The sequence below is a fragment of the Paenibacillus sp. BIHB 4019 genome, from assembly GCF_002741035.1.
Classification (GTDB): domain Bacteria; phylum Bacillota; class Bacilli; order Paenibacillales; family Paenibacillaceae; genus Pristimantibacillus.
Genome location: NZ_CP016808.1, coordinates 749,593 through 864,935 on the forward strand (window position 1 = coordinate 749,593; position 115,343 = coordinate 864,935).

The following is a 115,343-nucleotide window of genomic DNA, read 5'->3' on the forward strand; positions in this document are numbered from 1 at the left end:
GCACGCGGTCGTTATCCTGGCTCAGTATGCCATATAGGGCGATGCCTGGCCTTACCATTCCATAACCTCTTTCCGGATAATTTAATATGCCGTAGCTGCTCTGGATATGCGTGATGCCCGGATTTACGCCATCTGCCAGGAGCTGTTCGACCACGCTGTCGAATCTCTCTAACTGAAGCCTCGTAAAATCCACATCCTCCTTGCGGTGGCTTTCCGCAGACGTGAGGTGGCTGAATGTGCCCATAACTTGCAAATTTTTATGCTGATACATCGAACGTATACGCTCCATGTCGTTGTAATGTTCACCCAGCCGATTCATGCCCGTATTGATTTTAATATGCACCTTTATTTTTTTGCCAAAAGCTTGCAGCCTCTCTGCATCATCCGCATTAATAACGGTCTGCGCAAGTTTGTAGCGGCGCAGCTCCTGAAGACGATGCAATGGCGTATAGCCTAAAATGAGGATATCTCCTTTGATCCCTTTTTTGCGCAGGGCTATGCCTTCATCAATTGCTGCAACAGCGAAGGAACGAACGCCCGCTTCATTAAGCTTCCTTGAAATCGGGATGCTGCCATGACCGTATGCGTCCGCTTTGACCACCGCCATGATTTGAGTGCCAGCTTGGGCAACCTTTTTAAACTGCCTGAGATTATGCACTAAATGATCGAGATTGATTTCTGTCCATGCTCGATGCAGAGCTGGCTTTCGACTCGCAGCAGCCAGCTTGAAATAGTCCATACCGCCATAGCCAAATTTACTCACAGCTCCGATCCGCCTTTCTGATGAAATACTGTCACAACAAAGCCATCCTGATTATTGCCGGATAGTTGATAGCTATCTCCGTTAATAATAGGTACCGTTGTTACCTGCTCCTCTGCTTCCACATAATAAATTTCGGCGAAGGCAGAACGCCCCTCCACATAAAGATGCTCATTGCGGTAAGAGAAGCTCTTCATATAGGCCGTATACTCCTCCAAGCACAAATCCAGCTGCTTCATCAGCATAGAATGCGGATAACCCACGTAACGGTAATGCCAAGGCTCGCAAGCGATGCCCGTAATGGCTTCCTTGCTTTCCTCATACCTTTGGATAAAACCGTACTCTGCCGCAAGCGCTTTGAACCTGCCGCTCGCGCCATCATCGGGAAACGTCGGACAAATATAATCGATCTCGCCGCTGCACAGCCCCACATCTATTGCAAGCCCTGTCTGGTGCTCGCTTGCTCCCGGAATGGCCACATATCTCGATGTGAAAGCCGCTCCATTTTCCTCTAGCGAAGCCGCATATATTTTGGCTTGCGCTTCTCTGGAACGATAGCCGCTTACTGCGGCAATTTCGTTCACCGCCTGGCACGCCTCCAAGAGCGCGGACAATGGCTGGAGGCACATTTTATCGAGCATAATCCGCTGCTCCTGCACATGGCTAGCCTTACGTATACTTGCCGGCACTGACCTCAGGCTGGGCACAATTTGTTTGACCGGATTTTCCGGATTCACTAGAATTAAGCAGCCTTTATGCACGTCTTCTCGGCTCACCTGTATACGGCTTTCTTGCTGCCTATCAAGCTGCCTTTCTCTCTGCCTTTCATGCTGCCTTTCCTGCTTCCTCTCGCTGGGCTTGCGGCTTATGCTTATGGCTTCCATCATAATGGCGCCTTTGCTGTCTCCAGCTCGATGAGACGGTCCAGCAGCTCAGGAAAGGCAAGCCCCGCATGCTTCATCATATTCGGATACCTGCTGTGCGCTGTGAAACCGGGAAGCGTGTTGACTTCATTAAATAAGAGCCGCCCATCGCTCGCATAAAATAAATCCACCCTTGCTAGCCCGCTGCATCCCAGCACGCTATAAATCCGCAGCGCCATCGCTTTCACTTTGTCCGCCATATCCTTATGGATGCGGGCAGGCAGATGAATGGCTGCTGTGCCTAACGAGTATTTTTCTTCATGGTCAAAAAACTCGCCCGTCAGCGCTATTTCATCGATTTCGCCGATCATGGGCTGCGAGGCATCGCCAAGTATAGCGCAGCCCACCTCAAAGCCATTCACATGCTGCTCGATTACAACTTTTCCGTCATGGGAAAAAGCTTCCTCAATGCCGCTTATCAGCTCTTGCTCTGAGTAAGCTTTCGTTATGCCGATGGAGGAGCCTGATCTGGAAGGCTTCACATAAAGCGGGAAGCCCAGCTTCGCCGCTGCCCCCACTGCTTCGGCAATGGAATCGCCAGCCAGGACGGTAATTGAAGGCGGCACTTCCAGTCCGGCAGCTTGGACTACATTTTTGGCCACCGCTTTATCCATGCATATGGCAGAGGATAATGTGCCGCAGCCTACGAATGGCAGGTCGGAAAGCTCAAGCAGCCCCTGCACGGTGCCATCCTCGCCATTTTTACCATGCAAAACCGGGAATACGACATCTAACGTTGTGATGTGAAATTCCGTATGCACAAGCTCAATGAGTCCTCTCGTTTCTTTGCTCGGAGATAAAACAGCCGGGACGCACTGGGCAGACTGGCTGCTCCAGCGATCCTCCCGAATGTCTGCTAAGTCCCCGTTATATCTATACCAGCGTCCGTCTCTCGTAATACCGATCATGACGACATCATATTTATCTCGATTTAAATGCTCCAGAACAGCGGCTGCTGAGGATAACGACACTTTATATTCCGTAGAACAACCGCCGAACAATACGCCCACTCGTATTTTATTCATGTTCTCCTTCATCCCCCTATCAGATGTATGAATCTAGCATAGCGGGCTTCTCTTATGAGCCTATAACCGTAAGCTTAGTAGAATCGAAACATTTGCTTATCATTTCTTAACACTTCTTAACATTTGTTTAGCAAAAACAAAAAACACAATTCCTCGTATACAAGGCCATTGTGTTTTCGTTATTAATATAAAGGAAAGCGCGTTTCAAATATCGTCTCGCCCCGCCTGCTTTTTACCGCAATCGTTCCATCATGCAGCTCCACAATGCTCTTGGCAATCGAAAGCCCCAGTCCCGTTCCGCCTGTCTGCTGTGACCGGGATTGGTCTCCGCGATAGAAGCGTTCAAATAAATAAGGCAAATATTTTTCGGGAATCGCCTCGCCATAATTGACGACCTCCACTACAGCATAGCCCTGCTCCCGCCGCAAACGGACATCGACATAGCCGCCTTCCTGCCCGTATTGAATCGCATTCATAACCAAATTTTCAAAGGCTCTGACCAGCCGGTCGCCATCGGCCTTAATTTTGAGCGGAGCAGCGTCTGGAAAGACACGTCCCTTCATTCCTGCCGCTTCCAAATTCGGCACGAACTCCTCTAACAGCTGCTGGATAAAACCGTTCAAATCCAATTCAAGCTTTTCCAAAGGCATGCCGTTATTGACCCGCGTAAATTCGAATAAATCATCAATTAATTTTTTCAAGCTTAATGACTTTTCATAGGCAATGCCAATGTAATAACGAAGCTCGACCTCATCTTTATAGCGATCCTGTTCGATCAGCTCCAGAAAGCCGAGAATCGAGGTCAAAGGCGTACGCAAATCATGAGAGACGCCAGTGATCAAATCATTTTTCGTCTTCTCCGCCTTGCGCTCCTCCTCAATCAGCATGTTCAGCTTGTGGCCCATTTGATTGATGTTATAAGCGACCTCGCCCAATTCATCCGAGGATTTTACCGCGATCTCGTAGTTCAGATTGCCATTAGCAATTTGCTGGAGGCCGAAGGTAATTTCCCTTAAATAATGAATCGTTTGATTGCTGATTAGAAAAAATACGACCAGGAAGAGAAAAAAGCAGGTGGCGATAATGAGCGGCAAACGCCCTACCGTTTCAATAATGCCGCGTATGAGCTCGCCTAGCGGCGCTATTTCTGCAAGCAATACGACTGCAAAATAAAGCAGCATAAATAAAATAAAGCTGATGACGAGGCTTATTAAAAACCCGAATACGAGCTTCCACCGAATCGTTCGAAACAGCCAGCTTCCCGTTCCAAATGCTGCAAGGCTTCCGCGATAACCAGCCTTTGCCGCATTCGTCTCCCGGCTGTAGAAGAAAATTAAACAGAGGCTGAACAAAAGCAAAGCCGCAAATAGGACAAGCGGTAAAGTCCCTACAATATTTTGCAGCCCTCTTACGGTTTCCCGGAATGGCCGAAAATTCATGAGCACATTGGCTGACAGCCCATAGGCGACAAACAAGCCGATTATCGTAATCGCGAAGCTTCCAAGCGTAGCAAACATAAGGCGTTTCATTTGCTCACTGCTCATAGCGCCTCCATTTTGTAGCCGATGCCCCATACCGTTTTTATAAACTTGGGATGCTGCGGGTCCTTCTCGATTTTCTCGCGAATTTTACGAATATGCACCATGACCGTATTTTTCGATTCCATGAACGGCTCATTCCAAGCTACCTCGTAAATTCGCTCCGTACTCAGAACAATGCCCCGATTAATAGCTAACAGCTCCAGCACGGCAAATTCACGCGGCGTCAGCTTTACCTCCTGCCCGTCGGCGGTAACGGTATGGGCATCAATATTAATGACAAGGTCATCAATTACAATTTGCTGGTCGCTGCTCGGCTCCGACTTCTGAATACTCATCCGATTATAACGGCGCAAATGCGACTTAATCCGCGCAACGAGCACAAGCGGACTGAACGGCTTGGACACATATTCGTCAGCACCGATGCTAAGACCCGTAATTTTATCGATATCCTGCGTCTTCGCTGACAGCATAATAATCGGGATATTGTGATCCTCGCGAATTTTCATACAGGCTTCCAGTCCGTCCATCTTCGGCATCATGACATCCAGTATGATCAGATCAACGCTATGTTTGCTCAGCAGCTCAAGCGCCTCTAATCCATTCGACGCTTGCAGCAGCTGATAACCTTCATTCAGCAAATAAATTTCAATCAGCTTTAATATTTCCTTCTCATCATCGACCATTAATATCGTTGCAGCAGCCATTATGTGACCCCTTTCCTCCCAAGCCCCTTGCCTTGTTCCCTACAGTTTACCCTCCCTGCATTATGAAGGAAACAGTTTAACAACAAGGGCCTCAATACTTATGAATGGTTTAACTTTTTCTTAACGATGAGCGGATACCGCTCTTATATGCTGTCCCATTTTTACGACTATTACCTATTTACGTCATTTGAGGGATTCAAATATGCATTTTACCCAAAAGCTGTTTTTTCATCGCCAAATAATTGTATGATGTTTAGATACCGTCGTACAATGACGCAAGTGGAACTGAGGGAGGTATCCTTTTATGTACCGAGTAGCAATTTGTGAGGATGAGGAGCAGCAAAGAGAGCTCGTTAGAAGCATGCTCATTGCTTTGTCGATCAAGTCCAATATCGATTTTGAAATCGAATTATTCAGCTCGGGAGAACAGCTTCTCTCTCATTACGAGCGGGAAGAAGCGCCTTTCCATATTTTAATCTTGGATGTTGAAATGGGCGGGCTAAACGGGATTCAAACCGCTCGAAAAATTAGAGGGCTCCATCGCCTCGATGAGCAAATTGTCTTCCTGACAAGCTACCCGGAATATATGGTCGAAAGCTTTGACGTCATGACCTTTCAATATTTATTAAAGCCGGTAGCCCCTGCAATCCTTGAGGAAAAAATAATAAAGCTATGCCAATACTTTCAAGCGCTTCACAAAAAGTTTCTGGTCATCAAGTCGGCTTATGAAGAGGTTGTTTTAAAATATGATGACATCATTGGCATCGAGGCAGCCAAAAGCTTAAGCGTAAAGAGCAAGCTGAATTTTATGACCTCACATGGAACCTATGAAAGCAAAGGCATCCTTGCCGATTACGCTTCAGCCTTGAAGGACAGCAACTTCTTGCAAATTCATCGATCCATTATTATTAATCTGCTCCACGTAAAGAAGTTTGCGAGCGGGGTTGTTCTCATGTCTAATGGCCTGGAGCTGCCGATCGGGCGTTCAAAAATTAAAGAAGTGAAAGATTTTTATACTAAATTTATGATTATGAGGGTTCATGAATATGATTCAAGGTAGCCTGTTTATCGTAATAAGCATTGCTTTTGTAATGTGCGTTCAAGTCTCTATATACTTTAACTCCGTTTTTGGCAAGTCGGCTAGAAAGCCGCATCGCTTCCTTTATTCCATTATTTTCATCATATTTGATTCACTATATTTGATTTTTTATATCTCGCCTGTTATATCCTCGACTTTAGCGCTGCTTGTCATATTTAGCTTGGCTCAGTCGTACAAGGTCGAGTTAAAAGCCAAAATCATTTTTACGATTCTTTATAGCGTGATCATGTCCATCGTTAATCTCATCTCGCTTTATATTTTTTATCAGCTGGATTCTGTTGACTTCAGCAGCTTTAATTCCATTAATGCTGAGGACCCGTTCGCTTACACGAAGGCTACTATGCTCACTTGCATCATCATGTTTGCCATCATTCAAATTATACGCCTAATTGCTAAGCACAAAAGCTTCTCTGTGCATTACCGTTACTATTTGCTCATCATGATTATCCCTGCAATCAGCCTGTACCAGCTTAATGTGCTGACAAGCTATAGCGAGAAGAACATTCATTATTTCATATCGGTCATCGGGTTTCTTTTCATCAATGTGATGATCATTTATATTTTTGATATGATCATTGAAAAATTTCAATTTATGCATGAAAATGCCCAATTGCAGCAGCAAATGGACTATCAGGATGCCAATTACGAGAAAACCGTCCATAGCTTCAAATCCATTAAGAGGATCATTCATGATACGAACAAGCAGTTTTTGTACATCGAGGAATGTATTAAACGAAACGAGCTGGCGGCAGCGATGGAGCACATTAAGACAACGTTAAACAAAGTCGAAGGCGCCTATCAGAGGGTGAATACGGGGAATCTCGTTATTGATGCGCTTGTTACGAATACGCTGACGATTGGCCAGGCGAATGGCATACGAATCGATACGAAGCTTAACCTGAACGCCCAGGAAGTTGCCATTGACCGGTATGACCTTTGTGTCGTCCTAGGAAATATGCTGGATAATGCCATCGAAGCTTCTAAACAGGTGCGAATCGCTGAGGATCGCTCCATTCTCATTCACATCCATGCCAATGAATCGGCACTGTTCATCCATATTCTTAATCATATGGAAACAGCGGCCGCCTCGCTGAACAGCCAGAAGCCGAACCCGGAGTATCATGGCATTGGCTTAACCAACATTGCTAGAATATGCGACAAATATGGTGGCCATATGACCATTGAGACGAAGCCGAAACGTTTTCAAAATATGGTCATGCTGCCCTTTTGAACGAACAATCCTTAAACAACCTTGTTGTTTAGGGATTGTTTTTTTCGTTTCAGGGTCATTCGCTCCATATGCCTTCCCCTCCTAGTAAGATACAAACAGGAAGTAAAATTTGGCAATGGACTTAAGAGGAGGATTTTAAAAATGAAAAAAATGATTGCTGGATTAATGGCTGCTGCGCTGTTCATGATCCCCGTAGCCCAGACGTTTGCTCAGGCGAATAAGGGGGCGGCACTGGATACGGTTAAGGAAAAGGCGCAGCTGCTCGCCTCGGAGCTTGTGTCCAATTACGGGGTCAGCGGGCTGCAATATGCGATTATGGATGAGGGGGCCGTTGCCCTATCGGATAGCGCGGGGGTAGATGATAGAGCGACCAAGACGCCCATTACGAAGGACAAGATGCTCGGAATAGGCTCGGTAAGCAAAATGTACGTTACAGCAGCAGCGATGATGCTCGTTGATGCTAAGCAAATTGATATCGATAAGCCGTTGACGACGTATATCAAGGATTTTAAAATGGCCGATGAGCGCTACAAGCAAATAACGCCGCGCATGCTCATGAATCATTCAGCAGGACTTTACGGCTCCCACTATGAAAGCAGCATGCTGTTTGGTGACAACGATACAAGCAATCATGATAAATTATTGCTCCGCTTGCAAACTGAACGGTTAAAATCAGCTCCCGGCGAATTTTCGGTATATAGCAACGATAGTTTTCAACTGCTTGAGCAGTTGGTGGAACGAGTGAGCGGTTTAAGCTATACCGAATTCATTGCGCAGCGTATAGCCAAGCCTCTGAATTTAAGCGCTACGAAAACACCGCTCGACTCCTTTGATCGGACGCGGCTGGCAAAAACGTATTTTCCGACGATGAATCAGGCTATGCCCGACGAAAACGCCAATGTCATTGGGACAGGAGGCATTTACTCAACGGCAGAGGAATTAAGTAAATTTGCTGACGTATTAATTGGCAATCATCCCGATATTTTATCCGTACAAGCTGCTGAAGCGATGCAAAGCCATGAGTATAAAAAAGGCCTCTGGGTTTCGGATGAGTCTAATACCTTTAACTATGGCCTTGGCTGGGATGCCGTCAGCTTGGCGCCGTTTGATGATTATGGAATAACAGCCCTCTCTAAAGGCGGAGATACGATGATGTATCACGCTGCCCTGATAGCGCTGCCTGAGCACAACATTTCCATCGCCGTGCTTTCCTCGGGAGGAAGCTCCCTTTACAACAGCGTTTTTGCAACCAATGTTTTGCTAGAGTATTTAAAAGAGGAGAACATCATTCCAGACATTTTGCAGGATAAAACGTTCGAGCCTTCCGTGAAAGTCGATATGCCGGCAGATCTGCTTGCGTATTCCGGATTTTACGGTACGGTGGGATCAACATTGGATATTGCGATTGAGGACGGAGAGCTTGCTTTACCTGCTTTAATGGGAGGATTTATACCTGAACAAAAATACGTATACACAGGCAATGGACAATTCAAAAACAAAGAAGGCAGCATAACGCTAAGCTTTGATGAGCAAAGCAATGGCAAAACGTATTTAAAGCTTAGCTCCTATTTGGATTTCCCGGGCATCGGCCAAACGCTCATGGTCGTTTACAGCTATCAGAAGCTGGACCCTAATCCTTTAACCCCGGCAACGAAACAGGCATGGGAAGCTAGAAACGGCAAAAGCTACTACCCTTTAAATGAGAAAATCACTTCTATTTTTTATTTATTGCAGCCGTATTTCGTGAAGAAGGTTACTGTGAATGCCGAGTATGGATACGCATCAGGCACTAAAATTATGGATGCTAATACTGCCGTCAATGCTGCCGAAATTCCGGTTATGGACGGAAGAGATGCCTTTGACCTTCATTTCTACACATTGAAAAATAAGGAATATTTGATGATCGACGGCTCCTCTTTTATCCGTGAAGATGCAATCGCGCCTCTTTTCAGCGGAAAATCGTCGGTCAGCACGATCCCACCTAGCGGCCATGCCGTATGGTATAAAATTGACAAGAAGTCAGCGAATAAAAAGATGACTGTGGATGTGCCAGCAGGCGGCGGCTTTGCCGTGTATGATGCAGCAGGAATGATCGTCAACTTCTCGATCGCCAGTCTTGAAAAATCGGTGACGCTGCCAAAAGACGGACTGATCGTTTTCGGCGGCCAAGCCGGGGATACGTTTAAAATTGATTTGAACAAGCAATAAAAAAAATAAATCCCCTCTTAGAATGGCATTTCGCATGCTCTAAGAGGGGATTTTCATCCATTAAACGGCGTATTCTATTTACGATTGTCGCTTCTTTCTATTTCCTCCAGGCGGCCACAAACCCGGCTAGCGGTTCAAAACCGATTAGTACTGGTTATAAATCCGGTACAGGAATACCGCTGCTTCCGCTCGGGTTGTGAGCGCCCGGGGATTAAGCTTATTTCCAGAACCGGAGATTAAACCTTCCTCCACAAGAAGCGCGAGGCTTGATTCCGCATAGGCAGCTATATCCTCTCTGTCGCGATAAGGCTCCAGCACGGAGACATCTGCTGCAGCTTCCAGCCCTCTGAACTTCTCCAGCGCGCGGGCCGTCAGCACGATCATATCCTGCCGCGAGATGCTTTCCTGCGGATGGAATTCATTGCTGCCTGATCCTGTCGCCAAGCCTAGCTGCTTGGCAATGCCCAGCGCTTCATAATAGTAGGCGTCCGAATCTGCATCAGCGAAGTTTTCTTTAAACTCGGCTGCCAGTCCTAATGTCTTTACAAGCAGGACAAGATAATCGGCCCTTGTGATGTTGGCGGCCGGCGTATAGTTCCCAGCCGATGTACCGCCGATAATTCCCTTGGAAGCCATCACCTCGATGGAATGCCTCGCCCATTCCACCTTGCCTAAGTCTGCGAAGGTTTTGTGTACATAAGCCACTGCGTAGGAGCTAAAATGCGACGTTTCAAAGGTCACCGTTCCGCTCACCGCATCATAGCGTCCGCTTGGAACAGCGATGGCGTCGCCGCTGCCGTCGATATACCAAATGACGATATGCTCTGGATTTTTCAATTGTTCAGCCGTTGGTGCGTAAGGGATCGTGATTTTAACTGGCGCGGCTGGATTGTTCCACGGCGTCGTTACGCCGTTCAGCGCCAGTGTAAGCTCAATTAGCGGGCGGTCGCCTATCGCTTCAGCCGCTTTAGCGGACAATCCCTTCTTATCGCCTACACCAATCGTAAGGCTTGCGATTTTCCCATTCGTTTCTGCCATGCCATGCAGCATGTTAGCTGGAATGGCTATACTGCCTGCACGAGTTATGAAAATGAGTTCACCAGCGGCTTGCGCCATGGATATTGAATCCGCTGGCACTTCGAGCGTGTAAGATTTGATAGCAGGGATATTGGGCACAGTCATAACCGTCGTCTCGCTGGCGGTGAATATCTGTTTCGCCAGTTCGCCAATGGAAATGACTGCGCGCCCTGCCGCTGTATCAACCTTGACCGGCAGCGTTGGAAGCGTCGTTCCCCCGCTTCCTGTTACGGTTACAGAGTATTCCGGTGTCACCGTACTGCTTCCACCACTCCCACTGCCTCCGCTGTTACCATTGCCACTATTACCGCCACCACCGCTACCATTGCTTGGTTGGTTTACCGTCAAGGTTACGATATAAGTGTCCGTAGAATCTGTAAATCCATCGTTGGCTGTGAAAACCAACGTCACAGTCCCTGCCAATGTTGGTGTGTACGTGTAGCTCTCGGTTGCTGCCACCGCCGCTGCACCGTCTACCGAAACTTTGTACGTTAGCGGATGATTATCCGCATCTTCAAATATGCTGGCAAGATCAAGTATATATGGCGTATTCACCGTCACAATTGCGGCTCCTGTCGCATCCACATCTGCCTGTCGGACAGGCACCGTATTAGCCGTGAGCTCCAACGTATAGGTATCCACCGAATCGATTGTTCCATCGTTCGCCGTAAAGAGAAGCGTTGCTTGGCCTGCTGTTGTCGGCGTGTACATATAATTTTCCGCTGCAGCAACAGCGGCTGCTCCATCTATGGAAACCTTGTACGTTAGTCCATCGCCGTCTGCATCTTCAAAAATAGCGCCTAGATCTAGCGTATAAGTCCCGTTCAGCGTTATAACAGCAGTAGACGTTGCTCCAACGTTCGACTGACGTATTGGGATCGTATTAGCTGTAAGCTCCAACGTATAGGTATCTACGGAATCTATCACTCCGTCGTTCGCTGTAAAAACAAGCGTTACTTGGCCTCCCGCTGTCGGCGTGTACGTGTAATTCTCGACCGCAGCTGCTGCTGCCGCACCATCCACCGACACCTTGTACGTCAAGCCATCGCCATCTGCATCTTCAAAAATGTTAGCAAGATTAAGTGTATACGGCGTATTCACCGTCACAATTGCAGTTGCTGTTGCATCCACATCTGCTTGGCGAACAGGCACCGTGTTAGCCGTGAGTATCACCGTGTAGGTGTCCACCGAATCGATCGTTCCATCATTCGCTGTAAAAAGAAGCGTTACTTGGCCTGCTGTTGTCGGCGTGTACGTGTAATTTTCAGCCGCTGCTGCCCCCGCCGAACCATCCACCGATACTTTGTACGTCAAGCCATTTCCGTCAGCATCTGTAAAAATAGTTGCTAAATCAAGCGTATACGGCGTGTTCACCGTCACCGTCGCTTCAACCGTCGCATCCTTATCCGGCTGGCGGACAGGCAGCGTGTTCACCGTCAGCTCTACCGTATACGTGTCCGATGAATCGCTCATGCCATCATTAGCGGTAAAAACGAGCGTAAATTGGCCTGCCGCTGCCGGCGTATACGTATAATTCTCTGCTGCTGTTACTGCCGCAGCGCCATCTAGGGATACGTCATAGGCTAATGCATCCGCATCTGCATCTTCAAAAATAGCGGCTAGATCAAGTATATACGCTGCATTTAACGATACAGTCGCAGTTGTCGTCGCAGCTACAGCCGCCTGTCGAACAGGCGCTTGATTCACCGCCAACTGGATCGTGTAAGTATCGTCCGATAAATCTTCCCCATCAGCAGCCGTGAAAACAAGTGTTACGGGAGCTGCCGTATTTGGCGTGTAGGAGTAGGCTGCGCTTGCTGCTACCGCTGCTGCGCCGTTCACCGCTACGTTATAGCTCAGCGGGTCGCTGTCCACATCTTCAAAGATCGTTGAAAGATCAAGCGTATAAGGCGTGTTTAGTGTTACTTTGGCAGTGTCCGCCGCATTTACATCCGCCTTGCGATTAGGCTTATTGTTAGGCGCCTCTATAACGGTCAAGTTGAACGATTTTATCCGGGTTTGCCCTCCCGATTTGCTGATTGTAGCTGTTAAAGTAACGGCATGATCATCATCGGTTGCCCTTGTCACTTGGCCTGTGCTTGGATTAATGAGTCCGCTCACCGATGCGCTCCATATTATGGTCGAACCCGCAGCGCCATTTGCCGGAAGATTTAGATCCGCCGTTACATTATTTTCCGAGCTATTGGTTCCCTTAATCAAATCCCAAGTTAAATTCACATGATCCAACGCTGTGGATTCCTTCGGCGTATAAGACTGCCACTGGAGAGAAGGATACGTGTACCCTTCTACAACTCTCCATACATTATTAAAGTCCCAAGTGGAGTAGGTCGCCTGCTGCATAAGCTCTCCGTTATTTTTAGCAGTGCCTCCGGCCGATGTAGCAGCACTTAAATGATAGTAATAGCTGTTTGTGACATTACCGCTAGGATTGTAGCCAATCAGACCGCCAGTGGCATCCCTCCCGCCACTTGCAATTCCCGCGCTGTAGCTGTTGCTGACATCTCCCATATTCATTCCAATGAGACCGCCTACAAAAACGGAGTTATCGCCACTGGCACTTCCCGTGCTGTAGCTATTGTTAATTGATCCACCTGACTTATAGCCAACCAAGCCTCCGACCATTCCATCTGTATCAGCGTCTGTATTCCCTGTACTGTAGCTGCCGTTAATATAGCCTGCATTTCTGCCGACTAGCCCCCCGACAACCGAGCTATTTTTGCCGCTGGCATTACCGGAACCAAAGCTGTTATTAATGGTTCCGCTTGATGCATTAGAGCCAACCAGACCGCCCGCTGAAGAGGCATCTCCGGTTGTTACCGCGCTGCTGCTTTGGCTATCGCTAACGGTTCCCGCGTTCATGCCAGCAAGACCGCCAGCATAAGCCTGCAGATGATTGGTATTTACAGAGCCGCTGGCGCTGCTGCCCATGATGGATCCAGCATTCACACCGACCAGGCCGCCTGCACTAAAGTCATCAGCGCCGCTAGTAATTACGCTGTTGCTTGAGCTATTGCTGATCGTCCCGGCATTATTACCAACCAGCCCCCCTACCGCGGTAGGATCGGTAAAAGAAAGGAGACCATTGCTCTTGCTATCCGTAACGGTTGCACCCGATGCGGTGTAGCCGACCAAACCTCCGACATGCGCATTATTTCCTGTAGCCGTAATATTAAAATCGGCCAGCGTCATATTTTTAAGCACAGCCCCGCTACTTAGTTCTGAAAACAAGCCCACAAAGAAATCCGCTGAATTCATATTCAGATTATAAATGCCAAAACCATTGCCGTCATAAATACCGCGAAAAGCCCCGAGCGGCGTCCAATTGCCCGTCAAGTGAATATCCCCTGTCTGCTGAAAATAAGCTCCCGCTCCCGGAATATTGACGTTGCTTAATTCCGCCGCGCTTGACACTTTATAGGGATTCGCAAGCGTGCCGTCTCCCCCTGAGAAATTCACCGTATCTTCGGCCGCATACACCGCTTGGGGCATCCCCACAGCGAAAAGGCTTGCCATCATACTAATGACAATAAGCATAGCTGTCGCTCTGTTCCACACTCTTTTATCCATTTTATGGCCTCCCGATTGCTTGCATGGTTCTCTTCATTTAGTAACGTCACGGAAACCAGCATCATCTGCCTCCGCAAATCAATTTAATAATAACAAAGGCCAATAAAAGGATAATAAAAGAATTTTGCAAATAAAAGCGAAAAACCGCCTAGCATCAGGCTTTTCACCGCTTTTTTTAGTAATAAATATTTTATTGTGCGTCCTTATTTCTATCAAACTCGAAAGCATATGGTAACATGAATAGGGATAAACGCTGTTCTAACAAACCTGGCATACGGAAAAATTGAGGTGTATACGATGAAATGGGATGAACATATGCTGCTGTGGAGCAAAGCGGCTGTACGTATCCTTGATATTCGCTATAAAGTGATGTGGGAAGGGCAGGATATGCTTTCTTACCGACTGCCTGCAAACGTATTTTTGCTTGTTACAAGCGGCAGTGCCTACGTCCAAATTGATGAAAATAAAACCCTGCTCAAGCGGTATCATTTATTGCATGCGGGCAAAGGGATGTATGTAGATGTGATGCCTGCCAAGCATGAATTTGCTTGTTATTTAGTTTTCTACAAGGCCGTCCTCCCCTCCACTTCGCCGAATTCTGCCATGAAGCGGCTTGCCGAGCAAGATAGGCCATTCGGCAAATTTTTTCACGTTATTCCTCCTGAGCCTGCTATGCTGTACAACCAGATTCGCCGAATGTACGAAGGATGGCAGCAATCCGGTGTGCTTGCCCAAATTCGGATGAAGGCTATGCTGTTCGAATTTATATATGAGCTGTTCACCCAACTAGAAACCTCCAAGGAAATGGGCAGCCCTTCTGATCTCGTCACTCATGCTTTGCGGTATATTCATGAGCATTACACCAAACCCGTTACAATGGTTCAATTGGCCGATCTCCTCGGCTGCAGCATCAGCTATATGCACAGGCTGTTTAAAGCAGAGGTAGGCAAAAGCCCGAATGAATATATCATCGGAAAGCGCATGGAGCAGGCTCAACAATATTTGCTTACTACTCAGCTGAATTTGCGGGAAATAGCCGAATCAGTCGGTTATTCGGATGTGTATTATTTTAGCCGCTTATATAAAAAACAGTTCGGCATCTCGCCACTGCAAGCTCGAAAATTTCAGTCTGAAAACGGGTTTAGCGATGTTAATCCATTAAATCCGTCACGATCCTCTATTGTTCCATCCCTGCCGCACTCCTATAATCATGATGTAAATGAAAATCATTTTCATCAAAAGGGAGAGGTAGATTTGATTTCAAACCGCAATACAAAACCTTCAATGACTGCTTTGCTCGTGCTGTGCCTATCACTGCTAATGAGCGCCTGCCAATCGGGAGGCAATTCAATAAGCTCAGAAAATCAGGGCAATCACACATCCAACGCTGTCAATCAAGCAGCGGCTAACTCCGCTGCAAAGGATGGCGAATCCGCTCCGGCTACAAGGCTTTACAAGCATAAATACGGAGAAACCGAAATTCCTGTGCAGCCAAAGCGGATTATCACGCCTTACCATCTCGGACATATGCTCGCACTCGGCGAGCGTCCACTCGGTGCTGCTACCTATGTGCTGCAATACTCCGCAAGCGCGATGGATACAACTGGTATTGCCGATTTAGGAGCTCCTCTTAATCTGGAGGCCATTTCCGATCTGGAACCGGATTTAATTATTATAATAGAAGCTTACCTTGAACCAAGCGGCGGTTATGAGGCATTCAGTAAAATCGCCCCTACCGTTGTGCTAGAGGCACATCAGGATCCAATCAAAGATATTACACTGATTGGAGATATACTTGGCAAGCAAGAGGAAGCTCAGCAATGGATTACCCAATTCGAAGCCAAAATTGCCGAAACCAAAGAGCGCGTACACCAAGTCATTAACCCGGAGGAAACGTTCACGATACTGAATGTAAGAACCGCCAAAAATCGAATGATTTATCGGGACCGCAATATGGGCGGCAATATTTTGTATACGTATTGGGGATTTAAACCTCAGGAGAAAGTTTTGAAGGATGTAATCGAAGGCATTGATGATGAATCCTCTTATCTGGATATAGCGGAGGAAGCGATTCCTGAGTATGCTGGCGATCACTTAATATTAGCCGCCGCTGCAGATGCACAAGATTCAGTTGACGAGCTAATGAAGAGCGGGATTTGGAAAAATCTTGATGCCGTGAAAAATAATCACGTGTATACGATCGATTTTGATCAGTTCCTATTCAACGATCCGATCTTTTCGATGAAGCAAATCGATATATTAACGGATCTGCTAACTGCAGGCCAATAACCGATTTCGTTCATCCATATAACGAGCCTTTCAGCAAATCGATTAGCGGGACAAAGGAATATGCGGACAAGCTGCGCATATTCCTTTGTTTACAAGCCTGCTCGTCGATGCTCTATTTCAGAAAGATAAGATTAAGGCCTGCCGCCTCCTCTTCCTTGCCCTCCGTTTCTCCCCATACTGCCTCCATCTATTCCTGGCATGCCATTTGTATCCGGCCTTACGTTCATCCCCGCTCCGCCATTTCCCCTTGAGCCTGTGTCCGATTGGGTTATCGCTTGAGCAGTAATGGTCTCGCATGAGGCAAGCACCAAGGAGCAGCTGAGCATAACGAGAATTAAAGCAAAGCCATATCTTGTACTTCGCATCTTTAGCTCACCTCTTCCAGCGTATAATCGTTATCTCTGGAAATATTTTTTCCACCCATACTCATAAAAATCCTTAAAGCCCATGTAGGATAACACAATCAGCAATGGATACACGGGGTAGATATATCGGGACTTGATTTCCCATAACAGATAAAACCCGATGAACCCTAAAATGACGAGAATTAAAGAGGTTTCTTCGAATCGCTTGCCTTTAATTCCACCAAGCAATCGGATGAAAATCCCGACATACATTAGAAAGCTCATCACATACAGCACCCAGAGCAGCCCTGTTCTATAATTCGAATCAGCTTTAAACAAGTCCGTCGCCCATGTCGTATAGCTGTAGCGCTCCAGATTAAAGCTCCTTCTTCCTCCTGTATCGGACGAGCCATCGTTGCCCATGCCGTACCTCTCCATCTGATACGTTCCTTCCGTCCACGTCCAGACGATCTTTTTAAAATACATTTCTGTTAAATCGCCTATACTCGCCTCGGAAAGCTTATTGCTAATCGACTCCTTAAACAGCTCTACACTGTCCGCCTTATTATAGCCCGCGTCTCTTTGATAAATATTGTAGCTTTGCCGGTTATCCCAAAACCCAAACGTGTCTTTGTTAATGCCCATATTCAGCCACATGTAGACTGGCGCAGAATTTTCGTTGACCGATTCATCTACGACATTCGTCGCCTGCAATGCCGCATTTTGCGTCCAGGCTGGAACATTAAACAGCGCCGCCAATAAAATCAGCGAGGCGATAGCCTTCTTCACTCCGATTTTCCTTAGGTTAAAAATAAGGCTAAGCAGCACAGCAATCAGAAAAATGACGCCGATGCTTCTGAAATAGTTGCCAATGGCCAGCAAAATGGCCGCGAGGATGATCGTCTTAATCGATTTTGTTCGGATAAACCTCACAGAGAAATACAAAGCGCTGGTCAGAAAAGCGGTAGCGATCACATCGTTATAAATAAAATTGCTCATAAACAGTGCTGGAATATAGGTCGCGCCGAACACTAGAACGCCATAGTCGTTTTCCTTTGACTTGCTATTCAGCTCTCTATAGAGCAAGTAAATCATTAGTGTAGTAACGAGAGTAAATAGGATATTGAAGGCTTTAATCACCAAATAATTATCTGGAAATAGCTGCAGCAGCGTTTTTAAGTATAGGACGATGGAAAAGTTAAACGGAAACATATACAGATATCCGCCGGTCTGAAAGGTGGAATAGTCCTTTTGATAAAGCATACTCATCGCCAGAGAAAGCACCGTCTCGGAATCATCCGTAGGCAGGCGGGGAAACAGGAAAATGATCGCGATTTGGAGCGCACACGAAAGCAGCAGCGTGGCAGGAATAACGATTTTCCAGCTGTACTTGTTCAGCTTCAAGCAAAGCTTGTATAGAAAGATGCTTAAGGCGAGGACTGTCCCGATGATCAAAATAAATAAAACCAGCTGCTGCTTTCCCAAGTGTGGCGTATCGCCGTATTCGTAAAATTGATATTCCGCCCTCACAAAAAACGACGACGCGATAAAAAGTCCGATAAAACAAGCAAGCAGCACATACAATATTTTTTGAATGCCCTTAACCATGGACAACCTCCTTGACAGCATGAATATAGAAGCATTATAAGTCCCTAATCTGAAAATCTCATGAATAGACAAAATAAAGACGCTCCAGGGGCAAGCTCCCGGGGCGTCTTGTTTGGCAGATGTATGGAATTTATTAATAAACTTCATAGATGAGCTCGCTGTCCATTTCAAGCTTATGATTAAAAGCCGCGTAAATGTATAGCTGCCCCGCTGGACTGTCGCCAGCATCGTAGCCTAATCGAAAGGTGCGGTCTCCGGCAAACTCCAGCCCGGACAAAACGAGCTCATTCACATCCTCATCAGGATGCATGCCGGCAATCCGAGCCAGCGCGCTATCACATAACTGGTCAAAGCGCTCCCACGCTTTTTTAATAGTGGGCGACAGCCGTTTCATGTCCGCTTTGGTGGCGACAGCCACACTTATGGCAAGCTCTTTCTCCTTATATAGAAGCGTGGTGGAATAGGATATAAGCGAGACGTCGTATACAAAGGTTCCTACCCCTTTGATCGTATGATCGGGCTCGACAATGAGATTGCTTGAATAATCCAGCCGCGCAAGCTTTGGATTACAGCTCGTATCCAGCTTCGAGATTTTATTTTCCGAGCAATAGAGCTCGGCTAAAAGCACATTATGGCTAATATCCAAGCCTTTAATATGATTATTAAAGCATCTTAAGCTTTGCAGCGCTGGATTGTGGGTTACATCCAATTCCGTAAGATGATTGTTGTTGCAGCGAATTTCAAGCAGGCTCGGACATTCCTTTACGTTCAGGCTTATTAAATAATTGTTTCCGCAATCAAGGCGTGAAAGCTGGACATTTTGATCCAAATTTATATTAAAAAGGGCATTGTAGCCGCAGCTTAGCTGCTCTAAATTCGTGTTGTGACCCACTTGCAATTCCGAAAGGAGGTTCCAATAGCAGTCCAGCTTGACGAGCATGTCGTTGCGGCTAATATCCAGCTCCCGAATCCGGTTGAACCCGCAATCCAGAGCTTCCAGCTTCCGATTGTTCGTCAAGTTTAAGGCATGAATCTCGTTTTTGTTGCAGTTAAGCTTTCTCAGATTTAGATTGCGGCTAACATCTAGCTCCATCAGGTTATTGTATGAGCAATCCAGCTCTTCAAGAGACGTAAAATGTTCCAAGCCTTTCAGACTTGAATATTTTTGGCTGGCGAGCTGCAGCGATACGATTTGCACCACATCGCTCGTCTGAATCGATTCGCGATTTTCACAATAATTTTCTAAAATATATGTTTTAAATCGTTCATCTATAAAATCTTCTGTAATATTCATAGCGCTCCTCCTTAAGGCAAAATCGTAATGAATGCAGTCGATTAGTGGCTGCCAAAACTCCAATAGGCAGTCTAAATCTATCATAGCATAAATTTGGATATTTCCATTCCCAAAACTCGACAAAACCCGTCATTTGCTCCTTCTTTTCTACCATTTACAACCGTATTTTAATAAGATATATTGGAATGGTTAGAAATGTTAGCGCTAACATTTAGTGAGAAGGGAATGATGCGAATCGCTTCGAAAGGTTTAGTTTGTATCTGATTTAAGCTTTAAAATAATCCATTTTTGAGAGGATGGACCTTTTATGAAAAAACTAAGCGCAAAATTATTCGTACTTGTTTTGGCAATGTCTCTTATGTTCAGCATGACGGCATCGGCCAGTGCTAATACCGTAACCTATGGAATTACCTATTCCGATACGCTCGCAGCTGGGCAAACCTCTGCCTATTTTCTTTCTAATGCTAAAACGACTGGTACAAGCGTTAAGGTAACAGCATCGGTAGCAAATGCCATTCAACTGCATTACTACTGGACCTACAACAATACAACATTGGACCTTGGCACATACGTCGTAAACAGCACAAATTACAATGGCGGTGCGGCCTACTACAACCCTGGCACTTTGACTACAGTAGTAGAGCGCGTTCCAGGATCGACGATTCCTTTGCCTTCCGTATCTTACACCATTACTTTCAATTAATCGCATCAGTTAACCATCCATTTTTTGAGAGGACGGACCTTTTATGAAAAAACGAAGCGCAAAATTATTCGTACTTGTTTTGGCCATGTCTCTTATGTTCAGCATGACGGCATCGGCCAACCCTATTATCATCGCCTATGGAATTACCAATTCCTACACGCTCACAGCTGGTCAAAGCTATACCTACATTCTCCCTAATGCTAAAACATCTGGTTCAAGCGTTAAGGTAACGGCAACGGCAGCAAATGCCATTCAACTGCATTACTACTGGAGCTACAACAATACAACACAGGACCTTGGCACATCCATCGTAAACAGCACAAATTACAATGGCGGCTCGGGCTACTACAGCCCTGGAACTCTGATTACAGTAGTAGAGCGCGTTCCAGGATCGACAACTGCTATTCCTTCCGTATATTACTCTATTACTTTCAACTAATCGCACAGATCATCTAGCTTTTACTTAAATTTGTTCTAAATGTTAGCGCTAACATTTAGTAAGAGGAGCATCATTTAGAGAGGACGGATCCTTTATGAAAAAACTGGGCACAAAACTATTTGTTCTCGTTATGGCAATGTCTCTTATGTTCAGCATGACGGCATCGGCTAATCCTGCGATCGTCAGCTATGGAGGTACCTATAATAATGCACTTGCTGCTAGTCAATCCTATGCCTACATCCTCCCTAACGCTAAAACTACAGGTACAAGTGTTACTGTCATTACAGCCGTTCCAAATACACTTCAACTGCATTACTACTGGAGCTACAATAATACGACGCTCGATCTAGGAACGGCCATCGTTAACAGCACCTATTACATCGGCGGTTCGGCCTACTATAACCCTGGCACTCTGATCACAGTAGTAGAGCGCGTTCCAGGATCGACAACAGCCTATCCGTCCGTATCCTATAGCATTTCCTTCAAATAATAGGGTCGGGTAACGTCATCATTTTGGTTTTGGTTGACTTTGTCATAGTAAAATATGGAGTCATACAAATGAAAAAGAACACGCGGTTACCATTGGGTACCTGCGTGTTCTTTTTTCCCACTCCATGTTCTCTAAATACCATTGTAAATAAGCTTATAATCTCCAGCTTCGACCTGTATCGCGAACTCAATTAACTTTCTTAAAGTATTAAGAACCTCTATTTTGCTAAATGACAATTTATCATAATAGCCTGATTGTTTAGGGTTCTCATCGTCCGTCCATGTATACCAACCAGTTAACTTAATCTCATCTGGAGCTTGAGAAAATAGCAAGAGCCAAGCCTCCATTACCTTCAAAAATGTTGCAGCGCCACTTTTTCCGATTATCGAGTAACCATAATAGTTGAATCCAAGCTCACTCTCATTATTAACGGGATTGTAAGTTTCTACCCATTTCAATGAATCTTGCATATATCCAAACATATCGTCGTGTACATGGACAACACGATGTGGATGCTTCTTCATGTACTCTGAAATGCTGAAAACGGGAAATGATTCAAATTTATGGTTTGAAATCAGTATGAAGTCATGCGCTAGAGCTATATCACACCTCTCCTTTTTTAAAGTGCTGCTCGTATCCTCTGGACCCAAGTCTATCATTTAGGCTCTAAATGATTTCTCCCTTCCAATCAACAACGATTAATCGCTCCTTCTTATGAAAACACCATTCAATAATCGTCTTTACTAATTCTGGTGTGATAATCGTATCCTTCCAGATTGGAGTCTGTACCCTCATCCAGCCCTGCCAACCGGATCTATCTAATCCTTCAAATTCCCGTCCCTTAATAACGATATGGGGTGTTTTGGGATTCTTGGACTGACCGACTTCATATGAAACGATCCACTTTTTATCATCTGAAACGATATTTAGCTTTATTTGCCCACAATCGTCATAGTCCGGCTGGACATACCAATAAAATAATCTGGCGTTACATACAATCTTTCTTCTACCTTTTTTATTAACACTCATTAATCACGCTCCGGCTCCAGCATATCCTCAAACTTAACCTTGGATGGAAAGAAATAATAGATAAAGGAATATAATATTATTCTAAACGACACCCCAACCATACTTCACAATTAGGATTCAACAACTTAAATTCCTCAATCTCATCCATTGGAATAAACGTTTTAGCAATACTTAATACTTGCAAGTTTTTTAAATTCAAAATCGGTTTAAGCGTTTTGATTTGATGGTCTGGAATATAAAGCTTCTCAAGATTCTTTAGTTGGCGTAATGGCTCAATCGTCTTTATACTATTAAGCGGAGATGAAATATCTAGTTCCCGAAGCTCATAAAGCTCTGCCAAAGGTTTAATATCCGTAATGCTACAAAAGTCTGCATATAAAACCTGCAATTTTTTTAGTTTCTTTAATGGTGTTATATCTCTTATGCCTAGGCCAGAGATGTTTAAGTGCGTCAATTCCCTAAAAACCGCTAGTGCTTCTATACTTGTTATTTCTTGAAGCAAGCTATCTTCAAGGTCAATCTTGACTACAGTAAAAGGATTTGACATGTGGTACTCGTATTTCTCACCAAATAGTTCTAATAATGCTTGTTCAAGCTTCCCCATACAGTTCAGCTCCAAAAATTCATTTTGAATTATTATATCATTCTACTCTAACCTACTTTTGTTTCTTTCACATCAAATATCGTTTAACTGCTGCTCGGCACAACATCTGAAGTCATCCTTGGTTCCCGGCTGGAATCTGTTTTCCCAGCTTCCCGCAGTACAAGTAATCCAATAACCAAGGACACAACGCCGATAATGATCAGCAGCGCCCCCAATTCCTGGCCGTAGGCTGTTAGCTCCCCCTCGCGAAAAGCCATCCCGCGGATGAGCCGGTTCAGCCAGTTCATCGGCAACGCCCATGCGAAAATTTGAAAGGGCTCTGGAAATGCGAGCGGAGTCAGCTGAATTCCCGTAGCAAGAAACGATGGATACAGCACCAAGCTGGTTCGCAAACTGACTTTGGACTGGTCTTTGGCAGAATAGCCAATCAACATGCCCACAAGTGACAACGCAAAGGCATAAACAAGCAAGGGGATGATAAAAACATAGGGCTCCGCTTCAAACCGCATGGCCCCCACCTGCTTTAATAATCCATAGCACAGAAGCAGGGATAGGGAGCTCAGAACAGCGTAAGGTACAGTGCGCATCCACAGCTGAAAAGGCGACTTCCCGCTTTCGAAGAGCTTTCCCTCCTGACGCAGGCGAGGTACAATCGAACCCGCTGCGCTTGTCGTAATCATGAGAACGACAATATTTACAAACCCAAGCACCATAAAGCCGACATAGCTTGTGGTCGGATTAAACAGCATGCGCTGCTGAAGGGACAACGGGGAGACGAGCCCTTTGGTCGTTTCCGCATCCATTCCTTTTTGCAGCAGACGGGTCATGGAAAGGGTCGTATTTTCCGTTACGACGACTTCCTGAATTGCGGTTCGGATGCCCGTCAGCCCGGAGGGCATCGTATTATCCATTAAAATGCCGATATTCGTTGATATTCCCTGCTGCTGACGCTGCTCCAACTGTTTGGGAAGCATGATGACCGCTACAGCCTGCTCATTAGCCAGCAATGTTTCTGGGGCCATACGGCTGGCGTACACGTTAGTGACTTTCATATATGGGGAAGCATTGATTTTGGAAATGATCTGCCGGGAATAAGCACTGTGATCCTCATCAATGACAACAACGGGAGATTCGCTGATCTGGTTCTGCGAAAACATCAATCCAAAAAAGATGGCCGCAATGATCGGACCGATAAAGATCATACGAGCATACTTGCTGCCCGCTACGTGCTTCCACTCGTCAATCAGCGAATTCATCAAGTCTCACCTCCGCGGTCATGCCCGGAAGCAAATCAGCATTTGATTCCATCGCTATTCGAACAAGGAACATGCTTAAATCAGCTTGCCCTTTCTCACGACTCATACGCAGGTTGGCAAATTGAGGCGCAGCTGCAATGGAAGCCACAACACCATCGATCTGAACTTGACGCTCCACATATGGAAAATGAACCTCTACCCTTTTATTGACCTCAAGCTTATCCATTTCACTTTCCTGAATGTATAGATCTGTATAGAAGGTATTCTTTTGCAAAATCGCAACGGGCATGCCTTGTGCCAGCTGTTCCCCCGGCTTTACAGCGACTCTGCTGATTAATCCGTCATTCGGCGCAAGCACATCGATTTCCCCTTCGTCAGCTGATTTAACCTGAAAGAGCACATCTCCCTGTTTTACGGAATCGCCTGCAGCTGCATTAACCTTTACCATCATCCCTGGACTCTTGTCATAAAATAGTGTCGTTTGCTCCGCCTCAAGCACACCTTGCTTTCTGCTCTCAGCTTGACTGACAGCATCCTTTCCTTTCATCGCAAGTAGCGAGCCTCCCACGATAAGCACAATCGCAATCCCGATATAAAAACCTGCTTTTATCTTCATTGTTGTATCTCTCCTATTTCCATTTCCATTTTCTATTTGCTGTTAAACCTGCTGCTCTTTTTGACTTGTCATCCTCATTTTTCTGACCGCGTTTTCGGCAGCCTCCATCATTACTTCTCCCAATGTAGGATGGGGATGAATCGTCATAGCCAAATCTTCTGCGGCTGCCCCCATCTCTATCGCAAGGGCAAGCTCCGATATAAGGGTGGATGCCTCTACTCCAACGATTTGTGCACCAAGGACGATTCCTGAGATCGGGTCCGCCACCACTTTGACGAAGCCTTCCGATTCCTTCAATGCCAATGCTCTTCCGTTGATTGCGAAAGGGGCTTTGCCGACAACAATCGGGATGGCTTTTGCCTTTGCTTCCGTTTCGCTTAAGCCCACACTAGCCAGCTCTGGATTGGAAAAGACGACGAGCGGAATCGCTTTATAATCGACCTCGGAGGCATAGCCTGCAATCGCTTCGGCTGCAACTTTCGCTTCATAGGACGCCTTGTGTGCGAGCGCCGGACCAGCCGTAATATCTCCAATTGCAAAAATATGCGGGATAGCCGTTCTGCACTGTTTATCCGTACTGATCAGTCCTCTGCTTGTCACTGGCAGGCCGATGCGATCCAGCCCTAACTCGCCGTCTGTATTTGGTTTTCTGCCGACAGTGACTAATGCATATTCCGCTGTAACCTGATGCTGCTCTTTATTTTTAGAATAATGAAGCGTAATGCCCGCGGAATTCTGCACCATTTTTCCCGCCGTCGCACCCGTTACGATGTTTATCCCATCAGCCTTCAACTGCTTGACAACAGGGGCAGCAAGCTCCGCCTCGAATCCCGGCAGCACTTGTTCTCCTCCCTCCAGAATCGTCACCTTTGTGCCAAATTTGGCATACATCTGCCCAAGCTCAATCCCGATATATCCACCGCCGATGACCACTAAGCTAGCAGGAACCTCTGGGAGTGAAAGAGCCTCAGTGGAAGACAGCATACGCCCGCCGAACGGAAAGGCTTGCAGCTCAATCGGACGAGAGCCCGTTGCCAGTATGGCGTACTTGAAAGAGATGAGCTGCTCTTGTCCAGCTTGTTTGATAAGAGCGGTATGTTCATCAACGAAACGGGCTTGCCCCTCCAAAATGCTCACACCGGCAGTCTTTAATAAATAACTGACTCCGCCTGCCTGCTTATTCACAATTCCCTGCTTGAAAAGCTGAGCATTCTTAAATGTCGCTGCCGCATCTGCAGGATAGAACTCTTGGAGCAATTCATGGCGATGCGATTCTGCTATCAACGCTTTGGATGGAATGCAGCCAACATTCGTGCAGACTCCCCCAAGCTGACTGCGTTCAACAATTGCTGTCTTCATTCCAAGCTGTGAACAGCGCAGCGCCGCCCCATAACCTCCCGGACCTGATCCAATGACTAACGTTTCTACCGATTCAAGCTTACTCATATCGTGATACCTCCTGTTGAAGTTGCTTCCCAAAATATGATGATCGTAATATATTATAACCATCATATTTTAAAAACGTCAACAGCCGCATTTAGCCTTTTTGGAGCTAAACGTTAGCTTATCGCTAAATTGACAGGCTTAATTATGACGATTATAATATTTTAAAAGATGGCATGATGAAGTTAATGATGATGATATGGGGTGATTACAATGCCGTATCCCAAAGGCCATAAGCTTAAAGTAAGGAATAAGATCGTTGAAAGTGCTGCTCAGGCTTTTCGCACCAATGGGATCCATGATGTAAGTGTTCCGTTCATTATGAAGGGGGCCGGATTGACCCATGGAGGGTTTTATTCGCATTTTGACAACAAAGAGCAGCTGGTCGCCGAAGCCTGCCAGTATGCCACCAGCGATACGATCGCACTGCTGCAGAGCATCGCTGATCAGGAGCTTCAGAATCCCAAAATCAATACGGTCATTGACTATTATTTAAGTCCATACCATCGCGACAAAACGGAGATGGGCTGCATTCTGCCTGCCCTTTCCAGCGAAATATCCCGTTCCTCCGAAGAGATTCGGCAAGTATTTACCATTGAACTGGAGCGGATGATTGCGTTTATATCCGATTTGGCAGGAATCGACCTAACCAAAGGCAGCGCCCTGCTGAGCACGATGATCGGCTCTCTTGTTCTTGCACGTTCTGTTCACAATCCTGAAATGAGCGACAGCCTGCTCTCGGCAGGCAAACAATATGCCAAAGCGCTGGTTATCGCCTAGACTTGTCCAAGCTGCTAAGCACAAAAAAAACACACCCATAAATGGCGTGTTTTTTTTGTTCAAGTAGTAGCTTCCGGCATTGAGGCGCATGGAAGCACGTAGACTCCAATTGGGAGCTTACCCTTTTACCCCGCCTACCATCATGCCTTTGACAAAATATTTTTGCAGGAAAGGATACACCATAATAATCGGCACCGAGGCAACAATCGTCATCGTAGCACGAACGGCCATAGGCGTAACCATATTTTGCTGTGCTCCGCTGGCTCCTTGAATCATCCCATCCATGCTCGATGTTCCGGTGGTCGTATTGGAGTTTTGCAGAATTTTCTGCAGTTCATATTGCAAGGTGCTCAAATTGCTGTCTGATGAATTATATAGAAAGACGTCGAACCACGAATTCCATTGGTATACCCCGGAAAATAAAGCTACCGTTGCAAGCACGGGCACCGTTAACGGCAAAATAATGCTGAAAAAGGTTCTGTAATCTCCTGCACCGTCCATTTTTCCCGACTCAAGGATGCTTTCCGGAAGATTCTCAATAAAGGAACGAATGATGATCAGGTTGAATACGCCAATGATTCCCGGAAGAATGTATACCCAGAAGCTTCCAACCAGCCCCATATCTCTCATTAGGAGATAATTTGGAATTAGGCCGCCGTTAAAATACATAGTCATAATAAAGGCCACCGTAATGAATTTGCGGAGCACATATTCCTGTCTGCTGAGCGTAAAAGCCAGCATGGCCGAGCAGAAGACGGTTACGACAGTTCCTATGACCGTTCGCAGGACTGATATGAGAGTCGCATGAAAAATGGTCGCCTCTCTAAAAATATAGCTATAGTTAGCGATTGTCCACTCTCGAGGCAGCAGATAGATTCCGCCTTTTATTGAATCCTGTGCACTGTTGAGAGAAACCGCAAGTACGTTCAAAAATGGATAAAGAGTAATGATCATCAAAAAAATCATGAAGCTGTAGTTGCAAATGACAAACAAGCGGTCACCGGTGGAAGAGCTCACTCGATGCTTAATCCGTTTATTCTTTTTGACAGCTACGTTTTCCATTCGTGCTCCTCCTTTTCTAATACAGCCTGGCTTCGCCCATGCGTTTCGCGGCGTTATTCGCTATAAACAATAGGATGAAGCTGACCACGGTCTTGAACATGCCTGCTGCAATAGAAAGAGAGAAATTGCTCTGCGCAATCCCGTATTTCAGCACGAATATATCTATGTTCTCGGAATAATCAACATTCATGCCGTTGCCCAGCAAATATTGTGGTTCGAATCCCGACTCCAGCAAATAACCGATATTCATAATTAGCAGTATAATTACAACAGATTTAATACCAGGCAATGTAATATAGATCATTTTCTTAAAACGGTTCGCCCCGTCAATCTCTGCAGCTTCATATTGCGTAGGATCAATCGTCGTCATTGCCGCCAGATACACAATGGTATTCCATCCAATGTCTTTCCAGATAGAGCTTGCTCCGAATATGGTCCAGAAATACTCTGGAATGCCTAAGAACAAAATTTCATTGCCGCGATCAATAAATCCTAACCCGACTAACAATTGGTTGATCGTTCCGTCCGGCGACAAGGTCGTTTGGATAATGCTCGCTGCGACCACCCAGGATATAAAGTGTGGCAAATAACTCACGGTCTGAACGACGCGTTTAAAGGCGATATTGCGTATTTCATTTAGCAGCAAAGCAAGTGTAATCGCTGTAACGAAGCCAAAAATCAAATTAATCGAGCTCATAGCCAGCGTATTGCGGAGAACTCTGAGAAATCGGTCATCCCCGAACAAAAATTTAAAATGCTCAAACCCAATCCACGCTTGATCCATAAATTTCTTAGCCGGCTTATAATCCTGGAAAGCGATGGTCCAGCCCCATAGCGGTAAATATTTAAATATAATCAGCCATATTAAAAAGGGAACAGACATTATGGCGAGGGCACGCTGTTGAAACAGCTTTTTAAAGAAAAGCCTGATTCGGTTCTCGTATTTATTTCCCTTGGACTGGGAAATGGCCAATACCGTATTTTTGTCCACCTGTATTCTCTCCTTCCAAAACCACACGGGTAAAGCAAACATTCAGAAAGGCCAGCCTCAACCGATGCAGTCTGGCCTTTCTCATAAACGGGATTATTGGTTCGCCATCGCAACCTTCTGCTTCACTTGCTCCGTTGTCCATTTCTCATAACCCGCAGTGTCCAGCTTGCCGAATTCCTTCATATACTCCTCCCATACAGCATCAAATTTATCCGGAGTTGCCATTACCATTTTCGGGAAGTATTTCTTCGTCATTTCATCCTTGCTTGCTTCCCATAGCTGTTCCGGCGAGTTTTGCTCCTTCGCAAATCCCCAGGCAGGGAAGTAAGGACGGCTGATCGGCTCAGCGTACAACTGGCTATAGGTTTGCACCCCATATTTCTCCAGAATGAGTTTATCCTTCTCCGTCAGTGTCATTTGGAAAACCTCTGGCTGGCTGGCAACATTTCGCGCATTTCCGTTAGCCAGTGTAGAGGTAGCATTATACATAGGCCAGTTCCAGCTGTAATATTTGAAGCCAAAGCTCTCTCTGAACGTCTCATCAATTTTGTCAATTTGCTCTTGAGTACGATAGTAGCGGCCTTCTTCATTTACTTCATAGGTATCGCCCTTGATTCCCCATGACAACAGCGTCTGATTCTCTTCTGTCAGCATATTGTCAAAGTACTGGATGATTCGGACCGGGTCCTTGGCGCTGACCGTAATCCCGATTCCGCGGTTGGTTACTAGACCGCCCGGAGGGTCCAGATAAGCATCCGGGGTATTTTCATCAAAGGTAATGGGCAGCGGGAAGTAATTATATCCGTCCAGGGAAGGATCTTTTCTTGCCGCATCCTTCAGGACATTAAGCGCATTATCTACCTGCCAGCGGTAATCGAAAAAGCCGAGTACCTTATGGGAAGTTAGTTTGGCGATATACTGGTCGTAGTTATCTACAAAGGACGCTTTGTCAAAAAGCCCATTTGCATTCAGTTTATTTAATTCTTTCAACCACTTCTTGGTAGCGTCAGAACCTGCATACGTTTTTGCTTCCCAAGTGTTGGTATCTACAATAACATTGCCGTCATTCGGGTAACCCATAAGGTGCATAGGCGGATTGGAGGTAGCAAAAAAACGCCAGTCATGTGTAAGTGACACTAATCCTGTCAAATTTTCATCCTTATGCTTATCTCGGTAATTCGTAATTAGCTCGACGTACTGATCCAAAGTTTTGATCTTGGGATATCCGGCTTCCTCCAGCACACGACGCTGCACCCAGAAGGCTGCTCCTGCTTCCGGTTCGGGAATAAAATCGTTCACTTGCGCAGCAATAGGGAGGAAATAGATTTTTCCATCTTTCGCTTTCATTTGATTCAGCGATTTTCCATAAACCCGCTTGATATTTGGACCGTATTGCTCAATGAGATCATCGAGCGGTATAAAAGCGCCTGCATTCAGCACTTCTTCTATTGCTGCATCCGGGATTAGCACATCAGGGTAATCGTTAGCGGCAATCATCGTTCCAATCTTTGTATTTAAGTCGCCGACTACAAACTCCAGTTTGAAATTCACGCCGGTTTGATCCTCAAGGAGCTTGCCGATTGTAGTTTGATTGGTATTGCCATCCTTCGAACCGGCTACCCCGTTGAAAATTTTAAAGGTTACTTTATCCTGCTTGGCTCCTGTAGTTGCACTGCCACTCTGCTCCGCCGATCCCGTATTTTCCTTCGTATTATTGTTGCCAGAGCAAGCTGTAATCACAGATAATGATAATACTGCTGTTAAACAGAGAAGCCAAACTCTATTGATTTTGCTCATTGCTTTTACTCCCCCTTTTATATGAATGGTGTGTTACTCCCTTAGTATAAAAGCGTTTTCATTTCATCGTTACCCTTTAAATTATGGTTTATTCTTTGAAAACTATGGATTCGATGGAATTTTCAGCACGATTCGTGTTCCTTCACCAGGGCGGCTGTGTACTTCAAATACAATTCGGTCGCCATACAGCATTTTGCCCCTGTAAATTACATTCTGTATCCCAATCCGGTCGCCAATAAGTTCTTCCCCCTTAAGGTAGTCATACAGCTTGCTGACCTGCTCCTCGTTCATGCCAATTCCGTTGTCTTTGACCGAGAAAACGACAAAATCCTCCTCCATTCCAATCCGGATATCAATTCCCCCGCCTTTTTTCAACGGTTCAATTCCATGAATGCTAGCGTTCTCCACAAAGGGAAGAAACACCATCTTCGGGATTACACAGGCACGGGCTTCAGGCTCTACCTCGACATGGTATTTCAATTTGTCTTCGAAACGGTATTTCTGTATATCTAAAAAGCACATGATAAAACCCAGTTCCTCCTCCACTGTTACCCATTCCTTATTCCAGGTTAGAGAGCTGCGTAAAATCATCGCCATGCTTTGAATCATTTTAGCTGTCTCCTTCTCATGCTTAAGCAGACTTCGCATCCGTATCGTTTCCAGCGCATTGAACAGGAAATGGGGATTAATCTGGCTTTGAAGAGCATTTAGCTGCGCCTTCCGCCGTTCCAGCTCAAGCGATTTTTTCTGGATAGCCGTAATATACACATCGTTAATTAATGTCTTAATCTGCATAATCATATTGTTGAATTCGAGCGTCAGCTGGCCGATTTCATCACGGGCTTCCCCATAATTGATCATCTGGAAATTCTGTGTTTTTACTTTCTTCATATGCTTTAAAATTTCAATAATCCGTACGTTAATGGACCTTGTAATGATTAAGATGATTACAGTAGGAACAATCATCATCACGCATCCGGACCAAACAATGAAATAGCGGGACTTCAGCTCCTCCTTAATAATCTCATGCTCATTAATGGTACCCACGACCTTCCAGCCGCGCAAATAACTGATGCTGCCATATCCCTTCTCAAATTGAATGAGATTATCCGATTTCAGGGAGCTGTACAGATGCTCAGCATTATCCTGCCAGTTGATTGCCCGGTTGGTTGTGTATTCTATTCGGTCTCCTGGACCCAGCAGGTACATATCTCCCTTTACATTCAAATTAGAAAAAATCTCCATAATATCAATCGTCTTGAAATCAATTTTAATGAGCTTCTCCTTGGCCATCCGATCCGCAAAATAATCCATTCGCCGGAGCAGCGAAAACGATTGAAATTGGCCCTCCGGGTCTTCGATACGAACGAATACAGGCTGGGATGACGCATCCTTCAGCCAAAGCTTATACCATGCTTCTTCACGAACCTCGTCGGATAATATGCCGATATTTCCTGAATTCAAAAGCGTGGGATTGTCTACATATATTGTTTTGTTCTGCAGAGAAGAAGAAAACGGGGAGTAATTGTTCAGAATCGATCTTAGATAGAGATCATAGGCCTCTACATAGTCTTCCGTATGCGTAAAATTCATGTTTAACACTTCATTGGTTTTGTAATCCGCATAAAAAAAGGAGGATAATCCTACACCTTGATCAACCATTAACTGGAACTCATTTTTAATTTGCTCCACGGCACGGTCAATATCATTGATTCTTTGTTCTTTTACATTCTCGGTAATAATATTATAAAAAATCGCATTCGTCAGAATGATTGGAGCAATGACACCAAGGAAATATACCAAAAACATTTTGTTTCTCAGCCGGATATTATTCAGAAAATACATAGCTTCCCCTTCTCCCTCCTCGCTTTAGCGCTTGCCGATCCGGCTTCTATATTCCGTAGGGGTCATCTGTCCCAGCTTTTCAAATTGGGTCACGAAATAATCCGCATTTTTGAAGCCCACCTGCTCGGCAATTTCATAGATCCGCAAGTCGGTCTGTCTTAGAAGCTTCTTGGCTTCCGTAATACGCAGCTGGAGCAAGTAGTCGTTGAAATACATCCCATAGTTTTTTTTGAATAGTTGTCCGAGATAAGCAGAACTCATGTAAAACTGATTAGCTATACTTTTCAGATTAAGATTTTCATGAAAATTTTTATCTACATAACACTTAATTTTATAAAGCCCGCTGCTTCCGCAGCTTTGATAAAGACTCTGAATCAATCTGGCAGCCTCCAGCGCAAAGGTTTCAAATAAGGCCCGGAGCTCGCTAAATGTAATGTTATGATCCTGCCAGTTCATGATAGGCATAAGACTTGCCAGCTGCTTTTCATCTCCTTCCATACTTCTAACCGTATTCAGCACACTGTGGACACATTGAATCGTGGCCGCTTTTATAGCTTCCTGCGATACCGCCTTCTCTGCAAACTCCGCAAACATCCGGTCGATAACCAAAACAAGCTTTTGCTCGTTGTTCTCTTCAATGGCTTCAATGATTGTACGGTACACCTCGTCCTTGACATGGACATAACGGAGATCCTTCTCGGCAATATCGGAATGCAGCAGGATTGGCTGGGTGTGCCTAAAGTATTTATATTGCACGGTCTCCTTAGCACTGATGTAAGAATGCTTCAATAGCATGAAGGAGCTTACCGTTCTGCCCACATAGGCTTGTATGTCTAAGGAGAACAAATTGCTGAGCTGAAGCAGGCAATCTGCCATGAAGCTTCGTGCATCACCATTATGCCCCCTTAAATAGAGATCGGGTATAATAAATCCGAATGCGCGCCGATGCTCGTGCACAATCGGGGTTTCCGAACAAAGCTGCTGAACCGATTGCTGGATTGCATTTTTGAATTCTGCCTTAGGAGGCATAAGCCTGTTTCCCCACGGAAACACATTATTAATTTCCAGCAATACGTACATAAACTCCTTCGCTCCCATTCCAGTCCAATGCTTTTCCCAGACCTCAAGTGCCTCGTCCTTCACTTCACCGCGAATGAGCGTCTCAATCAGCTTCTCTTCCTCGTGAATAATAAGCCTCTCTTTTAACTGTTTCTGTGCAGAAAACTTGTCGCGATATTTGTGAAGCGCTTTCACGATTTCGTTCTCATTAATAGGCTTAAGCACATAATCCAGCACATCGTACCGAACCGCCTGCTGGGCGTAACGGAAGTCATTATAGCCGCTAATAATAATAAATTCGGTTTCAAGCTTCGCCTCCCTTACCGCTTGAATTAGCCCGATTCCGTCTAAAATTGGCATACGGATATCCGTAATGACAAGATGCGGCTGCTGCTTGCAGATTAGCTCCAGAGCGTCTTCTCCGTTGTCTGCCTCACCTATCACCTCAAAACCGCTGCTTGCCCAATCCACCATTTCAATCAAGCCCTTGCGGACAAATAATTCATCGTCGACAATAATGATTCCGTACATCGTAATCTCACTCCCTTGCTAAAGCTCATTCCAATTAGATACTAACTATAAAATATAATTTCCAAAAAGAATACCGTGAGTTTTCCATCGACTACTTGCTCAAAATCTTCTTCTATAGATCGGAACATTTTCATATATGTACAGAATAAGCAGATCATAAAGCAAGACTGGGGTTGATTATATCAGAGCGTACTAGGAGCATATAGACTTTACATAAGAAAAGCAAAGGGTTATCTTTGCTTCCCTTTGCTTCAAAAATCGCGGCTTGCCAGGCGCTATACACTTGCGAACTTCGGCCTGATACTGCCTAATATATGGTAGCCATTTTCCGATTTTATTGGGCCCGGCTCACACGAAAACCTTGATCCGGGCCAATCCCATTCGCCTCAAACTTTCCCCGATAAGATAACTCGTTGTTTCTGACGTCGCCGATCCAACCGCCGCCCTTTACAACCCGGAAAGAACCGCTCTCGTTATCCAAGTCCCCATCCCCGTACCAGTTCCAGCACCACTCCCTTACATTACCTGACATATCGTAAAGACCTAGCTCATTGGGTTTTTGGGCACCGACAGATTTTGTTTTATTTTTGTTGCTTTCTATAATCGTCCAGTTCCATTCTCCTGATAAGTATTTGTCTCCGGCATTTTTCCAATACCAAGCTACTTCATCTACATTATTGCTCCCGCTGTAGGTGTAGCTGTGGCTCACCTGGCCTCCACCTGCGGCGTATTCCCACTCCGCTTCCGTCGGCAATCGGTAACCACTCGCTCCCTCATTGATCGTTACTGTCCATTTTAGATTATCGTGATCACTCTTATTACTCGGATCTTTTTTATTTTTGTCAATCTCGTAATACGGTTTCAGGCCCTCTTTAATACTTCGTTTATTGCAGTATTCAACAACATCATACCAGCTCACCATTTCTACCGGTAAATGGTCTCCCTTGAAGCCGGAGGGGTTGCTTCCCATAACCTCAACCCACTCTTGTTGAGTTACCTCATATTTGTCGATATAAAAGCTCGGTATGGTTACACCTTTTCCATAAAAGTTGGACTTTGTATTCACAAAATTTCCGCCTTCTACAAATACAAGGCTATCATTGTTTTTATTGTTTTCGGTCTTCTCGGGCTTCTCGGGCTTCTCGGTCTTCTCGGTCTTTTCAGGCATTTCTTGCGAGCAAGCAATGACTACCAATAATATTGCTGGCAAAAGGAAAATAAATCGTTTTCTCATTACTATTTCTCCTTTTAACGAATAGGAAAAGGATACAAGCAAAAATCTTTTGTTGAAATAGATAAGGCCGCCAGCTGTGAGACCGGCAGGCCTTAGCAAGCAATATTTAAAATGAAATGATGCCTTTTACCACACCGTTACATTAGAGCTGCCGCTGCTTTGATACCCCTCTGTCGCAAATACCTGGTACGTCCAGCTGCTCCCTAGATTCATTCCTTTACTCTGCCATGCATTAACGTGGTTGCTGAACGTGATTGCGGAGTTGACCCCAGTTGCTCTCTTCGACTGGCGGACACTCCAATACTGAGGGAAGGTCTGTGTCCCGTCGATGGATGGCGCGTTGTAACGCATAGTCGTATAAATGTCATATGTGCCTCCGTCGCTGGACACGGTTCCTTTATACGTTCCGGTAGGACGATACGTGCCCCAACTGTCAACGACGTAATATTCAATTAGCGAGTTTCTTGTCCACCCGTAAAGAGTCAAATATCCATTGCCAGACGGCGCCCAGACGCCGGCATTATAGTTAACTATCCGGTTTGGCGATCCGTTAAGCCAGCCTTTGCCAACAACGAAATTCCCGACATTTGACCATGTAACACTATAATTGCCGCCGGATCCATTGACAGCATTTACTGTTCCGCCGCCATCGGTCCAATTTTGCCAATAGTCAGTCGCTGCACTTGAGGTTGCCGAAAACAAGCCCAAGCTCATAGAGGCTGCAAGGCATACCGTCAAAATTTTCTTATTCAGCTTTAATTTGAACATAAGATACCTCCTCATTTTTTATCGTTATTTGCCTATGTGTTAGGGTTTCTTCTTTATGCCGCCCAACACTTATCCTGTGTCATGTCTCGCCATCATTTTACTATCACCTCCTTCTTGAGGTAAATTATAACAAGTAAGCGCATACATTAATACATTGTAGATTATAGGTTTTTCCTTCATTTTCTAAGCTTATTTTTTACTGAGCAGGATGAGTCGCCGATTACAGATCTGGCCTACCTGCCCGTGGCCTTGCTTTTCTCGGCCGCCATGGCTATATGCGTTTTATCAACAAAAAAAGGAGTCGGCACTTTTATGCCCTCCTTTTGCATCGTAAAACTACATTATTCGGCTCCCGATTTTTTGCGACGTTTCCAGTCCTGGTAACGCTCCGTAATTATCGGCTCGATGATGTGATAGTTTTCAAACGAATCTTCTACATGGTAGATCGTCGGCAAGCCGGCTGCCAATCCATTCGTGAAATCAACGGCCGTATAGATGTCGTTTTGGATATTGAGATATTCGCGGGCAAACGCATCTGCCTCATCCGACAATTCGTTCGAGCTCAGCACGCCATCCCAGTTTTTACGATAAAATTGAGCTCCGGTCATCTCATTTCTTTTGACAAGCTCAATTTCCGCTGCATCTTCTTTGCGGCTTCGTTTGCTGAGCAAATCATTTTTGATTATCCAAGCGATGAACATGCCCGACGGAACGTAAGCTTGGTGGTGCTCCAACTCTTGCGGAAAATCGCCATCGTAATGCCATTTCGCCTTATCGTAGACGTAATTTTCTTTTTCTGCGATCTGAAATAAAATATCTCGCGGTTCTTCCACAAAACCTTTATCCCTCAGTTCATCAGCCAATTCGTTCAGCCGATCGATCGCTTCCTGCTTGACGGGATAGGGCTCGTATGTCGGGTTCATCGTCTTCTTGTCAGCATAAAGCCGGCCCTTGATGATATTAAGGATATAAACCTCTATTCCTTCGGTAATCGCTAAATGCCGATAATCTTTAAACGTCTTTCCCTGTTTGGTCAATACCAGTTCCATCTTGCTCACCTTATCTATCCCCTCCCTATATTTCACGTTGCTTCCTTGTCACAAAATGCTCAACCTTATTGACTCTGCTTATATGGATCCTACCAGCAACTCCCTGAGAACATCTGCTGTCCGTTCCATGCCAATCAGGATCACGCAGTCTATTGAAATCGAATATTCGATCCCAGCTCTCTTCCTTGCTCATAGACAGCTTTCCTAAATGATAGTCATCCCACTCTTTTTCGTTATCAGCTAAGAAACTATCATTTAGAACTAAATGCCAATCATCAAAATCAGAAATTAATACCTCTTTATCATCCAACTCTAGACGTATTCTTACACAAGAGGTACAGCTTTCAAAATGACCTGACGAACGCATATCCGGCTTCTGTACCCATAGCCAAATAGGACTTTCTCCGGAATAGTTGGGAAGCCTTTCGTTCATTTTAGTCATCATCCACTGATATTCCTGTGGAAACAGGGCATGTTTTTCAGAGCCTTCTAGATACCCTTGATTCTCAAATAGGCTCCAAATTTCTTCTCTTTGAAGCGTCCAATATATGCCGATTTCATATCTCTCCTGTTTTTTTTAATATGGTCGTGACGAATTCCTCGAAGGTAACTTCCTCTTTAAAGCATACCAATTCCCACCAAATTAATATATGAATAAGTCGGAAAATAAAAAAAGAACCTCCTGTTCAGGAAGTTCCCCGATTACCAAACGATGACGAGCAAGCTGCTGTAAACAGCCTATTTTGTAAATTCGAAATTTAATACCAATTCACTCGTGTGACCGAGGAAATTATAGTTGTAGCTTCCGATTAATTTTTCCAACTCTCCTGTGCCGTTAATGATTTGAGCGGGGCTATCAAGAGTGCCGTTATCAAACATGCCGTTTTCACAGGCTGTAAATGTTCCATAATGTCCATCGTAATGACCTTCAAAGTGCAGAAACCCCGCAATTTTGGATTTGGCCTTTTCAGCATCTTCAATCGTACTATCTAAGTAATATAGCAAATATTCTAAAGTTGCTTTCCCTTCCAAAATCCCTTTAATTTCGTATTCAACTTTTGCAGTATTAACGGGGAAGTTGCTAAGATTATTTTCAATCGGTTGCTCCTCCCATTTTGTTACAGTAAAAATAGCTGTTTCCATATCATCACTCTTTCCTCAAAATAGTATAATTAAAATAAGTTTGATTTTAAAACGAGACCCTGCTTATATTTTCACCCAATGGCATTCATCAATTCATAGAAATACTTGGATTCCTGCGTCTTATTCAGGCTATACCAGGCATCTAATGTATCTGGTGAATACACCTCCAGCGCCCTCAAGACATGTACAGAAAACTCCAATGGTGCTATGCCAGATGCAGTAATTAGTTTTCCATCCGTTACAGCAGACTCCATCTTGTAATATTTTTCGCCTGTGTAAGTGGGACAGATCATGTTAAGGTACTCCAAATCATTGCTTGTATGCCAGCGTGAATCCAGCAGCCCCGTCTGGGCAAGTCCGATTGTAGCCCCACAAATCGCTGCCACTAATGCCCCTTCCTTTAAACACCTTTCCGCCGTTTCTAAAATGGGTTGGTGAATGGTGGTTGTCCAGGTTTCTCCACCGGGTAAAATCAATGTATCTGTGCTTTCAATGCTGCACTCATCCAGTCTGATATCTGGCCTTATTTTCAATCCGCCCATTGTCGTTACAGGCGTCTTATCCATTCCCACGGTAACGATTTTGGATGGAGCCAGCCCTTTTTTATAATATCTTCCCGTGTTCAGTTCGGCTGTTAAATAACCGATTTCCCAGTCTGACATCGTGTCAAACACATAAAGATAGACTATATTCGTCATTTGCAAGTTCCCCTTATTTTACAACTCATCAAGGGATTCCAACCATCCATGCATCGGCAATCCATGATTACCCCCATTATAAAATAGCTTCACTGACAGCTGCTGTCAGTGAAGCTATTAAAGCCGATAATATTCCATTAACTCCGATGCAGCACCAACAAGCCTGTCCTTCAAACTCTGTGGTTCGACGACTTTAATGGATTTCGCATAGGATAGGAGAAAATACGGGACATGTGTCTGAATGGATGTTTCCTCAAGTAAAAAGATGGCTTGATTGGCTGTCCGCTCTTGCAGATGATGCCCCATAAACCAATGCAAGCATAAGTCATCCAATGCCTCTGCTCTGCCTTCAATCATTACAGGAATTAATCCTTCCTTGCCGACTAACTTAGGCAACAGATTTTGCATAAAAAATTCACGGGCCGAAAATGCTTCCGAACGCTTAAAGAGCAGGGAAGTCCGCTTGATTTGCACAATTCGATCTACCCGAAAACTGCGAATCTCCTTCCTTAGGTGGCAAAATCCAACCGTATACCATTTATGGTTCCAGTTAACCATTCCATAGGGGTCTATCACCCTGTTCCTAGGTTGTTCTTCCCGTCCTGTGCGATAGTCCATTTCTACAGCGTATTCATTTGCTACAGCCTGCTCCAATTCCGCCAATATCGGCTGAACCGAAGGGTATCCGCTGCGGTTTATCACTTCAAAACCGGCTAACTGGCGGCTAAGCATGCTTTCCTGCTCCTCGTTTGAATACATTTTCAATTTGGAGGTCGCATTGCCTAACGCCTCGCTTAAAGGGTATCCGGCCTCTTTGGCAAAAGCAGCCGCATGAAGGAGCGCCTTTTTCTCTTCCATATCAAATAGCAGAGGGGATCTGATAAATTGATTGAGCAAGCGATACCCGCCATTATGGCCTGTGTCGGATATGATCGGCACTCCACTGGCACATAATGCATCTATATACCGATAAACGGTCCTTATATTTATTTCCAGCTTTTCAGCTATTTGTTTTGCCGTCATTTTCATGCCCGAATTCAGCATCCAGAGAATGGCCAGCATATTATCGTTTTTTGGCATATCAGCAACCCTCAGTTTCTATATAAACCTCTTAACCAGATAAATGATTTAGATTATCGATTTTGGTCACTATAAACGGCAAGGCTTTTTCTATATATTGTTCTGCCGAGGGAGACCCTTTATTGATCCAATCTACTGATGCTGCGTAAATGCCAGAACTTAATATAAGTGCACCCAGCTTTAAAGCTTCCGATTCAAGATTAGACTGTTGTTTTAAAAGTAGAGAATAAAATAAGTTTTCCAGATTTGTTTTCATTTTTTGTTCAACGATTGTGCTAAATGATTCATAGCTCCTTCTGCATTGGGCGTTTAAGTTTGAATTTGTAATCGACTCTGTATGAAAATCAGTTAAGGCAAGAAAAATTTTCACATAAGTTTCTTCATTTAATTTATCGAAATAATCTAGGTTGTTAATAGTGTTATCTATTACCGTTTCTTTAATGACGATATCCAATAATTCATACTTATCGTTAAAATGGGAATAAAGAGTCGCACGATTAACAGTAGCTTCATCCGTAATATCTTTTATCGTAATATCTTTGAAGCTCTTTTTTAATATTAGTTTGATAAAAGCATCCATTAACAATTTTCTTGTTCGTAAAATACGCGGATCTATTTTTGGTGTCATTCCTGTTTACTCCTCTCTCTCCTATAGAGATGGACAACTATTTTTTTGGTTTGTTGTTTAAGCGATAAAACGCCAGCATTGATGATTGAAGATAAATGAACATCCATTTACAATTCACTTTACAACAACTGTTGCCAGATCATACATTGATCGAACAGTAAAAATAAGGAGGATTACAAATGAGAAAACCGATTGATTATGTTTCAGGGCATGCTTACCCTGGTATGGTGGCTCTTGTCACATCTAGCTATGAAGATAAGCAAAATATAATGTCGGCAGGCTTTCATACAACGATAGGTTATGCTCCTCTAATTTATGGTTTTTCGTTACGAAAAGAAACCTATTCATACGATTTGATTATGAAAAGCGGTAATTTTGGTATTAATTTTGTTCCGGCAAACCTTGCTGAACTCATTCAGATTGTAGGAACTAGAAGTGGGAGAGATGAAGATAAGTTCTCTAAGTATAACATCGAGTATGACAATGGCATAAATCTGAACGTTCCCATATTAAAAGAAGCCTATTTTGCTTATGAGTGCAAGGTAATAGATTCAAGAAACTATGGCAGCCATGACTTTGTAACAGGAGAAATCCAGACTATTTACAAAGATGAAGAAAAATTTATAGAAATAGATGGCTGGACTATGCCAAATATGAATAAGTTAGAAGTCCCTCTTTATTTAGGGCGTTCCGTATATGCTACTTTCAATGGTGATTCGGAGCAAAAAGATTATGTAAAGTATCGTTTTAAATAAAGAAATTTGGAGAAACAAAGACTATGGTTAACACAGGTTGAATAGGCTAGCCGTATGAATATATCTTATCAAATTTCGAGACTCCTAACACGGATTACTTTATCATAAATCAATTTTTCCCAAAAAATAAGAAGTCCTGCCACTATCCAGCGCGAGGCTCGATAGTGACAGGACTTTATGAACGTTAACCGCTTAAATCAGATCCGATTTTTGCAATAATCGCTGGATAATAGTTGCAACCTCGGCACGGGTCATGTTCCCCTTCGGAGCAAGTAAAGCCCCGTTTCTTCCAAATACAAGGCCAGCCTGCACATTGTCCGCAACGCTGCTTTGTGCCCATGCGGCTACTTTCGCTGCATCTGCAAACGGACGAAGGGCATGGTCTGCCGATTGCTCGAGCAGCGTATCCTTCAGCCCAGTTATCGCCATCGCTTTAGATAGAATAACCATCGCTTGTTCTCTCGTAATTTTGTCATTCGGCCGGAACGTGCCGTCTTCAAAGCCGCTAATTAGCCGGTATGAATACGCAGTATTGACCGCGCTGCTATACCAATCGGACGACAACACATCCGAGAATGGTGTTGCTCCATTTTCCAGCTTGAGTCCTAATCCGCGAACGATGATCGCTGCAAATTCGGCGCGGGTGATCTCCAGGTCAGGACTGAACATCCCGTTGCCCGTTCCGTCGACAACCATTCGAGACCCCATGTCGTTAACGGCATTTTTCGCCCAATGATTCATCATATCGCTAAATTCGAGCGGATGCCATACGACCGCATACTCGCTGTTGGTCAAGCTATTGATTTGAGCCTCATATTTCCCGTTCATATTTCGGATTTTAGTCGGCACATGGCGTACGGAGCCATCCGGCTCAACGACAACTCCTGTCGTAATCTTGCCCGGATCAACGCCATCCGGAATCGCAATCGTTCTCTCCACATAAGCGTTAAAATTCGTTACTTCGAAGATCTTATCTCCATATACAGCTCTCACCGTAAAGCTCAGCGGCTGGCCGACAAGGGTGAACCGGCCTTTGGCTGCTGCGTTCTCCACAAGCTTCAACGTATCCGTTGTCGGGATGGCAATTTCAATCTGCACTTTAATGTCTTGCAAAGCTATTGATTCGCCAACCTGCTTGGATATAGCATCGATATTGATTTGGCCTGCTGGAAGCGTGTATGTCGCATTTGCGGTTTTGAACACCAGAACAGCTTGCTTGTCCTCCATGTTTTTCACCATTTGGCCATTCAACTCTCCAACGAAAATGTCGGATTTTTGATCAATCGGAATTGTGACTATGGCATGCTGCCCTTCTGCAGCAAGTCGCTCATCCAGTTTTTTCTGATCCACAATCACCGTTATTTCGGTTTGATTGTTTCGCTTTGTCACCGTAGCTGTACCCGCATTCTCAACTTTCCCGTTAACCAGAATATTCACACCGTTGTTTGCAGTGCTCGTATTGCCCGATGTCGATGGAGCAGAAGGCTGAGATGGCGTATTTGATGCTGCTGGAATAACTGTATTCGATTCCGCAGAAGCAGCGCTCCTACCTGCATCATTAATCGCTTTTACCGTAAAGGTGTAGCTTGTTCCATTCGTCAAGCCTGTGAGCGTAATTGGACTTGCTCCTCCGATCACGGTGATATTCCCCGGTGAAGCGGTCACTTCATATCCTGTAATCGCGCTTCCGCCATTATCAGTTGGAGCCGTAAAGGTTACGACAGCTTGTCCGTTGCCCGCCACTGCGGATACGTTAGCTGGCACTCCCGGGATGGTTGATGAAGTCGCGCTTGTGTGGTTCGACGCCCCGCTCAAGCCGCCTGCGTTTTCTGATTTTACTACAAAGTAATAGGTGGTACCGTTGACCAAATTTTGTGCGCTGTAAGTAGGTGATGTGACAATCGCCACTTCAACGAGGTTATTTGGGTCAGCATCCGTTGCCATGTAAACACGGTATTGGATTGCATCCGATACTGCACCCCAGTTCAGCGCAACTTGACGGTCGCCGCCGACAGCCACAAGATTTTGCGGATTTTCGGGAGCATTAGGCAAGTTCACTGCTTGCGTAACGTCAAATGTTACAGGTGTCATGTGATCCGCAGTTATGGTTACCGTTGCCGTGTAGGTGCCAGCTGGCAAACCATCTTTTGCATGAATATCAAAGCTTGTTGATGCGCTGCCTGCTAAAGTAGAATTCGGCTGTGTCATAACAAAATCATTAGCATTTACTCCACTAAGCGCTGCCGACAGGTTCAGCAAATTGCCGGTGCCGGTATTCATGACTGGAATGCTCTTAGTCTCTTGGGTACCTAATTCGTAACCCTGAGTAAGTCCCGTTAACGTTTGATCCGTTATGGCAGCGATTGAATAGGAAGCTGCTGCCGTGACGGTAATCGTCGATGTTCCTTTTTTGCTGTTATCTATCGTTGACGTTGCCGTGATCGTGTAATCGCCTAGCGCGGCATCCGGTGCGACGGTTACATTCCCTGTGCTGTCTACCTCCACCTTGTTGCTTCCGTCGTTGCTCGTCCAAGTGACCGTTGTTGCTGCCCCTCCTACTGCATCTACAGATGCTGTGAGCTGCTCGCTTCCTCCTTGCACGACGCTTGCGGTGCTTGGACTCACCGTTACGCTGTTGATGGCTTGTGCTACTGTGACGGTAATCGTCGATGTTCCTTTTTTGCTGTTATCTATCGTTGACGTTGCCGTGATCGTGTAATCGCCTAGCGCGGCGTCCGATGCGACCGTTACATTCCCTGTGCTATCTACTTCCACCTTGTTACTCGCGTCATTGCTTGTCCAAGTGACCGTCGTCGCTGCTCCTCCCACTGCATCTACTGATGCTGTGAGCTGCTTGCTTCCTCCCCGCTCAACGCTAGCGCTATTCGGACTCACACTTACGCTATTGATGGCTGGCGCTGCTGTGACCGTAATCGTTGACGTTCCTGTTTTGCTGCCATCTGCTGTCGACGTTGCCGTGATCGTGTAATCGCCTAGCGTGGCATCCGGTGCGATGGTTACATTCCCCGTGCTGTCTATTTCCACCTTGTTGCTCGCGTCATTGCTTGTCCAAGTGACCGTCGTTGCTGCTCCGCCTACTGCATCCACCGTAGCTGTTAGCTGCTCGCTTCCTCCTTGTACAACTCTTGCGCTGACCGGGCTCACGCTTACACTGTTAACTGCTGGCGCTGCCGTTACGGTAATCGTCGAGGTGCCTTTTTTACTGCTATCTACCGTCGACGTTGCCGTAATCGTGTAATCACCAGGCGTTGCATTCGCTGCTACGGTTACATTCCCCGTGCTGTTCACCGCGACCTTGCTCGCGTCGCTGCTCGTCCAAGTCACCGTCGTCGCCGCTCCTCCTACTGCGTCCACTGTAGCCGTGAGCTGTCTGCTTCCTCCTTGAACAACGCTTGCCGTGCTTGGGCTCACCGTTACGCTGTTGATAGCCGGCGCCACTGTGACGGTAATCGTCGACGTTCCTGTTTTGCTGCTATCCACCGTCGATGTTGCCGTGATCGTGTAATCGCCAGGCGCGGCATCTGCCGCTATGGTTACATTCCCCGTGCTGTTCACCGCGACCTTGCTCGCGTCGCTGCTCGTCCAAGTCACCGTCGTCGCTGCCCCGCCTGCTGCATCCACCGTAGCGGTGAGCTGTCTGCTTCCTCCTTGTGCAACGCTTGCAATGGCTGGACTCACCGTTACGCTATTAATTGTCGGAGGCACAGGCGGCACATAATTGGACGCTCGGATTTGAGTAGACGTTCCATTGGTCTCCTGCCAACCAACATATAAAACATTGTTTAACGCTGCTGCCGCAGGAAATTGTGCGGCCCTCGAGACGTTTACGTTCAAGCCCTTAACTGCGTTTCCATCTACGCTCGTCCAACTCGTACCGTCATATTTTTTAACCCGAATTTGAAAAGCCGTTCCATTGTACTCCTGCCACACTGCATATAAAGCGTTATCGAGTGCCGTTAACTCAGCATAGTTTGCTCTGAAATTAATATCCTTGTTTATACCATACGTCCCGTTGCCGTCTACACTCGTCCAAGTGCTTCCGTCGTATTTCTTGACTCGAATTTGATTATCATTCGTTCCGACTACTTCGTCCCATGCCAAATATAAGTTGTTGTCGAATACAGCAAATGAGAGGTTGGCTGCGGTTTTTGCCACATTTACATTCAGACCGGTCGTACCTCCGCCGTCAATGGACGTCCAATTCGTCCCATCATATTTTTTGGCGCGAACTTGAACAGCGCTTCCGTTGGATTCACTCCACGCCACATATAAAGAACCATTGTATTCTGCCATTTTAGGAAGACCCGCTCCCAATGACGTATTTGCGTTCAAACCGTTCGCGCCACCGCCGTCAACGCTTGTCCAAGCCGTGCCGTCATACTTTTTGATCCGGATTTGACCGGCGTTGCTGCTGTTAGCCTCGCTCCAAGCCGCATACAGATTATTGTCATATTCATACAAAACAGGGTATGATACTCCTATTGAGGCATTAATGTTTAGTCCATTTGGGCCGCCATCAACGCTCGTCCAGCTCGTGCCATTATATTTCTTGACCTTTACTTGATTAATGGTGGTAGCTGAGTTTCTTTCAACCCATATGACATATAATTCATCGTTAAAAACAGCCATAGCAGGGGTAGTCGCCGCTTTTGCAGGATCTACATTCACTCCGCTTGCCCCGTTACCGTCGACACTTATCCAGCTCGTGCCATTATATTTCTTAACACGTATTTGGTTCGCCGTTCCATTCGGTTCCTGCCATGCTGCATATACTTCATTTCTAAATACCGCTAATACCGTGTTTTCGCCATCTCTTGCAGCGTTTACGTTTACGTTTATGCCATTCGTACCGCCGCCATCCACTGATGTCCATTCGTTTGCCGCCCAAGCCGTACCTCCGCTTGATAGAAGCGATAGAACAAGCATAACAGCAAGTACAAGATGTACCGTTTTTCGGAATTTATCGTTCATTCTGTGTTTACTTATTACTTGGATCAAACTTCATCTTCCTCTCCACATTAGCATTCTGTCGCATAGTCCATATGATCTAGCTCAGCATACAGGAAGACACCTTAAAAAAACCTTAAAAACCGACATTTTTCTACAAAAAATAGGCCCCATCGCAAAACGATGAGAACCTGTTGTGGAAGCCTATTTTGAAAACCTGTCTTGTTAAGCCTAACAGCCTGTTAAACACGCGAGGCAGGAATATGTATGGTGACTTTCGTACCGAGCCCTAGCTCGCTCTCCAGCTCCAGCGAAATCCCGTATTCGTATTTCAAGCGCTTGTTAATATTACGCAAGCCGACCCCCTGCTGCTCAGCCGTATCGCTCCGTTCCAGCAGCGTCTCCAATCGTTCAGGCGCAATTCCGACTCCATTGTCGGCTACGACAAATCGCCAGCCTCCATCCAGCTCCTCCACCGTCATTGTGACCCTTCCGCCCTCCATGCGATCACCGATGCCATGACGGATCGCATTTTCTACAAGCGGCTGCAGCACAAGCGGCGGCATACGCAAGCCATAAGCAGCCTCCTCGATCGCATATTCGAAACGAATACGATCCTTGAAGCGGGCCCGCTCAATGTCCACATACGTTCGAATAAGGCTAAGCTCTTCCGCAAACCCGATGCGCTCCTCCGTGTTGCTGAACCGAAAGCTTCCTCGCAGATAATCGGCCAGATCAACAATCATCTTCCGAGCGCGCTCTACATCCTTATAGCTGGATGCTACAATACTATTCAGCACGTTATACAAAAAATGAGGCTTGATCTGCGATTGTAAAAACGCCACCTCCATGTGGACAGCACGGCCAAGCGACTCCTTCATGGCGAGCAAGCTGCCGATTCTTGCCTTTAGCTCATTAAGATCAAACGGCTTTGGTAAGTAATCGTTCGCACCCGCTTGGAAGGCCGCCACCTTATCTTGCGGCTGATAAGCTGCCGTAACCATTAGAACGGGCAGCTCCAGCAGCGAATATTGCTTGCGTATTACCTGGCACACTTCATAGCCCGACATGCCTGGCATCATTAAATCGAGGATAACGAGATCGATTCGGCCCGATTGATCCAGCTGCTCCAGCGCCTCGTACCCATTCTTGACCGCAATGACGTGATAGTCGAAAGCTTGAAGAGCGTCTATTAAAACTTTAAGGTTCACATACTGATCGTCGACGATTAGAACCGTGTGCTTTCCGCCCGGATTTGAATAGTACGGCGTATGGAAAGAATAATCGGGTTCCTTGAGCATCGCCTGAGGATTTGAATTGGATAAGAGCCGAGGCGCTTCTCCCTGCTCTTCGGCAATCGGAAGCGTGAATGTAAAGGTCGAACCGACTCCCTGTGTGGAAACAACTGCAATCGTTCCCTTTTGCAGCTCGACCAGTTGCTTCGCAATGGGCAGCCCTAATCCAAAGCCGCGATGGTGTGCTCCCTCAAGTGATTTGAATGGTTCAAAAATATGGGGAAGGTCCTGCGGCTCAATGCCTTCTCCTGTATCCTGCACCGAAATTTCGAGTCTACCTCCCTGCTCTCTTCCGGTAATGATGATCTCTCCGTTTTTCGTATGCTTAATCGCATTATCCAGTAAATTTCCGATAATCTGACTCAAGCGAATTTCATCGGCAAAAGCAGATGGCAGCTGCGCTGGCACCTGGTTCACAAGCCCAATCTCGCTTTCCGTGCATAGATAGGAATAAAAGCGCACCTGAACCTCCGCTACCGAACGAACATCGATCGGCACCGGAACCATCCTCATTTCCCCCTGCTTCAGCTTGGATAAATCCAAGATGTCATAAACGAGCTGCGAAAGCTTCCTTGTAATGTCGGTAATCATCTGAAGCTTTTCCCGCTGCTCCACAGTTGGCGGATGCACGGCATCGCTTAGCATAGCCTGAGAAATATTCAATACACCATGAAGCGGCGTCTTGAATTCATGCGAGGTTCGGGCGAGAAACTCATCCTTCTGCTTGTCCGCTTGCAGCAATTGCCCGGACAGCTCCTCAATTTTTTGGAAGGCGTTCGAGAAACGGAGCGACATCAGCAAGGCAAGCATTAGCAGCACAAGAAAAGGCTCAATCGGCGGAAGCGTATAGATCGGCACACCGAAATAAACGTTCATATTCTGGTTTAACACTAGCGCATTCAATGCCATTGCCGCCACAGCTAAAAACCCGCTGCCCGCTACTTTATGCAAAGCCGTATATACGAATACATAGGTGGCGTACAGTAACGAGATCGTTACATATAGCGACGTCAATTGGCGAAAGGGGCCTGTTGAAAGCTGGGAGGCAAGACCCATATTCAGCATGACAAGTATCACTCCAAAGGCTAGCCCTCCTCGCGTAAGCCATTTAAAGCAGTAAGGCCGAAAAGCGGTATAGACATAAAGGAAAAATCCTAGACCAACACCCACTGTAGAGACCATCTGGATGCGAAAGTACAGCCAGAATGGAAAGGAGCCGACCGCATTAAATAACACTCTTTCACCGCTTACGCTTGTAAATATAGCTATACATATGCAAACGAAGCCAAACACCACCAGTGATAAATCATTTCGACGTTGCGAGAATAATCCGATAAAATATAACCCCATGATCAGAAATGCGGTTAACGCAACCCAATCATGAGCGGTAGCCTGATCGCGAAGTCTGGTCATTTGCTCAGCCTTGCCTAAGAGAAGGGATTCACCAATTCCGCTGCCAACACGAAATTCGTAATTGGCTACCTGAACCAGAATTTCATTCCAGCCTGGTTGCAATGTAAAATAGCTTACATATGGTTTATTAAGTGCTTTGTAATGCTCTTGCTCAGCCGGATTCCCGCTTGATCCGACGATTTCGCCGTTAACAATGAGCCGATTGGAAATCAGGATCGACGCTGTTTTCAAGCCATAGACTCCGCCCGTATCGCCCATCTGAAGCTGCAAGCGATAGGTCGCCATGCCAATGGTGTCTATCTGCTTTGACCATGATCCGGGAACCTGAATCAGCGCCGGTGACATATCCCCCGCAGCGCCAGAGGAGAGAGCGGGCTGATGGGTGAGCAATTGATTCGGGTAAAGCTCCCACTGCCCATCCAATCGAACGGCCCCTTCCTCCTCGAACCTCCACGCCGTTAAGTCCATAATTCCATTCACTGCTGCCGGCATAGGCTTCAGCTGGAACGTTGAATAAGTCAATAGCATGACGTAGGTTGCAATCAACAAAGTTAAAGTGATCAGCGCCGCCGCAACTTTTTTTCTCATCAGGCTTGCCGCTCTGTTTGGTCTGTCGTTTCTTCAATTAGCCGCAAGGTCTCTGCCTCTAGGTCAGCTCCCAAGTGCAAGCGGACTGCTTGCTGCAGCTGTAGACAGACACGGTACGCCTCATTGCGATTGCCCATCTTCAAATGCAGCTTAATCAATTCGCGTCCGTCCAGCTCCGAATCCGGGGCTAACGACAATAGCTTTTGCAGGCTGTCTATTGCAAGCGAAAGATTGCCCTGAATTTGAAAATGCGCATACCCTCTGCGAAGCAAGCGAACGTAAGAGGATTTAATTTCCAGCTGTCTAGCAGTAGCCCAATTAAAATCGCAGGCTTCCATATATTCACCTTTGTACAGCTGGTTTATTTTATGATAGGACCTTTCATCCAGCTCCACCATAGCCAAGGTGCTGCTGATCAGCTGCTCGAATTCAATGACATCGACCGTCACGCCGTCCAAGGAAGCGCCAAAGCCTTGATCTGCTTTTATAATATGAATTGGAATATGATGCTCCGCCAGGCTTTTCCTTAAATAAGACAGGCATGTATACAAATACGTCTTCGCCTTGCTCAGATCATAACCCGGCCATAATGCCTCAATGATAGATGCAGTATTCACAGACTTTCCGGCATAATGGATTAAAAACGCGCAGAGCTCCTTTTCCTTCTTCGTCCTCCATGTCAGTCCCTTGCTCGTGTTATCAGGCAGTACAAGCTGGAAGCCTCCCAAGCATTGAACAGCAGGGGCGGTCCCTGCTCTTTGGCGTGAAAGAATAGCGGACTCGGCTAAGGTCTGCTTTATGCGCGACACCGTGTTCTGTAATCTATCTATCGTAAATGGCTTCAGTAAATAGTCGATCGATTGAATTTCAAACGCTTCGACCGCATATTCGGCAAAAGCCGTTGTGAATACGATCGGCATTTGCGGGAACATGCTTCTGATGATTCTGGCAGCCTCCGTGCCCTTCATTCCCGGCATTTGGTTGTCTAGAAACACGGCATCTACGAGTGACTGGCCTACAGCCTCAATCGCTTGAATCGGATTCAAATATCTTCCTACGACTTGAACATCGCCCATTTGCCCAAGCAATATTTCCAACAAATCCAGCGCATCCTCTTCATCGTCAATGAGCATTACACGAATCATTCGTTCTTGTCTCCTTCAACTTTTTTGCATGTAACCTTCTCTGCACGGAGAACACTAACTTAACTATGTAAGGGGGAAACTTATTAATTCTTATATTTTATATTTCGCAAATAACTGACTACATCTAGCCTTTTATTTCTAAAACGTACTAAGCCGTAGTTCATAAAAATACTGCACACTCGGATGCTTTAGCTTCATCTTCTCGCTCATGTTTAAAATCCGCTTTTTCCCAACGCGCCTGTCCACCAAAGCTAGTATATTCAATAAAATATCATGGCTCTCCATACTTTCATCAATAGAGGTGGATAAAAACTTAGTCGCTGCAGTGATAAAATTAGATTTGCTTAATAAGGACTGTGCCGCCATAAGCTCCTTTGCATGCTCGGAAATTTTTCTGCTTCGGGCAATGACGATTAGACGATCCTCTGGAACTAAACCCTTGGTCTCTTTTCTGACGGCTTCCATTTCTTCCATGCTGATAGGAATTTGAATGCTTGAATCATTCTTAATCTCCAGCTCTGTCTGGTACCATCTGATGGCGTTAGCCCTATCACTCATATTGAGCACATTCTTCTTATCTACCGCAATATAACAAAGCCCTGCTTTATCAGGCAAATAACGATAGCTGGTTGCACGATATTCAACCCTTCCCTGTAACGCAGGACTAAGAAAACTCTCCAGATTTTGTTTCATTTTGCTCCAGGACATGTATTCCTCCTATGTTCTCTATTAATAACTGCCTCTCGATACAGTCTTGCTATCATCTATAATACAATAACCAATCCTCAATCCACTATGTTCAAATGAAAAAACCTCCACTGCTACAGGGGAGGTTAACATAATTCTTGCTATTAACGTGGTTTGCCTCGCAAACCATCCTAATGTCGGAGGAAAAATTTAAAGTTTCCAATTTAGGTAAATATTTAAAATAAGGTCAAGTCTGATGCCTGCCACTTAATTCCCAACTCTAATCAAAGTAGCAAGCAATCATTTAAACATCTATTTGTAAGCGAGTAACTGTTCACACTTCCCTACTAATTAAAAAAAGAACAGCCCATAGAGTACAGGTGTTCTTCTCACTTCAAGTATCTTTTTTTATTAAAAGCAAATACATAATCGATTTCTGTTCATCCATGAGAGACATCCGAATTCGCAATCGGGACAATATCTCTATTGTTGTATTCCTTTACAATTTGGCCTTCCGATGTTTTATAAACAATATATGTAATGAGGGAAGAGGTTAACCTATTTCTTGCTATCTAATGTAAAAAATCAATCGGTCTCCACCTGAAAGGCTAGACCCTTAACCAGCCCCGGAACCCTCTAGCGCCATAATAGGATTCTGCTCCATTGTGATATAAGAAAATTGTGTTATAGCGACGATCACAAAAAACAGCACCGCCGAGCTCTCTAATATTAGCGGGTGTTTTCACCCAACTGGACGTTTTTAAATCGAATTTCCCAAGCTCCTGCAGCCCCCGATACTGTTCTTCTGTTAAAAGCTCAATACCCATGGATGCTGCCATTTCCATCGCACTAGTTTGCGGCTTATGCTCTTTTCGTGACTCTAGCGCTTCACGGTCGTAGCAAATGCTTCTGCGACCTTTAGGACTTTCCGCCGAACAATCATAAAAAATGAACTCGCCCGTCTCCTTGTCGTAATCAACAACATCCGGTTCACCGCTGGTTCTCTCCATTTCATAAAGCGACCATAGCTTCTCGGTCTGAGCTTCAAGCTTTGCTTGTACGTTAGCCCATTCAAGATCCTTATGCCGATCTATATTTTTATTAAAACGGGCTTTCAAGACTTTAAGCAATTCCTCACGCAGCTCTGCAGACAGCTCCTTTGTAGAGCTGTTTGAACGCGTTGTCATGTTCATTTCTCCCTTCAATATCATGCTGCTGCAAGCCGCTTACCCAACCTTCCGACCTTACGTGTGCATCCTCCTTTCATTTGACATTCGTTACGCGATTTCCTGCCTCGTCTATCGTTTCACATGCCGCATTGCTTGTTTCAATGCTGCTTCTTTTGACTCCAAAACCATATGATGATACCTTTATTTTAGAATGGAGGAGATATCTTTGACGAAACGAGCAATGACGGATGAAGCAAAGGCTTTAAAAGCCCAAGCCATTATAGATAAGGCGGCAGAGATGTTCGCTTCTTCAGAATACGATAAAATTAAAATGTCTGATATTGCTATAGCAATGAATATGTCGAAAGGCATTTTGTTCGTTTATTTTAAAACGAAGGAATCGCTTTTTTTTCACCTGCTGTGCACAGAATATGAAAAAAGGCTTATTAGGCTTACGGAAATGATTCAAGCTAGCCAAATACAAAAATTCGACGACTTCAAAGATTTAGTTATGACTGAACTGATTGAACTCGTTGATCATAATCCGCTCTACATTCGCTTGGAAGCTATGCGTTCCGCCGTTCTTGAGCAAAATGTAGATGCTGAACTGATGTTGCGACTGAAGACAAATTTATATGCCGAAATGATGAAAATGACAGCATTAATTTGTGAAAATAATATATTAGATCCATCGGAAGTGATGGATATTTTTCAAGCACAGGGCTCCATTATCATTGGATGCAAGCTTTCCTCCATGATACCAGCGGAGCTTGAAGCAATCATTACGGAAAACGGTCTAGAAGGATTCAAACGTGATTTCAAAACAGATGTTCTCCGAACAATGAAAAATTATTTGGACGGTTACAAAAGGGATAGCCTTTAGATTACCTCTATTTAGAACACTATAAGAGTCCATTAAAGGGCGTCTGCTCGTCAAAAAACGAGGCAGATGCCCTTTTGTTGTTGTTCATTTTTTTTATTGTGATCCTCATTTGTCCAGCCTATTCACCATTAAAGTATATTGGCCCTTTACAATTGACCTTAAGTCATTTATAATTGACCACAAGTCAACTATAACAGGAGGAATAAAAAATGAGCAAAAAAGTAGCGCTAATTACAGGAGCATCTGCAGGTATTGGAAAGTCGACAGCCATCGAGCTTCACAACAAAGGGTTTATTGTATACGGTGCAGCCCGCCGCAAAGAGATGATGCAGGATCTCGCTAAATTGGGGATACGCACGATTTCTCTGGATGTGACCAATGAAGAGTCGATGGTCAGCTGCGTGAACGAAATTTTGAAGAAGGAAGGCCGGATTGACGTACTCGTCAATAATGCTGGATATGGCTCATACGGAGCAGTAGAGGATGTGCCGATGGAGGAAGCAAGACGTCAAATGGAAGTGAATGTGTTCGGGCTCGCTCGTATGACTCAGCTTGTATTGCCTAGCATGAGAAAACATAAATTCGGAAAAATCATCAACATTTCTTCTATGGGAGGAAAGGTCTGGACCTCTTTTGGCGGCTGGTATCATGCTACTAAGTTCGCGGTTGAAGGCTTCTCCGATTGCTTGCGATTGGAAGTCGAACCATTCGGAATTGATGTCATTGTCATCGAGCCGGGTGGAATTGCCACCGATTGGGGCGTCATCGCAGCCGAGAATCTCAGAATCGCTTCTGCAAAGGGAGCTTACATGGAGGCTGCCAATAAATCGGCCGATAATATGGTGAAGACTTATTCTGGCAGCAGCCTAACCAAGCCGGAAGTGATCGCTCGCTGTATTGGCAAGGCCGCAACGGTCAAAAAGCCGAAAACCCGTTATCTGGTTGGCTTTGGCGCAAAACCAATGGTATTTATCAAAACCGTTTTTGGTGATCGCGTGTTCGACAAAATGATTAAAAGATTCAGCTAACTGTGTTGTGTTGTCCCTGTTATAGTACGACTCCAAATCGAGTTGTTGTTTGAAATGGAGGTTGAGATGGCAAAGCGTGCAATGACAAATGAGGCAAAGGCCTTGAAGGCCCAATCCATTCTGGATAAAGCGGTGGAGCTGTTTACCTCCTATGATTATGAACAGATCAAGATGTCGGATATTGCAAAAGAAATGAACATGTCTAAGGGTATTTTGTTCGTCTATTTTAAAACAAAGGAATCGTTGTTTTTCCATCTGCTCACCAGGGAATATGAAAAAAGGCTCCAGCATCTGATGAATATGATTATAGAAACACGAATCAATAATGAGGACGATTTCAAGCAACTCGTTATGAAGGAGCTCATCGAGCTGGTCGACCACAATCCTTTGTATATTCGGCTTGAGTCTATTCGCACATCGGTGCTGGAAAAGAATATTGATGCCGAAGTAATGCTGGAGCTGAAATCCGGTCTTTATAACAAAATGATCATAATGACAAATTTGCTGTGCGACAGCGGCATTGTGACGGAAGCCGCAGTGATGGATATTTTCCAAGCGGAAGCCTCGATTATTACTGGCTGCAAATTGTCTGCTACCTTGCCGAATGAAGTGATTGAAATTATTGAAAGAAACGGCATGCATGGTTTTAAGCGCGATTTCAAGGCCGATGTTATGGATACAATGTCCTATTATCTCGATGGTTATTTCCAAGGGAGACGATGAGTCCCCGTTCCTGTCGGGGCTCTGCTTCCCCCTTTATATGCAGAATCGGTAGTTGATTTGGAACTTTAGAGGAGGAAAAAATGCAAAAGAGTCCAGAGCTTATCTATACAAAATGCTAATGCCGTGCTGAATGAACTACTAGGGTTGTCTCATCAATTGGCCTGATTCATGACGGTCTCATGAAAAAGGTTCAAGCCGCTGGGGCCTGAACCTTTTGGAATAGCTTACTCAAAATGTTGAGCGGCATCATGCTGTATGGACGCTTCCATACTCAATGTCAATTGAGAACTGAGCCAGGTCAAGCCTTGTCAGCACCTTACGTATTTGCGCTTGAAGCCGATCTGCCCTTTATCGACGGCCTTCTGAATATTGCCAGCTGCGTCGAGCTGCTTGCTCTTGGCCTTCGAATCCGTCACCTCTACCGGCCCGATAGCTGCGGCGGTTTCGACCGCCTTGGCATGCAGAGGCTCATAGGATACCGCTGTCGTATAGACGAAATAATTCATCGCATATTTGGTGCGCTCAGGAGCATCGTGAATCGTATCGCGGACCGTCGCCAGCATCCCAGCTAGCTTGCTCTCGGAAAATTCACTGTCCGGACGGCTGCCAAGCAGCCAGCAATAACAGCTCCAGCCTGCCGACATGCGCAGCTCCTCGCCGCTTAAAATCCATTTATCGGCCACCTCTTGTGCAATATCCGTTTCCGCCAGCGTTACCGCTACGACGTAATCAGACAGCATAAAGAAATAGGCAGCGTCCAGCCAGCGATCGAAGTCAGCCTCCGTCATCGCCTTAGGCTCCGCAATAACGCCGGCAAAATACATTGCGTCATAATTTCCGGTCGCATAAAGCTGCTCGGCCAGCGGCTGATTTTTTTTCGTTTTCCGGGCAATCGGCTTCATCGCACCTGTCGCCACGCCAAACAACGGCTCATGGGCTCCATTGGAAACATATATTTTTTTGGTGCGCTCCTTGCCGAGCGCTTCAAGCTCCTGCATAACTTCTTCGACATTCATCCGAAATCCCTGCCTTCTGCTCTATAGTAAAGTTTGCTCCGCTATCATCTCTTCCTATTCAGCATCCCCGCTGTACCCCTATTTTAATATGGAACGCAGCTAGTCCAATGACTGAAATGAAGTTTTATTCGTGCTTCCTCTATTATAGATGCAAAAAGCGGAACCAGCCAAAGTCGAAGTTGCTGCCCGGCAGAAAGATGAAGGTCACCTTCTGCAGTCCTGTGACCTGCTCCAATTCAAATGTCCGTTCTTCGTATCCCTCCGACTTCTCGAATTCGACGAGCTGATTGCTTTCGCCGTTCTCGCCAGCGAATCGAATATGGATCGTATTTTTGTCAATCGGCGAGCTCCCACTGATGACTAGCTTCGAAGCGCCTTCACCCGCAAAATCCATATGTGCAAATTCGAGTGAAACATTATTGCCGATGCCTTCCACACGCTCATCTGCGAAGGTAAAGGTATCGCCATATACCCGATCGCAGGAGGCTGCCGCATTTTGCTCGAAAGCCCTATTTTGGCGTTCAAAAGAAAATCCTTTAATATGCACCTTCTGGCGAAGCACGAAGCAAATCGGCGTTATGCCGCGAAGCCTCTTGGTCAGACGATACGTTTCTTCCTGATAGACGTTCCACTTGGACGGCTTCTGATAGATGACGTCGGCAACTAAGCTGCTTCCCTCCACACCGGGCATCCCTTCCCAAATTTGCAGCGTATACGCCTCGCTGGACAAGGCGAAGATCGGCATCGTAATGGTATCGGAGCCATACGGGCCGAAGTCGATATCGTGGAAGCCTACTTGCGTCTCGCCATCCCGGCTTGTCGCTACGCCTCTTTCGTTGCCGTTCCCAACCTCGCCTTTACTGTAATCGTAAAGCCCAGCCGAGATGAAGCCATACGGGTCCTTGTAAGCAGTTCCGAGACCTGCTGCCTTAAACTCAAGCTGGGAAATCAGCTTCGTCTTGTCCGTGCCGTTCTTACTTGTACAACGCAGACGGAAGGCACCGTCGCCGATAGCGGATATTTTCGCCTCAAGCCCATTCGCTTCGACCTTGGCAATATTTGAATCAATCCCTTCGTCCGTTACGGCACGCCATTCCACGTCTCGATACGACGTATTTTCCGGCCATAGCTTAGCTCGAACAACGATTTCTTTGGTCGATTCATCTATGATTTGCCCAGAGCCGCTAATCATTTCGATTTTTCGAAGCGGCGTTTCCTCATCCTCTCCCGTCACGCATGCCAGCTCTTGATTGCTCGTATTTGCTGAAATGCCGTTCAAGCTTACATCGTTCACATCGATCACATCGCTTGTAGGGTGCGACTCAAATTCCGCCACCTGAGCTTGCATCCCCTTGGAGGAAACCTCGATTCGGATTTTCCCCGGCTCAAGCGTCGCCCCGATAATCGCCATCAGCTTGCCGCTGAACAATCTTCTGCTTGTTCCCTTATACGGATCAAAATCCGTGCTGTCGCCATTATCAAGCCCAAGCAATCGGCCTGCGCCTGTCACCTCGACGTGAACACGATTGTTCGCGTTGTCTACCGAATGCCCCTGATCATCCAGCATACCAATTTCCACAAAAATCAAATCTGTACCGTTCGCCGTCAGCACCGCTTTATCGGCCTCAAGACGAAGCTTTGTCGCATCCCCAAACGAGGCTCGAACATCGGTTGCGATTACGTTGCCATGCTCGTCATAGGCGATAGCCTTCATTTCCCCTTCCGCATAAGGCACCTTCCACCAACCCACAAGCTTTGTTCCATGCTCGTGATCAATATTGTAAGTTCCAATCGTATCCCCATTAAACTGCAATTCAATCTTCGGGGCATTCGAACAAACCCTGACATCGATCATTTGCCCCGCATTAAAATCCCAATACGGGAAGAGATGGACCATCGGCTTCGTTTTATAATCTGTCCAAGCCGCCTGGTAGATGTAATAGGAATCCTTCGGGAATGTAGCCGTATCTAGCTGGCCAAAATAGGAATTTTTCGTATGATACGGCGTCGGCTCTCCGATATAATCGAATCCCGTCCATAAAAACTGGCCAAGCGAAAACGGCGTATCCCGCTCCGCCAAAATACAAGCCTCCGCCGACTTGGCGCCCCAGCTTGTCGAGCTGTTCCCCAGGGCCGAGCATTGCTCATCATCGTCGGCAAGAATTGATTTTTCGAATGGGAAATGATAAATCCCTCTGCTCTGGACGACCGATGCGGTCTCGCTGCCGTAGATGATCCAATCCGGATGCTCCTCATGATGCTTGCGATAATATTTTTCCGCGTAGTTATAGCCCGCAACCTTTACGATATCGGCGCATTTCTGCGCATTTTCCCACGGCATATAATTCGAGCCAATCGTAACCCGGGCATTGTGCTTCGGATCGAACTCCAATACATAGTCCATGAGCATTCTGGTTATTTCCTGTCCTCGCTCGTCGGCATGCGTATCGTAAATTTCATTGCCGATGCTCCACATGAGCAGGCTTGGATGATTCCGATCGCGGAGCACCCAGCTTTTTACATCCGCATACGCCCAATCCTTAAAAAACCTTGCGTTATCGTAAGCCGTCTTGGATCGCTCCCACATATCGAAAGCTTCCGTAACGACGAATAGTCCCATTTCATCCGCCAAATCCATGAGCTCTGGAGCTGGCATATTATGCGCTGTGCGAATGGCGTTCACACCCATCGCCTTGAGCAGCTCAAATCTTCTTCGCAGCGCATAGATGTTGAATGCTGCTCCTAACGCACCAAAATCATGATGCTCGCAAACCCCATTCAATTTCAGCTTTCTCCCGTTGACCTGAAGCCCCTGCTGCGGATCAAGAATAATGCTTCGGAAGCCCAAAGGCTGCGAGAGCATCTCCAATTTCTCACCTTCATCTTCGCAGCGCTCTTCCCCGCCGAATTCCGGCAATTCCCGCTGCAATCGCGTGGTGATCTGATACAAATTCGGTTCGTCCGTACTCCATAAGAAAGGATCATGAACGGTTAACGTTTGGCTATTTTTCGTGACAACGCCGCGTCCAGCCTCTACCCGCTCCGAAGCGGTTGCGATCGTGCGCCCTTGAAAGAGGATATTATGCGACAACAGCACATCTTCATCAAGATGTACGTCCGTTTCTACTTCCACTAGCCAAGTGCCGCCCTCTTGCTGCTTGGTTGCAACATAAACACCGCCCGTCACGATGTAATTGTTGTCCCGCTCCTTGAGCCAGACGTTGCGGTAGATGCCTGCTCCCGAATACCAGCGGCTGTTCGGGCTCTGATGCACCACCTTCACGACGATTTCATTTTCCCCATCAATGAGCGCAGACGTGATATTGTGCTCGAAGGATGCATAGCCATTTTTCCATTCGCCTACAGGCTGGCCGTTTACGTATACGGTAGAATCCATGTACACGCCGTCGAAGCAGAGCAAGAGCTCACGATCACTCCGCGACCTTATAAACGTCTTGCGATACCAGCCAATACTATTCTCGTAAAGCGCCAATGTATTATAAATCAACCAATCATGAGGAAGATCGACCGGATCGAAGCGAAGCCCGGCATGTTCGGCAACGTCCAGACCGCTTTTGGCAAATGCCCATCCATCATTGAAAAGTATTTTCGTATTCATGGTCCAACAGCTCACTTTCATAGGTTTTGAGATAAACAGGCTAATAGCTCAAGGTGAAACGGCTGTCCCCGTCCTTGGAGGAGCGGCGCGTTTCATTCCGAGAAATATAGCGATAGGATAACGAAATGATCCCCTTTCCTATATTTTCAAAAAGGGCTAGGTGCGGCCCCCTAAGGGAGACTGCACACCGAGCCCTTTGCTTTTAGAAATTAATAGCCTAAGACGCTTTTCGTCTTCTGGAAAATATCATTTGCCATCTCCGTATAACGCGTGCTGCCATTCGCTTCAACCTGAGCCTTGTAGCTATCCCACTTGTCGAAGCTTTCTTGGCCAATAATAAACTTTAAGGTCATCGTCTTGACGAAATCCATAAGCGGCGTCGAGATCAATTTCATCTGTTCATTTTCCTCTGTAGTGGACATGATCGGCGGTACGAGCTTGCGCGCCTCCCGTGTCGCTTGAACGCGGCTTACGAAGTCCTGCTCGCCTTCGGTCATCTTGGACATTCTCAGCTTCTCAGAGCCGCCGTAGGCGAACATCCCTCCGGCAAAGCCGTAATCGACGTTCAGCTGTTTTGCCGCTCCTTCATTCATCCCGTTGTAATAAATTTCCGGATTAAGCACGACATTTCCTTCCGCATCAAGCGTATACGTCTCGCCTTCTACGCCCCATAGGCTGAGCATTTGTCCTTCATTGGAGTACCAGAACCAGTCTATGAAACGAAGCATTTTAATAAAACCTTCTTCGCCCAAATCATCAAGCGCATTCTGGCTGATCATAATGCCGTTTTCCAAACGGGAGGTCTCGACCTGAAGCTGTCCTTTTGGCCCGCCGGGCTGGGTAATCATATATAATTCGCTGTTCGGATCTTGCATTTTGCTCTTGAAATCAGCCAGTACCTGATAGATCCCGCTTATGACGTAAGTGTCGCCTTTGAAAAATTTAGCTTTTGCCACATCATCTTCTTGTGTAAAGGTTTCAGGGTCCATAATGCCTTCCGTAACCAGCTTATTGAAATAACCAAGATAGTTTTTGAAGTCATCCGAGTCATCGGCAAATACGAACTGCTGCTTATCATGGTCAAAAACCAGACCGTTAGACAAACCCCAGCCTCCTGTAACGCCATACTGCACACCGGTAATGTTCAAAGCCGATTCGCCCTTGAACTGGTCGGAGATGACGTATTTTGCACCCGTATGCTCCTTAACCTTCTTCATTGCTGCGTAGAAATCCTCGTACGTCCAATTTCCTTGCTGGCCCTCGACGTCTACTCCTGCCGCTTCGAACACATCTTTGCGTATAATATAGGAATAACCGCCGCCAGCGATCTCCCACATGCCTGGAAGGACGTAATATTTTCCGTCTTCCTTCAGCTTGGCTTTCAAATCCTCTTCCATTCCCCAGTCTTTCACGGCTTTCATATAGTTCGGCATGTATTGCACCCAATCACTGACGGGTACAATTTGGCCCGTTGCCACGAAAGCGGATTCATCATACGTCTTAGGAATAATATAAGGCGCGTCTCCACTATTTACCAGCAAAGACTTCTGATTTTCATATTCGGTTCTAGCTGTAATCGACAAATCGAAGGTTACATTCGTTTTTTCCTGAATCGCGCTCCATAGTCTCCAGTCCTTTTTATAAGGATAATTCTCATGGTCGCTGTACATCATGGAGTAGGACACCGCTTCATTGGAGTGGAACGTCTGGTCTTCCCCAAAAGTATAATCCTTAGCTTCACCCGCTGCCGGCTCGGTCGTGCCTGCCGCGTTTGATGCAGCCGGCTTGTTGTTGCCGCCCGAAGTCCCTTCGCTTCCAGACGTGCATGCCGTCATAAACATAAGCAGCAGCGCCAGCAATCCCATTACAAATGATTTACCAAATTTCATCGTTTTGCCTCCCCTTATTGGTTCGAGCTTTTTTTTATATATAACGGAAACGCCTGAAGCGCCCCCCATTATATCGCTTAGCCTTTGACAGCCCCGATCATCATTCCCTGCACAAAATACCGCTGTACAAACGGATAGATGCAAATAATAGGCAGCGAGGTCAGGACCATAGCTGTTGATTTGACGCTTGCCGCGATTTGGCTTGTCTGCTCGGACGTAGCCCCGATTTCAGTCGGACTGACCGCGTTGTCGATAATTTGCTTCAAATACAAGGCAATCGGCCATTTTTCCTTCGACTGCAAATAGAGGGATGGTCCGAACCAGTTGTTCCACATGCCGACGATAACGAACAGCATAATGGTGACTAGAATCGGCTTGGATAATGGAAGAATAATTCTTGTGAAAATGCCGAACACGCCTAAGCCATCGACGCGCCCCGCCTCTTCCAACTCACCGGGCAAGCCAGCAAAAAACGTCTTCATCAAAATCACATTGAACGCGCTGATCGCCCCTGGAATGACGATGGCCCAGATCGTATCTCTCATTTCTAACGTTTTTGCAATCAGAATATAGTTAGGGATGAGACCGCCGCCAAAATACATCGTAAACAGCACGAACGGTATAAAAAATTTATTGAGGCGCAGCTTTTCTTTGGAAAGCGGATACGACATAACAGCCGTCGCCGCCACCGCGATGAACGTGCCAATGACCGAATAAACAATCGTATTCCAATAGTAAAGGAAGAAATCAGGCTTGCTTAAGATGACCTCATAGGTTTTGGTCGTAAATTCCACCGGAAAGATCGTCACCTTGCCCGCATAAATAGCAGCTTCCGAGCTGAAGGACTGGGCCACGAGATAGACGAATGGATATAAGGTAAAAATGACAACCAGAATCATAAATAATCCGTTTAAGATGTTAAAGGTGCTAAAGCCCGAGGTTCGTTTCACTTGAACGGCTCCTTTCTACCACAAGCTGGATTTCGTCGTCCGCTTCGATACTGCATTTGCGGTCGTCACTAAAATTAAACCAATAATGCCTTCGAACAGCCCTACCGCCGTCGCATAACTAAAGTTGCCGCCGGTAATACCCATCCGGTACACATAGGTGGAGATGACGTCCGCCGTTTCATAGGTTAGCGGATTGTACAAAAGCAAGATTTTCTCGAAGTTCGAGCCAAGAATGCTGCCAATGTCCAAAATCAAGAGCACCATAATCGTTGGCAAAATGCCCGGAATGGTGACGTGCATTGCGAGTCTTAATCGGCTCGCGCCATCGATTTTCGCCGCTTCATAGAGTGCGGGATTAATGCCGGTCATTGCCGCCAAATACAGGATCGTTCCCCAGCCTAGGCTTTGCCAGACGCCAGAGGTGACGTAAATCGCCGGAAACCATTCGGGCAAGGAAATAAATGATATTTGCTCAAAGCCAAACGAGTTCAATACGCTGTTGATCGGCCCCGTTAAGGAAACGATCTCCTTCACCATCCCCGCCACGATGACCATGGATATAAAATGGGGAAGATACGATACCGTCTGCACAAACTTCTTCCACTTGACCCTCCGCAATTCGTTCAGCAGCAGCGCGAATATCAACGTAATCGGAAATTTGACGAGCAGATAACTCACGCTGAGGTTCAGGTCATTGAAGAAGGCTCTCCAGAACGTCGGGTCCTTCATAAACATTTCGAAATAAGTGAACCCTACCCATTCCGAGCCCAAAATATTTGGCCCGCCCCTATACTTCCGGAAGGCAATAATGTTCCCAAGCATCGGCGCATACTTGAAGATGAGAAAGTAGATCACCGGTATAATGAGGAACGAATACAGCTTCCATTCCTTTTTCACATGTTTCCAAAGCGGCGTTGGATCTACAGCCTTGGCTCGTGCATGAGCTGCCATTGCATCATCACTTCCTTATGAAAATTTGCATTTTGCATGTTATTAAAATGAATCTTTATACAGCTTGACGCTGATCGTCCATCCGCCCTCCCTAAAACGCCAACCCCCGAAATGTTATTCGGTGAACCGTTCAAATTATCTTTTCAACTTCGTAACCGCTTTCACTAATTGGAGCAATAATGGATGGCGAGGACGGCTTGCAGCTTGCTAGCTCCACCTACACACATCATGAAATTCCGAAACTTATGAGCTGCCCGTTCCTTCACCACTCCATCAATTTAGCGAAATCGCCCCCAATCATCAATGTTCAATAACCGAAAAGGATGCGCAATTACGGAAAATGGACGATTTACAATTTGAAACGGATTGACCGTTTCCCGAATTTACGGGGTGACATGGAAAAAGACGACTTCCAAGGGTTGGGAAGTCGTCTTTTTTATCTGTTTGGCTGTCGCTGATATACCGCTTGTTTCATGACTAAAATATGCCCGCTCTCCAGCGCTTCAAAATATCTTTGTACTCGTCGCAGGACTCGAACGAATAGAACGTGTTGCTGCACCTGTATCAGTATTGAATAAATATTAAAAATAATGCATGATTATTAAACTTCCATTTCGAATATAGCAGCCTGCTCATGGATATACTGGACTGCCACTTTTAATTCATTTATCTTTCGAAATATCACCGATTTTCATTTTTCAACTGATTTATTGGGGAGTAGCTATTATAATCCGTTCGAGCTGGCGTGGGGACGGCTAGAGCAGCATTTACTCTCTCTAAATTTCTGTTTACTGATACAGAATAATGATATATTCTGGAATAGAATTACGAGACAATTTAGGAGGTAACATCATGGCATTCAAAAAGATGACCGCAGCACTGCTTGTATTTTTGCTCTTAACGACATCGCTTGGCGTGATTCAGACTCATGCAGCTTCACCAACGACTACAGGACTGAATCTGCCCTTGGTCAAAACATATAAAGCCGGAGAAGTGCTTAACTTCACCGTGGTATTTATTGAAAATGTGAACGTGACGGGCGGAACGCCTGGCTTGCAGCTCGATATTGGCGGGACGATGAGGGAAGCATCTTATACTTATGTGTCCGGCTCCTCAAAGTATTTGCAATTTTCTTACAAGATTCAACCAGGCGATAATGATGCGGACGGCATTCAAGTCGTAGGCCCCGTTCAATTAAATGGCGCCTCTATAACGAATATTGCTGCGGAGGCCGCTGATCTCGGCAACGGTTTTGGCCCAAGCGGTGCATTAGTGCTGGATACCGCTATAAAGATAGATACGGTCACTCCGAGTATTCTTTCCGTCAGTTATCCTTCTGATCAAACGTATACTGTCGGCGAACCGCTCTTATTTACTGTGGTATTCTCTGAGAATATCGTCGTTAACACCCGGTATGGCAAGCCCTATCTCAGTCTCAATATCGGTGGAACGGAAGTACGCGCGGATGCAGAACAGTATTTATCCAATGGATCCAATCAGATTGTATTTCAATATATCGTAGAAGCTGGACTTGAAGATCTCGATGGAATTACGATCGACAATGAAATGAAGATGTACGGAGGCACGATTGAAGATGCCGCACATAATTCGATCAATCCGGTTTTCCCGAATGGAACGGTTACAGCTCTTCCCGGCGTACAAGTTAGTGCTGGTGGAGCTTCGTTCATAACGGAAATCCCTCATGCAGGTTACTATAAAGAAGGCGATATTTTGAATTTCGCATTCCTTTATAATCCGGGCGTGACCGTAGACGTGACCGGCGAGCCTTATCTCCCCTTGTTCTTCGGCACGACAGAAGCACCGACAGAGCACCAAGCAAAGGTTGCGGCAGTATCCGGGAACAAGGTTATATTCCAATATATGGTTCAGAGCGGGGATGAAGCTCTGAACGGTATAAGGGTCGGCAGTGCAATCCAATTGAACGGCGGAAGTATCATCGACTCGAGTGTGCCGACACCGTTGCCCATTGCCGTTAACAAGCTTGCGCTTTCGGACGTGCGAGTCGATGCCGTACTCCCTAAAGTGCAGCATTTCTTTTACACTCCGATCAACCAGAATTACGTTACAGGAGAAAGCTTTGAGTTCAGGATTCGTTTCACGGAGCCCGTAAAGGTCAGCGGTACTCCGAGTTTGTCGTTAATGTCTGGTGCCCGCTCCGTAGCTCAGGCTGTATATGTGTCCGATGTACCCGGCTTAGAACCGACCGATCTCGTATTCCGTTATACCGTTCAAGATACGGATAGAGATGTCACTATTGACGCATTAGGATTGCTTGACAGCACGAACGGAACGATTGTCGATAATGGAGGCAATGCCAGCCAGGCGGACACTGCCTATACGAACTTTGTCCAAATTTTTCTAAATGCTGCTGCTCCGACAATTACGTCGGTCGAAGTGCCTGAAGCAAAAACTTATTATGCGGGCGATGAATTGCTCTTTAAGGTTCATTTCTCGGAAGTCGTGCGGGCGCGTATAAGCCCTGCTATTTTGCCAATTACGATTGGCAGCAACACGGTTAATGCAATGTATGCCAGCGGGACACGTACCAATATCCTGACATTCAAATATGTGTTGCAGGCTTCTGATTTGGACACCGATGGCATTGCGTTAGGAAGCTCCTTGCTTCCCAATGGAGGAACTTTAATAGGTAAAGATGGAAGCGGCCTCCAAGCTAATCTGGCGCTTAACAACGTTGGAAGCACGTCCGGCATTATCATCGGACAGGCCGCACCGCAAGCACTCCATGTGAGCATCACGGGAACGGCTCAGGTTGGCTCAACCTTAACCGGAAGCTACACCTATAACGATGCGAACTCGGATGAGGAAGGTGCGAGCTCATTCAAATGGTACCGATCCGATGATGCGCTCGGGGCGAACAAAACAGCAATCTCGGAAGCAACGACAACCTCCTATACCTTACAGGCGGCCGATCTTGGAAAGTACATGAGCTTCGAAGTGACGCCGATTGCGCAGACAGGAACGATTACGGGATCGGCAGTGGAGAGCGTATTGACCTCGGCTGTCGCAGCAGCATCAGTAGACGTCCCGACAGTTCCGACATCGCCAGTAAACGTACCAGCATCGACAACGAACGATACTACAACAAGCGTGGATGTGCTCGTTAACGGCAAAGTGGAACGCGCGGGAACAGCAACAACATCCAAAGTTAATGGACGAACCGTAACTACAGTAACTATCGACCAGAAAAAGCTCGAGGACAAGCTCGCGGCGGAAGGCCTAGGCGCGACTGTCATCATTCCAGTGAACGCCGAGTCCGATATCGTCGTAGGCGAGCTGAACGGGCAAATGATTCAAAACATGGAAAGTAAGCAAGCAGTTCTGGTATTGAGAACGAATCAAGCCGCCTACACGATCCCCGCACAACAAATCAACATTGATTCGATCTCCGACCAGATTGGCAAATCGATTGACCTGAAAGATATTATGGTGCAGATTGAAGTTGCGAAACCGACCGCGGATGCGGTAAAAGTGGTGGAGAATGCAGCGAATAAGGGAGCCTTCACCATTGTCGTTCCGCCGATTGAATTTACAGTTAAAGCGATATATGGAGGTAAAACGGTTGTCGTATCCAAGTTCAGCGCCTATGTTGAACGCACGATTGCCATTCCGGACGGTGTTGATCCTAACATGATTACAACAGGCGTTGTTGTGGAAGCGGACGGATCAGTTCGTCATGTACCTACCAAGATCATCTTAATTGACGGCAAATATTACGCAAAAGTAAATAGTTTGACCAATAGCACATACTCAATCATATGGAATCCAATAGAGTTTAGCGATGTTGCAAATCATTGGGCTAAAGAAACGATCAACGATTTGGGTTCACGCATAGTCATCAACGGCACAGGAGACGGTTCCTTCCTTCCAGAGGCAGATATCACTCGTGCTGAATTCGTGGATATTCTCGTTCGCGGATTGGGACTTAAGCCGGAAAACGAAGCTGCTCCTTTCTCGGACGTAAAAGCTTCTGATTGGTATAACGGCGCGATTAGTACCGCCTATTCGTATCATTTGGTCAACGGCTTGAAGGACGGCAGCTTCCACCCGAATACTAAGATCACTCGCGAAGAAGCCATGGTCATCACCGCTAAAGCGATGAAGATCACTGGATTGATAGCTAATTCTGGTCAATCGCTCGACACGATACTAAGTCCATATACAGATGCGGCAAAAGCATCAAGTTGGGCGCAAAGCGGCATCGCAGACAGTATACAAACTGGCATCATTACGGGAAAAAGCGGCACAAATCTTGCTCCGAACGATTATATGACCAGAGCTGAGGCTGCTACGATCGTTAAACGCTTGCTGCAAAAATCAGATTTGATTTAGATGGTTATTGTAGCTCGACAAAAAAATCACCCTGTCCTCTCGAAAGGACAGGGTGATTTTTGTTCGCACATCACGGTAACGGCTTCCTCTATGTTCGTTTTCGCAGCGAGATTGTATTCATTTGCTCCCGCACCTTCCATAATGCTAACCTTACTGGTTCTGCCAAGCCAACATGTTGATCAGAACGGTTACTGCCTCCGCTCTCGTTGCATGGCCATTCGAATTAAACCGGTTATTCCCCATACCTTGAATGATGCCAAGATTTTTTATCGCGACTATTGCGCCTCTCACCCATTCAGGAATATCCTTGTCGTCCGCGAAGCCCGTTGCTCCTGATTCGGTCGGAAGCTTAAGCGCATTGGAAATCATATCGACCATCTCCGCACGCGTTATTTCCGTGTTCGGTCGGAACGAGCCGTCTTCATACCCTTTAATAATACCTTCTTGCACGGCTTTCGCGACGGCTTCCCGTGCCCATGTCCCAATATTTTCCGCATCTATGAAGCTTAGCTCCCCTCCCACTGTCTTTGGCTTCAACGCGTTCATCAGCATGACTACGAATTCAGCCCGAGTCACAGTGTGGTTCGGTTTGAAAGTACCATCCGGATAACCATTAATAATGCCACCTTGTACGGCTTGCTTAATGGCCTCCTCAGCCCAGTGCCCATTAATGTCGCTGAAAACAATCGTCGGTTGAGGATTTGTAGAGGGATTCTCTTCAGATCCATTATCAGTAGGATTGCCAGCGGAACCACCATCAGATGGAGTTGTACTTGGAGGCGTCGATCCGTTACCTCCAGGGGCAGCATTCACGGTTACCGTATATGTCACCTTCGCGATTCCGTCCTCTGCGGTAACGATGACTTTCTTACCTGTTGCCAATATGGTAGCCAAGGTATTACCGTCAGAATCGTATACATTGAAAGCTGCATTCGTTGCTGGCGTAATCGCCGCCTTGAATGCGGCTAACGTTGTACCATATGGAATATTCGTAATGGTTTCGTTAACCGTACCTCTTGAGCTTACGATCCCTATCACAGACGTTAGCGTAGCCACATTGCTCTTCGCAATGCTTACCGTAACCGTCCAGTCCTGCGTGCTGCCATCTTCCGCCTCCACCGTGTACACGGCAGGAGCAGAGAAGTCATTCTCGGTTGTTCCACTCACTTGATCTACCGTGCCGACCTTGGCGGATGCCTTGGCAGACAATACAAACGTAGCAACCAGGGTGCTCACGTCCGTTTCGTTCGCTACTTCAATTGCAATCGTGTGTGCTGCCGCATTAATCGTCGCTGCTCCCGTTTGTTCCGCTAGGCTGAATGCTGTAATCGCCTTAGCGCTGCTCGCAGCAGCCGTCGCAACGCTTACCGTAACCGTCCAGTCCTGTGTGCTTCCATCCTCCGCTTTCACCGTGTACACGACCGGAATAGAGAAGTCATTATTGGTTGTGCCACTCACCTGATCTAACGTGCCGACCTTGGCAGATGCGTCGGCAGACAATACAAACGTGGCCACCAAGTTGCTCACGTCCGTTCCGTTCGCCACTTCAATCGCAATCGTGTGTGCTGTTGCATTAATCGTCGCTGCTCCCGTTTGTTCCGCTAGGCTGAATGATGTGATGTCATTCGCGCTGCTTGCAGCAGCCGTCGCAATGCTTACCGTAATCGTCCAGTCCTGCGTACTGCCATCTTCCGCCTTCACCGAGTATACAACCGGAGCAGAGAAGTCATTCTCGGTTGTTCCGCTCACTTGATCTACCGTGCCGACCTTGGCGGATGCGTCGGCGGACAACGTAAACGTAGCAACCAGGTTGCTCACGTCTGTTCCGTTCCCCACTTCAATCGCAATCGTGTGTGCTGCCGCATTAATCGTCGCTGCTCCCGTTTGCTCTGCTAGGCTGAACGCTGTAATCGCCTTCGCATTGCTTGCCGCGACACTCACTGTGACCGTCCAGTTCTGCGTGCTTCCATCTGCTGCCTCCACTATATAGGTCACTACATTCGTAAAATCATTCGCGGTCGTACCGCTCACTTGATTCACCGAACCAACCATTGCCGATGCTCCCTGTGATAATGCGAAGGTGGCCACAAGGCCATCCAAATCCGTTCCATATGCCACTTCAATCGCAATCGTATGTGCTGCAACATGAATCGTCGCTGCTCCGGTCTGCTCTGCCATGCTAAACGCTACAAAGTCTTTCGCGCTGCTCGCCGCGACAGTCACCGTGACTGTCCAGTTCTTGGTGCTGCCATCCTCCGCCGTCACGACATAAGTAAGCGGGGTCGTGAAATCATTCGCCGTCGTACCACTCACTTGTGTTACATTACTGACTTTAGCTGCGGCTCCCGCCGATAATGTGAAGCTCGCTTTTAGACCATTCAGACTAGTACCATTCCTCACTTCAATCTCAACCGTTTGCGCGGCAGCATTGATCGTTGCTACTCTGCTTTGCTCCGCAAAGCTGAATGCTGTAATATCGTTTGCACTGCTCGGCGGCGCAACGGTCACCGTAACGACCCAGTTTTGCCTTGTTCCATTTTCCGCCTGTACCACATAAGTGACGGGATTCGTAAAATTGTTAGACGTTATGCCGCTTCTTTGAGATACGCCATTAATTCTGGCGCTGGATGCTAAAGTTAACGAGAAAGTGGCGACCAAATTAGCCACATTCGTGCCGTTTTTCACCTCAATGTCTACCGTGTGGGCAGCTGCATTGATCGTTGCCGGCTTGGTTTGTGAAGTAAAGCTGAACGCCGTAATGTCTTTTGCATTGCTTGCTTCAATATAGACATTGACGAGCCATTCCTGAAAGCTGCCGTCTGCCGCTGTTACGACATATGTGACAGGTGTTCTCATATCGTTGGCAGTAGAACCACTTACTTGAACGGTACTGCCGATTTTCGCTGTCGCTCCAGGAGACAAGGAAAACGTTGCCTTCAAATTAGACAAGCTAGTCAGGCTGGTTCCGTAGGCGACCTCAACATCTACAGTATAGTCAGTCGTATTAATAACGGCCGCTTTCGTTTGTGTAACCCCTATTACTGAAAATGCCGTGATCGCTTTCTCGCTGCTCTTCGTCACGGTGACTGTCCAATTTTGCGTGCTGCCGTCCTCCGCCTTCACCTCATAGATGACCGCATTTGTAAAGTCATTGACCGTCGTCCCGCTTACCTGAACAACAGAACCAACCGAAGCCGTGGCTCCAGCAGCTAACGTGAATACGGCTTTCAAACTAGTGATATCTGCGTCGCCCGCAACCTCTACCGCTATTGTATGGGCAGCCGTATTAATCGTTGCTGCTCCGGTCTGTTCAGCGAAGCTGAAGGCTGTAATATCCTTTGCACTGCTAGCGATGACGCTCACGGTATAGGTAACCTTCGTCATGCCATCAACCGCAGTTACAATGACCTTATGACCAGAAGCCAGAGTCGTCGCCACAGTCGTTCCGTCGGCATCGTAAATTTCAAACGTCGCATTCGGTGCTGGCGTGATTTCTTCCTTTAATATAGCTAATGAAGTCCCGTATGGGAGGTTTGTTATCGTTTCATTCGCCGTTCCGCCCTGGCTGACAATTCCGATACCGGAAGTCAATGTGGCCGCAGAGCTTAGTGCGGTCCACTGTGCATATAAGGTCGTATATGGCATAATCTGCAAAGAACCGCTATAGCTATTCCCGTGCCCGTTCGGCTGTGTGTTCCAGCCGCTGAACGTATATCCCGTCCTCGTTAGGTCAATTGGGCCCGCATACACACTGGCCGTTTCACCCGGAAAATACGAATTGGCATCGCTTGGAACCGTCCCGCCAGTGTTCCCATTCCCGTCATATTGCAGCTGAAACAGAAAATCCTGCAAATAAGGATAGCCGTTATTACGCTGCGGATCTACCGCCCATAGGTTTACAAAATCCCACCCGGCAACAGGTCCTTTCATACTTGCGTCTAGGTAGAGACTACCCACATTATTTCCCAAGTCCCTGCTGCTCAAATTTCCTACATCAGCAATTCCGCTCACATTCCCGCTGGCGTAGCTGTTGCTATATGACCCTGTACTATTAGCGTAATCATACCCAATCAAACCGCCCACATAATATGATCCGCTTACATTCCCTGTGGCGAAGCTATCGCTGATGGAGCCGGCTATTTCAAGATTGCTGACCAAGCCCCCGACATGCTGCTCTCCGTATACATCCCCAGTGGAATAGCTCTTGCTGATTGCTCCATAATTGTAGCCAGTTAAACCACCCGTATAATACGTTCCGTTCACCCGGCCCGTGGCGAAGCTGCTGTCAACTGTTCCAATGTTGCTGCCCACTAAGCCTCCTATACTTTGTCCATCCAACATTTCCCCGGTGGCGTAGCTGTAGCTAATTGATCCATCATTCTCGCCTACCAAGCCCCCTACTGCATAATCTCCTTTCGCGTCTCCCGTCGCATAGCTATGCGTGATTGCTCCTGTATTGCTGCCTGTAAGCCCGCCTGTTCCATACGCTCCATTCACATCCACATTTGCAAAGCTATGGTCAATAATCGCATTCGCATTGAAAAGCGTGACACCATTGTAACCAACTAAACCGCCCGTATGATCGGCTCCATTTACTAGACCAGTTACATAGCTGTTTGTGATTTTACCTTTATTAGCGCCAACCAGACCGCCTACCGAATTCCCCCCGCTAACATTCACATCTATCAGCTTTATATTATGAATAACACTCTCTATGCTGGTATTACCGAACAATCCCAGGTTACTGCTCTGCTTATCGATAGTCAGCCCAGAAATCACAAATCCATTGCCATCGAAATTCCCTCGAAAAGGTGTATTCGACCTATCCCCAATCGGCGTCCAGTTATCCTTATAGCTGCTGGTGCTCAAATCAATATTTTTTGTCAGCTTAAAATAAAGATCCTTGTTCAGATAAGTACCCCTGATCAGGTTAAGCTGATCGGCCGTTCCGATAAGATAAGGGCTGTTCGATGTGCCATTACCAGAAAATTCATTCGCCGCGAACGCTTTGCCGCTTTCGAAGCCTCCTCCAATTGTGGCATTCCATAACATGACCGCCGTCATCAGCACGACCAGCCATTTTGCTCCCGATCTACGCATTGCTTTGTTCCCCTCCATTATCCTTGAGACGTTTATAAATAAGCTTATTACAGCCAAATAAAAGAATAATGATAGAATTTGACTCGAAAACGTAAAAACCGCACAGCACCAAGCCTTTGCGGCTTTTATAATGAAGTAAAAAAATTTATTGCCCTCTAATCACCCTTGTTGATTCTGAACCAGAACCAGATCCAGGTGCTTATCCAGATCATTGGAAGCAATATTCTGTCCATAGTGTGTAAAATGAGGATTTTCTCACCTCTATTAACACATTTTCTTTCTATGATGCTATCATTAAGGTAATTAACTTATTTATAGCGCATCTTGTAGATTGGGGTCGACATCATGATGAGGGATATCCTTCGATTCGGTTCTCGTACCATTTTGCTTCATATAGCTGTTGTCATTATTGTTGGTTTGGTCGCAAGCTATGCCATCGTATCTGCACCGGACTCCCCTCGGATTCAAAGCGAAGCAGGCATACTAGATTTAACGCAGGATCACGTTAGTAACAATCCGCTAAAATTACAGGGAGAATGGGCATTCTACTGGCAAGAGCTGCTTTCGCCAGAGGATATGCGGAGCCGTATGGAACAAGGGGAACAGGCTGATCGATATATCAACATCCCCGGCTCCTGGCTAGGCTATCCGATAGGTGGTCAGGAGCTGAAGGGAGAAGGCTTTGCAACCTTTCGGCTGGTCATTAAGCTTAGCAAGCAGGATAAGAATGAGCAACTTGCTCTGCGGCTGCCTGCTATTTTTCATGCCTATAAGTTATGGGTGAATGGAGAACTGCTGGCAGAGGTCGGTGAGGTTGGTCCGGATAAGAGTGGCGTGAAACCGCATCTGGCAACGAAGCTGGTGTTCTTCCAGCCCGAAAACGACACGGTAGAGCTGATTATGCAGGTAGCGAACTTTCATCATAAGCGAGGCGGCATCACCAAGGATATAGAGCTGGGTGGCAGTGACGTGTTAACGGTCAGGACAAATCTGAAGGTGGCCGCAGACATGTTCATCACGGCAAGCCTGCTGGTGATTGGCGTGTATAATCTGCTGTTGTACATGCTGCGACGCAAGGACAGGGCGCCGTTGTATTTTGGCCTGTTCACCGTCTTGTTCGGCATTCGCTCCTTGCTTAACGGCGAGATTATGATTACACAATTGCTTCCTCCATTTCCGTGGGAATTGCAGTTTAAGATCGAGTATTTGATTCTTTGCATCAGTGGTTATATCATCACCATGTATTTTGAATGCATTTTCCCGAATTATGTATCGCGATGGTTTCGTCTTAGCACCCGTATCGCAACCGGCGCACTCTGTCTAATTGTTGTGATGACCCCTGCATTAGTCTATTCAAAAATGTTACTAGTGATTGGTGTAATCGTTGTTCTGCACATGGCGTATCTGATGGTAGGGCTTGCCCAAGCGGCTGTGCAGCGTATGGAGGGAGCGCTGATCTTCCTGCTCGTGTCGGTGGTAACTCTTGTTACGGTTATTAACGATTTTTTATATTACAACGAATGGTCGCCAATCGGAAATACATCTCCGGTTGGTCTGTTGGTATTTACGATCGCACAGATGATTTTGCTTTCTTCCAGATTTACGAGGGCAGCAACGAATGAAGAGAGAATTGCACGTGAGCTGCAGGAGGCTAACGACAAGCTGACTGAAATGAATACCAATTTGGAGCGGATCGTGATGGAGCGCACACATGCGTTATCCGCAGCTCACGAAGATCTCCGCACGTCGTATGAGCGGCTACTTCACTCCGAGCAAGGCAGGAAGAAGCTGCTTGCCTACATTACGCATGATTTGCGCATGCCGCTGTCCAGCATGCTTGGCTATGTCGAGGCTGTGAAGGACATGGTTAAGCCGGAACGCAATGAACAGTACCTGAAGTATATCCGGGATAACACGATAAGAATTAACCGTATGATCGAGGAGTTATCCTTCTTGTCGCATCTAGAGACGGGACAAGTATCGTATCGAATGGAGCCGATTCATGCCACTGACTTCTTGCGTCGTTTTTTTGAACAATATGAGTTGGTTGTGCGTGACGCAGGACTGGATTTCATACTGGATATCGGAAAGACGGAAGATCAACGGGCTGACTTGCCTGTTATCGAGATGGATGCGCAAAGATTGGAGCAGGCATTGTTTAATTTAGTGTCGAACGCGATGAAGTTCACCTCTACTGGCGGGATGGTGCGTCTTGCACTAGCCGTGGATGAGGCGCAAGATACCCGCTGCGCGATCATTAGCTTACAAGACTCTGGCACGGGTATTCCCCCAGAGCAGCTCGAGCAAATCTTCGATCGCAATTACAGGTATGATCGATCAGACATGGAAAAGGGAGTAGCGGGCAGCGGACTCGGGCTGGCAATTTGCAGGGAGATCGTACAAGCGCATGGAGGGGCGGTTCGAGCGGAGAGCGATGGCAAGACGGGGTCGATATTTTATGTATCGCTGCCTTTGTATTTGAAAAGCAGGAAGGTGACAGCATGAAGGACATGTACAAAATAATGATCGTCGATGATGATCCCCATATATGTGAGATTGTTCAGGCGTATTGCGAACGGGAAGGCTTTATAGCCTCGTATAGCCACAGCGGTACAGAAGCCATGAAGCTGCTTTCATCGCTCGATCCGGATTTGATTGTACTGGATATACTGCTGGCTAATGAAAATGGCATTGACTGGTGCAGGAACGCACGTATCTTCACCAATGCGCCCATCGTGTTTCTGAGCAGTCGTGATGAAGACGAGGTGAAAATCAGCGCATTATCCGATGGCGGCGACGATTATGTGACCAAGCCGTTCAGTCCCGGCGTACTCATGGCCAAAATCAAGGCTCACCTTCGCAGAGTGTCGACAAGCAGAAGGGAACAATTGCTGGAGTTACCGGGCTTGACGCTGGATTTCTACGCACAGTCCGTCAACATAGATAGTGAAACGATCTTTTTATCAAAAAAAGAATTTAGTCTACTGTCCTATATGGCACAAAACGTTAATCGTGTCGTCCCTGTCGATACGCTGTTCCATCTCATCTGGGGAATGGAGAGTCTGGAGGATACGAGAACGGTCGCCGTACACATCAGTAATTTACGGAAAAAAATCGAGGCTGATCCTGTCAATCCTGAGAGAATCATTACAATTCGGGGGGCCGGATATATGCTGGTTGCCAGCAAGCGCGAGCATAGCGATAAGGTTGATCGTGTACACGACTAATATTGGCTGGAGCAAAGCTATAACCTTTCAGATCCTCATTACATTTTTCTAAATACGGGAATATATAACTGACCCTCTTTTTCCCAAGTCCATCAATGCTTATGAACCCAATATATCCTTATCACACACTCCACAGGAGCGGAACGAGCAGAATCAACGCAAATAATCAACGAGGAGTGCCCTGAAGCCGGTAGTTGACAGCCTACAGGGCACTTCCGCTGTTCTCCTGATCCATCCTGTTTTGTCGCTGCTTAACTCCAGCTTTTTAACCATTCACTGGCAGTTACGCCCCACCTGACCTCAACGAGGCATACTTGCTCGATCGAATGAACTCGCGATGGGCTTCCTGAATCGAATTCACGCGCATCAACTGCTCCTCGGAACCGCCATGCTTCAGCTGCCCGGCAATCTGCATCAGCTTGAAGGTTTTGTAATAACTCGCATCCGCTTTGCTCCGACTATGCTGCAATGCGTCTTTATACGCTTGGCGTTCCATCGAGAGGCTAAGTGCTTGATTATATAAATTGGAATCATTGCGCTGTAAGTAGTCCATTTCGTCGGTGCGCAGCTTCTTGCCCTGTATGAGTATATTTCGAATCGATGTTAAACGCGACTGTTCCTTCGTCGCGCTAGCATCCTTGCTTTGCTGCATTGCGTTGAAATAATCACTGACCAGCTGCACGGATTTTACATTCACGCCATTTCCCCCTAATTACAAATATCGTCACATGCAACGATGCCTTGGCCCAAGCACACAACTGCTTCTACCATCTCCCACGACAGCTAACTTTTTTTCGTCAAAAACCTACAAATATTACTTCTAATTTATCATGGTGGATTGCTCCATATATGAAATGTAAAGAAAACTTTATGTTCGCGCCTGCAACACACCAATGGTAACGAGCATATATCCTGTGATGAACACATGTAATCGGAAAACACATTCATAAGGATAGCCCGATCCGCTGACAGCAAGTGCTCGCTCAACGCCTTGACGGTCCATTGATCCTGTCGTTCACGAATGAAAGCATTGAGCTGGCATGCCTTTACCGCTCCCGGCGTGCGCTCCGTCACCGTATAGGGTGCTTTGCGCTCCGTCACCGTATAGGGTGCTTTTCGACTGCATTTTTATCGTAGCACTCCAGCTTTTTGTTCAAATCACAATAGGAATGAAGCTAACTCTATGAAAAGAATAAATTATGAAGTATAGTAATTAATGATATGTATAAATATAGTTAAAATTGTGTTAGTTTTGTGAATTAACGCTCAGCAGGAAGACAGATGATGAACTACTTCATATGAATCATTGAAAATATTTCGAATACGGAAAGGAAGAACATGTGATGGGTAAAAAGTTTGTTTCCAGAGGAAGCATGCTACTCGTAATCTTCTGTATGGCAATTATCGTATTTTTAAATAGTCAGAGCGTAGCTTCAGCTAACATACCTCCAACACCTATCTTTGCATCTGAGGATACAACGATCATTTACGAGGGTATCAATGCCGGATCTATTTATGAGGATGGAAATCTCGGATATCTGGATGTTGGCTATCAAGGAACACATGGTAACCCCTTAGAGGTTCAAGTATTGCTTAAGTTTGATTTACCGACAACTCCTGAAGGATACGAGGTTGAAACTGCGAATCTTTATATTCCTGTATCAGGTGGTCATTTGCAACCAACGACTAGTTTTTCCTTAAAAATTTCTACTAGTACAGATCATAGCTGGATACAGGATAGTAATATAACGTCCCCACCAACTCCAACCTCAGGTTCTACACAAACAAGGACATTAGCCAGTAATGTCCCCCTACTTAAACCTACACTAGCTCCCTTTAATTTTACTAGCTACATATTAGGGGAATTTACAAAAACTAATCCGAAAGCAACCTTTATTTTATCGGGAATGACTGCTCAAGAAGCAGCAAGTAACGGAATAAACTCTCTTGAACATTATATTCAGATGACCGAAACGAATATGGGCAATGGTACTTTGGGTCCGTATTTAATTATTACGTATTCACAAGTTCCTAATATTGAAATAACAGGAGTTGTGGATGGTGGGATTTACAATACAAATGTTATCCCTCAATTTAATGTAGGATCAGCAACGTTAAATGGAAGCTCTTTTACAAGTGGTACGACCGTTTCCAATGAAGGCACCTATACGTTAACAGTTACGGCTGGTAGTCAACAAGAAACGATTCAATTTCGAATAGATAAGACTCCCCCGACAGGAACGATCATTGTAAATCTAGGCAACCAATACACGAATAGTTCGGCCGTATCTATTTCAATAAGTCCAGATGCCGGGGTAACTGATATCACGCATATCCAATATTCGGTTAACGGAGCCCCATTTACACAGATACCTTATGTACCAAGCTTTATGCTAGCAATAGGAATTACTGATGGAGATAAAGTTTTAAAATTTAAGTTAGTTGATCGTGCAGGGAACGCATCAATTGAATATGAAAGAACGATAACACGGGATACCGTAGTGCCAACAGGCTCTATTGTTATTAATGATGGCAACGTGTATACAACTAATTCTGGAGTAACGCTTAATCTATCTTTAGGAAACGGTGTAACAGATGTGGTAGCGGTACAATTTTCTAATAACAATAGTTCTTGGTCAGGAGTTGAAGCCTTTAGTTCGATAAAAAGCTATACGTTACCAGCTGGAGATGGAAATAAAACGGTGTATGTTCGTTTAATCGATCGGGCAGGTAATATTACCATAATTCAAGATAGTATTATTTTGGATACAACACCGCCCACTGGTACGGTCGTTGTGAATAATGGTAGTGCTTATACAAATAATGCCAACGTAAATGTTGATATAACGCCAGATGCAGGCGTAACGGATATTGCAAATATTCGCTATAGCATCAACGGAGGAGCACCAACGACAATTGCTTATATGAGCAGTTTCCAGATAGACGTAGGTAGCACAGATGGATTGAAGGCAATTACCATTCGTCTCATTGATCATGCAGGCAATGAATCGTCTGTATATAGCTCAAATGTGACGTTAGACACCGAGCCTCCAACAGGAACAGTAGCGATTAATGGAGGTGCTGCTTACACAGCAGATCGTGAGGTAACTCTTGAATTCGCATTAGCAGCAGGTGTAACGGATGTAGCGAGCGTACAGCTCTCGAATGACAACCTTTCGTGGTCGTCCGAACAAGCATATAGTGCAAGCATGAGCTACACGCTGCCGGCAGGCGATGGCAGCAAGACGGTTTATGTTCGATTCATTGACCGGGCAGGAAATACGGGTTTGGCTCAAGCAAGTATAGCACTGGACAACACTGCGCCAATCGTTACGGGAGTAACGGATGGACAGAGCTATGACTCTTTACGAACAATTGCCTTTAATGAAGGGACAGCAACATTAAATGGCAACGTTTTTATAAACGGCTCGACTGTGGACGCCGAGGGCTCCTATGTGCTTATCGTTACGGATGAAGCAGGTAATTCAATCACCATTACGTTCAGTATCTTCAAATATCGAGTAAGCTACGACGGAAATGGAGCTACGGAAGGACTTGTACCTGTTGATAGTCAAACTTATGAAACCGGGAATACCGTTTCAGTCGTTGATCATATCGGTAGTCTCGTAAAGACTGGATTTACGTTTATTGGTTGGAATACTGAAGCAAATGGAAGCGGGACAAGCTATGTCGCCAATGATACTTTTACGATAAGCAGAGTTAATGTCACCCTGTATGCAACATGGGAAATGAATCATTATACAGTGTCTTTTGAGTCCGATGGAGGAAATGTCGTGGCCAATCAGACGAAATCATACAATGAATTGGCAACAGAGCCTGATGTACCAACGAAGTCGGGATTTATATTTGGTGGCTGGTATAAAGAAATGACATTAACCAACCAATGGAGCTTCGACAATGATCGGGTCACGGCGAATACGACGTTGTATGCAAAGTGGATTGCGAATCCTTCCTCTGGGGGCTATGTGCCAACGCCAATACTTCGTTATACGGTGCATTTTGAAACAAATGGCGCGGATGTTATAGGCAGTCTCGTTATTGTGAATGGTTCAAAGATAACGGAGCCTCCAACACCAACAAAGGAAGGGTTTATTTTTGGAGGCTGGTATCACGATGCAGCATTGAGCCAAAAGTGGGATTATGAACAGGATCGTGTGACAACAAACACCACATTGTATGCGAAATGGATTGCAGTCATGACAACTGATCCGAAGCCGGTTGTAAATTTTAAAGACATCTCGGGACATTGGGCACAAGAAATGATTGAGGAATTGGCTAGTCAAGGGATCATAACGGGGTTCGCAGATGGCTCCTTTAATCCGAATGAATCCATTCAGCGACAACATATGGCTCTGATATTCATGCGTGCTTTCGAGCTCGAGCCCGTACGTGAATTGGAATCGTTCTCTGATGTATCGCCTAACCATGCGAATTATGAAGCCATCGCGTTGCTGCAGCAAGCCGGAATCGTAGATGGAACAAATGGAAAATTTAATCCAAGCGAACCCGTAACACGAGCGCAGATGGCAAAAATTGTGGCGCTTGCCCTTAAGATCGAGTTAGGCGGAACAAGTCCATTCCAAGACGTGCCATCAACGCATTGGAGCTATGCTTATGTCGCTGCATTAGCAGAACTAGGGATTATACTAGGCGATAACGGCAAATTCAACCCGGATGAACCCGTGACGCGCGTGCAGTTTGTCGCAATAATGTACAGGGCATTGCATCTAAAGCAAGAAGTCGCACAAAAGGTTTAATAAGCCGGTTTAGGGGCTGTCACGTTCTCCCGGCTACCGCCATCATAGAATGACCATAAAGAACAGGCCAACCAGTAATATCTGGCTGACCTCATAATACGAAGGCGCTGTTTGGAAAGCACCAAAAATAAAAGGGCTGGGCGAGAAAACGCATGGTTTTCCGTCCAGCCTTTTTGTGTGCCTGCTTTTGCAGGTGCATGGCAAGGCGGATCCTCGCCACTTTCAGTAGGTTGTGAGCTAAGGCCACAATCCCAAACTCTGTGTGAAGCTTCTCTAGGTAATCGGCAAACCCTCCCCGCCTTTGAATTTCCACAGGTGTATAGAATATCATTTTGATCCGCTTTTACTCTTTATTGACCGTGCCAAAGATATGAAACGGTGTTATCCCATTTGCGAATAGGCTATCTATCAGCTTGACCAATTCTTCCGACGATAAATCTTTGCCGTTGCGTATCCAAAGGCGAAACATAGACATTAATGTTGATATGTAAAACTCAATCAGGTATGGCGTTAAGATATCATTTGTTGGAAGGTCCACAATCAATCTCTCAAAGGGAATTTCTCTTTTCAGACGTTCAAGAAAATGAACAGAACCATAGTCACCTAAGAGGGCTTTTAGGACTGAAATTTCTTCTGTATTTTCCAAGCATTGAAGGGCATCTTGGAAATTATGCGTAGAAAGCTCCCTGCTTGCCATTTCCTCCTTAATGGATTTCAAAATGCTCTCTTCCACATAGTCCAACAACTCATAGATATCTGTAAAGTATTGATAAAATGTACTGCGATTATATCCGGACTTGTTAGCAATCTCTTGAATAGATATTTTTTCAATTGGTTTTTGGCTATATAAATCACAGAAAACACTTATAAATGCTTGCCTTGTTTTGTCCGTAATTTCCGGTTGCTTTTTCATGATTAGCCTCCAGTTTCTGTTCAATACATTATCCGACAGATATTAAAAATCTGATGGTTGATGACCGTATAGTGAATACATACAATATTATTATACAACACGTTGTTTGATCATCAACAAGGATTATCAACTATTTTAGGGAGGCTAACATGCGAATTTTATTTTTCGGTAGAGGTGTCATATCGACCCAGTATGCGTGGGCTTTTGAACAGGCAGGGCATACAGTTGAGTTTTACGTTAGAAAAGGGAGAAAAGAAACCTTCGGACGCAGTATAGAGCTTGAAATGTGGGACGCACGGAGAGGGAAAAAGCTCATAAAAGAAAGCTGGAATGTCAAACTGCATGAGGAGATGCTTCCAAATTATGATCTCATTATTGTGAGCGTCAACACGGAACAACTTCCGGAAGCAGCACAATTCCTATCGACTGCTGCCGGAAACACCCCTGTCCTCATATTCAATAACGTTTGGCAAGATTTGAAATCATCGATCGCACCATTGTCAATGAACAATGTTGTCTTTGGCTTCCCCGGAGCAGGAGGCGGCATAGCGGACAATAGGCTTAGAGGCGGCTTTTTGAAAATGATATTTCTTGAAAAACCACGGGCAGGCACTGAGCCTATTAACAACAAGGTCAAAGAACTATTCGAAAGTGCCCATTTTAAAATTAGTTGGGTAAAGGATATGCAAAACTGGCTATGGAATCACTTTGCCATGAATGCAGCTATGGAAAGCGAGGTGTTAAGACGGGGAAGTTTTCCAGCACTCATGAATCATAGTGACTCATTTGCAAATGTTGGTAAAAATATGAGGGAAATTATGCCTGTACTTAAAGCAAGAGGTGCAAAGATGGATACGATTTCTCTACTGTTAACTAAGATTCCACCGGTACTTCTCGGCATGCTTTTCAACAAGGTTATTTTTGCAAAAAGGAGCTTACCGCGACTTTTTGTGGAATACAACAACAGTAAAGCAGGTTTTGCGGTAATTGAAGTTGTGAGAGAAGCAAAAAAATTAGGTATATCTTTACCACGTCTCACTGTGGCATTTGAAAACACTGAACAACACAAAGCTATTGAAAATTCCATATCATAAAAATTTGCAGGATTCTCTGTCATTATGCGGATAATGTTGGCTTTAGATTCTAATCACAGCGTTAATACCATGAAGATTTTGCGCGCTTTCTATGGGGTTGGCATCCTGAAGGACCAACTCGGCGTTTTGCCGATATCCTCGGTCTCCATATCATTCATCCGGTCCAGAAATCCAGCCCCGTTCAGGGCTGTCATCTGAGGAACATGAAGCGGCGGGATACCGGCCTTCTACCAAATCACTACTCCCTCACCAACAACACACAGCACGCCACATGTGTCATATGCGGGAACCAAGAAAGCTGAACACAGAAGATTACAATGTATGCTATTCAACCCGTATCTGGAGCAGTCAGCGACCGCAGCGTCAAATGATCGAGGAGTACGGTCTGCTGCTGACCTCAGACATTACATAGAGTTACTTTCCAATTACTGATTTCTCAGGATCTTCCTATAATATAGGCCAGGATTGCCTTAACATCCAGCTCATCCACAATTCCATCATTATTGAAGTCTGCTGCTACCAGTTGATCCGGATCTAGTGTGATTAGTCCCTTCAGATACTTCACTATCAACTGGGCGTCCGCAGACGATACGCTGCCAGAGCCATCAAGATCACCCTTAACAATCTGGTTGTAATAGGCTGTGTATGTGGTCTCCGCAGTGATTATCAGCGCCTTCAACTCTTCGCTGCTCAGCTTGGTCACACCACCATCGTTGCTCCAGCCTATGAATCGATAGCCACTATCTGGAGTAACAGTCGGCACAGCTACTGGCTTGGCTCCAACCTCAACGTCCTCGCTCTGTGCGCTGATTGTCCCATGATCGCCAGGCTGATAGCTCACCTTCAATAAATGGAGAGAAAGGACCGCTGTGTTCGAGATTAATTGCTGCCCGGAGGCACCGGTAATGATGACGCGATACAGATAACCGTTCATATTCTGTAATACCGGATTAATAGTCAGGCTGCTGCTTGTTGCTCCACTCACATCCGTAAAGCCGTTACCTGTACCTGTCGTATCTACCTGCCATTGATAGGTAAGGCCGCTGCCGCCGGCTATTACAGAGAAGGTAGCAGCTGCACCAACATCCACTGGTGTATTTTCCGGCTGCTTAGTAATGCTAAAATTGCCTAGTAACTGGTACAATCCAGCATTTCCGCCGACAAGCAGCTTCCCGTTTCCATATTGCATAGCACCAAAAGAAGTGGAAGTGATGTCACTGTCTGGTGTCGCGATGGATGTCCACGTAGTCCCGGCATCGGATGACATGAGCACGGTTCCGTTAGAACGCAATGCATACACATTATTGTCTTCATCAACAGCTAGAGCGCGGTAATTGCTGCCTGAGGGCAATATTCTGGTTACAGTAGTGCCTACAAGCTTCCATACTCCGTCTCCCCCGGAAATATAAGTTGTCCCTCCGGCTTGAGCAAGGTCGCTAAAATCAGTATCTGTAGAGCTCACCTGAATGGAATTCCAGGTAGAGCCTCCGTTAGTCGAATAGTAAATATTTTTTCTCAAATCTCCTAAGATGAATCGACTGTTAACCTGATCGTATACAGCATTTATAATGCGAACGCCACTGAAGGTACTTTTCGTCCATGCCTTCTCTTCTATATTCCCAGTGGATGAAGCTTGCCGATAGATGACATTGCTATTGCCAGCTCCCATTACAAAATTACTTCCGTCAGTAACAACGGGCCCAAGCAACAAACTATCAATTGGAAAGGCGGATGGAGTCCAACTGGAGCTGGTATTGGATGTATCATTCATGTAACCCAAGAAAGAAGTAGTCGTATAATCAAAAAAGTCTGTAGACATGTTATATCCCGTCGCATAGGTTCTATCTCCAATAAAGGACAGGTTTGCCAGACTAAAACTCTTGCTCGAACCGAAGGTATCCGAGCCAATGATTTTGGTCCAGGTCTGCATATCCGTGGATTGGTGAGCGACATTATAGCCACCATTCAATTGCGATTTGTAATAAAAGGTACCGTTGTTGTAATAGAGCTTCATTGCGGAACCTATGTTATCCTTGAGCAGCGTGTATTTATACTGCGGAGCCGTTGCTGAACCATCTGCTTGTACCTCGTCCTTGGAAAGCAACAAGCTGACCAGCAAGGTGGAGACCAACGACAGGCACAAAGCAACTTTTCCTACTTTTTTGAGCATAAATTGATCTTTCTCCTCTCGATAATGCAAAAATGCATTCCACATTTCCCATGATGCAAGCAGAAATACCGCTTAAAGTGCGTCTGCCAACGTATTCAAACACAGGGGGCGAATAGCCCCCTGAACTGAACGAATCAAATCAGACCGGATTGCTGCAGAAGCCTTTGAACCATCGCAGCTACCTCGGCACGAGTCATATGCTGCTTAGGTGCCAGCTCAGCAGAGCCTCTACCCGATACAATGCCTGCCTGCACGCTGTCGGCTACACCGTCTTGCGCCCAAGTCGATACAGCTGTTGCATCCTTGAACGAACCGAGTACCGCGGTTGTGGAGGTGTTCACAGAAGATTGCTTGTCCTTAAGTCCAGTCAACTTCATCGCCTTCGCCAGCATGACCATCGCCTGCTCACGCGTAATCTTTTCGTTCGGACGGAATGTACCATCTTCATATCCATCAATCAGTTCGTATGCTTGTGCTGTGCTGACTGCCTTGCTATACCAGTCCGTCTGCAACACATCCGAGAATGCTGCTTCTCCCTGCTCGAAAGCAAGTCCCAGCCCCCGTACAAGGATGGCTGCAAACTCCGCGCGGGTGATATCGCGATTCGGACTGAACTGCCCATCGCCTGTCCCTTCAATAATCATCCGTGACCCCAAATCATTCACAGCCGACTGTGACCAATGCGAAGCCACATCGTCGAACTCCACCGGATGCCATACAACGGAATAGGTGCTGTTAGTCAAACTGTTAATTTGCGCATAATAGGTTCCACCATCATTCACGACCTTCGTCGGTACATGCCTCACACTGCCGTCTGGAGCAACCACGACACCTGTCGTGATCTTGTTCGGATCGACTCCAGCCGGAATCACGATGCTCCGCTGCACGTAAGCATTGAATTTCGACACTTCAACAGTAGTATCGCCATTCACGGCCTTGACTGTAAATTCAATCGGCGGCACCTCGATAGTGAACGAGCCTTTCGCAGCTGTATCCTCTACTATCTTCAGCATACTTGCTGTTGTCGCAGCGATTTCAATGTATATTTTTATATCCTTCAGTGCAACGGACCTGCCCATTTTCTCCGTAATGGCATCAATCTGGATTTGACTTGCAGGGAGCGTATACGTCGCCTGAAGGGTCCTGAGTTCGATCACCGCCTGCTTGCTTTCCATGTTCTTGACCATTTGACCGTTCAACTCGCCAATGATTACATCCGAGTTTGTGCTGACCGGGATCGTGATGACCGCTCCCTGTCCTTCTGCTGCAAGCCTTTGCTCCAGCTTCTGCGGATCAACCTGAATGGTTATTACCTTCTGGCCGCTGCGATCGCTTGTGATCAACGTCCCCGCTTGCTCAGCCTTGCCATTGATTAGAATCTCCACGCCGGCAGCCTGGGGTGGCGTTGTCGTTACAGGCGTACCGGAACCACCACTGGTGCTGCTGTAAGGGTTCACTGCATTGGATATAACTGAAGCGGCGCTCGCCCCGATTGTATTCACAGCTTTTACCGTGAACGTATAGCTTGTTCCATTGGTCAAACCAGTCACGACGATTGGACTTGCCATTCCCGTCACAACAACTCCGCCCGGCTCAGCAGTAACCTCGTAGCCAGTAATCGAGCTGCCGCCATCGCTTGCCGGTGCTGTGAAGCGGACCGTTGCTTGTCCATTTCCCGCAATAGCTGTCACGTTCGTTGGCACTCCCGGAACGGTTGCAGGCGTCGGTGTGTCAGGTCCGGAACCACCTCCGGCGCTTGGAGTTGCACTCTGCTGTACCGAAGCATCGCTCAGCCCATGAGCATTGCCTGCTTTGACCGTAAAGTAATAAGCTTGACCGTTGCTCAGATTCTTGACCGTGTAGACAGAGTCCGTTACACTCGCGATCTCTTGTTCACTATATCCCTCTGGCTCTGTCGACATGTAAATGTTGTAATATGTCGCTTCTGTTACTGTAGTCCATTCCAGATAAACCTGACTGTCTCCTCCAACTGCTGTCAATCCTTGTGGAACAGCAGGTACGTCCAAATTTCCAGACGACGGCAAGACCGTTACTTTACCGGGATTCAGTGTCTTCTCCATCTCATTTGCCGAAGCATCTGTGACACTAAATTGATTCAAGTCTGACGTCTGCACGGTCAGAGCCTTCTGTCCATTTGTCGCTTCGCTCTTAATGAGGAAGCTCACCGTGAACAGCTCGTCTCCAGCCCTAATCGGCGTATCTCCACCGTCACTGTCTACCCAGACCGTCTTGAGCCAGCCTGATGTATTATTATAATTGGAGTCGAAGTAGTCGCCCCCTGCACCTTGAATATCGGTCACTTCCAGGGCGCCTGCATCAAAGTCTATTCGCAGCATGTAGGAGCCGACTCCAGAAATCTCGCTAACGGCTCTTACCGAGACATTGACGGTCTCACCCGGCGCTCCGGTTACACTGCCAATGCCGATCGTTACCGTATGACGCTGCCATTTGGCATAAAGTGTCGTGTTCGCCTTAACTTCTGCTGAGGAGAAATCCCAGGCCGATGTCCCTTCCGGGTCGGTGTACCAGCCCATGAAGCTGTAGCCTTTCCTGATTGGAGCGAGCGGCTCGCTGATGGTTGCTCCGCTGTTTACATCAATGATGCTCTCCACCAAGCTGCCTCCTTGTGAATCGAAGGCTACTGAATACTTCGCTGCTGTAACCGTAATGCTTCCATTAGAAACATAGATTGAATCGGAGGAATCATTAACTGCATAATTCGTTACATTTACCATTAAATCACCAGGCAGTACACTTTCTTTGATTCTGAAGTTCAGTGTAGCAATCTTGGTCTTCTCCAAAATTACTGTATCTGCAAGAATTGCATGGAAGTGAATGCTGCCTGTTGTGCTGCTATCAATTGTGTAGGTCTCTATACTGCTTACATGAAGCTCGTCATCCACTGACAGCAATTCAAGGGAACTGGCATCGTATTGGAGCGAGAAATCAAATTTATAAATAAGGTCTTCCGGCTCGGTAAACACTGCCATACTTACTGTATCGCCCGGCTTGCCCTCCGTACTGCTCACTTCAATGGCAGGCAGTTGATCTGTACCCGACGAACTTTCGGCTCGAACCGTCGGACTGACGGACAGCACCAGACAAATTACCAGCAAGAGGGATATCCATCTTCTCCAGCCCGCCAAATTTCGCTCTTTCATCTCATAAAATATCATGTGCTCAACCCTTTCCTGAATTGATCGCCAAGATTGCCTTGACATCCTTGTCATCACAATACCATCGCCAGCATTTATAGCCCATTGTCGGCAGAGAATCCAGATTCTCGAGGGGTATCCGGCCATAGCCCCCGCTATACTTCATTACATATTCCTTTCTTCCTTTTGTTCAATTGCAAAATATACAAGCTTTTTTAACTCTCCTGCAATGTGCGTATGCCCCCACAGATCGTCGTACTTTTGTCCCCTTCCTTTTAGCCTAGTATAAAAAATCGCACCTTAAAAAAACCTTAAAAATCGACATAATTCCACAGCATGCTGCCTTCACAAAGAACGCATATATGCCAAATTACATGAATTATTACATGAACAATGACCTTGATCAGTAGTTTTCTCCTGCAAAAAACAAGTCATAACCACCGACTAAGCGGTGGTTATGACTTGTTTTAAAGGTAAATGCGGCCGTTTCACATCCATTTCACATCAATGAACCATGTATAGAAAATACGAATTATCCTTCATAGCCCTCAGCTTCATAATAAGGATTTGAATCATGTTTAAGGCATCTTTTTACAACATGTCGTTCTACATCTAATGAAATGGAACTCCTTTTAGACATTGCAAAAACTCCCATCATGGTAGCAGTAGAAGTTTTGTTTTTTCTTCTATCTACTATGATGGGAGCATACCCGTAAAGAATTCGTCTTTTTCCATCTATTCTAGGCTCTGTTCGAGCTCCAGCATCTCAACAAACTTTATATCGGCTGGCGCGAAGCTATAATCTTTCAGCTCCTCCGGGCTTACCCAACGATAGTCGTCATGATCAACTAAAATAATCTCACCGCTCACGTATTTGGCTTTATACGCGGTTAGCCGGATATGAGTAGTACCATAATAATGGTCGTTCACACCAAACCATTCATGAGGAAAAATCTCAATCTGCATCTCCTCCAGCAGTTCTCTGCGGAGACAGGTCTGCGCCGATTCTCCCTGCTCGATTTTCCCGCCAGGAAACTCCCATAGTCCTTCCTGCGATTTTCCTTTTTTGCGCCGAGCGATTAAGAGCTGATTCTGTTCATTGCTAATAATTGCCGCTGCCACCTCGATCAGTCCAATCCCCTCCTCTTACACGATGGCTTTATTCGCTGCCGGCACTAACGCAGGAGGCATCTCCTTCTTCAAGCGCCACACAAAGCTCATCGGCTTATTTCCCTCATGTCTCACATACTCCACTTCTCCTAAAAACATAAACGGCGACGTGAAGCTATGCTCTTCCTTGTATTCCCGAACGAACAAGGCAATGCGATGGCCAAGCTGCTTATGATGAATGTATCTTTGAGCGGTTTTCGTCTCCTCCGAGATGCGGCTTTGGGTCTGCCAATGGAACAGCCGCTCGTTGATCGCATAGTCTTCATATAGAGTTGACGGGGAGAAATCCTTATCTGACTTATTGAGCGTAATAAAGAAAATATCCGTGCTCTTATCCTCTAAATATTTCACGCCTTCACGGAAGCTTGGCGCCTTCTCCTCATTCCAAACCCCAAAAGCCGCTAATATTTGATTGGTCGAATACCTGCAATGCAAATGGAGTGGACATGCGTATGGAAAAGCATGGGACTCGTCAACAAAGTTTATATGCTTCTCATTATAGGATAAAATATCAATGATTTCTTCATGGAAGGCTGGGCAGGAAATAATAAATTGAATGCCCTGCTCGATACTCGTAAAGCCCTGCTTGCTCGGCTCTGATGAGTAGAACGTGTAGTAGAACAGATTCAGCATAAGCTGATCTTCGTCTGTAGCCACGCTTTTTTCACCGGATAGGTAAGCAATGAGGAATTTTAATAGCCTACGAGAGTTAAGGCTTAGCAAGGCAGGCAATCGTTTGACTAAATGATCCTCCTGCTCCATTTCGAAAGCATCTAGAACCTCTGCTTCCACCATCAAGCCTCGAAAGGAACGTTTCCCTGTTCTCCCGCCATAAAGCTCCTGCAAGGTCATCCCATGGTAATGGACAAAATTCTCAAGGCTCAGCTCAAGTCCTGTGTCCCCTTCAAAATACTTCAGCTTATAAATCAGACTTCTTCTGTTTATCGTTGCCTGCTTCAAATTATGTAGAATGAAGGTTTTGGCGAGCTTCTCTAGCTGAATAAAGCTGCCCTTCGGCAGACTCGAAAAACCATGCTCTACATAATGCTGGACCGAATGCTTCGTTTTGCCCAATATCGCTCGAAACTTATCTTGAAAATTGTAATCCTTATGAGATTGGCCAATAAAATCGAGAACCGTCAAGCATTCCTTCCCTTCAGCCAAGCGCAGGCCCCGACCTAATTGCTGCAAAAATACCGTCAGACTTTCCGTTGGTCGCAGGAACAACACCGTATTCACTTCTGGTATATCGACACCCTCATTATAGAGGTCTACTACAAAAATCATTTTCAGCTCGCCATTTACGAGCTTATGCTTGACTTGGCTCCGGTCTTGTTCACTCGAACCGCCATGCAATGCTTGTGCTGGAATACCCGCTTCATTAAAGACTTTAGCCATATAAAGCGCATGGTTAACCCCTACACAAAACCCAAGACCCTTTACATCGTCTACATCGGTCACATATTTTTTCAGACTGTTAATGATTTGTGTGGCTCGAATTTTGTTGTTCGTATACAGGTTTTCTAGCTCCTGCAGGTCGTAGCCACGTCTTGACCATTTCACCTGAGACAGATCCACATGATCGCTCACCCCAAAATATTGAAAGGGACACAGCAATTTTCGATCAATCGCATCCGTCAGACGAATTTCCGCAGCAATCGTATCGTCAAAATAATGCAGAACATCCTTGCCATCCATCCGCTCAGGCGTTGCTGTTAAGCCCAATAAGATGCTCGGTCGGTAATGGTTTAACAGCTTCTGATAGGTCGGCGCCGCCGCATGGTGAAACTCATCCACAATAATAAAATCGTAGTAGTCCGCTGTTGTATGCTCCGTTAACTTAAGTGTATTAAAGCTTTGAATACTGATAAAAAGGTGATCAATAGACTCGGCCTGATGACTCCCGACATGCAGCTCACCAAAGTTCAGATCCTTCAGGACAAAGCGGAACGTGTCTAGGCTTTGCTTCAAAATCTCTTCCCGATGGGCCACGAATAAAAGCCTGGCTCGGGCGTTTCGCTGAGTAAAGCGTCGATAGTCAAAAGCGGAAATGACCGTTTTGCCTACACCTGTAGCAGCGACGAGCAAATTTTTCGACCTGCCGTATAACGTTCTCTCCGCTTCCAGCTTCTCAAGGATTTCCTTCTGATAATCGTAAGGCATAATATTGAAGGCAAAATACATCGTTTCTTGATTCGAATCCTTTTTATCCCGTTTTCCAAGTGCTTGCTTTAATCGCTCTTCATGCTCCGGTTCGTCAGCTGAATAACTGGCAAACTCACGATCATTCCAATAGCTCTCGAAGGTCGCTTCGATTTTTTTCAGCACGTCGTAGGAATCCTTCTCCGTTACCTTCAAATTCCACTCTAGCCCACTTGTAAGCGCCGGATTTGAAAGATTAGATGAACCGACATAAGCGGTCGTAAATCCCGTATCCCTTTTGAAAACATAAGCTTTGGCATGCAATCTCGTGCGACTGCTATCATAGGAGATTTTAATTTCTGTATTAGGCAGCTTGCTTAGCTCCATAACCGCTTTGAAATCTGTCGCCTCCATATAGGTAGTCGTGATGACCCGCAGTTGCCCGCCTCGTGCGGTAAATTGCTCAAGCTGCTCCATGAGACAACGAAGTCCACTCCACTTGATAAAAGAAACAAGAAATTCAATGCGATCCGCCGTTACAATTTCCTGCTTTAATTCGTTTAACATATTGGGCTCGGCATGTGAACCTGTGAAAAGCGAGCTTTGGGATAGTGGCGTAGTTGGACGTACAACCTTATCATTTTTGATTGCGCGATGAGAATTTAGCTTGGCATATACGTATGTAAGGATCTCCCCTTGCTCGTGCAACTCCAGCTCCTCATAATCCTGATGATCGAGGCTATTTCTGAGTGAGGCTATCATTTCGTTGCAGGCCCGAACCTGTGCTAATACCGCTTCCTCGTCGCTATTGGAACTCTCACGCACCAGCTTTAATGCTCTGCGAATGACCGTCGCAATATAGTTGGAAAGCAGCTTCCGAGCTTCCTCCGGATCAAGCGGCTCCTTGCCAATATCATAGGCCGACGGATCTAATGCCCCAACTTCCTCAACGTTCCGTTATTGATGATCTGTTCATAAAGACCTTGCTTCATGGAACACCTCTGTGTGTTTGAAATCAGTCATTAAGCATGGATTTTCTATCTTGTATTTCTTAATGTTTTCAGATAAAACTAAATTAGTCCATAAACAAAGTTGAACATATAGATATGTCTATGGCAGGTGCATTTAACCCTACAAATTTAAAATTTATCACACAAAAATCATACATGTAGGATACAAATGTAAACTGCTCATACGTTTTAAACTCAGTATCTCCAAATATTTTTACTACATCATCAATAAGCACCGATTCATCACAACATATTCCGATTCTATAAATTAAATCGTCTACAATTTCAAGTTCCATATTATTAAATGAATAAATGGGATACCCCGTATCCTTTAGAATTATAATATCTTCAAATCTGGATTCATCAAATTTACTGCCTAGTGGAACCCCTTGGAATGCCCTATCTTTCAATACATCTTTAATTTTATATAAAAATTCATATTTTTTCTCCACTTTCTCCTCCGCTATCCAAGAAGATCCGAGTTCTATAATAATCATACCAATATCCACCAAAATAGTATATCAGCGAGTCGAAGAATGTAGAAAAAAGAACCTCCTGTACAGGAAGTTCTCCACTTTGTAATTTGCTTAAAAGCTTAGCACAATCATTCCGATATAATTTTATTATGTACTCCTCATGCACCGTCCACAGGCAACGTCCCCGTCCATATCTTTTCACATCAAATTCACATCAGGTTTATGGCAATCAAAACGACGCCGACTTCACATATTACTTAACTGATACTCTTTCATGTCTATCTTCCCGATATAGGTAATATACGGTTTGTCATATCGAAAACTAAGTACGGGAACATCCGTTAGCTTACGGATGGTCGAGTCATGTAAATTCATAGCGTATAGTTTTTGTTGCTCCTTGCGGTTTACGTATATTAATTCACTCTCCGTCAAAATAAACTCCCTCGTAATTAGATCGGTGATTGTTGTCATGGTGTCTGTCTTGGTATCATACTTAACGATTTGAGACTTCTCATCGACATAATAAATCGTTCGGCCGTCAAATGCGAGGCTTCTTAATACAGGAATTTGGAGAAGAACACGCATATCTCCTGTTAGTCGGTTAATTTGCCGAATTTCGGTTTGTCCATCAGTTTGCCCTATGAGGTAAAGACTAGATTCATCCAAAAAGAAGGCGCTCACGGTGAGGTAAAAACTTGCAACATATGCATTCCCTTTCACGAGTCCCAGCACGGTACCCTTATCGGCACTTAGCTTCTTTTCGAAAATAATTTTTTCATTAAACCTCGTTGTATCCACTCCGATAACCGAAAACCGAGTAGCACCTTCTCTGAGACCTGATTTCTCATAATCAATTTTCATATAGTAGACATCCGTTCCTTCCCCAAAAATGGCTCCCGCTATTCGAGTTAATGAGGTCAGAGGATCACGGACAAGTTTACGTTTTTCTCCGCTTGTTTGATCCTCAAATACAATTTGATTATTCCCAAGCTCTATTTCCTTTGGATCCATATAAAATCGATGCTTATTATTTTGAAAGGACTGCTTAGAAGCGTAATTATAAGTAACACCTGCCATGGCACCATTAGAAGAACTACAGCCAACAAGCATGGAGACCGCCATCCAAAGAATGAGTAACGTAGGCAACAGTCTCTTCCCTCTATATTTTCGCTGTTTTACAATCCACACATTGGATCGCTTATGTAGGATTACAAAGAGCATGACTACGCTAAGACTAACTGTAATGGCAAAAACAATGCTCCATGCTGTAAATGAAACCTCTCGGAAAACCATATCCATCTGATCCTTCCACGAATTAAGCTTGAATTCGTTCCCGCGAAAATAGCCTGTTGACACCATGAACCCAAGTGGCCCTGGCAAGAAATATTTGGTGGATTCCAACTGCAGTCCATAGTAAGGTAGTAGCACTACTGCCGTGCATGAAAACAATGTAATGGCATATTTCTTAAAGCAAACCGAAGCAAATAGAATGAATATAGCAAAGCATAGACTTCCAAATAGTTTACCTGCCGTAATCCATAAAAAGGATTGAAGCAATGTAACTTCTTTAATCGACGTGCCAAAGTAGGACAGACTTTCTAAGGGATAATGACCATTATCTAAACCATATTTGAAATCGTAGAAGCCATATCGTAAACCGGCACTCAGAAGACAGAGAACACTAACCATCACAAGCACATGGCTGATTTTACATAACGCATGAGTTCTTGATCCTTTTTTGACGGTAAGAAGGAGCGTATCCATCTTGCTTTCAAACTCGTAACAAAACATCGGTGTAACTAGAAGCAAAACCAACAACACAAACAGGATATCAAGACTATCATTGGAGAGTAATCCATCCCAGCCATTGGTATAGAGAAAATAACGATTGTCTGGAAATTCACGCACATAGACGTACTGATTGTAAGCCAGTTGAAAACCTTTTTCGTTCTTAAGAATACTCGCTAGTGAATCGGAATGGGTAAGGAACTTTTGTTCTTCCAACTCACCATCATAGAAATTATCACTTATTCTTTGCAAGGCAACCTTCGCATCCGAAATTTTGGCCGCTTCATTTGCAAAAAAATGCTCGGTTTCTACTGAGTAGGGACCCTGAACCTGATCGAGGTAGAACTGATACTGCGAACGATTCATCTCAACGTCCGGGTTAGCAGGCTTATCCAAAATCACCATTGATGCAATACTCAAGATGATATACACACCGATAAATAAAAAACCCTTATGATGGAAAAGCATTTTTTTCATTTCATACTTCCAGATGGACACGTTTCTCTCCCCCCTTCCTCAGAGCATTCTTCCTCACAACAATTAAAATACCACTAAGAAGCAGTACTCCCCAGGCAGTCGTTATTAATAAGGCAGCGATATAACTTGGAAGGGAAAAACCCGCCATAGAAACAAACTCTATTTTTCGAAACAATTCTCGATTAACCAACAAAACAAATGGGTTTATGACTTTGATCCAAATACGCCCCGAGCCCATATAAACTTCCTCCAAGTAAATACAAACAAACGAAACAGATAAACCGATAATAAATGGAATAAGTGCATTTCGGAACAAATTCGACATGAACAAGAATGCCAAGGCAAACACAAGCATTCCCGCCGTTTTAACAAGTGCTGATAGTATAGCGTATTGCCCCAAACTCACGTTTAGTGCAGCGTGGATAAAATCTTCAAGCATGTACAAAGGAGAAGAAGCTGCATCCCATGAGTCGAATATCGTAGAAAATGCAACAAAATCTATTAACCAAAACCACAAGGAAACACCAGATACAAATAAGGCAGAGGCTATAAGTTTTGCCCTAATTGACGCACCTCCTCCTGCCTTAGTCGTAAGGAGCAAAATATCCATTTCTGTTTCCTTATCATACAGAAAAACGCTCATTAATCCGTACAAGCAAATCAGCAACACTAGTAACCCTGAAAAATCGTACCCAACATAATATTGATACATTTCCGTGTAGACAAAACTCGTGATTGAACGTCCTTGAAAAAGCTCAGCAATAGCAGCATTCTTACTACGCTCGTAAGTGTTACCCAACGATTCATAAAACGCTATATTTTCATTTGCCGCGCTAACGACACCTTGGGCGTACGCTTTGTAATCGTATGCATACTTCATCGGTTGGACGTAGTTGAAACGAAAGAAGTTCCAATCCTCGTAGACATTGGACAAGTAGGTATCTGGAGTACGATATTCTGTACTTGTCGTCCGTTCGGCTACCTGTTGATCTAGCGGCCAATAAATATCCATTAGCTTCTCTATTTTCTCATTCTTAATCGTTCCACCAAAATCAGCGTACTGCTCCCAATACAACTCTTTCCAGCCCGGGTTTGTAAACAATGAGCTTCCTTCGTACACGCTGTATATTTTGACGACATTCAGGACAGAAAAAAGCAGCACTGCTGCAATCATGGACTTCTTCAGAAAATGCTTACGCCATTCAAAGCCAATCAGCCTCACCATTGTTCGCCATCTCCGATATAGTACAGAAAAACATCCTCCAAATTGGCCTGTACGCTCACTGCATGAACATCGGGTTTCTCATCATCTATAACCCTCAGAAGGATGTTATCTTGCTCCCGCAGCATATTGCTGATTCTAAGCCGCTGAATCTTCTCATCCAAAGTTTTGTCTGTTGCCGCTACATGCCATACTTTTCCCTTCAAACTTTCCACAAGCGCTTGAGGCGTATCCTGTTTGAGCAGATGTCCGTCTTTGAGCAAAATAACCTGGTTTGCGATAAACTCGATATCGGAAACAATGTGGGTAGCAAGCAAAACGATTCGATTCTCAGAGAACTTGGTAATGAGATTGCGGAAGCGAATTCGTTCCTGAGGATCAAGTCCCGCTGTCGGTTCATCTAAAATCAAAATATCTGGATCGCCCAACATCGCTTGCGCAATTCCGACTCTCTGGCGCATCCCTCCAGACAAAGCGCCAATTTTTGTACTCGCTGCATTGCTTAAATTGACAATCTCTAGCAGTTCCTTCGCTCGTTTCTCCCCTTGATGCAGAGGAATCTCCTTCAATACGCACATGTATTTCAAAAAGTCCATCACTTCAAAGTTTTTATAGAAGTGTGGGAACTGCGGCAAGTAACCAATATGGGATAAAAATTGAATACCTAATTTTCTTGCGTCCACATCATTGATAAGCACCTGCCCTTTATCACTTTTCAGAATGCCAACAAAAATATTAATTAGCGTTGTTTTCCCAGCGCCGTTGGTTCCCAAGAGACCGTAAACGCCATTTTCCAACTCTGCGGAAAAATTCTGTAGTGCATATTTACCTTTATATTGTTTCGAAATCTCCTTAAATGTTACTTTCACAGGCTGCTCACTCCTCTTAAAACTGGCCGATCACAACTTTTGTTTGAATTTCAGGGTTCTTTGCGCCTACCAATACGATATAAACCCGTCTCTCATCCAGTATTTTAACGATTGGATCTTGAGCCATATAACGCATATCTCCATCGCTTGAGATTCGTTGCTCATCTTCAAGTTTGCCTGTATTCCCATCATATATCCGAACTTTCCAATCGGTCTGATCTGCGAGAGTTGTCGCGAAATAGCTTCCCCTATCTGATCCCGAAACAAATCGACTTTCGCCTGCTTCGATCATGGAAAGAAACCTCGTTTTACCGCTAGGCATATTCATAACCAACAGCTTTCCCGAAGGAATAGTAAAATCTAGATCCTCAGCAAAAAATACAAACTCGTTGTAGTCGATTAATTCTCTGCATGTATAAGACTCGAATTTTTGGTTTGTCAATTTGCTGCCATCCAAATGAACTGTGCCGCAAGTAGAAAAGGATGGTTTGCCGTCAATAGGGGGAACATCAAAGCTTTGCGCCGTAAAGGCCAAGTCCTTGTCCCCATTCGTAAATCCAATTTGTTCAAATGCAACAACACCTGAACGCTCCTTAAGATCAGTAAGCTCCGCTTGCTTTAAATCGATGAGCGTTGTTTGTTGACTCATATTGAAATCATACAGATATAGTCCGTTATTCGTAGCATAGGCTACTCGTTTACCATCTGCCGAGAACGCAATGGACTCAGGGGAAACAATCCGTTCATTCTCTTTTAATAGAGAACTGAAATTGAATTCTGATTGTTTAACTAGATCAGGGTCGTAAAAGATAGCGCTGTATGTAAGGACGCCGCCTGATGTTCCCCCACCGCTCCTGCTGCCATTGTTTCCGAAATCGGCAGCAACTTGAATAGCTACATAGCCATCCTCTACCCTTCGTATCGATTGAATTCCTTCATCCGAAGATTCCGCTATTATGCGACCGCTATCTAAGTCATACAGATATAGCTTGTTCGCTGATATCAATACATGGTCTTCGTCAGCATAATGAACGTTCCTGATATGTCCCTGTATCCCTTCCAAGAGCAAATTCAATGGAGGAGATGATTCGGTGGGATTTATAGGGGGCGTCTCATGAAGAGACGGAGTAGCTTCAGCAGCAGCATTCACAGGTATAGAATTCAATTCTGCCTGTGTGCATCCCACGATAAGCAACGAGAAAATCATGGTCACAATCAAAAGCTTCATTCGCATCATACATGTTTCTCCCATCACCTATATAGTAGCAAAGAAGGGGTCTTCATTAATACAACGACATCATCAGGAAAATCATTTGCATTAATGGGAACAGAGACCACATAAAAAGTGCTGAAATCCTCTAGTTTCTCTAAATCTATATCGGCGTCAATAACCGCTATATTGCCCTTGGTCAACTCCGTTTCAAAGGATACACCATCCTCGGCTGCCAACGCTCGATGATTAATATAAAACGTGGTACGATATCTCATGCCGGGATGACCAAATAGCTTGAAGGTCACATGGAGCGTTCCGCTTTTCTGTATCTGAAAGTGGTCTTGTCGCATTGCCCCATCCATATATAAACCGCCATACACATTTTTGTCCAATTTATCCATATCTACAGTTTCCACAATACTATGCTTATCCAATAGCTCTTGTGTCATTGGCTCCGTTGACAGTTGAACATGATTTAAACCCCCTTGTTGTGAATAAGGAGCAAAATCAACAGATTCTGCATCTTGATTGAAAATTAGCGGTCTGCCTGCCTCCAAAGTCGTTTGATAGCCTCCGTAGGAGCTTGTTGCTTTCATATCAGGTATAAAACTTGGATTATATAGGCTAGTGATACTGAGTTGCAAAGTATCACCTTGTTTTCCTGTGACCGGAGTAAATACAAAAGTGAACGGCGTATCTTTGTCATCATCCTTCAATTCAAGGAGATGCATATACAGATACGGAGAGTCACTCTCGTCCAATTTGTAGGGTTGAGCCTTTCCATCAACAAAAATAAAAAATCCAACATTTTTTGCTGTACCGGAAGCACGTACAGAGTATTCGATTTTCAACTCGCCGCCATTGTATTCCAAAGGAAGAACCCTTCCGTTTACATCAAGCTGACGATTGATGAAACCATGACCGATACTACCAAGAACGGTGGTTTGCGGTTTATTTTTCTCAAATGGATTTTGGGTTGCATCTACAGTATCAGTAGGTTCCTCAATTTTGTTCAGGGAGCATCCCCCCGCGAAGATTGCAAGTGTCATCATGATTAGGAACGCCATGCGTTTGAATCCTAATAATTTTTTCACCGTGTTGTCATCCCCCTCTTGATTTCCGGCTCCATATCAAGATTAGTGCTTGACGATCTATCAAGCACTAATCTCTGTTTTGTGCTCTATCTCCACGTCATAAACATTTCGCCATGAAGCAGGCATTATTCACTTTTACGTATGTGTTACGGTGTAAGCAGCATAAGCGGAATACGTATTACCGCCCTGTATACCATGCGTCCCATAAAAAGCGTATGCACCTGGATATAGGTCATCACCTCGACCAATCCCCCCAGTACCTCTTAGACCATTCTGTGAAAATGTGTGAAGTGTTGTTCCGCTAATATTCTGTTGTGAGCCGACAACGGTCGGATATGCATTATCAGTATTGTCAGCAACTTTGGTATACCACATGGCATACGCATTTCCAGATACATACTCCAATGTACCGGTTAGTGTTCCATAACCCGTTGCCGGAACGATAGACGTATTCGTACCTGCATACGCATTTACAGCGAACGCCAAGCATGCAACAGAAGCAATAACACCAATAATGGATTTTTTAGCTAATTTCATTGTGAATCCTCCTCGTATGAAATTTAGCATGTCAATAATAAACGCATTGACTCGAATATCTCTTACGCTCCTCTCGTGTCCTTTTGTGTTTTCATTATTGGCTGCTTACTATATAAACGTATCATTATGATAAAATCTGACATGAATTTATAAAATTTTACAACGATGAGATTATGTGAAATGAAAATCAAAGTGCAATTAGCAGAATTTTACGTCTAGCCTCTTAGTTAACTAAAAAAGCGCTTCAAGCCGATTTTTTTCGGGTTGTAGCGCTTTTTTTCTTTTGAAATCATGCTCGCCTTTCTATTTCATTGATCGCTCACTCTTCAGCGCCTGTTCTTCACTTAGCTTCTAACATTATCCTCTAACCAAGCAAGTCGTATTCTGTGCTATCAGTAGTAAGCTTCTTTTCAGTAATAAAGAAAAATTATGAGGTACATGCTCTGGCGCACGAATTTTGTAATCTAATTTGTTACGAGCTGTTTCAAGGGCTGTTTCCTTTGCCTGACCGCTTTCTCCTAACAAAGTGGATGAAATTGAATGGTTATCATGCCCAGACTCGCTTCCTAAAGTATCAGGAGGGGGCAACGTCTTGGCACCTTCAGTATTCTTTGGACGATTTTCTCCAAATAGGAGATTAACCAGTCCCTGTTTAGCGTCTTTTACCATTGCAAATAAACTTTGCATAGAGGCATAGCTCTCCTTTGGAGATGTGGCAGACGTTCCAATAATAAGTGAGAAGCCTGCTATTGCAATTCCAATTTTAAAAACTCTTTTACGGTGGGATCGTTTTTGCTGCTGCATTAGTCTGGTCTGCATCCGTCTCCATGCTGTTTCTCCATCTGGGATATCAATTGAAGAATACATTTCATTGATTGCGGATGCTAATAGATCATTATTATTGTCTTCTCGATTATTAGACTTCATGGTTCTCACCCCATTTTCCTTTGAACAGATTAGCTAATGACTTTTTGGCTCTTTCTATACGTTTACCTAATGCATGTTCATTGATGTTTAACTCCTTAGCAATTTCTTTATAAGACATGTACTCTATATATCGCATGACTAAAATAATTCGTTGATTAAGTCTAAGTTCATTAAGAGCTTCAAGCAGTAGTTCGTTCTGTAGTGTTTTTTCAACTATTTCGCTTGTTGGATTCAACAACTCACTGTTCTCATAAATAATAACGGACTCAAGGTCAAAAACCAGATGATACTTTTTATTTTTTCTAATAAAATCTATGGCGGTTCTGCGTGTAACTTGCATGAGCCATGCCTTTATGTTGGAATCAGCTTTTGTTTTAGGGCCAAACTCCATAGCCTTAATAAAGCCTTCCTGTATGACATCTTCTGTAAATGCGTGGTCATGGAGCATAAGGTAAATGTATCGATATACAAATTCTCTATAGGTCATAAACAATTTACGTTGAGTTAATTCGTCTAGCTCACGAACATTACTGCGAAATAGACCCAGTATGAGCTCATCCATTTTTGCTTCCTCCCTCTTAGGTCTAGTTATTCCAGAAAGTCAGAAATAGCTACTCTACTGCACAACGAGTATTTATAACAATCCTGACCCTTGTAAGGCGCAGGATTTCAAGAGTAAAAAAGGGACTTCGTCCCAGTTTGTCGAAGATTGTGGTAACGACACCAACAATATCGAACAAGCACGAATAGGGAGAAGTCATTCTTACATATTCTCCAAAAAATTCTATTTCCCTTTGAGGAGCTGGAAATGATTGAACTCCAAATGCTTTCTCACTATAACGTCAAACCATTTATAATATACTTCCTGCATCCTTTTCGTAACTTCTCAAAAAGGGGAATCCCCTTCGCTGGCAAATAATGCGATTACCTTAGTCATTTCATTTCCTCCCTTCGACGCAAAAAAGCCGACTGCGCTGAATTTCAGGGCAATCGGCTTAAAAGGATATCTATATGAAACGAGAGCATCCCATCGGATAAACCAGGGGTTTTTCCAATGTCCATTCTAAGGGGTACACTTCCGTTCTACTGTTCTTACTATAGTGTCGTCTTCGGAAACACTTCAATTAGTAGTAGATTACGGGAAGTTTACGGTGCCCAATATAGCCATGATCGCTCGATGCGACGAGTACAGAATACATTCTTCGAAATTTTCGCGAGTGAAGAATTCTTTGATCTTCTAACAGCGGAAATTGGCAAGACGATGACGGAGATGGTCAACAAGCTATTTATTGCTGTGTAATTTGGATCAGGAAATGACCACTAACCTTTGGACGAGGGGTGGTCATTTTCGTTAATCGGTAACAATAACTATCCCCATATACAAAAACGATTACTCCCTTTTTATACGAACTTCATTACTTTTTTATAATCATTCTACTCCTAATGCTTTAAACACGGCATCTTCAGGGCTCATATAGAAAGATGTCTGAAATTTCGCAAATAAGTCCGCTGGCACAGTTGCTATATCAGCGGCTGAAGACATGGGCAGCAATATCTTCTTTGCTCCAGCATCAAGACAGACCTGTAACGTATTAGCAAGTTCTTCAACCTTACTGATAGTGCCGCCAATACTCACATTTCCCAAGACGCACATTTGCGATTGTACTGGCTTTCGGAGAGATGCGCCACACAGGGCGACAAATGCACATAGTGCCAGTTCTGCTGTAGTGCCTGTCCCTTGATTATCGGCAATATGCATCAAGAAATTATTCGTATCAATGCTGATAGAACCACTTACCAACTTTTTATTGGCCTTGAAGTAGTTTTGAGCAGTTTTCAAATTCTCCTTGGCTTCTCGATCATAGCCCGCCCCGGTCACTTCAAACTTTCCATTGCCGCCTACAACTTCTGTTTCAAGCTTATAGACTCCCAACATTCCTGTATCGCCGCGAGCCACCGTATACACATGTCCCGATTTATTTTGTCCTTCAGGAATCAACTTCCCAGAACCCTGTTCCGGTATGGAGACGAAATGTTCCTCATAATTTTCATTATCCAGATAAGAAAAATGAACATCATAAAATTCCATACCGCCAATTTTTTTAAGCTGTTCTTTGACCCTGCGCCGTCCCTCCAATGCATATACAAGCACTTCAGCTACATCTTCCTTTGTAAATTCTCCATGGGGATAAAGCAGCTTAATCATACCAGAAACAGTTTTTCGGACAGCAATCACATCTCGCTGATTGAGATCAGTACCCAAACGGAAATACTTCTCTATTGCATCGCCAAAGCTACGCTTGTGCATCTCCCGAAAAAATTCGGCCAGATAGTCAGTAATAAGGCCATATTCATTGGTGAAGTATTCCGGTCTCATCTTGGGAATTTCCCAGCCGGGTAGGTAGTAATGCATTCGATCAAAAAAAGCACTGTCATATGCCATTGCGGCCGGAAATGGTTCAAAAAGGTGTGACGTTTTTAGCAGCACATCCACGCTTTGATTAATATTTCCAACAAATACCATAGAGGCATTTGCATTCTTTTCCTCTTTTCCCCGAGCAAAGGAACCTGACGCCATAAAATCTTTCATAATCTGAATGCCATCTTTATCCTTAAAGGTGATCCCCGCCACTTCGTCAAAAGCAACACAGTCCCACATACCGACAAGACCAATGGTACGATTGGCCATGTTATAAAATAAATTGGCGACAGTAGTTTGTCCTCCAGAAACCAATATGGAGTTGGGCGAAACTTCTTTGTAGATGTGAGATTTTCCGGTGCCCCGCGGCCCTAGTTCACACAAATTATAATTATTCTCCACTAAAGGAATCATACGTTCCAGCAGATGCCATTTCATCCTGACTTTAAACTGGGTCGGTTCCATGCCGACACTACGCAGCAGTAGGTCAATCCATTGATCTTTCGTAAACTTCCTTCTGCCATCGAAAAACTCTCTCATATCCATGTGAGCCAATTGAATTGGAGTTAACTCCTCTATATCAAAGGGAACTTATTCTTCTTACTACCTTTAGGGGCATCCACATCGTATTCATCATATCGATCCTCCAGACGGTTATAATTCATACGCAGGATACACCAGATGCCGCCAGCTAATAACTTTTCGTATTGCTTGATGTAGATGTCGGCCACAATCACGTTTTTAAGACCAAGATTTGAAAATACCGCTCTGTATGTGTCACTGTCTGGATCAAGTTTAGCCTCTACTTTATCAATTACGGTATAACTACCAAGTTCACGTATTTTCGACTTGATCTTTTCCGCTTCATCTGGGCGCACGAAATTGTCGGTCAGAATATGCTTGACACGTTTTACGCCCTCCTCAATACTAGCAGAATCGTCTGTGCAGCAGTACATTCCCAGCAAATATTCCAGCACATAGACTGGAACATTGGCGCCTTCTTTGATTTTTTTGGTCAGGTCTTTGCGAACGATCTTGCCCGCAAAATGTTCCTGCAATAAAATATTAATATTTCCCTCCATAACCGGAACCCTGCCTTTCTAAAACTGAATACTGCCTCCGAATACAAGATCAATTACAAAGGGGATTTTTTCAATCTCTTTATTCACGGTTTCTTCCTCATCCAGAAGAACCAAATAATATTCTTTAGATTTATCATACGCCATATCTTTCAGCGTAAATTTTTCCTTATAGCTGCGTTCTTCCGGTTTGCCGCTTGTACTATCCGCAATAATGATGTTCTCATTGGAAATACGATTGCCCACTGCGTCAGCAAAATATGCTGTCACCCGTATCGGCAAGTTCTTTTCGTCCACAGGCTCATTCTGGAAGAAGGTCAGATGCGTAATTACGCTAGTAATTTTTCGAGACAAATTGGTAAGTCCAAGCGATACCTTTTTTGCTCCCATAGATCCCCGCAGATTCTTGTCACTCTTAAAGCGAATAATCGGTACGGTAATCTCTTGCAGGCTGGTTCCACCGTGAACATAGCCGCTTCCAGCACCCTGCACCTTGAAGCAGTTCGTCGCACGGGGAACCACAGCATACAGGCCAGAGGCTTCTTTTTTTGTCAAATAATCCATGGAAAAACTTTGCGTACCCTGCTTGTCAACATCCTCTCTTGCAAGGATAAAACGTCTCTTGGAAAGGATGCTGACGGCGTCTTCTTTGGGCGTCTTATCCCGCTCCTCCAGCTTGGTACGGCGGTAGAGGTATCCGTGATCTGCTGTAATCAGGATGTTAATGGCGCTGATGTCATTGCGCAATTTACGTACCAACCTGTTCAACTCGTCAAAGGTCTTCTCCGTAGCATCAAAAACCTCGTTTTCGGTGGCGGCATTGTCGCCCCTCGCATCAATGGCATTGTGGTAAATGTAAATAAGCTTGATGCCCGTAAATTTCTCGGACAGTTTCATTTTCATGACATCATCAAATTGGATGGCGATGGACTCTGCTTTATATTGTCGAAGGATTTTGCTACGGTTTTCAGTCCCCTTACTGGAAATGCCATCAATCTCAATGTCTGCCTTATCGGTGATTGAAATGCTCTTGTGAGGGAGCAATGCAGCCATACCCAGGGCTGTGTATGAAGGAAGGACGCCAAGCATTACGTCCAGTTCGCTTGAACCCTTCTGCTCACGGTTGAGCAGAGCACTCAGTTCCACCGCTGATTCATACCGCAAACCATCAGATATGATAACCACAATGCGTTCATCATCGTCTATAGAGCGGCGGGCATACTTATCGTAAAAGTTTTGTTGCGACGTGACGCCGGGCACCTGCCATATCGTTTCCTCATCAAGCAGGGCAGACCATTTCATAGACAGCTCATTCAAATACCAGTTGGTGTAACTGTTCTCAATCTGGTCATACAATGGACGATAAGCCTCGTTGTCAATAAGCTTATCAAAGGCATGAATGAGGTGTCGATAGCTGCTGTCTAAACGATGATAGTTCTTCACATACCCTTCGAACAACTCAGATAGGGTATGCCCCGGAAGTGTTTTGTATTTAAGTGCCAACTCCAGATATTCACAGGCATACAACAAGATACTATATTCGCCGGCAAACTGCTTATAATAGCGACGATTCTTGCGGCTGTGTATGATTTTTCGGTAACGCTCATATTCCCCGACTCCCTGTACGATATTGTCACGGATACGAGCAATAATGGACGTGTCGAAGTCTTGGAAAGTATCACATTCCACAATTTCGTCCATCGCCCACTTCCATGCGCGCCCGGAAAGTCCCAGCTTTTCGGACACATAGACAGCCAGCTTATTGTAAGCATCCCAGAGGGGACTGTTTTTCATTAGGTTGTCCACGAAGACGAAGCAGTTGGAGTTATCAGACACATAGGACTGCCATTCCTTAGGCATATTGCCACCTAGGCTGTGGAAAAGATGTGTGCAGAGGAGTAAAATCGCCAATTTTTCAAGGCTCTGCTCATTGAAATCATAACCGTAGTTCTTATGTATCATCTGCCACAGTGCATCAGTATCGCCGAATTTGACAATGCTATCGTATATAGTGCTTTCACCGTTTACCATCTCAATCAAAAGTGTCCGCACCACATTATCAAGATTAGGTGCAGGCAGTTTACACAGGGCAGAATGAACGCCAAGATCAATCCTAGTTTCGGTATACACCGGCCCTAGAGCGTAGGCTTCCAATCTTTTAAAGCGTTCGCTGTTTCGAAAGAACAGCTTGTACTTAGTCACGACTGAACGCAAAGCGCCCCCCACGCCTAAAACGAGCATGTTGTTAGAGGTTTCGTCAGCGGAAAAAGTTTGACTGTACTTGATAGTGTCGGTGAGCCAGTTTTCCCGATTGCTCGGACGCGGTAATGGCGAGTAGACCAGAAGATTGCTCTCCCCGTCGGTTTCCTCTATGTAAATCTTAACGGCAAACATGTTGTTGTCGTATAGTTTGATAATTTTAACATCAGGGAGCAACAGGTTGTCGATATCCTCGGCAAACACTCCTTCTTCGTCGTACCAAAAGACAATGTTGCGTCGACTACCTTGCGAAAGCTCACGGGAAAACTGTCGCTCCAACGATTTTTTAACTTCGGTCAGGTTCATTATGTAGCCGCCCCCCGCTGTACCGGCGTAAGTGGAAATTGAGAGTATTCTTCACTTTCATTCCACTCTTCTATTGAAACCACTTGAAAATCATCAATGAGCACGTTTGCTTGCCCTTTTTGCAATGCAAAGGGCAAGCTGGTAGCGATTTTATTGCGAAGCATTTTTCTATCGGTAGTCCCAGCATTAGGATATTCTACGATGTAAATATACTTTACTGGTTTTCTTTTCCCCTTAGCTGCCAAGTAATGAAGGCTGTCATAGAACTTTCTAGCTACTTTATCAATGTATTTTGACTCAGCAGGGTTGAAAGTAGAATTATGGGCAATGGCTTCTGGGATATTGGCATTTTTATATTCTATCAAATATATATGATCTTGGGTTTCTGCAACAAAGTCCGCGTCACATAATATGGATAGTCCTAGAGAATGATAATCGGTATGAATTTCATCTGTTGCCCATAATGCTGATGTGCAGTCAATTTTATATTTCCCTTTTTCTTCAATATAAATACCTCCTGCCACAAAGTCACCCCTTTGTTTGGTTATCGAAAACTTCATCAAGCAATTTGTTGTAAGCCTCTGCAATAGTGTTATGCTGTAAATCTTTGAATTTTTTACCACTTTCCGATGCGACAGTATGATCCTGCTTATAAAGTGAATGAAAGTAAATGCTGTTGTCATCACAAGATCTTAATTCTAAATATTTCGCTAAAATGTAATCATGCGTCGCTATAAAAATTTGAATTCCAGCGCCTTGCAAAGCATACAGCATGTCAACCAGCAATGGCATATGCTTGGGTGTGATATTCGCTTCGGGCTCATCCCAGAACAGAACCGTACCTTTTGCAATCAGACCGGTTTCAATCAAGCGCCACAAAACAGATAGTTTCTTATATCCTTCCGCTTCACTTTGAAAGCTAACTTTGTTGTGATCATTGTGCAAGATATAGTACTTATCTTTTTCAAATAACACCGTGCCTCCAATAATCTGTTTTATATTATCCAGTATAGCTTGAGATGCAGGGGGTAAAGTACGCAATTCTGATATCCCTGACTTAAACAGAATGTCTACAAGTGTTTTGTCGAATGGGACATAACGTTCTACATAATCTTTTTCAATGCCTGCATGTGTCAGCATTTCCTTTGCAGGAATGAAAGCAGTTTGAAGCTTTTCTTTTTCCCTCTGACCTTCTATTTGAAAAGTTATCATTACATTATTCAAAGGCGGCTCTAGCCGCTCGTCATCCGATATGCTATCCTTGAAAATCGCCTGATACAAAAATTTTTTGTTGTTTATTTCAATAGTGGTTTTCAGAGGCTGCCTTATCTGATTAAATAATGTATTAAGCTCTTCGGTGCGAAAGCATTGGCATAACGTTTCAAAAAACAGCAACTTTGAGTTCTGTGACAGCGTGTCACTGTCACAAAAAGCATATAAAAGCTTTAATAAATGCGTTTTTCCTGTTCCATTTTCTCCAATGAACACATTAATCCCAGGAGAAAAATCCATTTCAACCTTATCAAACACGGTAAAATTTTCTAAATATATTTTCTTAAATCCCACAATGGCCACTCCCTTCAAACATAAATAATTCGTACTGCAGTGTGAACCTGCGGTAGCTCTACGAGCACATGGACGATGATGAGTAGCATGCCAAACGGTTACTGCCCGCGGCGCATGTATCCCCGTACCTAGTGAACGGCAAGATTCGAAGGCCTTGACTTTATGGGTGGTCACGCGGTCTTTTATGACGTCGAACCCAAGCGGTCGAAGGAGGAGATTGACGTCCGCGCGCTTTGAGGGGCAATCTATTCCTGCCCCTCTTCTTCACACCCTCATATCCCCTTTTGAACAATTCTGATAATAATATTATACCTCAAATCTTCGCTAATAAGTCCATTTCCTCGACCTTACCGTTATCCTTGGGCACTTCTACGCCCTGGAATTTTGCGTAATTGACTTTCACCCCGTTATCAAGGTCAAGCCCAATCTGCTGGTGAGCGATATGAGCCACCACCTGATCATAAATGCGACATTCGTCAATTCTGGCCTGCAACGCCTCGACCTCTTTACGGTAAGTCTCTTTTTCACGGGCGTTGTCGGTAGAAGCGGAGAGCAGCTCCAGCCGGCTTATTTCTGCCTCGTACTTGCGCTGTAGCGGGTGTAGATAGTCGGTACGCGCCCGCGCCACTGTATATTTGTCAAAACGGTGCAAGTAAAACAACGCCTTAAAGCCGTCTTTTTTGCCACTGTCCATCAGCCAGTAGATAGGGCGCTTCTGGTATATCTTCAAATGATCTTTGTAAAAGTCGTTGAGGAAATAGCGCCGAATTTTGTCCTTCGCAGAACCGTTGGCATTGGGATACAGAGCATCCGCAATGAAGTTCAGGTTTTCATTCAGCGTGGCGTCTCCGTAGACGGTACGGAGAAACTCGGCGAAGCGCAGTACAATGTCGTCGTCGAAGTAGTCTTCAGAGCCGATGGAGAGAATGTTGTCCTCCTCCGGAAGGAAGGTCTTGTAACGAGACATGTCAAACTCGCCGCCGGCAAACACAAGCCCTGGCTCGTCAAGGCTATACCGCCCGAACATACAGCCCACAGCATAGGATAGAAAGCTGCGGATGTCACGGCCAAGGTCTGCCTTGCGAATAGTTACTTCCTTGTCCTCAACCTCCTGAGTTGACTCGTCCTGCAACCCATAGATTTCAATGAATATGTAATTGAGTTTTTTTTCATTGGCTTTGAGTGTTTCAAACTGTCCGTCAGCAAACATTTCCCATGCTTCAAAAGCAGATGAAATGCTACCCATTGGCTTTGCTACATCACAAGCATAATCTCCGGCCATTCTGAATTTAATTAGTGGGTGTGCTTGAAAATCCCAAGAAGTTTCGAAAAAATCCCAATCTATTTGAGCGATCTGCACATTTTCCATTACATTAGACTCTATTACATTTTTATATTTACTTGATATTACCACCGGTATTCTCGACATATCACCAACTTGTGTTGTTAATGTTGGATTGAGAATGTTAATCAAGCTCTGAGCAATAACAGAGTTAAGTAAACCCAAAGCATAATAGTGATTATGAGGCTTAGGAAAACCGCTTGAACCTTTAATGTCGAAAAGAAAACCAGCCTCGCAATATCTTCCTGAAAATGTTGCACTTGTCAAATCAGACCATGTAATTGAAGGTTTAAAATAAAACTGTTGATTTTGCGGTCGAGAGCGAACTTTTCCATAAGCATCTTTGAAATTTTTAATTTCGTAGCCATCTTGCTCCCAATTCACAACGTATTCTCTATTCCCGTACCATCTTCTATAGGGGCCACCCTTATTGTAGGGAAACCATTTCAAACCACTTTTTTCAGCTTGTTCACTATCTTTCATATGAAAGCCTATATCAGTTATTCGAGGTTCAAACCAAAGGCGTAAAAACCTATCATTATCCGCAGTTGCAAGTCCTTGCTTAGGTGGTGCAAATGTCTGTATTGGTTCACCTGTTTCAAAAGAAGAGAGAATTTTCTCACTTACCCAATATGCTAAAGGGCGTCCAGGGACTCTCTCTAAATCAATTATTGCTTTTTGCTTATACCGCTCATTCTTTACTGGAAATTCAAAAGGCACCCCCTTGTTGTCAGTTTCATAATACCGTATGCACATATACTGTCCCACATATTGAGTAAGAGCGTTCTTTTGCAAAACAAATGCTGCTGTGCCAAAACTAATGCCTAGACTTGTACCACCTTTACCTAAGTACGGCATATGTACAAGATTTATTATCGCATTATTTTGTAAGGCCTTGGATCGTAATTTCTCAAAGCTGGACAAAAACATCCAACTTTCCATTGTTATCATTGCTTGATATCCGTGCTTTTGCAATAAGTACCCACACTGTTCAATAAACACAGCAAATAAATCACTTTTACTATCAGGATAATGCTTTTTTAGATACTCCGATAAATTTACCCCCATGCCACTACTACCCATATACGGCGGGTTTGTCACCACAATATCGTACTTCTGTGTCAGGCTCTTAGCAATGTCCAAAATCTCCACCAGAGTATCTCCCACACCCTCAATATCCCCATCGTAAATATCCATCTGACCGGGGCGCATGGATTTCACAAAATTCCGCAGCTTATCATAGTCCAGTTTCTGTTCAACTTTCAGGATGGAGCCATATTCACGAGCGTCACGGAACAGATCAATCAAATAGCCAAGCCCTTCCTTACACTCTTCCTGATCAGTCTCGCTCATTCCATCGCCCATAGAGTCCAGATGATATGTCTGTGCTACGTCCGATTCAATCACGGCGTGAACATGAGGCTGAGGAATGTTATCCTGCCGGAGAAAGCGGCGACTGTAACTACGAGCCTTCATCATCAGCGCGAAATAAGCAAGCTGGGCTGCTCGCTCGTCGATATCCAGCCCGTAGATATTATTCTGCAAAATCAAATTAGGAATTTCTCGCTCGGCGTAGCCTTGGCTTAAATAAATCTGGTGTAGCACATCAAATGCGTACACCAAAATATGCCCGCTGCCCATGCAGGGATCAATTAGCTTAATGTCCTCAGGGCTTTTCACCGGGTTCTGCACCACCAGAGCTTTCAGTTGTTCAGCAACCTCTGGCTCCTGCTCGGCTTCTTCCACATAATACTTCCAGCCATAGTAGGTGGCATTCATGTACTCGTCGGACAGGCTGGATTCTGCACGGTCACGCTCCAACCACAGCCGTCCTAAGCTGTTTTCTACCATGTATTTAACTATCCACTCTGGCGTGAAAAGCTGGGTGGCGGCAGGTATGGTTTCCTTGTTGATTTTGATGTTCTTTTTGAGATCCGCAAATACCTCGTCCTTTTTCTCGGAGATGTAATACTGGTACAGCCAGCCGATAATTTGTACCTGATCTTTGAAATCAGCCTCGCTGATTGCATTCACCAAATCGTGGACGATCCCGCCCTGCTGATAAAGGGCATCAGGCAGAAGCAGCTCGGTGTAGTCGTTAATCTTCTGGAACATTCCTGGCAGGATGTCATGGAGAGCGTTGCACTTAGAAATCAGGATATATTTGTATAGCTTTTCAAACGCACCGGGTTTGGTATCGGAGCGGTATTCGCTGATCTTATCCTGGTCCACATAGGGCAAACGCTCTGCCTCTCGCATGGCGTCCGGCTCGGCCCGGCCTGCCTCCACACTGGAAAGGATACGGATGCCAGAAGGGAGAAAATCGTTGGTCTCCATAAAGCGTAAAGCGATCAAACGGTTAAACCAAGTGTAAGCCACTTCCTCCACCACATGGTGATACGCCTTTTTGTTATCCATATCATTGCTAAGCTGCGCAAGGTGAGCGCATAGCTTCTGCCGCGCTTCCATCTGCTTATCTGTTAGATAGATACTGTTAGCGCGCAACTTTGCCGCAGCCACATCGGACGGCTCTGCGCCATTCTCGTAGATATATAAGGAGAATGCCTTCTGCCGGACTGCTTCAATCAGCTTCCGACGCGCGGCGACGGCATAGTTTTTGATTGCTGTCTTGTTCATCTTATCCTAAGCTCCCTTTGCAGAATTCCATTTATATAATCCGTATCGTCGTGTCTTTGTCAAGTTCAGCCTCCAGCTTGGCCCGAAGCTCATTCAATAGCTTGTCAATGTCGCCTTTGTTTGAGATATGGCTTGTGCCAGAAATCAACGTTTTCAGACTAACATCTTTTGTTTTACGTAAAGGCACCAGCGGAGCGTCTTTGATATTTCCTCCGTGTCGCGCTGCAAGGCGGGCTTCTTCTTCATCAAAACTCTGGATGAAGCGCTTCTTTAGCCTGTCACTCTCCGTGCGCATAGCAATGGCCTCGTAAATGTTATTGGCTTTCGCAAGCCTCTCCAGCAACGCCGAGAACTCGTCACGAACCTTGCCGGAGAAATTCTCTTTGAAGGAGCGACGCTCAAGATCAGCATAAGTCGTCGCCCTGTCAGCCTCTATATCGTCGCGGATGGGCTTGCATTCTTCATCCAGCAATTGGACAAATCGAGCCATAAATCCTTCTACCAACTCCGGAAGTTTGTGTATCTCCGAATACGGCGACGACAGGCGAGTGATTTTTTCGATATTCTCCACCAGCCCGATTGTTTCAGGATCTAGCACATAGGAGCGATTGGTTTCGTAAATCGTGAGCATGTGCAGCGCCTTATCAAAAATCTCACGCTGATTCTTGAAAAATTTTCTAACGTCCTGAGCGTCTTCCTCGTAATCAAGGAGGGAATCCTTTTCAGCTTGTAGATACTCGAAAAACGCCTTAATTTCCTTGATCTTAATCAACAGCTCAAGCAGTTTTTTTCCGTCCTCCAATACGGACTTGCCAGGATAGCGAACCTTATTGTATTCGTCCAGAAGCTGCTTAATTCCGGGGTTGTGAGTATCGTGCCGATCCAGTTCCTTTGTCGCAAACTCTTTGATTCGTAACATCAAGCCATCTTCATCACTAGGGACATCACTTCTTCCGAAAACGTCTTTAGCAAGACTCTTGGCATTGATGAGCAGCGCCGGAGAAATCTTTACTCGTGTTTTTATTACAATGCGGTCGAGGTATTCTCGTTTAGTTACATAAGATATTACGCTCAGGTCACCGATAGCAATAGTTTCGCCATTCAAGTCTATTCGAATCTCCTGATTTTTAAAAAGAGTCAGCACAATTCCTGCAATGTCCATCTCTTTCCAGCCATACGGCATTTTTCCGAACTGCTCGTTCAGACTGCGCATGGTGATGGGAATATTCTTGAAAGAACTACGGTTAATCACATCAGCCATTTCGCTAATGGCTAGATGATTTGATTCCTTTTCTTCCATACCGTTAAGGGTCATTTGCATATCCCGCACGGTCAGGATTTCATTCAAACTATCGGTCGTATAAAACGGCTTGGTGATGTAGTTTTGTTTGGTGTAGATGCTTTCCACCAAAACTCGGAATGCCTCATTGATGCGGTCTGTCGGCTGCTTTCCTTTGATGTCGAGACGGCTTCCATTCACATAAATATCAGCTCGTTTCAACAAATCAATAGTCAGTTCCCGCGAGCGTTCCGCGCGCTGCTTGCCTTCACGGATTTTTGTGGTTTTGATATCTTCCACTGCATCAGTCGTGGTTTTACCCGCTGTACGCCGAATAAAAGTTTCAATCTGTAGAGACAGCTTCATTTCCTCGATGAACGACATATCATCTGAGAGGGATACAATTACATTGCGCTCCCGCATGGAAAGAGACTTTATCTCCATGTCACTTGCCCCCCCATGAGCATACATGGGCGTCAAGACACGGATGCCGATTTCTTCCCTTTGTGCGCCGCGGGGACGATCATCGATTATGGTATTGAAGGCATAATCATAACGGTCGCTATACCGATACTTCTTATTTAAGCCAAACAGGACAGAGAAAATGTCATCGCCCACCTTGTCAATAATCTCACTGGTGTCAATTTTGATTTCACGGATCTCCCGGTTGATGTCCTGTTCTTCATT

The 115,343-nt window shown here is 45.3% G+C and carries 75 protein-coding genes and 2 pseudogenes (2 of these 77 only partly in view); 17 read left to right on the forward strand and 60 right to left on the reverse strand.

Going from position 1 to position 115,343, the window contains the following annotated elements; all coding sequences use genetic code 11:
* The 5 genes from vanT to BBD42_RS03370 all read right to left on the reverse strand — a co-directional run.
* On the reverse strand, positions 1-763 hold the 5' portion of the coding sequence (gene vanT, locus BBD42_RS03350; RefSeq protein WP_237163355.1) for a serine racemase VanT catalytic subunit. Its footprint begins 485 nt before the window's first position; only the first 763 of its 1,248 coding nucleotides appear in the window; the start codon lies at positions 761-763; the stop codon falls past the left edge of the window.
* Entirely contained in the window at positions 760-1,536 is a 777-nt protein-coding gene (locus BBD42_RS03355) for a D-alanyl-D-alanine carboxypeptidase family protein (protein ID WP_237163356.1), read from the reverse strand. Before BBD42_RS03355 ends, vanT begins: the two co-directional genes overlap by 4 nt.
* Before the next feature lie 107 nt (positions 1,537-1,643).
* The gene (gene vanG, locus BBD42_RS03360; protein WP_099516985.1) at positions 1,644-2,708 is read right to left on the reverse strand and encodes a D-alanine--D-serine ligase VanG; all 1,065 of its coding nucleotides are present in this window, start codon (positions 2,706-2,708) and stop codon (positions 1,644-1,646) included.
* 182 nt (positions 2,709-2,890) lie between these two features.
* Entirely contained in the window at positions 2,891-4,252 is a 1,362-nt protein-coding gene (locus BBD42_RS03365) for a sensor histidine kinase (RefSeq protein ID WP_348272588.1), read from the reverse strand.
* On the reverse strand, positions 4,249-4,953 hold the full coding sequence (locus BBD42_RS03370; RefSeq protein ID WP_099516986.1) for a response regulator transcription factor: 705 nt from the start codon (positions 4,951-4,953) through the stop codon (positions 4,249-4,251). Before BBD42_RS03370 ends, BBD42_RS03365 begins: the two co-directional genes overlap by 4 nt.
* Positions 4,954-5,257: 304 nt before the next feature.
* Between BBD42_RS03370 and BBD42_RS03375 the strand changes: the two genes are divergently transcribed.
* The 3 genes from BBD42_RS03375 to BBD42_RS03385 all read left to right on the forward strand — a co-directional run bounded on the left by BBD42_RS03375 (position 5,258) and on the right by BBD42_RS03385 (position 9,491).
* Positions 5,258-6,013 carry a LytR/AlgR family response regulator transcription factor gene (locus BBD42_RS03375; RefSeq protein WP_099516987.1) on the forward strand — a complete coding sequence of 252 codons (756 nt, stop codon included), beginning with the start codon at positions 5,258-5,260 and terminating at the stop codon, positions 6,011-6,013.
* Positions 6,000-7,283: an ATP-binding protein gene (locus BBD42_RS03380; protein WP_099516988.1), complete on the forward strand. Its 1,284-nt coding sequence runs from the start codon at positions 6,000-6,002 to the stop codon at positions 7,281-7,283. Before BBD42_RS03375 ends, BBD42_RS03380 begins: the two co-directional genes overlap by 14 nt.
* A 141-nt stretch (positions 7,284-7,424) precedes the next feature.
* A complete protein-coding gene (locus BBD42_RS03385; RefSeq protein ID WP_099516989.1) occupies positions 7,425-9,491 on the forward strand; it encodes a serine hydrolase domain-containing protein in 2,067 nt (688 codons plus the stop codon).
* A 144-nt stretch (positions 9,492-9,635) separates the two neighbouring features.
* On the opposite strand, the gene BBD42_RS03390 is transcribed toward BBD42_RS03385, so the two are convergent.
* Complete coding sequence (locus BBD42_RS03390) at positions 9,636-14,156, reverse strand: S-layer homology domain-containing protein (RefSeq protein WP_099516990.1); 4,521 nt, start codon at positions 14,154-14,156, stop codon at positions 9,636-9,638.
* 297 nt (positions 14,157-14,453) lie between these two features.
* On the opposite strand from BBD42_RS03390, the gene BBD42_RS03395 reads away from it, so the two are divergent.
* The gene (locus BBD42_RS03395; RefSeq protein WP_099516991.1) at positions 14,454-16,445 is read left to right on the forward strand and encodes an AraC family transcriptional regulator; all 1,992 of its coding nucleotides are present in this window, start codon (positions 14,454-14,456) and stop codon (positions 16,443-16,445) included.
* Between the two features lie 131 nt (positions 16,446-16,576).
* Here the strand turns inward: BBD42_RS03395 and BBD42_RS03400 are convergent, their stop codons facing one another.
* The 3 genes from BBD42_RS03400 to BBD42_RS03410 all read right to left on the reverse strand — a co-directional run bounded on the left by BBD42_RS03400 (position 16,577) and on the right by BBD42_RS03410 (position 19,691).
* Positions 16,577-16,810, reverse strand: coding sequence for a hypothetical protein (locus tag BBD42_RS03400; RefSeq protein WP_099516992.1), 234 nt, complete (start codon positions 16,808-16,810; stop codon positions 16,577-16,579).
* A 30-nt stretch (positions 16,811-16,840) separates the two neighbouring features.
* On the reverse strand, positions 16,841-18,397 hold the full coding sequence (locus BBD42_RS03405) for a glycosyltransferase family 39 protein (RefSeq protein ID WP_099516993.1): 1,557 nt from the start codon (positions 18,395-18,397) through the stop codon (positions 16,841-16,843).
* Between the two features lie 133 nt (positions 18,398-18,530).
* Complete coding sequence (locus BBD42_RS03410; RefSeq protein WP_099516994.1) at positions 18,531-19,691, reverse strand: leucine-rich repeat domain-containing protein; 1,161 nt, start codon at positions 19,689-19,691, stop codon at positions 18,531-18,533.
* Between the two features lie 307 nt (positions 19,692-19,998).
* On the opposite strand from BBD42_RS03410, the gene BBD42_RS03415 reads away from it, so the two are divergent.
* The 3 genes from BBD42_RS03415 (at position 19,999) to BBD42_RS03425 (ending at position 21,323) form a co-directional block, all read left to right on the forward strand.
* Entirely contained in the window at positions 19,999-20,394 is a 396-nt protein-coding gene (locus BBD42_RS03415; protein WP_099516995.1) for a hypothetical protein, read from the forward strand.
* Between the two features lie 43 nt (positions 20,395-20,437).
* Positions 20,438-20,833 (forward strand): hypothetical protein, encoded by a 396-nt coding sequence (locus tag BBD42_RS03420; protein ID WP_099516996.1) that lies wholly within the window; start codon positions 20,438-20,440, stop codon positions 20,831-20,833.
* A gap of 94 nt (positions 20,834-20,927) precedes the next feature.
* Positions 20,928-21,323 carry a hypothetical protein gene (locus BBD42_RS03425; protein WP_099516997.1) on the forward strand — a complete coding sequence of 132 codons (396 nt, stop codon included), beginning with the start codon at positions 20,928-20,930 and terminating at the stop codon, positions 21,321-21,323.
* A 131-nt stretch (positions 21,324-21,454) separates the two neighbouring features.
* Here BBD42_RS03425 and BBD42_RS03430 read toward each other — a convergent pair whose 3' ends face one another.
* The 6 genes from BBD42_RS03430 to lpdA all read right to left on the reverse strand — a co-directional run bounded on the left by BBD42_RS03430 (position 21,455) and on the right by lpdA (position 26,274).
* Positions 21,455-21,847 (reverse strand): hypothetical protein, encoded by a 393-nt coding sequence (locus BBD42_RS03430; protein WP_150131503.1) that lies wholly within the window; start codon positions 21,845-21,847, stop codon positions 21,455-21,457.
* A gap of 142 nt (positions 21,848-21,989) precedes the next feature.
* On the reverse strand, positions 21,990-22,352 hold the full coding sequence (locus tag BBD42_RS03435) for a hypothetical protein (protein ID WP_099516999.1): 363 nt from the start codon (positions 22,350-22,352) through the stop codon (positions 21,990-21,992).
* 76 nt (positions 22,353-22,428) lie between these two features.
* On the reverse strand, positions 22,429-22,956 hold the full coding sequence (locus tag BBD42_RS03440; protein WP_099517000.1) for a leucine-rich repeat domain-containing protein: 528 nt from the start codon (positions 22,954-22,956) through the stop codon (positions 22,429-22,431).
* Between the two features lie 83 nt (positions 22,957-23,039).
* Positions 23,040-24,212: an ABC transporter permease gene (locus BBD42_RS03445; RefSeq protein ID WP_099517001.1), complete on the reverse strand. Its 1,173-nt coding sequence runs from the start codon at positions 24,210-24,212 to the stop codon at positions 23,040-23,042.
* Complete coding sequence (locus tag BBD42_RS03450) at positions 24,196-24,828, reverse strand: biotin/lipoyl-containing protein (protein ID WP_099517002.1); 633 nt, start codon at positions 24,826-24,828, stop codon at positions 24,196-24,198. The genes BBD42_RS03445 and BBD42_RS03450 overlap by 17 nt, the downstream gene beginning before the upstream one ends.
* Before the next feature lie 42 nt (positions 24,829-24,870).
* On the reverse strand, positions 24,871-26,274 hold the full coding sequence (lpdA, locus tag BBD42_RS03455; RefSeq protein ID WP_099517003.1) for a dihydrolipoyl dehydrogenase: 1,404 nt from the start codon (positions 26,272-26,274) through the stop codon (positions 24,871-24,873).
* 210 nt (positions 26,275-26,484) lie between these two features.
* On the opposite strand from lpdA, the gene BBD42_RS03460 reads away from it, so the two are divergent.
* The gene (locus BBD42_RS03460; RefSeq protein WP_099517004.1) at positions 26,485-27,051 is read left to right on the forward strand and encodes a TetR/AcrR family transcriptional regulator; all 567 of its coding nucleotides are present in this window, start codon (positions 26,485-26,487) and stop codon (positions 27,049-27,051) included.
* 117 nt (positions 27,052-27,168) lie between these two features.
* On the opposite strand, the gene BBD42_RS03465 is transcribed toward BBD42_RS03460, so the two are convergent.
* The 13 genes from BBD42_RS03465 to BBD42_RS03525 all read right to left on the reverse strand — a co-directional run bounded on the left by BBD42_RS03465 (position 27,169) and on the right by BBD42_RS03525 (position 40,936).
* Entirely contained in the window at positions 27,169-28,113 is a 945-nt protein-coding gene (locus BBD42_RS03465; RefSeq protein WP_099517005.1) for a carbohydrate ABC transporter permease, read from the reverse strand.
* Between the two features lie 16 nt (positions 28,114-28,129).
* Complete coding sequence (locus BBD42_RS03470) at positions 28,130-29,104, reverse strand: ABC transporter permease (protein WP_481855915.1); 975 nt, start codon at positions 29,102-29,104, stop codon at positions 28,130-28,132.
* A 93-nt stretch (positions 29,105-29,197) separates the two neighbouring features.
* On the reverse strand, positions 29,198-30,901 hold the full coding sequence (locus tag BBD42_RS03475) for a type 2 periplasmic-binding domain-containing protein (protein ID WP_099517007.1): 1,704 nt from the start codon (positions 30,899-30,901) through the stop codon (positions 29,198-29,200).
* Between the two features lie 102 nt (positions 30,902-31,003).
* Positions 31,004-32,746 carry a sensor histidine kinase gene (locus BBD42_RS03480; protein WP_099517008.1) on the reverse strand — a complete coding sequence of 581 codons (1,743 nt, stop codon included), beginning with the start codon at positions 32,744-32,746 and terminating at the stop codon, positions 31,004-31,006.
* Positions 32,747-32,770: 24 nt separating this feature from the next.
* On the reverse strand, positions 32,771-34,336 hold the full coding sequence (locus BBD42_RS03485) for a response regulator transcription factor (RefSeq protein ID WP_099517009.1): 1,566 nt from the start codon (positions 34,334-34,336) through the stop codon (positions 32,771-32,773).
* 334 nt (positions 34,337-34,670) lie between these two features.
* On the reverse strand, positions 34,671-35,570 hold the full coding sequence (locus tag BBD42_RS03490; protein ID WP_099517010.1) for a formylglycine-generating enzyme family protein: 900 nt from the start codon (positions 35,568-35,570) through the stop codon (positions 34,671-34,673).
* Positions 35,571-35,696: 126 nt separating this feature from the next.
* Complete coding sequence (locus BBD42_RS03495) at positions 35,697-36,338, reverse strand: glycoside hydrolase family 11 protein (RefSeq protein ID WP_099517011.1); 642 nt, start codon at positions 36,336-36,338, stop codon at positions 35,697-35,699.
* Positions 36,339-36,679: 341 nt separating this feature from the next.
* Positions 36,680-37,387: a DUF7832 domain-containing protein gene (locus tag BBD42_RS03500; protein WP_237163494.1), complete on the reverse strand. Its 708-nt coding sequence runs from the start codon at positions 37,385-37,387 to the stop codon at positions 36,680-36,682.
* 25 nt (positions 37,388-37,412) lie between these two features.
* Positions 37,413-37,943 (reverse strand): DUF3841 domain-containing protein, encoded by a 531-nt coding sequence (locus tag BBD42_RS03505; protein WP_099517013.1) that lies wholly within the window; start codon positions 37,941-37,943, stop codon positions 37,413-37,415.
* Positions 37,944-38,125: 182 nt separating this feature from the next.
* Complete coding sequence (locus tag BBD42_RS03510; RefSeq protein ID WP_099517014.1) at positions 38,126-38,530, reverse strand: DUF3224 domain-containing protein; 405 nt, start codon at positions 38,528-38,530, stop codon at positions 38,126-38,128.
* A gap of 71 nt (positions 38,531-38,601) precedes the next feature.
* On the reverse strand, positions 38,602-39,228 hold the full coding sequence (locus tag BBD42_RS03515; protein ID WP_099517015.1) for a type 1 glutamine amidotransferase family protein: 627 nt from the start codon (positions 39,226-39,228) through the stop codon (positions 38,602-38,604).
* Between the two features lie 117 nt (positions 39,229-39,345).
* On the reverse strand, positions 39,346-40,308 hold the full coding sequence (locus BBD42_RS03520) for a helix-turn-helix transcriptional regulator (protein ID WP_099517016.1): 963 nt from the start codon (positions 40,306-40,308) through the stop codon (positions 39,346-39,348).
* A 31-nt stretch (positions 40,309-40,339) separates the two neighbouring features.
* Positions 40,340-40,936 (reverse strand): TetR/AcrR family transcriptional regulator, encoded by a 597-nt coding sequence (locus BBD42_RS03525; RefSeq protein WP_099517017.1) that lies wholly within the window; start codon positions 40,934-40,936, stop codon positions 40,340-40,342.
* Between the two features lie 179 nt (positions 40,937-41,115).
* On the opposite strand from BBD42_RS03525, the gene BBD42_RS03530 reads away from it, so the two are divergent.
* Positions 41,116-41,691, forward strand: coding sequence for a flavin reductase family protein (locus BBD42_RS03530; protein WP_099517018.1), 576 nt, complete (start codon positions 41,116-41,118; stop codon positions 41,689-41,691).
* Positions 41,692-41,883: 192 nt separating this feature from the next.
* On the opposite strand, the gene BBD42_RS03535 is transcribed toward BBD42_RS03530, so the two are convergent.
* The 5 genes from BBD42_RS03535 to BBD42_RS03555 form a co-directional block, all read right to left on the reverse strand.
* On the reverse strand, positions 41,884-46,683 hold the full coding sequence (locus BBD42_RS03535; protein ID WP_099517019.1) for an Ig-like domain-containing protein: 4,800 nt from the start codon (positions 46,681-46,683) through the stop codon (positions 41,884-41,886).
* Between the two features lie 218 nt (positions 46,684-46,901).
* Positions 46,902-49,955, reverse strand: a complete 3,054-nt coding sequence (locus BBD42_RS03540) for an ATP-binding protein (protein ID WP_099517020.1) — start codon at positions 49,953-49,955, stop codon at positions 46,902-46,904.
* On the reverse strand, positions 49,955-51,100 hold the full coding sequence (locus tag BBD42_RS03545) for a response regulator (protein ID WP_099517021.1): 1,146 nt from the start codon (positions 51,098-51,100) through the stop codon (positions 49,955-49,957). Before BBD42_RS03545 ends, BBD42_RS03540 begins: the two co-directional genes overlap by 1 nt.
* 138 nt (positions 51,101-51,238) lie before the next feature.
* Complete coding sequence (locus tag BBD42_RS03550; RefSeq protein ID WP_099517022.1) at positions 51,239-51,808, reverse strand: SF0329 family protein; 570 nt, start codon at positions 51,806-51,808, stop codon at positions 51,239-51,241.
* Positions 51,809-52,395: 587 nt separating this feature from the next.
* A complete protein-coding gene (locus BBD42_RS03555) occupies positions 52,396-52,974 on the reverse strand; it encodes a DUF4256 domain-containing protein (RefSeq protein WP_099517023.1) in 579 nt (192 codons plus the stop codon).
* Between the two features lie 208 nt (positions 52,975-53,182).
* Between BBD42_RS03555 and BBD42_RS03560 the strand changes: the two genes are divergently transcribed.
* The 3 genes from BBD42_RS03560 (at position 53,183) to BBD42_RS03570 (ending at position 55,590) form a co-directional block, all read left to right on the forward strand.
* Positions 53,183-53,839, forward strand: a complete 657-nt coding sequence (locus BBD42_RS03560; protein ID WP_099517024.1) for a TetR/AcrR family transcriptional regulator — start codon at positions 53,183-53,185, stop codon at positions 53,837-53,839.
* Positions 53,840-54,048: 209 nt separating this feature from the next.
* Positions 54,049-54,867: an oxidoreductase gene (locus tag BBD42_RS03565; protein ID WP_099517025.1), complete on the forward strand. Its 819-nt coding sequence runs from the start codon at positions 54,049-54,051 to the stop codon at positions 54,865-54,867.
* Between the two features lie 66 nt (positions 54,868-54,933).
* Positions 54,934-55,590 carry a TetR/AcrR family transcriptional regulator gene (locus tag BBD42_RS03570; RefSeq protein WP_099517026.1) on the forward strand — a complete coding sequence of 219 codons (657 nt, stop codon included), beginning with the start codon at positions 54,934-54,936 and terminating at the stop codon, positions 55,588-55,590.
* Between the two features lie 308 nt (positions 55,591-55,898).
* Here BBD42_RS03570 and BBD42_RS03575 read toward each other — a convergent pair whose 3' ends face one another.
* From BBD42_RS03575 to BBD42_RS03595, 5 genes are all read right to left on the reverse strand, one after another.
* Positions 55,899-56,606 carry a DNA alkylation repair protein gene (locus BBD42_RS03575; RefSeq protein WP_099517027.1) on the reverse strand — a complete coding sequence of 236 codons (708 nt, stop codon included), beginning with the start codon at positions 56,604-56,606 and terminating at the stop codon, positions 55,899-55,901.
* 142 nt (positions 56,607-56,748) lie between these two features.
* Positions 56,749-60,225, reverse strand: coding sequence for a glycoside hydrolase family 2 TIM barrel-domain containing protein (locus BBD42_RS03580; protein WP_099517028.1), 3,477 nt, complete (start codon positions 60,223-60,225; stop codon positions 56,749-56,751).
* 209 nt (positions 60,226-60,434) lie between these two features.
* Positions 60,435-62,114, reverse strand: coding sequence for an ABC transporter substrate-binding protein (locus BBD42_RS03585; RefSeq protein WP_099517029.1), 1,680 nt, complete (start codon positions 62,112-62,114; stop codon positions 60,435-60,437).
* A 77-nt stretch (positions 62,115-62,191) separates the two neighbouring features.
* Positions 62,192-63,064: a carbohydrate ABC transporter permease gene (locus tag BBD42_RS03590; protein WP_099517030.1), complete on the reverse strand. Its 873-nt coding sequence runs from the start codon at positions 63,062-63,064 to the stop codon at positions 62,192-62,194.
* A gap of 15 nt (positions 63,065-63,079) precedes the next feature.
* Complete coding sequence (locus tag BBD42_RS03595) at positions 63,080-64,015, reverse strand: ABC transporter permease (protein WP_099517031.1); 936 nt, start codon at positions 64,013-64,015, stop codon at positions 63,080-63,082.
* A gap of 852 nt (positions 64,016-64,867) precedes the next feature.
* Here BBD42_RS03595 and BBD42_RS32125 point away from each other — a divergent pair.
* Entirely contained in the window at positions 64,868-68,386 is a 3,519-nt protein-coding gene (locus BBD42_RS32125) for an S-layer homology domain-containing protein (RefSeq protein WP_237163357.1), read from the forward strand.
* 150 nt (positions 68,387-68,536) lie between these two features.
* Here the strand turns inward: BBD42_RS32125 and BBD42_RS03605 are convergent, their stop codons facing one another.
* The gene (locus BBD42_RS03605; RefSeq protein WP_172455379.1) at positions 68,537-73,486 is read right to left on the reverse strand and encodes a DUF8499 domain-containing protein; all 4,950 of its coding nucleotides are present in this window, start codon (positions 73,484-73,486) and stop codon (positions 68,537-68,539) included.
* Positions 73,487-73,831: 345 nt separating this feature from the next.
* Between BBD42_RS03605 and BBD42_RS03610 the strand changes: the two genes are divergently transcribed.
* Both BBD42_RS03610 and BBD42_RS03615 read left to right on the forward strand, forming a co-directional pair.
* Positions 73,832-75,991 carry a sensor histidine kinase gene (locus BBD42_RS03610; protein WP_099517033.1) on the forward strand — a complete coding sequence of 720 codons (2,160 nt, stop codon included), beginning with the start codon at positions 73,832-73,834 and terminating at the stop codon, positions 75,989-75,991.
* Positions 75,988-76,713, forward strand: coding sequence for a response regulator transcription factor (locus BBD42_RS03615; RefSeq protein ID WP_099517034.1), 726 nt, complete (start codon positions 75,988-75,990; stop codon positions 76,711-76,713). The genes BBD42_RS03610 and BBD42_RS03615 overlap by 4 nt, the downstream gene beginning before the upstream one ends.
* A 283-nt stretch (positions 76,714-76,996) precedes the next feature.
* On the opposite strand, the gene BBD42_RS03620 is transcribed toward BBD42_RS03615, so the two are convergent.
* The gene (locus BBD42_RS03620) at positions 76,997-77,410 is read right to left on the reverse strand and encodes a hypothetical protein (protein ID WP_099517035.1); all 414 of its coding nucleotides are present in this window, start codon (positions 77,408-77,410) and stop codon (positions 76,997-76,999) included.
* A 646-nt stretch (positions 77,411-78,056) separates the two neighbouring features.
* Between BBD42_RS03620 and BBD42_RS03625 the strand changes: the two genes are divergently transcribed.
* Positions 78,057-81,491, forward strand: a complete 3,435-nt coding sequence (locus BBD42_RS03625; protein ID WP_099517036.1) for an InlB B-repeat-containing protein — start codon at positions 78,057-78,059, stop codon at positions 81,489-81,491.
* 343 nt (positions 81,492-81,834) lie between these two features.
* On the opposite strand, the gene BBD42_RS03635 is transcribed toward BBD42_RS03625, so the two are convergent.
* On the reverse strand, positions 81,835-82,404 hold the full coding sequence (locus BBD42_RS03635; RefSeq protein ID WP_099517038.1) for a TetR/AcrR family transcriptional regulator: 570 nt from the start codon (positions 82,402-82,404) through the stop codon (positions 81,835-81,837).
* A 149-nt stretch (positions 82,405-82,553) separates the two neighbouring features.
* Between BBD42_RS03635 and BBD42_RS03640 the strand changes: the two genes are divergently transcribed.
* Positions 82,554-83,498, forward strand: coding sequence for a ketopantoate reductase family protein (locus BBD42_RS03640; RefSeq protein WP_099517039.1), 945 nt, complete (start codon positions 82,554-82,556; stop codon positions 83,496-83,498).
* Positions 83,499-83,934: 436 nt separating this feature from the next.
* Here the strand turns inward: BBD42_RS03640 and BBD42_RS03645 are convergent, their stop codons facing one another.
* The 19 genes and pseudogenes from BBD42_RS03645 to brxC all read right to left on the reverse strand — a co-directional run.
* Complete coding sequence (locus BBD42_RS03645; protein WP_237163358.1) at positions 83,935-85,641, reverse strand: dockerin type I domain-containing protein; 1,707 nt, start codon at positions 85,639-85,641, stop codon at positions 83,935-83,937.
* Positions 85,642-85,802: 161 nt separating this feature from the next.
* Positions 85,803-88,865: an S-layer homology domain-containing protein gene (locus BBD42_RS03650; protein WP_099517041.1), complete on the reverse strand. Its 3,063-nt coding sequence runs from the start codon at positions 88,863-88,865 to the stop codon at positions 85,803-85,805.
* A 714-nt stretch (positions 88,866-89,579) separates the two neighbouring features.
* A complete protein-coding gene (locus BBD42_RS03655) occupies positions 89,580-89,966 on the reverse strand; it encodes a (deoxy)nucleoside triphosphate pyrophosphohydrolase (RefSeq protein ID WP_348272589.1) in 387 nt (128 codons plus the stop codon).
* A 24-nt stretch (positions 89,967-89,990) separates the two neighbouring features.
* Positions 89,991-93,148 (reverse strand): annotated as a pseudogene (locus tag BBD42_RS03660) (DEAD/DEAH box helicase).
* An 83-nt stretch (positions 93,149-93,231) separates the two neighbouring features.
* Positions 93,232-93,663, reverse strand: a complete 432-nt coding sequence (locus tag BBD42_RS03665; protein ID WP_099517043.1) for a hypothetical protein — start codon at positions 93,661-93,663, stop codon at positions 93,232-93,234.
* A gap of 225 nt (positions 93,664-93,888) precedes the next feature.
* On the reverse strand, positions 93,889-95,928 hold the full coding sequence (locus BBD42_RS03670; RefSeq protein ID WP_237163360.1) for a DUF5050 domain-containing protein: 2,040 nt from the start codon (positions 95,926-95,928) through the stop codon (positions 93,889-93,891).
* Positions 95,909-97,132 (reverse strand): ABC transporter permease, encoded by a 1,224-nt coding sequence (locus BBD42_RS03675; RefSeq protein ID WP_099517044.1) that lies wholly within the window; start codon positions 97,130-97,132, stop codon positions 95,909-95,911. The genes BBD42_RS03670 and BBD42_RS03675 overlap by 20 nt, the downstream gene beginning before the upstream one ends.
* Entirely contained in the window at positions 97,126-97,998 is an 873-nt protein-coding gene (locus BBD42_RS03680; RefSeq protein WP_099517045.1) for an ABC transporter ATP-binding protein, read from the reverse strand. Before BBD42_RS03680 ends, BBD42_RS03675 begins: the two co-directional genes overlap by 7 nt.
* A gap of 16 nt (positions 97,999-98,014) precedes the next feature.
* Positions 98,015-99,235: a transcriptional regulator gene (locus tag BBD42_RS03685; RefSeq protein ID WP_099517046.1), complete on the reverse strand. Its 1,221-nt coding sequence runs from the start codon at positions 99,233-99,235 to the stop codon at positions 98,015-98,017.
* 14 nt (positions 99,236-99,249) lie between these two features.
* The gene (locus BBD42_RS03690) at positions 99,250-100,305 is read right to left on the reverse strand and encodes a beta-glucanase/beta-glucan synthetase (protein ID WP_099517047.1); all 1,056 of its coding nucleotides are present in this window, start codon (positions 100,303-100,305) and stop codon (positions 99,250-99,252) included.
* 135 nt (positions 100,306-100,440) lie between these two features.
* On the reverse strand, positions 100,441-100,842 hold the full coding sequence (locus BBD42_RS03695) for a hypothetical protein (protein ID WP_099517048.1): 402 nt from the start codon (positions 100,840-100,842) through the stop codon (positions 100,441-100,443).
* A 357-nt stretch (positions 100,843-101,199) separates the two neighbouring features.
* Positions 101,200-101,769 carry a hypothetical protein gene (locus tag BBD42_RS03700; protein WP_099517049.1) on the reverse strand — a complete coding sequence of 190 codons (570 nt, stop codon included), beginning with the start codon at positions 101,767-101,769 and terminating at the stop codon, positions 101,200-101,202.
* Positions 101,759-102,331 carry an RNA polymerase sigma factor gene (locus BBD42_RS03705; RefSeq protein WP_099517050.1) on the reverse strand — a complete coding sequence of 191 codons (573 nt, stop codon included), beginning with the start codon at positions 102,329-102,331 and terminating at the stop codon, positions 101,759-101,761. Before BBD42_RS03705 ends, BBD42_RS03700 begins: the two co-directional genes overlap by 11 nt.
* An 867-nt stretch (positions 102,332-103,198) precedes the next feature.
* Positions 103,199-105,270, reverse strand: a pseudogene (gene brxL / locus BBD42_RS03715) (protease Lon-related BREX system protein BrxL).
* 18 nt (positions 105,271-105,288) lie between these two features.
* On the reverse strand, positions 105,289-107,832 hold the full coding sequence (gene pglZ / locus BBD42_RS03720) for a BREX-1 system phosphatase PglZ type A (protein WP_099517052.1): 2,544 nt from the start codon (positions 107,830-107,832) through the stop codon (positions 105,289-105,291).
* On the reverse strand, positions 107,832-108,356 hold the full coding sequence (locus tag BBD42_RS03725) for a hypothetical protein (RefSeq protein ID WP_216364917.1): 525 nt from the start codon (positions 108,354-108,356) through the stop codon (positions 107,832-107,834). Before BBD42_RS03725 ends, pglZ begins: the two co-directional genes overlap by 1 nt.
* A 4-nt stretch (positions 108,357-108,360) precedes the next feature.
* Entirely contained in the window at positions 108,361-109,398 is a 1,038-nt protein-coding gene (locus BBD42_RS03730; RefSeq protein WP_099517054.1) for an AAA family ATPase, read from the reverse strand.
* A 313-nt stretch (positions 109,399-109,711) separates the two neighbouring features.
* The gene (gene pglX, locus BBD42_RS03735; RefSeq protein ID WP_099517055.1) at positions 109,712-113,377 is read right to left on the reverse strand and encodes a BREX-1 system adenine-specific DNA-methyltransferase PglX; all 3,666 of its coding nucleotides are present in this window, start codon (positions 113,375-113,377) and stop codon (positions 109,712-109,714) included.
* 31 nt (positions 113,378-113,408) lie between these two features.
* Positions 113,409-115,343 carry the 3' portion of a BREX system P-loop protein BrxC gene (gene brxC / locus BBD42_RS03740; RefSeq protein WP_099517056.1) on the reverse strand. The gene runs 1,656 nt beyond the window's last position, so the window shows 1,935 of its 3,591 coding nt (coding positions 1,657-3,591); its start codon lies beyond the right edge, outside the window; the stop codon is at positions 113,409-113,411.

Bases quoted from the DNA above. Each gene is read 5' to 3' on its own strand.
- vanG (WP_099516985.1), bottom strand. From the start codon at position 2,708: ATGAATAAAATACGAGTGGGCGTATTGTTCGGCGGTTGTTCTACGGAA.
- BBD42_RS03365 (WP_348272588.1), bottom strand. From the start codon at position 4,252: ATGAGCAGTGAGCAAATGAAACGCCTTATGTTTGCTACGCTTGGAAGC.
- BBD42_RS03370 (WP_099516986.1), bottom strand. From the start codon at position 4,953: ATGGCTGCTGCAACGATATTAATGGTCGATGATGAGAAGGAAATATTA.
- BBD42_RS03375 (WP_099516987.1), top strand. From the start codon at position 5,258: ATGTACCGAGTAGCAATTTGTGAGGATGAGGAGCAGCAAAGAGAGCTC.
- BBD42_RS03380 (WP_099516988.1), top strand. From the start codon at position 6,000: ATGATTCAAGGTAGCCTGTTTATCGTAATAAGCATTGCTTTTGTAATG.
- BBD42_RS03385 (WP_099516989.1), top strand. From the start codon at position 7,425: ATGAAAAAAATGATTGCTGGATTAATGGCTGCTGCGCTGTTCATGATC.
- BBD42_RS03390 (WP_099516990.1), bottom strand. From the start codon at position 14,156: ATGGATAAAAGAGTGTGGAACAGAGCGACAGCTATGCTTATTGTCATT.
- BBD42_RS03395 (WP_099516991.1), top strand. From the start codon at position 14,454: ATGAAATGGGATGAACATATGCTGCTGTGGAGCAAAGCGGCTGTACGT.
- BBD42_RS03400 (WP_099516992.1), bottom strand. From the start codon at position 16,810: ATGCGAAGTACAAGATATGGCTTTGCTTTAATTCTCGTTATGCTCAGC.
- BBD42_RS03405 (WP_099516993.1), bottom strand. From the start codon at position 18,397: ATGGTTAAGGGCATTCAAAAAATATTGTATGTGCTGCTTGCTTGTTTT.
- BBD42_RS03410 (WP_099516994.1), bottom strand. From the start codon at position 19,691: ATGAATATTACAGAAGATTTTATAGATGAACGATTTAAAACATATATT.
- BBD42_RS03415 (WP_099516995.1), top strand. From the start codon at position 19,999: ATGAAAAAACTAAGCGCAAAATTATTCGTACTTGTTTTGGCAATGTCT.
- BBD42_RS03420 (WP_099516996.1), top strand. From the start codon at position 20,438: ATGAAAAAACGAAGCGCAAAATTATTCGTACTTGTTTTGGCCATGTCT.
- BBD42_RS03425 (WP_099516997.1), top strand. From the start codon at position 20,928: ATGAAAAAACTGGGCACAAAACTATTTGTTCTCGTTATGGCAATGTCT.
- BBD42_RS03430 (WP_150131503.1), bottom strand. From the start codon at position 21,847: ATGAAGAAGCATCCACATCGTGTTGTCCATGTACACGACGATATGTTT.
- BBD42_RS03435 (WP_099516999.1), bottom strand. From the start codon at position 22,352: ATGAGTGTTAATAAAAAAGGTAGAAGAAAGATTGTATGTAACGCCAGA.
- BBD42_RS03440 (WP_099517000.1), bottom strand. From the start codon at position 22,956: ATGGGGAAGCTTGAACAAGCATTATTAGAACTATTTGGTGAGAAATAC.
- BBD42_RS03445 (WP_099517001.1), bottom strand. From the start codon at position 24,212: ATGAATTCGCTGATTGACGAGTGGAAGCACGTAGCGGGCAGCAAGTAT.
- BBD42_RS03450 (WP_099517002.1), bottom strand. From the start codon at position 24,828: ATGAAGATAAAAGCAGGTTTTTATATCGGGATTGCGATTGTGCTTATC.
- lpdA (WP_099517003.1), bottom strand. From the start codon at position 26,274: ATGAGTAAGCTTGAATCGGTAGAAACGTTAGTCATTGGATCAGGTCCG.
- BBD42_RS03460 (WP_099517004.1), top strand. From the start codon at position 26,485: ATGCCGTATCCCAAAGGCCATAAGCTTAAAGTAAGGAATAAGATCGTT.
- BBD42_RS03465 (WP_099517005.1), bottom strand. From the start codon at position 28,113: ATGGAAAACGTAGCTGTCAAAAAGAATAAACGGATTAAGCATCGAGTG.
- BBD42_RS03475 (WP_099517007.1), bottom strand. From the start codon at position 30,901: ATGAGCAAAATCAATAGAGTTTGGCTTCTCTGTTTAACAGCAGTATTA.
- BBD42_RS03480 (WP_099517008.1), bottom strand. From the start codon at position 32,746: ATGTATTTTCTGAATAATATCCGGCTGAGAAACAAAATGTTTTTGGTA.
- BBD42_RS03485 (WP_099517009.1), bottom strand. From the start codon at position 34,336: ATGTACGGAATCATTATTGTCGACGATGAATTATTTGTCCGCAAGGGC.
- BBD42_RS03490 (WP_099517010.1), bottom strand. From the start codon at position 35,570: ATGAGAAAACGATTTATTTTCCTTTTGCCAGCAATATTATTGGTAGTC.
- BBD42_RS03495 (WP_099517011.1), bottom strand. From the start codon at position 36,338: ATGTTCAAATTAAAGCTGAATAAGAAAATTTTGACGGTATGCCTTGCA.
- BBD42_RS03500 (WP_237163494.1), bottom strand. From the start codon at position 37,387: ATGGAACTGGTATTGACCAAACAGGGAAAGACGTTTAAAGATTATCGG.
- BBD42_RS03510 (WP_099517014.1), bottom strand. From the start codon at position 38,530: ATGGAAACAGCTATTTTTACTGTAACAAAATGGGAGGAGCAACCGATT.
- BBD42_RS03515 (WP_099517015.1), bottom strand. From the start codon at position 39,228: ATGACGAATATAGTCTATCTTTATGTGTTTGACACGATGTCAGACTGG.
- BBD42_RS03520 (WP_099517016.1), bottom strand. From the start codon at position 40,308: ATGCCAAAAAACGATAATATGCTGGCCATTCTCTGGATGCTGAATTCG.
- BBD42_RS03525 (WP_099517017.1), bottom strand. From the start codon at position 40,936: ATGACACCAAAAATAGATCCGCGTATTTTACGAACAAGAAAATTGTTA.
- BBD42_RS03530 (WP_099517018.1), top strand. From the start codon at position 41,116: ATGAGAAAACCGATTGATTATGTTTCAGGGCATGCTTACCCTGGTATG.
- BBD42_RS03535 (WP_099517019.1), bottom strand. From the start codon at position 46,683: ATGAACGATAAATTCCGAAAAACGGTACATCTTGTACTTGCTGTTATG.
- BBD42_RS03540 (WP_099517020.1), bottom strand. From the start codon at position 49,955: ATGAGAAAAAAAGTTGCGGCGGCGCTGATCACTTTAACTTTGTTGATT.
- BBD42_RS03545 (WP_099517021.1), bottom strand. From the start codon at position 51,100: ATGATTCGTGTAATGCTCATTGACGATGAAGAGGATGCGCTGGATTTG.
- BBD42_RS03550 (WP_099517022.1), bottom strand. From the start codon at position 51,808: ATGTCCTGGAGCAAAATGAAACAAAATCTGGAGAGTTTTCTTAGTCCT.
- BBD42_RS03555 (WP_099517023.1), bottom strand. From the start codon at position 52,974: ATGACAACGCGTTCAAACAGCTCTACAAAGGAGCTGTCTGCAGAGCTG.
- BBD42_RS03565 (WP_099517025.1), top strand. From the start codon at position 54,049: ATGAGCAAAAAAGTAGCGCTAATTACAGGAGCATCTGCAGGTATTGGA.
- BBD42_RS03570 (WP_099517026.1), top strand. From the start codon at position 54,934: ATGGCAAAGCGTGCAATGACAAATGAGGCAAAGGCCTTGAAGGCCCAA.
- BBD42_RS03575 (WP_099517027.1), bottom strand. From the start codon at position 56,606: ATGAATGTCGAAGAAGTTATGCAGGAGCTTGAAGCGCTCGGCAAGGAG.
- BBD42_RS03580 (WP_099517028.1), bottom strand. From the start codon at position 60,225: ATGAATACGAAAATACTTTTCAATGATGGATGGGCATTTGCCAAAAGC.
- BBD42_RS03585 (WP_099517029.1), bottom strand. From the start codon at position 62,114: ATGAAATTTGGTAAATCATTTGTAATGGGATTGCTGGCGCTGCTGCTT.
- BBD42_RS03595 (WP_099517031.1), bottom strand. From the start codon at position 64,015: ATGGCAGCTCATGCACGAGCCAAGGCTGTAGATCCAACGCCGCTTTGG.
- BBD42_RS32125 (WP_237163357.1), top strand. From the start codon at position 64,868: ATGGCATTCAAAAAGATGACCGCAGCACTGCTTGTATTTTTGCTCTTA.
- BBD42_RS03605 (WP_172455379.1), bottom strand. From the start codon at position 73,486: ATGCGTAGATCGGGAGCAAAATGGCTGGTCGTGCTGATGACGGCGGTC.
- BBD42_RS03610 (WP_099517033.1), top strand. From the start codon at position 73,832: ATGATGAGGGATATCCTTCGATTCGGTTCTCGTACCATTTTGCTTCAT.
- BBD42_RS03615 (WP_099517034.1), top strand. From the start codon at position 75,988: ATGAAGGACATGTACAAAATAATGATCGTCGATGATGATCCCCATATA.
- BBD42_RS03625 (WP_099517036.1), top strand. From the start codon at position 78,057: ATGGGTAAAAAGTTTGTTTCCAGAGGAAGCATGCTACTCGTAATCTTC.
- BBD42_RS03635 (WP_099517038.1), bottom strand. From the start codon at position 82,404: ATGAAAAAGCAACCGGAAATTACGGACAAAACAAGGCAAGCATTTATA.
- BBD42_RS03640 (WP_099517039.1), top strand. From the start codon at position 82,554: ATGCGAATTTTATTTTTCGGTAGAGGTGTCATATCGACCCAGTATGCG.
- BBD42_RS03650 (WP_099517041.1), bottom strand. From the start codon at position 88,865: ATGATATTTTATGAGATGAAAGAGCGAAATTTGGCGGGCTGGAGAAGA.
- BBD42_RS03665 (WP_099517043.1), bottom strand. From the start codon at position 93,663: ATGATTATTATAGAACTCGGATCTTCTTGGATAGCGGAGGAGAAAGTG.
- BBD42_RS03675 (WP_099517044.1), bottom strand. From the start codon at position 97,132: ATGGTGAGGCTGATTGGCTTTGAATGGCGTAAGCATTTTCTGAAGAAG.
- BBD42_RS03685 (WP_099517046.1), bottom strand. From the start codon at position 99,235: ATGATGCGAATGAAGCTTTTGATTGTGACCATGATTTTCTCGTTGCTT.
- BBD42_RS03695 (WP_099517048.1), bottom strand. From the start codon at position 100,842: ATGAAATTAGCTAAAAAATCCATTATTGGTGTTATTGCTTCTGTTGCA.
- BBD42_RS03700 (WP_099517049.1), bottom strand. From the start codon at position 101,769: ATGAAGTCTAATAATCGAGAAGACAATAATAATGATCTATTAGCATCC.
- BBD42_RS03705 (WP_099517050.1), bottom strand. From the start codon at position 102,331: ATGGATGAGCTCATACTGGGTCTATTTCGCAGTAATGTTCGTGAGCTA.
- pglZ (WP_099517052.1), bottom strand. From the start codon at position 107,832: ATGAACCTGACCGAAGTTAAAAAATCGTTGGAGCGACAGTTTTCCCGT.
- pglX (WP_099517055.1), bottom strand. From the start codon at position 113,377: ATGAACAAGACAGCAATCAAAAACTATGCCGTCGCCGCGCGTCGGAAG.